This is a genomic window from Falsochrobactrum shanghaiense, from assembly GCF_003149535.1.
GTDB classification, from domain to species: domain Bacteria; phylum Pseudomonadota; class Alphaproteobacteria; order Rhizobiales; family Rhizobiaceae; genus Brucella; species Brucella shanghaiense.
Genome location: NZ_QGDB01000001.1, coordinates 1 through 113,146, shown reverse-complemented (window position 1 = coordinate 113,146; position 113,146 = coordinate 1). Strand labels below are relative to the sequence as shown.

Genomic DNA, 113,146 nt, shown 5'->3' with positions numbered 1-113,146 from the left:
CTGGTTCCTCGGGCCGATTACCCTGCTGGTGCTGGCTCTGATTCTATGGTGCGTCCTCAAATTCCGCGCCGGGGTCAATCCGCAGCCGTCGAAGACCAGCCATAATACCGCAATCGAAGTGATCTGGACGGTCGGTCCGGTGATCGTTCTGCTGTTTCTGGCCGTGCCTTCGTTCCAGCTTCTGACCGCGCAATATTCGCCGGAAGACCCGACGCTGACGGTTAAGGCCACCGGCTACCAATGGTATTGGGGCTATGAATACCAGACGGAAACGCCGGTCAGCTTCGATTCGCTCATTCTCGGCAATGATGATCGCGCTGCTGCGGGCAAGGAAGACATGGCCCGCTATCCGCGTCTTCTCGCGGTCGACAACGAGGTCGTGGTTCCGGTCGGCGAAACGGTTCGTCTTCTCGTGACCGCTGGCGACGTGATCCACTCCTGGACCATTCCCGCCTTCGGCGTGAAGATGGATGCGGTGCCGGGGCGCATCAACGAAGCCTGGTTCAAGGCCGACAAGGAAGGCCTCTATTATGGCCAGTGCTCGGAGCTTTGCGGCAAGGATCATGCATTCATGCCGATAGCCGTGCGCGTCGTTTCGCCCGAACTTTATGAAACATGGCTGGCTGCGGCGGCCACTGATGTTTCCGGCGCAAACAAGGCGCTTCAGGCATCCCTTGAAAATGCGGCGGACGGAAAAGTGGCTTCGGCGGATTTTTGATCCCGCCAGCGCGGGGCGCGTGCGCGTGATGCAAGACACGCCTGCCTCGCTCTGATCTGACAACCTGCGTGCCGGGCTTTTGAGGCCCGAATGGTCCGGAAGCCGGCAGCGCAGCAAGACTTTTAAGAATGGGAGCACCTTCCATGGCTGGCACAGCAGCTCACGAACATGGAGTTCACGACGACCATAAGCCTCGCGGCTGGGTTCGTTGGGTCTATTCGACCAATCATAAAGACATCGGTACACTCTACCTGATCTTTGCAATCATTTCCGGCATTATCGGCGGCGCCTTGTCCATTGCCATGCGCGCCGAATTGCAGGAACCCGGCATCCAGATCTTCCATGGCCTGGCAGCCATGGTCTACGGTGTTGAAGGCGATGCGGCGCTCGATGCGGGCAAGCATATGTTCAACGTCTTCACCTCGCTGCACGCGCTGGTCATGATTTTCTTCATGGTCATGCCGGCACTGATCGGTGGTTTCGCCAACTGGATGATCCCGCTCATGATCGGCGCGCCGGACATGGCGTTCCCGCGGATGAACAACATCTCCTTCTGGCTGCTTCCGCCCGCCCTGATCCTGCTGCTGATCTCGTTCTTCATGCCCGGTCCGGCAGGCGGCTGGGGTCCGGGTGGCGGCTGGACGCTCTATCCGCCGTTCTCCACATCGGGCCAGCCCGGACCGGCGGTGGATTTTGCGATCCTCTCGATCCACATTGCGGGCGTGTCGTCCATTCTGGGCGCAATCAACTTCATCACTACGATCTTGAACATGCGCGCTCCGGGCATGACGCTGCACAAGATGCCGCTCTTTGCGTGGGCGGTGCTGGTCACGGCGTTCCTGCTGCTGCTTTCGCTTCCGGTGCTCGCTGGCGGCATCACCATGCTGCTGACCGACCGCAATTTCGGAACCTCCTTCTTTGCGCCTGAGGGCGGCGGCGATCCGATCCTCTACCAGCACCTGTTCTGGTTCTTCGGTCATCCGGAAGTCTACATTCTGATCCTGCCGGGCTTCGGTATCGTCAGCCATATCGTGTCGACCTTCTCACGCAAGCCGATCTTCGGTTATCTGGGCATGGCCTACGCCATGGTCGCCATCGGTGTCGTCGGCTTCGTCGTGTGGGCGCACCACATGTATACGGTCGGCCTGTCGCTCGATACCCAGCGCTACTTCGTCTTCGCCACCATGGTCATCGCGGTGCCGACCGGCATCAAGATCTTCTCGTGGATTGCGACCATGTGGGGTGGCTCGATCACCTTCCGCGCGCCCATGCTCTGGGCAATCGGCTTCATCTTCCTGTTCACCATCGGCGGTATTACCGGCGTGCAGCTTGCCAATGCCGGTCTCGACCGCGCCTTGCACGACACTTATTACGTCGTGGCGCACTTCCATTACGTCCTGTCGCTGGGCGCGGTGTTTGCGATCTTCGCGGGCTGGTATTACTGGTTCCCGAAGATGACCGGCTATATGTATGACGAATTCACCGCGAAGCTGCACTTCTGGATCACTTTCGTCGGCGTCAATCTGGTCTTCTTCCCGCAGCACTTCCTCGGCCTTGCCGGCATGCCGCGTCGCTATATCGATTATCCCGATGCCTATGCGGGCTGGAATATGGTGTCCTCCTACGGCTCCTATCTTTCGGGCTTTGCCGTGCTGGTCTTCCTCTACAATGTCTTCGAGGCATTCGCGAAGAAGCGTGAGGCGGGCGCCAATCCCTGGGGCGATGGAGCAACCACGCTGGAATGGCAGCTTTCTTCGCCGCCTCCGTTCCACCAGTGGGAACAGCTGCCGCGCATCAAGTGATCGTGTCGGGCGGAAGTTTTGGCCGGGTCGCCAAAGAAAATTTCGCCCGCACTGCAAAAATATGCTATTTGCGGGCGGCATGATGTTCCGCCCGCAGCCGGTCGACCCTCAGTCAGCATTCAGACTGGCCTTTGACACGGCGCTTTCCGGGGGACGGGTGCTTCCGGGAGGTAGGATCGTGAAGGGCGAGCGTCGGCATCCTTGAGGAAGGCGGCGTCGGCCCTGTGAGTTCGAGGTTTTGAAGTTATAATGTCTCTGGTGGATAAAAATACGGCTCCCGACGAAGCCTTCGCCCTTTCGGAGGCGACAGCGCGCGATTATCTGACGCTGCTCAAGCCGCGGGTCATGTCGCTGGTGGTGTTCACCGGCCTTGTCGGCCTTGTGCTGGCGCCCGGCCATATGAACCCGGTTCTGGCCGTCATCAGCATTCTTTGCATCGCAATCGGCGCAGGCGCGTCAGGCGCACTCAATATGTGGTATGACGCCGATATTGACGCGGTGATGAAGCGCACGCGCAATCGCCCCATTCCCGCCGGTGTGATCGAACCCGGTCAGGTGCTGGCTTTCGGCCTCACCCTGTCGGTCTTTTCGGTCATCACGCTCGGCCTGATGGTCAACTGGCTCTCCGCCGCGCTGCTGGCCTTTACGATCTTCTTTTATGCCGTGGTCTATTCGATGTGGCTCAAGCGCTCGACGCCGCAGAATATCGTCATCGGCGGCGCGGCAGGCGCGTTTCCGCCCATGATCGGCTGGGCTGCGGCCACCGGCGAGATCACATGGGACAGCACGGTGCTGTTCTTGATCATCTTCCTCTGGACGCCGCCGCATTTCTGGGCCCTGTCGCTGTTCTCGACCAATGATTACGAAGCCGCACGCATCCCGATGATGCCGAATGTGAAAGGCGAGCTTTCAACCCGCCGTCAGGCGATGTTTTATGCGCTGCTGATGGCGCCGGTCGGCGTCCTGCCATGGGCGATGGGCTTTGCCGGGCCGGTCTATGGCGTCGTTTCCGTGCTGCTCGGGCTGGCTTTCGTCTTTTATACGTGGCGTCTTCTGATGGCTGGCAGCCAGCAGCAGATGCTGGTCGCCGCCCGCAAGCTGTTTCGTTTTTCCCTGATTTATCTGTCGGGCATTTTCGCGACATTGCTGCTGGAGGCCATGATCATGAACATGATGTCTGCTGGCGGGCTGTTGTGAGGGCGCGGGAATGGAGGGTGTTTTGAACGACAAACCGACGCGCGAGCCGGCGAAGGAAGAGCTTGAGACGGTCGTTCCGACCCAGTCGCAGAAAAAGGCGCAGCGCAACCGTTCGATCGGGCTGGCTATTGCGCTGGTGCTGTTCGTGCTCCTTGTCTATGCGGGCACTCTGGCCAAACTGGGCTCAAACGTGTTCATACGGCCGATGTAGGTCTTGGTCTTTCGGGAGGAGAAAATGGCTCAACGGCAGGAAATGAACGGCAAGACCAGAAGGCAGCAGCGCTCCAATGCGGCGATTGCCACTGCCTGTCTCGCTTTTTTCGTATGCATGATCGGCGCTGCTTATGCTTCCGTTCCGCTTTATCGCATTTTCTGCCAGATCACCGGCTATGGTGGCACCACGCAGCGCGTGGAGCAATATTCCGATACGATTCTCGACAAGACGATCAAGGTCCGCTTCGACGCCAACACGGCCAATGGCCTGCCATGGGATTTCAAGCCGGTCGAGCGTGAGGTGACGGTGCGCATCGGCGAAACCACCCTGATCAAATATGAGGCGCGCAATCAGTTCGACAGCGCCACTTATGGCCGTGCGAGCTTCAACGTCGCGCCGGGCCGGGCCGGAGCCTATTTCAACAAGGTTGAATGCTTCTGCTTCACGGATACGACCCTGCAACCGGGCGAAGACATGGAAATGCCGGTGATGTTCTTTGTCGATCCGGAATTTGTAAACGATCCCGATCTGAAAGATGTAAAGACGATCACGCTCTCCTACACTTTCTTCCCGATCGAAAAGCCGGAGCCGGTTGCCAAGGCAAACGACGTGGCTGCGCCGCAAAACGGCAGCTGAAACAGGAATGGTCGTGCGGCGCATAATGCCGCAAAGACAAAGCGATGAAGCGGTTTTATGATTGGAAGAACCGCTTGAAAACAGATGCGGACGGTATGGACGGCAAAAAACCGGTTTGCGCATCGAATGATAAACTTGCCTGCTTCCCTGTCGGGGTTTATGCAGGAAGATATGAGAGAGGAGCCCCGTCAGGGGAATACGGGGAGAGACATGGCGGACGTTCAGCAAAAGAATCACGATTATCACATTATCGATCCCAGTCCCTGGCCCGTCCTGGGCTCATTGGGCGCCTTCGTTCTCGCTTTCGGCGGCATCGCATGGATGCGCTATCTCAATTCCGATGAACTGGTCTTTTTCGGCGTCAATATCGCGACGCCATGGCTCTTCTTCATCGGCGTTGCAATCGTACTCTACTGCATGTTCGGCTGGTGGGCGGATACGATCAAGGAAAGCCATGAAGGCCACCATACGCGCGTCGTCTCGCTGCATCTGCGCTATGGCATGATCATGTTCATCGCTTCGGAAGTCATGTTCTTCGTGGCATGGTTCTGGGCGTTTTTCGATGCAAGCCTGTTTCCGAATGAAGTGCATCAGGTGGCGCGCGCCGAATTCACCGGCGGTCAGTGGCCTCCAAAGGGCATCGAGGTTCTCGATCCGATGCACCTGCCGCTCTACAACACGGTCATCCTGCTTCTGTCGGGCACCACGCTGACATGGGCGCACCATGCGCTGCTGCACAATGATCGCAAGGGCCTGATCACGGGCCTTGCACTCACGGTCGTCCTTGGCGTCCTGTTCTCATACGTGCAGTTTTATGAATATGCGCACGCACCCTTCGCGTTCAAGGACTCGATCTACGGCGCGACCTTCTTCATGGCGACCGGTTTCCATGGTTTCCATGTGTTCGTAGGCACGATCTTCCTGGCGGTCTGTTTCTTCCGCGCCCTTGCTGGCGATTTCACTCCGCAAAAGCATTTCGGCATGGAAGCGGCTGCCTGGTACTGGCATTTCGTCGACGTGGTCTGGCTGTTCCTGTTCTTCGCCATCTATGTCTGGGGCGGCTGGGGCGCACCGATGCACGGCTGATTCGGCGGCATGCGTTTTTTCAAGGGCGGCCCTGGCAACATGGCCGCCCTTTGTTTGTAATCATCAATTCAAACAGGCACCGCCCTGAAAGGGAGCCGAGGCAATGTCCGATCACAATTCCCATCCGGCAGTAAATCCGGTCGGCAGCGGCATTACCGGACATTGCCCCCGCTGCGGCGAGGGACGGCTCTTCAAGGGCTATCTGGCTGTCGCGCCGCGTTGCGAGATATGCGGGCTTGATTATTCCTTTGCTGATTCCGGCGATGGCCCTGCGGCCTTCGCCATTCTCATCATCAGTTTTATCGTGCTGGGCGCAGCGCTGTGGCTCGAAGTCAATTTCGGACCGCCGCTCTGGGTTCAGTTCACCCTGTGGGTGCCGATCGCGATCATCCTGAGCCTGATCGCCATGCGCAGCATCAAGGGCGTCTTGATCAATATGCAATATCGCCATAAAGCCGCTCCCGGCCTGATCGATAATCAACGTCCGATGGACGACGAAAAATGATCCAGGCAGACAAGCCGCGCCGGTTTCCATGGGCTGTGCTGGTCATATCGGCCATAGTGCTGGCAATATTGCTCACACTGGGCACATGGCAGGTACGGCGGCTGATGTGGAAGGAAGCGCTGATCGCCTCGACGCAGGCGCGCATCCACGAGCCTGCACTGCCGCTTGGCGAAATGGAGGAAATCTATCGCCGGGAAGGCTCCGTCGAATATCGTCCGGTAACGGTTTCCGGCACCTTCATGCATCCGGGCGAGCGCCATTTTCTCGCCACCCATGCGAGCGCATCGGGCTTTTATGTCTATACGCCGCTGCTGCTCGAAGACGGACGCTTCGTGCTCGTCAATCGCGGCTTTGTGCCTTACGACAGGAAAGACCCTGAAACCCGCCTTGAAGGGCAGCTTGACGGGCCGGTGACGGTGACGGGTCTCGCCCGCGATCCCCTGACGGCAAAACCTTCATCGCTCATTCCCGACAATGATGTTGCGAAGAATGTTTTCTACTGGAAGGACTGGGCCGCCATGGCCGAAAGCGCCAATCTGCCCTCGCTCGATGAAACAGTGCCGTTCTTCATCGACGCCGACAGCAAGGCCAATCCGGGCGGATTGCCGGTCGGCGGTGTGACGATCATCGATTTTCCCAACAATCACCTGCAATATGCGGTGACGTGGTATGGACTTGCTCTGGCGCTCATGGGCGTGGTCGGCACATGGCTGTGGCGCCATCGAAAGGCGTGAACGGGGTTGACAATGGCGGCTTAGCAGCCCAACTCCACAGGTGAAGATTTTTGCGCGCCTGCGCGCCGAACCTGCGAGCATTCTATGAACGATCAACATCCCCCTCTGGAAATCCGCCTTTGCGGTCCGCGCGGCTTTTGCGCAGGCGTGGACCGGGCCATTCAGATCGTCGTGCTTGCGCTCAAGAAATATGGCGCGCCGGTCTATGTGCGCCATGAGATCGTGCATAATCGCTATGTCGTGGAGGGGCTGCAAGCGCGCGGTGCGGTCTTTGTCGAGGAACTGCATGAGATTCCCGCAGAACATCGCGACCAGCCGGTGGTCTTCTCCGCCCATGGCGTGCCGAAATCCGTGCCAGCCGATGCGCAGGCCAAGAACCTCTTCTATCTTGATGCAACCTGTCCGCTGGTGTCCAAGGTGCACAAGCAGGCCATGCGCCATCAGCGCCTTGGCCGTCATGTTATATTGATCGGCCATTCCGGCCACCCCGAAGTCATCGGCACCATGGGGCAATTGCCTGAAGGCGCGGTGACGCTGATCGAAACGGTCGAGGATGCGCGCACCTGCTCATTTGCCGATGAGGATAATCTGGGCTTCGTAACCCAGACCACGCTTTCGGTGGACGATACCGCAGGCATCATCACGCAATTGCAGGAGCGCTTTCCCAATTTGACCGCGCCTGCGGCCGAATCGATCTGTTACGCCACCACCAACCGGCAGGATGCGGTGCGCGCTGCCGCGCCGGGCTGCGATCTGTTTCTGATCGTCGGCGCGCCCAATTCGTCCAACTCCAGACGCCTTGTGGAAGTGGCCGAGAAGGCCGGGGCGCGCATGTCCCTGCTGGTCCAGCGTGCTTCAGAAATCGAATGGGACAAGCTTGGCGATATTTCCGTGGTCGGCCTTTCGGCGGGCGCTTCGGCACCGGAAATCATCGTCGATGAAATCATCGACGCTTTCCGCCAGCGCTTCAATGTCAGGATCGAACTGGCCGAAACGGTTATCGAGACCGAGAATTTTCTTGTGAACCGGGAAATCCGCGATGTGGAACTGACGGTGCAGGATATGGCATTCGTCAATGGCCAGAACCGGGTGGTTGGCATACCCAAGATTGCGCAGGGGAAATAAGCGGCATGGCCGTCTATACAGATATTAACGAAACCGAACTGGGCGCGTTTCTCGAACAATATGATATTGGCACGCTGACCTCCTACAAGGGCATTGCCGAGGGCGTGGAAAACACCAATTACCTGCTGCATACGAGCGCGGGCGTTTTCATTCTCACGCTCTATGAAAAGCGGGTCAATCGCGATGATCTGCCGTTTTTCGTCAATCTCATGCGCCATCTGGCCATGCGCGGCTTTGAATGCCCGCAGCCGGTCGTGCGGCGCGATGGCGCGATGATCGGGGAACTTGCGGGGCGTCCCGCGGCCATCGTCACCTTCCTCGAAGGCGTCTGGGTGCGCCGCCCCACGGTCGCCCATTGCGAGCAGGTGGGCAGGAGCCTTGCCCATATGCATCTGGCAGGTGCGGATTTTTCGATGCGCCGCCGCAACGGCCTGACACTGCCCGACTGGCGTCCGCTGTGGGAATTGTCGCAGCCGCGCGCGGACGGCGTGGAAGAGGGGCTGGTGGCGGAAGCGCAAGCCGATCTCGATTTTCTCGAAAGCAACTGGCCCTCCGATCTGCCGCAAGGCGTTATCCATGCGGATCTTTTCCCCGACAATGTCTTCTTCCTTGACGACAAGCTGTCGGGCTTCATCGATTTTTATTTCGCCTGCACGGACATCCTCGCCTATGACGTCGCCGTCTGCCTGAATGCCTGGTGTTTTGAAAGTGACTTTTCCTTCAATCTGACCAAGGGCACGGCACTTTTACGCGGCTATAATGCGGTGCGCCCGCTCTCTCAGGCGGAGATCGAAGCGCTTCCGGTGCTTGCGCGCGGCGCGGCATTGCGCTTCATGCTCACCCGTCTTTATGACTGGCTCAACGTGCCCGACGACAGCTTTGTTACGAAAAAAGACCCGATCGAATATGTCCGCCGCATGCGCTTTCACCGGCAGGTGCGCACCGCAGGCGAATATGGTCTGCAAATGCATGGAGCGGTTGCGTGAAGCGCATCGAGGCTTTCACGGACGGCGCCTGTTCGGGCAATCCCGGCCCCGGCGGATGGGGCGCCATATTGCGCTGGAACGGCAATGTGAAGGAATTGAAGGGCGGCGAAGCCGACACCACCAATAACCGCATGGAGCTTATGGCGGCGATTTCAGCACTAAAGGCGCTGAAGGAGCCGTGCGAGGTCGATCTTTATACGGATTCGGTCTATGTGCGCGACGGCATTTCCGGCTGGATCGAGGGCTGGAAGCGCAACGGCTGGAGAACATCGGCCAAAAAACCGGTCAAGAATGCCGAGCTGTGGCAGGCTCTGGACGAGGCGCGCAACGGGCATGTTGTCCGCTGGCACTGGATCAAGGGCCATGCCGGCCATCCGGAAAACGAGCGCGCCGACGAACTGGCCCGCGCCGGCATGGAGCCGTTCAAATATGGCGGCTAGAGCATTTCTGGATTAAGTTGAATCATTAGAAATGCTCTATCTCTTTGTTTTTACGCACATCTTTTTCCGAAAACCAGTTCCCGCTTTTCGGGATGTGCTCTGTACATCTCTCAAGGTAAAATGAAAAAGGGCGGCTTTTGCCGCCCTTCTGCTTATCAAAGCTGTTCGAGAAGCGCGCTTGCCGCCGAAGTCACGGCCTGTCCGGGCTGCTCTTCGATATTGAGCGCCTTGACCACACCGTCTTCGATGATGGCCGAATAGCGCTTGGAGCGTACGCCCAGACCGCCAGCCGACAGGTCGATGTCGAGGCCCGCAGCCTTGGCGAAAGCGGCGCTGCCATCGGCGAGGAAGAGGATCTTGCCTTCGCCGCCCGAGCTCTGCGCCCATGCGCCCATCACGAAGGGATCGTTGACGGCGACGACTGCGATCTGGTCCACGCCCTTGGCGAGAATGGCATCGCGGTTTTCGAGATAGCCGGGCAGGTGATTGAGGTTGCAGGTCGGGGTGAATGCGCCCGGAACGGCAAAGAGAACGACCTTCTTGCCCTTGAAGACCTCGTCGGTGGTCGCATCCTTGACGCCATCCGCCGTCTTCACCTTGAAGGTCGCTTCCGGCAGCCTGTCACCAACTTTGATCGTCATATTCTCTCTCCTGGGAAGTACAGGGCGGTCGTGCCATCAGGAACCGCCTGTTTCGGGGTGGGTTTTGCGTCCGCGCGCTGATGCGCGCGCATGCCAGTTAAGCCGATAAACGGCGCTCCGACAATTTCATATTACTGACAATGCGGGACGAACTTCAATTGAGTTTTATCGTTCCCGACACCGCCTTGCCGTTTTGCACCAATGTATAGTCGATGACGGCGCCTTCTTTTGCCTTGCCGTAGATTTTGGCGGCAAATTGCGGCCGTGCCGCCTCTTGTTGCGGCACGGCTTCCGAAAGGCTCAGCGCGTCGCTTGCCACGAAAAGCTGGGCGGGAGTGGCGCTGTCGGGCAGGTCGAGTTCGAATAATATCCGGTCATCCTGACGCCTGGCCTCGCTGACCCGGAAATCGGGCGAGGCGGCTTGCGGGAGCCGGTCGAAGGCACTCTGAACGATCGTGCGCGCAGCAATGGCCTGCGGCGAGGGCGCTGTTTGAGATACAAGGGGCAGGTCGAATTCGGCATGGACCGGCACGCATATGTTTTCGCAGATGCCGAGGAATATATTGCCGCTCAGGCGCTTGTCGCCGGGGCTGACGGTAAAGGTCAGCGGCAGCGATACGGGCCGTGTATAGCCGACTCCCGCCTCGTCGCCTGCGCCAAAGCGCTCGGGCACCGGAAAATCGATGCGCGCCTCGCCATTGCCCGCAAGGCTCAGCTGGGGCGGCACGCCCGAATCGCCGGGATTGCGCCAATAGGTCTTCCAGCCCGGTTGCAGTTCGATCTGCAAGGCACCGCGCAATTGGCCGTTTACGGCGCTGTGATCATCGATGAGAACGCGGACCCGTCCGCCCGGCGTCTGCGTCCAGTCGGAAGTGGAAGCCTGCGCGGGCGCGAGCAGTGCCAGAAAGACAATCGGCAGGAGAGGGAGGGCTTTGATTTTCATGCCGCGAAGGTGGAATAAAAAAATGGCCGCTTCAAGTCTTTCGGCCCCATTTGGCCACAGGATTTCTGCGCATGGGAACGTAATGGCAAGCGCAGATGAAATCAGCACCGCTTTGGACAAAACTCTTGCCGAAACGATATTGTTATTTCGTACAGTCTTGCTACCTTCATATGCATGACCATTTTGCGCAGGCACAATCAGGAGCAGGGATTTTTGAACGGGCAATTCCTGCTTGCCATGCCCGGAATGAACGACGAGCGCTTCGCTCGCGCGGTGGTCTATATCTGCGCGCATTCCGAGGAAGGCGCGATGGGTTTTATCATCAACCAGCTTCAGCCGGTCGGCTTCCACGAACTGCTTCAGCAAATCGGGGTCATCGATGACGACGAGATGATCGTCCTGCCCGAAAGCGCACGGCATATGATTGTGCGCAATGGCGGTCCGGTGGACCGCACCCGCGGCTTCGTGCTGCATACCGATGATTATATGGTGGATTCGACCATGCCGGTGGCGGAAGATGTCTGCCTGACGGCGACGGTCGATATTCTGCGTGCCATCTATGGCGGGCGCGGCCCCGCGCAGGCGCTGATGACGCTCGGCTATTCAGGATGGGCGCCGGGGCAGCTCGATCTCGAATTTAGCGAGAATGGCTGGCTCACCTGTCCCGCCCCGATGGATATGCTCTTCGATAGCGACATCACCGGCAAATACGACCGGCTGATGGCCCAGATGGGCATCGACATGTCGCGGCTCGTTTCCGACGTCGGCCACGCCTGATCCCCTTCATCCTTCATCTGTCGTTGATCAGGCGGCATCCGCGTCGAGCTGTTCCTTGATCATGCGCGTGGCTTCCTCGCGGCTCGTCGGCTGGCCGAACATGAAGCTCTGCACATATTCGCAGCCCATCTGGCGCAATTGCAGCGCGTCTTTTTCACTTTCGACGCCTTCGGTGACGACCGCAAGGCCCAGATCATGCGCCATGCTGACGATGGAGCGCAGCAGCGTCGTCTTCTGCGGCTTGTCGCCTTTGACGAAAGAGCGGTCGATCTTGATGATGTCGAAGGGAAAGCGCGTGAGATAGGCGAGCGACGAATAGCCGGTGCCGAAATCATCGAGCGAAAGGCCGATTCCCATCGTCTTGAGGCGCGAGAGCACATGGGCCGACTGTTCGGGATTTTCCATCAGGACGGATTCGGTCAGTTCCAGCTTGAGGCTGCCGGGGTGCAGATGAATGCGCGAGAGGACCGAACGCACATCATTGATGAGGTCCTGCCGGATCAGCTGGGTGCTCGACAGATTGACCGAAACGAAGAGTTCCTGTTTTGCAAACTGCTCCTGCCATGCAAACAGGTCTTCAGCGGCGCGCTGAATGGCGAAGAGGCCAAGCGGCACGATCAGGCCGGAATTTTCCGCAATGGGGATGAATTCCGAGGGTGAAATAGTGCCCCGCCGCGGGTGTTCCCAGCGCATGAGCGCCTCGAAACCGGCAATATCGCCTTTTTCCAGCCTGACGATGGGTTGATAGACGAGGCTGATCTCGTCGCGTTCCAGCGCCCGGCGCAGATCGGATTCCAGTTGCAGCTTGTCGCTGCTGATCGCGCGGAAGGCGGGGCGAAACGGCTCGATGCGATCGCCGCCAAAGCGCTTGGCCTGATGCATCGCCAGTTCCGCATCCTTGACGAAATCCTCGGCGGTGGCCGCAGTCTTGGTCCAGGTGATGAGGCCGATTGAAGCCGTCAGCACGATCTCGCGCTTGGCATAGGCAATGGGCGCACGAACCGCCTGACGCAGCGCTTCGGCAAAGGAGGCGATACGGCCCGGATCGCTTTCCGAGGTAAGCAGCAGGCCGAACTGGTCGGAAGAAAGGCGCGAAAGCGTATCCTGCGGCTTCATCAGGCGCGACAGGCGGCGCGAGATGGTGAGCAGGATCGTGTCGCCCGCCGACATGCCCAGGCTGTCATTGACCTGCTTGAAGCGGTCTATGTCGATGATGAAGACGGTCGGATGCAACTTGCTCTCGCCGCGCGCCATATTCATGACATTGCTCAAGCGGTCGAGGAAAAGCTCGCGATTGGGCAGGCCGGTCAGATTGTCGTGCACGGCATCATGCAGCAGCCGTTCCTCGGCTTTCTTCTGTTCGGTGACATTGATGAGGGTGCCCACGCAGCGCACCACCTCGCCGTCGGAGCCGATTACCGGGCGCGCGCGCAGCGCATACCAGTGATAATGCCCGTCATTGGCGCGCAGGCGGAAAATCTGGCCGATGCGCCCGCGCCGGTTCTCCAGAATGGCGTCGAGCGTCGAGCGGAAACGGTCGCGGTCGTCGCTGTGCATCACGGGCAGCCAGTTGCGCACCGGCCCTTGCAGGGAACTGGTCGTGCTGCCCAGATAATGGGCGATGTCGGGTGTCGTCACCACACGGTCGCGCGGCACATCCCAGTCCCAGACAATATCGCCCGCCCCGATGACGGCGAGCGCCTGCCGCTCCATATCCGAGAGCAGGCCCTGCTGGAGTGCGCCGCCCGAAAAGGCGTGCTGCATGACGGTGAAGCCGATCAGGAGCACGATCAGCACCAGACCGCCGCCCAGCGCAGGCTGGATGATGTCGTTATCCAGCGTGCCGGTAACGGTCATCCACGCGCCCAGCAGCCAGATGAGCGTGAGAAGCCATGCCGGGATCAGCATGACCGCGCGGTCATAACCCTTGACGGCGAGATAGCCGATGATGGCGACCCCGCCGATCACGGTGAGGGCCAGCGAAATGCGCGCAATGCCCGACGCCACCGGCGGATCGATGACCGCAACACCGGAGAGTGCCAAGAGGCCCAGCACCCATGTGATCGCGCCATAGCTGAAATGATCGTGCCAGCGATTGAGATTGAGATAGGTAAAGAGGAAAATCACCAGCGATGCGGCCAGCGCCACTTCCGTTCCCGCGCGCCATACCTGTTCGTTGCCCGCGGTGATTTCCATCAGCTTGTTCCAGAAGCCGAAATCGACGCAGATATAAGCCAGAACCGCCCATGCGAGCGCTGCCGTGGCCGGGAAAAGCGAGGTGCCCTTGACCACGAAAAGAATGGTCAGGAACAGCGCCAGCAGGCCGGAAATACCAAGCAGAATGCCGCGATAGAGCGTATAGGAATTGACGGCGTCCTTGTAGGCTTCAGGCGCCCACAGATAAAGCTGCGGCAGGTTGTGCGAGGAAAGCTCGGCCACGAAAGTGACCGCCGTGCCCGGATTGAGCGTGATGCGGAAGACGTCGGCATCGGGGCTTGGCTGGCGGTCGAGCGCGAAACCTTCACTGGGCGTGATCGAGGCGATGCGCGGCGAACCCAGATCGGGCCAGATGATGCCCGAACCGGCAAGGCGGAAATGCGGCGCGACGATCAGCCGGTCGATCTGCTGGTCCGTCGGATTGGCAATGGCGAATGCGGCCCAGTCGCCGGATGCGTCGGAATCAGGATCGGCCTGAACCTCGATGCGGCGCACGATGCCATCGGCCCCCGGTGCCGTCGAAACCTGAACGCTTTCGCCCTGATTGCGCAGCAGGTCCACAGCATCCGAAAGGTCCAGTGCGGTGTCTTCCTTGGAAATCTTTATCGGTTCGGCGGCATATGTCTGGGCGGCCGAAAAGGCCAGAATGACGACAAGCGCGAGACAGCCCAAAAGGCGTGGCAGTAACCTGTCTGATTGTCCATTCACGAGCGTTCAACCTTGCCATTGATCATGCTTATGTCGCCTTCCAGCAGGGCAAACAGCAGATGATCCTGCCAGAAGCCGTTTATCTTGAGATAGGAACGCAAGAGTCCTTCCCTCTGAAATCCGGCTTTTTCGAGAAGCCGTATCGAACGAGCATTATGCGGAATACAGGCAGCTTCGATCCGGTGCAACCTCAGTTCTCCGAATGCAAGGGAAATTACCAGCGAGAGCGCTTCGGTCATATAGCCTTTGCCTGCAAAGGGCGCACCGCTCCAATAGCCGATCATGCCGGTTTGCGCGACGCCGCGCCTGATATTGCTCAGCGTAATGCCGCCGACAAGCTGGCGGTCGGAATTGCGAAAGATGAAGAAGGAATGCGCGGAGCCATCCGAAGCCTCTTCCTGCACGCGTCTGACCCTGTGGCGGAAAGCGCTTTTCGTGAGGTCATCCGCAGCCCAGACCGGCTCCCACGGCGTAAGAAAAGCGCGGCTTTTTTCGCGCAGGCCCGCCCATGGCGCAAAATCGCTCATCGCCGGTTCGCGCAGGTGAACGCGCGGGCCGCGAAGGACGGTCGGATTGCTGCGCCGGAATGGCAGGCCGATCATGCGGGATCCTGTTTCAGCAGGGATTGAGTTGAGGGAGTAGGGGAATAAGGGCGTATGGGAGTAAGTTAAAAGAATAACTTGCCCTGACAAGGCTGCTTCATTTTTATTCCCCTATTCCCCTATTCCCCTATTCCCCTATTCCCCTAAATAGCCACTTTCCTCGCATGTGCACTGGTCGATAGCGCCTCGGTGAGACCGTCGAAGCTCATCAGCCGTCCCACGGGGCCGACACCGGCAATGGTGGGCTTGCTGTCGAGGAACATCCGTCCCGCCAGATCGGCCAGCCGTTGCGGCGTGATATGGGCGAGGCGGTCCAGCAATTCGCTATTGGCCACCGGACGGCCATAAAGCAGCAATTGCCTTGCAATCTGGCCCGCCCGGCTTGCAGCGCTTTCCTGCGACATGAGCAGGCTTGCACTATATTGCGCCCGCGCCCGGTCGACCTCTTCGATGTCGATGGCGTCCGCAGCCTTGTGCAGTTCCGCGATGATGACCGGAAGCAATTCCACCAGTTCGTCGCGCCCGGTTGCGGCATGAATGCCAAACAGGCCCGTATCGGAAAAACCCCAGTGGAAGGCATAGACCGAATAACACAGGCCGCGTTTTTCACGCACTTCCTGAAACAGACGCGAAGACATGCCGCCGCCAAGGATCATCGACAGCAGCTGCGAGGCATAAAAATCGCGCACATGATAGGCGCGGCCCTCAAAGCCGATCAGCACCTGCGCATCCATCAATTCGCGATTTTCGCGAAAATCGCCGCCGACATAATGCGCCAGATCGAGTGTCGGAGCCGTGTTGAAGGGACGAAAGCCGCCCAGCCTGTTTTCGACTTCGCGCACGAATTCGTCATGATGAACGCCGCCGGCAGCCGTCACGACCATACGGTCGGCGCTATATTGCTGGTCCATATAGTGGCGCAGATCGGCGGAGGTGAAGGAGGCCACGGTCTCCGGCTCACCGAGAATGGCACGCCCCAGCGGCTGGTGGCGATAGGCGGTCTCGGTGAAGCGGTCGAAGACAATATCGTCGGGCGTATCGTGCGCCGCGCCGATCTCCTGCATGATGACCTGCTTTTCGCGCTCCAGCTCGTCCTCGTCGAAGCGGGAGCTTGTCATGATGTCGGCCAGAATATCGATCGCCAGTGGCATGTCGTTGCGCAATACCCGCGCATAATAGGAGGTCGTCTCGACGCTGGTGGCCGCATTGATTTCGCCGCCGACATTCTCGATGTCGGATGCGATCTGCCATGCCGTGCGCTTGTCGGTTCCCTTGAACGCCATATGCTCGAGCAGATGGGCGATGCCATGCTTGTCCGGCGCTTCGTTTCGGGCGCCGGCCTTGACCCAGATTCCCAACGCGACGCTTTCCACATGTGGCATATTATCGGTGGCAATCGTCAGGCCGTTGGAAAGACGCGTTACTTCAACACCCATCAGAAAAAGGCTCCCATAGTCCTGTGCGGGTTCCCGCTCCCAATTCCCGCTTTCTCATGCGCGGGAATGGCGGTCGACATATTCTTCCACGATTTTCAACCCGTTGTGAAGAACTGTGAAACTTTCTTTTCGTTGCATCAGATCGGCAAGCCATGCCGGAAGTTGCGGATCGACCCCGCATGCATCCTTGACGGCATCGGGGAATTTGGCCGGATGCGCGGTGGCCAGAACCACCATCGGGGCGGTGCCGGAGGCTTTTTCGCGCGCGACCTTCACGCCGATGGCCGAATGCGGATCGAGCAGGTAACCGTCGGATTCCAATACGGATTTGATGGTCGCGGCGGTTTCGGCGACATCCGAGCGGCCAGCGGAAAATGTCTGGCGAATGGCGGAAAGCGGCTGTTCGGCAATGGTGAAGCCGCCCGATTGCTTCAGGCTGTCCATCAATCCGCGCACGGCGGCTGCATCGCGCCCATGCGCCTCAAACAGCAGCCGTTCGAAATTGGATGAAATCTGGATGTCCATCGATGGCGAGGTGGTCTGCGCCACGCCGCGCATCTCATAGGCTCCGCTTTCGAGCGTGCGCGCAAGAATGTCGTTGTCATTGGTGGCGATGATGAGCTGCTCGATGGGCAGCCCCATTTTTCTGGCGACGAAGCCCGCGAAAATATCGCCGAAATTGCCGGTCGGAACCGTGAAGGAAACCGGGCGATCCGGCGCGCCGAGGCTCAGGGCGGCAGTGAAATAATAGACCACCTGCGGCATGATGCGCGCCCAGTTGATCGAATTCACGCCCGAAAGCGACATGCGGTCGCGAAATTCCAGATCGTTGAACATGGCTTTGACGAGGTTCTGGCAATCATCGAAATTGCCTTCGATGGCCAGCGCATGCACATTGGAAAAGCCTGAACTGGTCATCTGGCGCTGCTGCACCGGCGAGACGCGCTCATGCGGAAACAGGATGAAAATATCGACATTCTCGCGACCGCCAAAGGCTTCGATCGCCGCGCCGCCGGTATCGCCCGATGTCGCGCCCACGATTGTCGCGCGCTCGCCGCGGCTTGCCAGCACATAATCCATCATGCGCGCAAGCAGTTGCATGGCGACATCCTTGAAGGCAAGGGTCGGGCCGTGAAACAGCTCAAGCACGAATTCATTGGCGCCGCTCTGCACCAGCGGGCATACGGCGTCATGGCGGAACGTGCCATAGGCCTCGCGCACCATGCGCTCGAAATCGGCCTGTGGAATCTCGCCGCCGGTAAAGGGCGTCAGCACGGCCAGCGCAATATCGGCATAGGATTTTCCGCGCAGGCTGCGAATTTGTTCAGGCGTGAATTGCGGATATTCCTGCGGCAGATAAAGCCCGCCATCACGGGCAAGCCCTGCCAGCAATGCATCGCTGAACCCCAGAACGGGTGCTTCCCCGCGTGTGCTGATATATTTCATTTCGAGGCCTTCATTTCAGATCGGAGCGGCTGCAAACCGCATAATGCAATAGAGCCTCCCCAAAAAAGCCGCAAGAATTAAAGCATCCTTGGCAGGATGGGGTTGCTCTTGGCGGCAAAAAACGGGAAAACACCATCACATTACGCTCAGGCGTCAGGGCGTTATGCATCCTGCGGATGTATGACGTTTTAATATAAGACAGGTCGATCAGTGCAGGGAAGCCCGGTTTATGCAGAAAGCATCACAAAATCACTCATCGTTGTTTCCAGTCCTTGCAACGGTTCTTCTTGCAGCGCTCGCGGGCTGCACGACGAGCGGGACGCAAAAATCCGCTGATTCCTCGACCGCTGATGGCGCAGAGCAGCGCATCTCGGCATCGGAGCTTCGCGCTTATTGCCCGCCGGTGACATTGCGCGAGGGCACATCCTATTTCAGCACCTATGACAAGGGCGGCGACAAGGATCCGGCCCATGTCATTTATCAGGCTTCCATCACCGACACGACACGCGCCTGCCAATATGGCGACGGCACGCTGACGATCGATGTGGCCGCAGCCGGAAAAGTCGTGCCCGGTCCAAAATATAAAAGCGGCACCATCACCATGCCGGTCCGCGTCGCGGTAACGCAGGGCGACAAGGTGATTTATTCCAAATTGCATAAGCAGAGCGTGAATATCGCCAATGCCGACACTGCGACGCAGTTCGTCTTCAACGACAAGGGCATCTCCTTCCCCACGCCGACGAGCCAGAATGTGCAGATTTTCGTCGGTTTCGATGAAGGGCCATATAACACGAAGTAACCGTGCCCGCTTTGGGCATGCCGATGCGGCGGCGCATGCAAACCCATGCGCCGCCCGTTATATATTTATTTCAGTATATATTAGATAGTCATTCTAAAGATCAGTATTTATTGTGTATTGATAGGTATAATATACGTAGTATAATAAAATATATTAATCGGATGTAGTTTGAACCTATGGATACTAATCAAATATTCATTGATTTATCTCAATAGTTCTTCCTGTGATTGTATCCATTGAAGTTTATGGGGCGATGCGGGAGTTTGCTATCTGGCTATCCAGGATATTGACGAGGCGGGACACCTGATGCCGCTTGAACATAACCGTTTCTTTTCGCCCGTTACTTTCGTCCTCTGCATCTTCTTGCTTATGGGAGGATGGGCAGGGAAATGGGCTGGCGACAATTTCCGCCTGCGTGATGAGCGCGCGGATATGAATATCTATATGAATGCGCTTCAGGCTCATGCCGACCGCATTATAATCTCGGCGCACAATGTGCTTGACGAGGCCAATCGCTCGCCCTTCCAAGCATGTTCGGCAGATGACAGGGTCTATCTGCGCAAGCTTATCTTTACCGGCTATCACATCAAGGATATTGGGCGGCTCGCCGATGACCGGCTGATATGTTCGACCCTGCTCAACAATGTGCGCAGCAGTTCACGGCGCCCCATGGAGGACGTGCGGCTTGCCGATGGCACCTATATCTATCGGGACGGGAATCTGATCACGCCCGGCAGTCATGGCGCGATCATTGGCCGCGGCAATGCCAATATCGTCCTGAGTTCGGTTGCCTTCGATGCCATGCAGACGCCCGGCTATGCGTTCGCCATTTACATGGCCAATGAGGGCAGAACGCAATTTGCCCGGCTATACAGCTTTCCGCATGATTATATGAAGGGCGCGGACGCAGCGCTTGCTTTTGCGGGGAGTGGCGCAACCGAGGCCGCATCGACTGTTCCCTTGCACGAACAACACTGTAATCCCGCGACCGGCATCTGCATCAGCCTTGTGTCTGCTCCCTTGCCGAATAATCCTTCCGACCAGCTTTTGCTCATTTTGTTCACCAGCTTCGGAATGCTTCTGGGCAGCGGCGCGGTAATGGTCTGGCTCTATTATCGCAGCCGCAACCGCTCACTCAACGCGATGCTGAAAAGAGCGCTGGCGGCAAGAAAGCTGTCTATTGCCTATCAGCCGGTGGTGCGCATTTCCGACGAAAAGATCTGCGGCTTTGAAGCATTGATTCGCTGGGAGATCGCGAAGGGTGAATTTATCCCTCCCGATATTTTTATCGAACACGCCGAAGCTGTCGGCCTTGCCGACAAGATCACGATTTATGTGCTTGAACGCGTCATCGAGGAAATGGGGGATTTGCTCCGTAAGCGCAAAGGGATGCGCGTCAATATCAATATGACCGCGAGTAATCTGCAAGATCCCGATTTCCTCAATGCGCTCGCCACGCGCCTTGTCGCAGCCGACATCAAGCCGCAGCAGATCGGTCTGGAACTGACTGAACGCACTGCCGTCGATTTTGGCAAGGCGGCTGCGGGCATCCAGCAATTAAGAGAGCAGGGCTTCCGGATTTATATCGACGATTTCGGCACGGGCTATTCAAACCTTGCCTATCTGGGCGAGCTTCATGTCGATGCGATCAAGATCGACAAGGCTTTCACGCGCACCATTGGCAATGACAACGAGGCCGTCTCCATTGTCCCGCAGATCATTTCCATGGCGCGCGAGCATGGGCTGGACATTGTTGTCGAAGGCATTGAAACGCCCGCGCAATTGGCGTATCTGCGCCACCTGTCGGGCAAGCTTGACGGTCAGGGCTGGCTCTTTGGCAAGCCGATGGGCGCGAGTGCCGCGCATGCGCTCATTGGCGGCAAGACACCGCGCAGGAAGCGGGCGAGTGCAACCGCAGCACATGGAAAACAAAATTTACCATAAGAATAATCTCTACAATTCTATTTAAATTCGCATTTTCCCATCAAGCGAAAAGCAAGAACTTGGCATTAATATAAGACACAAGCGAGGTTCTGCGCCCTGAGAAAATGCAGGGAATGGTGCTTCAGGAAACTGTGACAACGAGAGGATGCAGCGGATCACAAGCCGCTCTGGTCTTTGCTATGAAACATAAATACGAACGTATTCTTGAGCCGACCGATACCTGGGCAATCTTCGAAATTGCCTCGGGCGAGCCTGCCTCGATTGATGACAGGCTGCTGATCGGCCTCACCGAAAGTGAAGCCGATGAATTGCTGGCGACCCTTAACGCCGAGCCTAAAACCCGCAACAAGCGCAGCGCGGCCTGAGCCGCTTCACATGCTTGCTTGATTATGCAGGGATCAGGCGTCGGTCCATACGGACAGCGCCTCGATAGTGCCCGGCAGGTCCTTATGGCGGTGAATGACCGTTTCAGCGCCCGCATCCGTCAGCTTGTCGGCGTGGCCCGGATAGGTATGGGCACCGCCGGTAAAGCCGATCACCCGCATGCCGGCTGCGCGCGCGGCATGAATGCCATGGGCCGAATCCTCGATCACGATCACGTTGGCGGGATCGACGTTAAATTGCTGTGCGGCATGAAGGAAGACATCGGGTGCAGGCTTGGTCTTCTTCGTTCCCACTTCCTTCGCCGAGAAGATATGCGGCGCGAAGAGATCGAAAAGGCCCACGCGCCGGAGCATGAGTTCCAGCCGTCGACTGGTTGAGTTCGAGCATATGCACTTGGGCAGCGTGAGGGCTGAAACCACCTCGACAATGTCTTCCACCGCCTGAACTTCGTTTTTCAGCCGCTCGTCGAGCAGCTTTTCCGACTTGTCGAGCAGTGAAGCGGAAACCGGAATGCCTGCTTCGCGTTCGACGGTGAGCAGAATATCCTGCCATGTCAGCCCGGCGAAGCGTTCGGCCACTTCATCTGCTTCAATCGGAAAACCCGCTTCGGTCAGCAGAACGGAATCCACTTCCGCGGCAATAATTTCGGAATCGACCAATACGCCATCGCAGTCGAAGATGATGAGAGACGGAGTTGCCATGAATCTGGCCTTCTTGCAGAAAGGGGAGGAGGTCCGGCATGGCCGGAAATGACGCCATCCAGCTACACCCTTATCGGCAGGGCGTCAAACTTCTCCGGCGACTTCGCGCCGCCGCTGGTCGAGTTCCTCGCTGTAGCGCCGCAATGTGTGGCTTTCGCTCAAAAGGCCCAGAACCTTGCGCTCCTGCGCATTGTTGATCACCGCCAGTGCTTCGCTTTCCGCCCGGTCGAAGCGCGCGACCGCTTCCTTTGCATTCATCTGCGGCAGCAGGAACTGGTCCTGATAATGCAGCAGATCGCCGATCCCGCGCGCATCGTCACCGGCGTCGAAACTTTCCGAATAGACCTGCTGAACGGGAATGATGCCGACATATCTGCCCGCATCGTCAACCGCGATCACACGCTGGGTCGAGCCGAGCGGAAACTCCTTGCGGAAGGTCTCGATATTGGTGTCGACGGCGACCGTGCGCACATCATGGCGCATCATGCGCGCCACGGTGAGATCGCGTATCCAGCCGACATCATGCGCGGAGCGGATGGATTCGCCGCGCAGGTGGAACCGCCATGTCGCGAAGGAATAGCCGAAAGTCCTTCTCACCATCAGCGATGAGGAGACGACGGCCCCCAGCACCAGCATGGAGATGGGAAAGTCGCCCGTCAGTTCAAGCGCAAGGAAGGTCATGGTCAAGGGTCCGCCGACGATTGCAACCGCCATCGAACTCATGCCTATAACCGCATAAACCTGCTGTTCCAGTGCAAGCGGTGAGACCGTGCCGATGGTGGCGGCGAAAAGCTTGCCCGTCAGGGCGCCCAAAAACAGCGAGGCAAAGAACAGCCCACCGCGAAAGCCGGAGCCGATGGTTACCGCCGAGGCGAGCGCTTTGCTCAAAATCAGCAGCAAGAGAACCGGAATGGTCAGATGGGCGTTCAGATCGATATGCAGCGCGCCATGGCCCGATGCCAGCACCTGGGGCGACAGGAATGCAATCAGGCCGATGAATATTCCACCGATCGCCGGTGCGACAGGGGCGGGGACGACACTCTTGCGCGCCGCCTTTTCGATGAAGGTGACGCCGCGCATGATGAGAATGGCAATCGCCGCGGCAAAGAAGCCCAGCGCCAGCGCCGGTACGTAATCGCGCGGCGCGATGCCGTCGATATTACCGACATGGATGATGAAGGGCGCGCCGCCCATGGCCTGCGTCACGAGCGTGCTGACGATCGCCGCAACCACGACCGGCGTTAGGGTTGCGATGGAATAGACCCCGATGATCAGCTCGAACGCATAGAAGGAACCCGTCAGGGGCGCATGAAAGGCGCTGGCGATTGCCGCCGCCGCGCCGCATCCCACCAATGTGCGCAAATCGGCCCGGCGCAGCTTCAATGCGCGACCAATCCGCGAGGCAAAGCCGCTGGCAAGCTGCGTATAGGCGGCTTCAAGGCCCACCGAAGCGCCAAAACCATTGGAAATGAGGTTCTGTACGGTCAGGATCAGGCTGTCGGTCAGCGAGAGATTGCCGCCATGCAATGCATTGGCTTCGATGGGATCGACGATGGGCCTTTTGCGCCAGCGCGCCAGTATCCAGATGACGATGCCCATCAATATCCCGCCTGCCAGCGGCGCGAGATAGGCTGTGGAGGGAAGCTGCAATGCGGAACTGAGCTTCTCGCCCTCATCGAGATCGAAAAGCGCCTCATGCATCGCTTGTGAAATGCCGCTGATGGCAGCAACCACGAATGCCGAAATGATACCGATGAGCGCACCGGCGATGACCATGCCGATTTCATTGCCGCGCACCAGCGCGCGCAGACGGAAGGGCACCAGAAGCGCCCGCAGAAACCGGTTATGCCGCAGCTGATATATGTTCATTCCTGAATAGGCCAGCCAATGGTGCGCATTTTCAAAACTCCAATGAGGTTTTCCGACAAGATGAAGGAGAACTCAAGAGGCCGGAAGGCCCGGAGAGCGGAAATGGCGAGGCCCAAGGACCTCAATCCCCGAAAATCTCGGCCTTTATCGGAGGATTAAGAAAAGATTTACGATTTCAATTACTTGGCGTTAACGCCATATTTACCCTGTCCGGTAACCATAGGGCCAGGTTTTTTGCGTCCACAGGTAATCGAGTATCCCATGTCCCTAGTACGTCTTGCACATGAGTTGCCCATTGAGGCCCCGCGTAACGCCTGGCTCGACTCCATCATCAAGGGTGATTGTGTTTCCGCTCTGGAGCGGCTTCCGGATCATTCCGTGGATGTCATCTTCGCCGATCCGCCCTATAATCTCCAGCTCGACGGGCAGTTGCACCGCCCCGACCAGACGAAGGTCAATGCGGTCGATGACCATTGGGATCAGTTCGAGAGCTTTCAGGCCTATGACGCCTTCACCCGCGCATGGCTGCTGGCCTGCCGCCGCGTGCTCAAGCCGAACGGCACGATCTGGGTGATCGGCTCCTATCATAATATTTTCCGCGTCGGCACGCAGTTGCAGGATCTGGGATTCTGGATGCTCAACGACATTATCTGGCGCAAGACCAACCCGATGCCGAATTTCCGTGGCCGCCGCTTCCAGAATGCGCATGAAACGCTGATCTGGGCCTCGCGTGACCAGAAGGGCAAGGGCTACACTTTCAATTATGAAGCGATGAAAGCCGCCAATGATGATGTGCAGATGCGCTCGGACTGGCTGTTTCCGATCTGCACTGGCTCCGAGCGTCTGAAAGACGAAAATGGCGACAAGGTGCACCCGACGCAGAAGCCCGAAGCGCTGCTCGCGCGCATCATGATGGCGTCGAGCAAGCCCGGTGACATCATTCTCGATCCTTTCTTCGGTTCCGGCACCACAGGTGCGGTGGCCAAGCGCCTCGGCCGCCACTTCGTCGGCATCGAGCGTGAGCAGGATTATATCGACGCGGCGACCGCCCGCATCGAGGCGGTGGAGCCTCTCGGCAAGGCCGAACTCACCGTCATGACCGGCAAGCGGGCCGAACCGCGCGTGGCCTTCACCTCCATCATGGAAGCGGGGCTTCTGCGTCCGGGCACCGTTCTTAGTGATGCACGTCGCCGTTTTGCGGCCATCGTGCGCGCTGACGGCACGCTGACGGCAAACGGCGAAGCTGGCTCGATCCACCGCATGGGTGCGAAGGTTCAGGGGTTCGACGCCTGTAATGGCTGGACGTTCTGGCACTTTGAAGAAAATGGTGCGCTAAAGCCCATCGACACATTGCGCACGATCATCCGTGACCAGATGGCGGCGGCAGGCGCATAACCCATTTCCATCGGACGGCCTCCAGCACAGTCTGATATTGAGGCGCTCGAATCGTCAGGTTCGAGCGCCTTTTTATGATTGGTGCTTTTCCTGCTTGCGCTTGAACGCATCTGGAATAGCAGCCGTGATGGCTTTTTTCATCACCGTGGGCAAGGCTTCCCCACCCAGTTCGCCGGGCGAAGACCACCAGCCATCCTTCGTAATCTCGCGGGTGACATTGCGCGCGCTATAGACCGAAAGCCGCAATTCAAAATGGGTGAAGACATGGGTGATCGTGCCCGCAGCCAGCCAGTCGGCGGCAAAGGGCGCAGCTTTAATGCTGGCGTCGCCATCAATGCGTGCGCTCCAGCCGCTGCCGGGAACTTCGCTCATGCCCGCGAGCAATCCCTTGTCGGGACGTTTGCGCAGCAGGACCGAACCGTCATCGGCGATTGCGATGAAGGCAGCGCCTATGCGCACGGGCTTTTGCGCCTTGGGGGCCTTGCGCGGAAATTGTTCCGGCTCATGCGCGCCAAGCGCCTTACAGCCTTCATTGAGTGGGCAGAGCGCGCAGGCAGGGCGGCGCGGCGTGCAGATCGTCGCTCCCAGATCCATCATGGCCTGTGCAAAATCTCCGGGGCGCTGGGGCGGCGTCATATCGCCCATCAATGCGCGTATCGGCACCTTGGCGGCAGGCAGCGGCGTGTTGATGGCAAAGAGCCGCGAAATGACGCGCTCCACATTGCCATCAACCACCGCAGCCGGTTCGCCGAACGCGATTGCAGCGATTGCAGCCGACGTATAATCGCCGATACCCGGCAATTCTTTCAGTGCGGCGGCGCTTGAGGGAAACTTGCCGTCATATTGCGCGGCAACAAGGTCCGCGCATTTCTTGAGATTGCGCGCGCGCGAATAATAGCCAAGCCCCGCCCATGCGCGCAGGATATCGTCCTCGCTTGCCTGTGCCATGGCCTCTATGTCGGGCCAGCGTTCGACAAAGGCTGTGAAATAGGATTTGACCGCCTCGACGGTGGTTTGCTGAAGCATTATTTCTGATAGCCATACCCGATAGGGATCGGGCTTGATCCCGCGTCTTTGCTCAGTTGGCGTGACGCGCCACGGCAATATGCGATGATGGCGATCATACCATGAAAGCAGCTTGTCTGTTCGATCGAATGAGGGGATGGTTAGCATGGAAGCATATGATTTAATCTGGGAAACTATCTGAATTGTGATTAAAGCGCTTTCTTTAGAATTGATATAGACCATAAACTGCATTGCTGGTCATATCATTATCGACAGTGCGCATATGAAAGAAGAGAGCCAGTGGGTAATTCCGTCCCGGTCTATGCAATCAATCTTGAACGCTCGCGGGATCGCTGGGAGAGCCTGAAGGCCAGCGCCGATCAATATTCGGTCGACCTGCGCCGCGTGGAAGCGGTCGAGGGCAAGCTGCTTGACCGGGAAGCGCTGACTGATTTTGACGAAGCAGGCTTTCGCCGCTGGCATGGAAAGATCGCGCTGCCCGCTGAAATCGGCTGTTATTTCAGCCATATCCGGGCGCTTGAAATCATCGCTACAGCACCAGAGCCTTATGCGGTTATCATCGAGGACGACGTGCGCTTCACGCCCGCTTTCGCACCCTCTATCGCCAAAGCAACGCAATTGCGCGGCTGGGATGTCATCAAGCTCGTCAACCATCGCACCGCCGCATTTCGAGGTTTTCATAAAATCGATGAGCAATTTTCTATCGGTCGCTGCCTGCATGGTCCCTTGGGCAGTTCGGCTGCCTATCTGGTATCGCGGGAGGGAGCGGGTAAGCTGCTGGCAGCTATCAAGCCGATGCGTCTGCCTTATGATGTGGCGCTGGAACGGGGCTGGGCAGGGCATTATGAAATATTCACCACCGATAAGCCCGTGCTGACCTTGTCGGGTGCGTCCATTTCGACCATTGCGCAGGGCAGGGGTGTCTATGCCAAAACCCGATTACCGGCTTATAAGAGGCTTGGCACGCTTTTGTTCCGGGCAACCGATTATATACGGCGAATCGCTTATGCATTGAAAATCATGCGCTTGGGAGAGTACAAGGGTTGAGCGTTTTAAAGAAATCGTTCCTCGTTCGTCGCAGAGTGGACTCTTGGGTACTGGGTGTCGCGTCGGCGGCAATGCCCATTCGTCTCGGTCTGGGTCCACTGCTTCTTTTCCTGTTTTCCTGCGTCGGCATCTATCTTTCCTGCGGTCGTCATGCCACGGCGCGATTATTTGCCAAAAAATTCTATATTTTCATCCTGCTTTATGCGGCCTGGTCGCTGGGCCTGATCCTGTTTCGCGGTGAACCGCTTCATGATAATCGCCAGATCGGTTACGTGCTGCTGATTGCGGTATTTGCCTTTGCGGCCCCCGGCATGGTGCTGGTGCGCGATCCGCTGCGCGCCTATGTGCTGGGCGCGCGCGTCGGCACCGTACTTGCAGTATTGGCGGCCCTATATCTCGCCGTCACCCATGGCGGACGCATCGGGGTGGGCGGCAATCAGGCGGTTTTCGCCTTCGTCGCAGGCGTTGCAGCCATTTCAGCCTCAATCCCGCTGCATAAGGCTCCGTACTATCTTGCCAATGGCCCGCACTGGATGGTGCTGGGGCTTGCAGCGGTGCTGGCCTCCGAAACCCGTGCGGTGATCGTCGTCCTGCCGATATTTGCGGCAGTGGAAATTATCTTTTTTCTCAGGCGATTCAGTATGAGGCAGCAGGGCGCGGCCTATGCGGCTCTGGCGGCGGCACTGGCTGCATTAATCGTTGTCGGGCCGGTCGGCGATATTCTTTCCAAGCGTTTTGCCGGCATGGTCGAATATTACGACAGCGGCGACAGCTCCAAATGGGAAGACAAGGTTTCCGCCGATATTCGCGGGGTCATGTGGAAGAGCGCTGCGACCATCATCGTGCAAAATCCCGTTGCAGGCGTCGGCGCCTATTCGAAAATGGATATGGTCAGGCAGCAGGCCGGTGAACAGGCCTCATTGCTGGAAGGCTTCCGCCACGTCCATAACACCATTCTGGACGAACTGCTCAATGACGGTGTTATCGGGCTGGTTCTGATGCTGACGGCCTTTCTCTCCCTCTTTGCCCATCTGTGGCGCTTTTCGGACAGTTGGGGAATGCGGCGGGCGCTGATCTATTTTTTCGTCATATCGACGAGCTACGGCATGTTGCATAATCCGATGCTGCATGAAGTCACGATTGCATCGGTCATGTTTTTCCTCGCTGCGCTGAATGCTGCCGCCTCGCGCCGGATCATGGCCGCAAGGCGGGCCGGTCTTTCCACCTATTTTCGGGCGAAATGAGCGATATGAAAGCAATCGTGACGGGTGCCGCCGGTTTTATCGGCTTTCATACGGCCTTGCGACTTCTTGATGAGGGCTGGCAGGTCATCGGCATCGATGATCTCAATGCCTATTACCCTGTCGCATTGAAAGAAGCGCGGCTTGCCATCTTGCAGGCACGGCGGGGTTTTCGTTTCGCAAAAGCCAATATCGCGGATGCGAGCGCCTATCAGGCGGCAATCGGCGCGGATCGCGATGCGGATATTATCGTCCATCTCGCGGCACAGGCGGGCGTGCGCTATTCCATCGAAAATCCCGGCACCTATATTTCCTCCAATGTCATGGGGCAGGTGACAATTTTCGAAGCAGCGCTGAAACTCGATAAACGCCCGCCGGTGGTCTATGCCAGTTCGTCCTCCGTCTATGGCGCAAACGAGAAGATACCCTTCTGCGAAAACGATCCCGTTGATCATCCGGTTTCGGTCTATGCCGCGACCAAGCGCTCCGGTGAATTGCTGGCTTTCTCTTATCGGCATGTGCACGGGCTGCATTCGGCGGGCCTGCGTTTTTTCACCGTCTACGGCCCCTTCGGACGGCCCGATATGGCGCCATGGCTTTTTACATCGGCTATTCTCAAGGGCGAGCCGATCCGCGTTTTCAACAATGGCGAAATGCAGCGCGATTTCACCTTCATCGATGATATAGTCAGCGGCGTCACCGGCGCGATGAAGCGGATTCTGCAACAGCCCGAACAAACCGCTCCCATCTATAATCTGGGCAATAATCGCCCCGTCATGCTCGGTGATTTCATCGGTGCGATTGAAAAGGCAGTCGGCAGGGAGGCGATCCGCAAGCTTGAGCCGATGCCGCCTGCCGATGTGCCGCGCACCTATGCCGATATTGATCTTGCCGCGCGTGATCTGGGCTTCAGTCCCAAAACCACGCTTGATGAGGGTATTCCTTTGTTTGTTGAGTGGTTTCGCTCCTATAATGGGATGTGATGAAGGAACCAAAATCCAAACGGGGCTTTCGCCCGCTGGCGGATATGGCGTCGGGTCTGGTCGATCCGATGCTGCAAAAGCGCGCCGGTATCAATCTTTCGCTGCTGCAATCATGGGAAGATATTGTCGGCCCGGCAATCGGCGCTTCCTCGCGTCCCTTGCGCATTGTCTGGCCGCGCCGTCTTCATGAGGATGATCCGTTCAGCCCCGCGACGCTGATCATCGCTTGCGAAGGTTTCGCCGCCTTGCAGATCCAGCACGAGACGGGTGAAATCATCAGCCGGGTCAATGGGTTTCTGGGCTTTTCGGCCATAGGGCGCATTCGCATTGAGCAGAAGCCGCCAATATTGCCCGGCAAGCCGCGCGCAAGACGTCTTGCCCCGCTCCCGCCTTCTGAAGAACGCCGGATCGACAAGGCGACGGACGGCATCGAAGACGATGCCCTGCGCGCAGCATTGGCGCGGCTTGGCAAGAACATCCTTGCTGAAAAGCGCACTACGAAGAAATGATTGTGAGTGCGCCATAAATTTGATGCAAGCATGCCGTTTACTCAATTTCATTTGATGCGGCGGGGCTGGTACACGGACAATTGCCGCTATAAATTGCATGGAAGCCAACTTTAAACAGGACTGGATGATTCGTATGCCTGCACCGCTTAACCGCAGACATGTCATTTCCCTTGCGGGCGCTGCCGCCGCAGGACTTGCTTTTTCCGCACATGCCAATGCGCAGTCGCGCGATTCCGAGGCAACTGTCGATGCCGCCAAGGTCGCAGAACCCGGCAAGCTCAAAGACATGGTCTATGGCAAGGACGACGCGCCGGTCACGATCGTCGAATATGCTTCGCTGACCTGCTCGCATTGCGCCGATTTTGCGGTCAACACCTTCCCGACGATCAAGGAAAAATACATCGATACGGGCAAGGCGCGGCTGATCTTTCGCGAATTCCCTTTTGATCCGCGCGCGACCGCTGCCTTCATGCTGGCGCGCTGCGCCCCGGAAGACCGTTATTTCCCCATGATCGAAGTGTTCTTCAAGCAGCAGCAGCAATGGGCTACGGCGCAGGATGGCGAGGCCGCATTGCTGCAAATCGCAAAACTTGCCGGTTTTACACAGGAGTCGTTCAAGGCTTGCTTGACGAACCAGCAGGTTCTCGATGATGTGAGAGCCACGATGGATCGCGGATCGAAGGATTTCGGCGTGAATGCGACGCCGACTTTCTTCATTAACGGAAAGAAATACGCTGGAGCCCTTTCGGTTGACGAAATGTCGGCAATCATCGACGACTTGCTCTAGGTCGCCTTTCGGCATGAAAAGCGGACGCTTTGCTGCGTCCGCTTTTTGCGTTTCGGGTGGAGGGGCGTGCTGATGCGCTTCTCCAGGCTGCGCCTTGTCGGTTTCAAATCCTTCGTCGAGCCGATGGAATTCGTCATCGAAGGCGGATTGACCGGCGTTGTGGGGCCGAACGGCTGCGGCAAATCCAATCTGGTCGAGGCGCTGCGCTGGGTGATGGGTGAAAACTCATACAAGAACATGCGCGCCTCCGGCATGGATGATGTGATTTTCTCGGGTTCGGCCACGCGGCCTGCGCGCAATAGCGCGGAAGTCACGCTTTTCCTTGATAATTCGGATCGCACGGCGCCTGCCGCCTATAACGATACCGACGAATTGCAGGTATCGCGCCGCATCGAGCGCGAGGCCGGCTCCGTCTATCGCATCAACGGCAAGGAAGCGCGCGCCAAGGATGTGCAGCTTCTGTTTGCCGATCAATCGACCGGCGCGCGTTCTCCGTCCATGGTCGGGCAGGGCCGTATTGGCGAGCTTATTCAGGCGAGGCCTCAGGCGCGCCGCGCATTGCTGGAAGAAGCGGCGGGCATATCCGGCCTGCATAGCCGCCGCCACGAGGCGGAATTGCGCCTGCGCGCCGCCGAAACCAATCTGGAGCGTCTCGAAGATGTGGTGGGCGAACTAAGCAGCCAGATCGAAAGCCTCAAGCGGCAGGCGCGGCAGGCCAATCGCTTCAAGGGATTGTCGGCGGATATTCGCCGCGTGGAAGCATCCCTTCTGCATTTGCGCTGGGCGCAGTCCAAGGCGCAGGAAGGCGAGGCGCAGAGCACGCTGGCGCAGGCGACATCGGCTGTTGGCGACATGGCGCAGGCGCAGATGAATGCCGCGCGCGATCAGGCCGTCGGCGCGCATCAATTGCCGCAATTGCGCGAGGCGGAAGCCAAGGCTGCGGCAGCACTCCAGCGCCTTTCCATTGCCCGCACGCAGCTTGACGAGGAAGATGAGCGCATTCGTGTCCGTCGCGCTGAACTGATGAAGCGGCTCGAACAACTGACCGCCGATATTGCCCGCGAAGAACAGATGGTGCGCGAAAATGCCGATATTCTGGCGCGCCTTGACGATGAAGAGCAGGAACTGATCGCCTCCAGCGAGGCTTCTGGCGAGCGTGACGAGGAAATCCGCACCCTGTTCGAGAAAGCGGAGATCCGTCTGGCGGAAAGCGAAAGCGCGCTGGCGCGCGCAACGGCAGAGCGTGCGGAAGCCGCCGCAGAACGCGCGCAGATCGAGCGCGCGCTCAAGGAAACCCGCGACCGGCGCGACCGCCTGTCCACGCAGATGCACACGATCGAGCGTGATATTGCAGCGGTTACGGAGCAGATCGGCGGCCTGTTCGATCCCGCCGAAAAGCGCCTTGCTGTCGATGCAGCCATGGAAGCGCTGGCGGCTTGCGAAGAAGCGGTGATCGCGGCGGAAGAACTGGTGCGTGCGACGCGCGATCAGGAAACGGCAAGCCGTCAACCGCTGGATGAGGCGCGGGCCGAACTCAACCGCATCGAAACCGAGGCGCAGACCCTGGCGCGCATTCTCAATGCGGGCGAAACGGGGCAGTTTGCGCCGGTAGTCGAGGAATTGAAGGTTGAAAAGGGCTATGAGATTGCCCTTGGCGCAGCTCTTGGCGAAGATCTGGATGCGGCAAGCGACGAGCAGGCTCCGGTACACTGGGCCTATAATCCGGCCTTCGAGAACGACCCCGCTTTGCCGCAAGGCGCGACCCCGCTCGATAGGCTGGTGGATGGGCCGCAGCAATTGCGCCGCAGGCTTGCGCAGGTTGGTGTGGTTTCCCAAAGCGATGGCAAGCGCTTGCAGGCTTCCTTGCAGCCGGGCCAGCGGCTGGTGAGCAAGGACGGCGCCTTGTGGCGTTGGGATGGTTATACGGCCAGCGCCGACGCGCCGACGCCCGCAGCGCAGCGGCTGGCGCAGAAAAACCGCCTTGCAGAACTCGAACAGGAGGCGCTGCGCGCCCGCAAGGATGTGGAACAGGCGCAACAGGCCGTAGAGCGGGGCGAAATGGCAGTCCGCGAAGCGGTCGAGCAAGAGCGCGTCGCACGGGATGCATGGCGCGCCAATCAGCGCAGGCTCGATGAGGCGCGCGAAGCGCTGGCGGTGGCCGAACGCGCCGCCGGAGAGCTTTCAACCCGGCGCTCGGCGCTGGTCGAAAGCAAGGCGCGGCTTGAGGATGATCTGGAGGAAGCGCAGATTCGCGCGGTGGAAGCGGAAGACCGCCTCGGCGAATTGCCGGATATGGAGGAAATCGCCCAGCGTCTTTCTGCGCTCACCAATGAAGTCATGTCGGATCGAACGGCTTTGGCGGAAACCCGCGCTGCCTATGAAGGACTGCGCCGTGAGGCGGATGCACGCCTGCGCCGTCTGGAAATGATCGCGCTGGAGCGCCGCAACTGGGTTTCGCGTGCACAAAATGCCGACCGCCAGATCGCCGCCCTTAATGATCGCCGCGCGGAAGCCGCAGAGGAGATGGAAAATCTTGCTGAAGCGCCCGATGAAATCGAAAATCGCCGCCGCGCGCTCTTGAGCGAGCTTTCGCAATCGGAAGTGCGCCGCAGGGAAGCAGCCGATCTTCTGGCGCAGGCTGAATCCGCTCAGGCCGAACTCGACAAGGCCGCAACGCTCGCCATCCAGCAGCTTGCCGCCAGCCGCGAGCAGCGCGCGCGCGCCGAAGAGCGCCTGAATGCCGCCGAGGAGCGCCGCAAGGATGCCGAAGCACGCATTGCGGAAGTGCTCAATTGCGCCCCGCATGAAGCAATCCGGCATACCGGCCTCAAGCCGGAAGACAATCTGCCCGACCCCGATCAACTCGCCGGCCAGTTTGAACGCCAGCTTGAACGGCTCAAGATCGAGCGCGAGCGGCTGGGTGCTGTGAATCTGCGCGCGGAAGAAGAAAGTCAGGAACTTTCCGGCCGTCTTGAGGCGATCATTTCCGAGCGCGAGGATATTATTGAGGCAATCAAGAAGCTGCGGCAGGCGATCCAGAGTCTCAACCGCGAAGGGCGCGAGCGCCTGCTGGCGGCTTTCGATGTGGTCAATGCGCAGTTCCAGCGTCTGTTCACGCATCTGTTTGGCGGCGGCACGGCGGAATTGCAGCTGATCGAAAGCGACGATCCGCTGGATGCCGGACTTGAAATCCTTGCCCGCCCGCCGGGCAAGAAACCGCAGACCATGACGCTGCTTTCGGGCGGCGAGCAGGCGCTGACCGCCATGGCGCTGATCTTCGCCGTTTTCCTCACCAATCCCGCCCCGATCTGCGTGCTTGATGAGGTGGATGCACCGCTCGACGACCACAATGTCGAGCGCTATTGCAATCTGATGGATGAAATGGCGGCTTCAACGCAAACGCGCTTTGTCATCATCACCCATAATCCGATCACCATGGCGCGCATGGATCGTCTCTTCGGCGTGACCATGGGCGAACAGGGCGTGAGCCAGCTTGTCTCGGTCGATCTGCAAACGGCGGAAAGCCTGCGCGAAGCAAGCTGACCGGCAGCCTGCTCTATTTTTCACTCCACACGGCCAGTTCATTGCCTGCCGGATCGGTGAAATGAAACCGCCGTCCGCCCGGAAAGGCAAAAATCGGTCTGGTGATCTCGCCACCCGCTTCCGTCACCTTGTCCAGTGCATCTTCCAGATTGACGGCATAAAGGACGGGCAGGGGCTTGGGCGCTGCCGATATGTCGGCATCGAAGCCGCCATCCAGCCCTTCGGAAAAGGCGGAGTAGGTCGGGCCGTAATCAGTGAAGGACCAGCCGAAGGCACGCGAATAAAAACTCTTCACTGAGTCGAGCGAGCCATTGCCTGCGGGCATTTCCAGATAATCGAGCTTGCCGGTGGTGCGCATCTTATCCTCGTCTTCGTTCATTGTTTGTTCTTATTGATGCCGCATTTTTGCAACGGAGTCAATCGCCGTGCGTCCCGCTGTGCTTTCTAATCGATTCTATTGTCGCGCCCGCTCTTTTTTGGTTGGCATGCAGCAAGTTGATCGCATAAGCACGGTGGCAGTTTGTGCAAGGGAGGTCAGCATGGCGAAGTGGGTGTACTCATTCGGCGATGGAAAAGCGGAAGGTGCGGCGAGCGATCGCAACCTTCTGGGCGGCAAGGGGGCGAATCTGGCTGAAATGTGCAGCCTTGGCCTGCCAGTGCCGCCGGGCTTTACGATCACCACTGAAGTCTGCACCTCCTATTACGACAATGAGCGCAGCTATCCGGCGGAACTCGAAGCGCAGGTCAATGCCGCGCTCGATGAAGTTGCAAGCCTCACCGGGCGCGTCTTTGGCGGCGTTGAAAAACCGCTGCTGGTCTCGGTGCGTTCGGGCGCGCGCGCTTCCATGCCCGGTATGATGGATACGGTGCTCAATCTCGGCCTCAATGACGAGACGGTGCAGGCCATCGCGCATGAAGCTTCGGACGAGCGCTTCGCCTATGACAGCTATCGCCGCTTCATCCAGATGTATTCCGATGTGGTGCTGGGCGTCGATCATGGTTTCTTCGAGGAAATTCTCGAAGATAAAAAGGCCGATCTGGGCGTCGAGGTCGACACGGCGCTTTCCGCCGGCGACTGGAAGGAAGTGATCGCGCTTTACAAGGCCAGGGTCGAGGAAGAACTGGGCGAGCCGTTCCCGCAAGACCCGCGCGAGCAGCTTTGGGGGGCGATCGGCGCGGTTTTCTCAAGCTGGATGAATGCGCGCGCCATCACCTATCGCCGCCTGCATAATATCCCCGCCGCATGGGGCACGGCGGTCAATGTTCAGGCCATGGTGTTCGGCAATATGGGCGAGACATCGGCCACCGGCGTTGCCTTCACGCGCAATCCTTCGACGGGCGAAAACAAGCTTTACGGCGAGTTCCTCGTCAATGCACAGGGCGAGGATGTGGTGGCCGGTATCCGCACGCCGCAGAACATCACCGAGGAAGCGCGCATTGCGGCAGGCTCCGACAAGCCGTCGCTGGAAAAGGTGATGCCTGAGGCTTTTGCCGAATTCCTGAAAGTGGCGGATAGGCTGGAGCAGCATTATCGCGACATGCAGGATCTCGAATTCACCATCGAGCGCGGCAAATTATGGATGCTGCAAACCCGCTCCGGCAAGCGCACCGCCAAGGCGGCGCTGAAAATGGCCGTGGAAATGGCGGCTGAAGGGCTGATTACGCAGGAAGAGGCGGTGCTGCGCATCGATCCGGCAGCACTCGACCAGCTTTTGCACCCCACCATCGATCCGCGCGCGGAGCGACAGGTGGTCGGCACGGGCCTGCCTGCCTCGCCGGGCGCTGCGACCGGCGAAATCGTGTTTTCGTCGGAAGATGCCGAACAGGCAAAGGCGGAAGGCCGCAAGGTTATTCTGGTGCGGGTGGAAACCAGCCCCGAAGACATTCACGGCATGCACGCCGCCGAAGGCATTCTGACGACGCGCGGCGGCATGACCAGCCACGCGGCAGTGGTGGCGCGCGGCATGGGCAAGCCCTGTGTTTCCGGTGCGGGGAGCCTGCGTGTCGATTATCGCAATGGCGTGATGCTGGCGGCTGGCCAGAGTTTCAAGAAGGGCGATGTCATCACGGTTGATGGCAGCACCGGCCAGGTGCTCAAGGGCGCGGTCGCCATGCTCCAGCCGGAGCTTTCCGGCGATTTCGGCCAGCTCATGCAATGGGCCGACAAGACGCGCCGCATGAAGGTGCGCGCCAATGCCGAAACACCTGCCGATGCGCGCACCGCGCGTTCTTTCGGCGCGGAAGGCATCGGCCTTTGCCGCACGGAGCATATGTTCTTCGAGGGCAGCCGCATCGTCGCCATGCGCGAGATGATCCTTGCGGACAATGAGGACGGCAGGCGCGCGGCGCTGGCCCGGCTCTTGCCGATGCAGCGTTCGGATTTCAAGGAACTCTTCGAGATCATGAAGGGCCTGCCGGTGACGATTCGCCTGCTCGACCCGCCGCTGCACGAATTCCTGCCGCATACGGATGAGGAAGTGGCGGAAGTGGCGGCATCGATGGGTGTCGATGCAGAGCGGTTGCGCGAGCGCGCGGAAAGCCTGCATGAATTCAACCCCATGCTCGGCCATCGCGGTTGCCGTCTGGCCATTTCCTATCCGGAAATAGCGGAAATGCAGGCGCGGGCGATTTTCGAGGCCGCACTCGAAGCCGGACGGGAAACCGGCGCGCCGGTGGTGCCGGAAATCATGGTGCCGCTGGTCGGCCTCAAGGCGGAACTCGATTTCGTCAAGGCGCGGATCGATGCGGTCGCAAAGGAAGTCATGGCGGAGGCAGGCATCCAGATCGACTATATGGTCGGCACGATGATCGAACTGCCGCGCGCAGCCCTTCGCGCAACCGAGATTGCGCAAACGGCGGAGTTCTTCTCGTTTGGCACCAACGATCTTACCCAGACGACCTTCGGCATTTCGCGTGACGATGCGGCGGGCTTCATCGCTTCCTATCAGAGCCGCGGCGTGATCGAACAGGACCCCTTCGTTTCGCTCGATCTGGAAGGGGTGGGCGAGTTGATCCAGATTGCGGCTGAACGCGGACGCAAGACCAGTCCGGCGCTCAAGCTTGGCATTTGCGGCGAGCATGGCGGCGATCCGGCGTCGATTGCTTTCTGCGAACAGACCGGCCTCGACTATGTGTCCTGTTCGCCCTTCCGCGTGCCGATTGCGCGTCTGGCTGCGGCGCAGGCGGCGGTCAGGCAGAAATAATCGCCATAATTTTGCTGTTCTTACGGTGCTCATTCCTTCGGGTTTGAGCACCAGTTTTTTCAGAGGCAGAATGTTACGTCAATTTCTGGCGGCGGGGGCGGCGCTTGTAATGTTCAGCGGCATGGCCAGTGCCTATGATGCGCAGCCGCAAGCCAAAGACAAAATCCGCATAGTCGAGCCGCAATTGCGTATCGCAAAGGGCGGGGCTTCTGTGCCGCAGGTCGCGCTGACGCTCGACGCCTGCATGGGCAAGACCGACCGCCGCATACTCGATATGCTGGTGCAAAATCGCATTCCGGCGACGATTTTCGTAACGGCGCGCTGGCTCCGGCAGAATAAAGAGGCTTTTGCGCTCATGAAGGCGCATCCCGATCTTTTCGACATTGAAAACCATGGCGCCATGCATGTGCCCGCCATCACCAATCTGCCGAACATGTACCACATCAAAACGGCTGGCTCGCTCGATGCGGTGCGCGCTGAAATCGAAGGCGGGGCGGATGCGATTATTGCCTCGGGCGCGCCAAAACCGGTCTGGTATCGCGACGCGACCGCGCGCTATTCGACTGATGCGATCGGGCTTGCGCAGAGCATGGGCTACAAGATCGGCGGCTATTCGCTCAATGGCGATCTGGGCGCTTCACTGCTGGCGAATGCCGCCGAAAGGCGGATCACCGCCGCCCGCGATGGCGATGTCATCATCGCTCATATCAATCAGCCGAGCCGTTCGGCAGGCGCAGGGGTGGTGAGGGGCATTCTGGCGCTCAAGGCCAGGGGCATGAAATTCGTGCGCCTGAACGATGTCGAAACCACGCTGGCGCTTGATCCTGTTCCGGCGCACAATCTGCATGTCGGAACTCCGGAAGCAGTTCCGGCCCAAAATTAATCAGGCTTCTCGCTGGGCGTAAGGCTCTTCATCACGGCAGCATAATTGCGGCCAAGGCTTTCAAGCAGGGCGTTGTCTCCGGTCAGCGGAGCGACGGAAAGCGTGGTGCCGTCTTTGCGCAGCGTGACGAAAATGACCTGATCCTGCGGTTGCCCGGCAATGGCGATTGCCCCGATGCGCTGTGCGTCGGTGGTGTCGAGAGCAGGCATGTTGAAAAGCACTTCACCGCCGATCCGCTCGGCGGCCTTGGCAAGGGCTGCGTCAAAACCTTCGGTCAGAACATCAATGGCACCGAGCGCAAATTCAAGTTCCACGGCTTCGAGCGACATGATCTCCGGTTCGGCATCAGCCGGGTCGGATAACGCTGACATACAGCCATTATGAAGGGTGCGTTCCATGCCGTCCTTTCCGACGAATCTGAAAAAAGCCCCCAACGTGTAATCATGCCTTTCGTTGCGCATTGCTGCAATAGGCTTTCTATTGATTTAACTATATTTTTTGGGCTGGCTGCAAGCTGTCACAATTAAATCACCGCAGCGATACCGCACCTGCATTCTTTTGCCGGACCGGCGTCTCTGCTATGCATGGCGCAGTTGCACCTGTTGTCTGGAACATTGATGAGAAAGCTTCGCTATCAGCGCCGTCAATCGCGCTCCGCCGTATGGGCGCTGCGTCTGGGTATTTTTGCAGCGGTTCTGCTGGCGCTCGGTTTTCTCATGCACCGGTTCTGGGTGCTGGAGACGCCGGATTTCGTGGCAGTGGCGGGCCTGAGCGGAGCGCTTGCGGCTCTCGCCCTGCTTTGTGCGATCAAGGGCTTTCGTAATCTCTGGCTCAATGGCGACAAGGGCGGCGCACGATCTTTCTGGGGCGGTTTTCTTGCCTCTGTCGTTTTGCTGCCGCTCTTTGTTGCGGGCGGCATGTGGTACGGTTCCGCTCCCCTTTATGATCTGGCGACCAATTTCCGCTCGCCGCCGCAATTTCCGCCGCAAATGCCGCAACGTCTGCCGCGCATGAATCCGATCACCGCGCAGGTGCAGGGCGACATGCTGGCGCAATTATCCGCCTTTCCCGATGTACAGGGGCATCGCTACCGGGCAGCGCCCGACCGGGTGGCGCAGGGTATCGCCGCGGTTCTCAAATCATTTGGCTGGACGCTGATCACTCAGGATTCGCCCCCGGCGGAGCCGAATGCGGTTCGCTTTGCGGCAACCGCTCACAGTTTTATTCTCGGCTTGAAAAGCGATGTGGTGATCCGCGCGCTCGACGAAGGCGAGACCACCTATGTCGATATGCGGTCCCTGTCGCATTATGGCAGGCGCGACATGGGCCTGAATGCGGGCTTCATCACGCAATTTCTGGCAGCGCTCGAAGGCGAGGTGAACAAGGCTCCGCCCGATGCCGAATAATCAGGCAGGCTGATAAATCCCGTCGAGCGAGGGATTGCCATTGGTCGTAATCTCTCCGCGTCCCGCAAGATCTTCCAGATGGGCGAAGACCGACAAGGCGGCAGCACCATGCAGGCGGGGATCGGTATCGCGGTAAATGGCCTTGACCATGTCTGCTATGGTCCGGTCGCCTTGCAGGATGCGCTCGAAAATGGCGCGCTCGCGCATTTTGCGATGGGCGCGCAGGCCGCGCACGAAAGCGGCGGGTTTCGTCACCGGCCCGCCATGGCCGGGCAGATAGACCCGGTCGTCGCGCAAAAGCAGCTTTTCCAGAGAGGCCATATAATCGCTCATGGAGCCATCAGGCGGGGCGACGATGGATGTGGCCCATGCCATGACATGATCGGCGGAGAACAGCACGCCCGTTCCCTCAAGGCCGAATGCCATGTGATTGGCGGCATGTCCCGGCGTGTGGATACCGCGCAGGCTCCAGCCGTCGCCACTGATCAGTTCGCCATCGCGCAGCGCTATGTCGGGAACGAAATCCGTATCGGCGCTTGCTTCGAGCACATTGACTTCACCCGCATGATAGGGCCGGGCCGGGCGGTGCGGCCCTTCGGCGACGGTAAGCGCGCCGAAATCCTGCCTGAGCCGCTCTGCCAAAGGTGAATGATCGCGATGGGTATGGCTGACGAAAACATGGCTGACGGGGCGTCCGCCGATGGCCGCGCAAAGAACGCTGTAATGCGCCTCGTCTTCCGGGCCGGGATCGATGATTGCCAGCGTGTCGCGGCCCACGATATAGCTGTTGGTGCCATGAAAGGTAAAGGCGCTCGGATTGTTGACGGTCAGGCGCGATACGTCTTTACCGAGCGCGACCGGCACCCCATATGAAGGCGTGAAATGGCCATCGAAAACAAACGCCATGAATTGATCCAATTCTACCGTGGTCTGATTGCTCAAACGCATTAAGCCTTATATAGTTGGGTTTCAAATGGATAATCTGGACGGACACTGCTGAAAACCCCGACAGATCCGAGTGCCCCGACAGATCCGAGTGAAGGAGTGAATGAGGAATGCATTACAAAACCAGATCTAAAGTCGCGACCGCCTCGCTGGCCGCCGAATATCTACCCACAGGGCAACTGGCGCGGGCTTTCTGGTTTGTCTCCCTCGCGCTGATCGGCAGCGCCGTTCTGACGATTTCGGCCAATATCAAGGTCGATCTTCTCTATGTGAACGTGACGATGCAGACCTTCGCGCTGTTTGCAATTGCAGCGCTTTACGGTTCGCGCCTTGCGGTTGCGACCGTCGCTCTCTATCTGCTTCAGGGTGCGCTCGGCATGCCTGTCTTCACAGGAACGCCGGAAAAGGGCATCGGTCTTGCCTATATGGTCGGCCCGACGGGCGGCTATCTTCTGTCCTATCTCGTTGCTGCATGGATGGTTGGCCGTGCCGCCGACAAGGGTCTGGCGCGCAACCCGCTGGCATTGGGCGGCGTCATGCTGCTGGCCGAAATCGTTATTCTGGCCATGGGCGCTGGCTGGATGGCCTATCTCTTCGGTCTTGAAAAGGGCATTGCGTTCGGCTTCGGCATCTTCATCGTCGGCGATCTGGTCAAGCTCGCTCTTGCCGCCTGCGGCGTTCCGGCCGTAACCGCGCTCTTCAAGCGCTGATTGCGGACCACGTTCGATATTCTGCAAAAGGCCGGATCAGTTCCGGCCTTTTTCATATCTTTATTGAAACTGCTTTGCGATTGACAAAAGCTCTGCGCAAAAGTTTCCTGTTTGCGACAGGCTGGTTTTTGGGGGATGAAGTGAGAGTTGAACTGCTTGGCGTAGAGCCGCTGACCAAGGCTGCTTTCGCGCCTTTTGGCGATGTGATCGAGGTCGAAGGGGCCGAGCGCCGCCTGATCAATAATGGCTCGACAGAGCGCTTTCACGATCTGGCCCGCGTCGAAGCGGAAGGAACCGAGGCGCGCGTTCTCATCAACATCTTTCGCGGGCAGCCCTTTGCAGCCCCCATCGACATCACCATGATGGAGCGGCATCCGTTTGGCAGCCAGGCTTTCATTCCCTTGCAGGGCAGGCCTTTTCTGGTGGTGGTGGCTCAGGATGCGGCAGGAAAACCCGGCCCGTTACGGGCATTTCTGGCGCGCAGCGATCAGGGCGTCAATTATTGGCGCAATGTCTGGCATCATCCGCTCCTGTCATTGGAGCAGGCCAGCGATTTTCTGATTGTCGATCGTGCCGGGATGGAAGATAATCTGGAGGAATATTTCTTTCCGGATTTTATCTGTCGCATCGATACAATCACAGATTTTTAAATCATAATTCGAGGATCATTATGGGCAAGCTCTCCACACATGTTCTAGACACGGCTCACGGCAGCCCGGCTGCGGCGATGCGCATTGAACTTTATCGAATCGCCGCCAATGGCACGGCGGAACTTATCAAGCGCACTGTGACCAATCTCGATGGCCGCACGGATGCGCCGCTGCTTGCTGACGATGATATGCGCATCGGAACTTATGAGCTGCAATTTCATGTGGCGGAATATTTTGAAGGCCGCGGCGCGGAGCTTGCCAATCCGCCATTTCTTGATCTGGTTCCGCTCCGTTTTGCGATTGCCGATGCGGATGGCAACTATCATGTGCCGCTGCTCGTAAGCCCATGGTCCTATTCGACGTATAGAGGCAGTTGAACCAACTTATCCCCGTCTTGGCCATTGCGATTAAGCTCCTCGTATTATCAATGCGAGGAACTTTTCATGGATCAAACGCCCAATCTCAAGCTTCCCTATATCCTGCCCAGCCAGGCGCAAAAGCACGTCACCCATAATGAAGCCTTGCGGCTGCTCGATGCCATGGTGCATTTGAGCGTCCGCTCGCGCAGTCAGGCGGACGCGCCCGCAGCGCCTTCGGAGGGCGAGCGTTATATCATATCAGCCGTCGCCACGGGGCAATGGGCCGGAAAGGACCACCTTGTCGCTTCCTATATCGATGGCGGCTGGCTGTTCGTGCCGCCCGCGAAAGGCTGGCTCGCCTATATCGAGGATGAGGACAATCTGGCCGTCTATGACGGGGTTGAGTGGAAAGGTGTTTCATCCGTGCCGACAAGCCTGACGCTGTCGCTGCTGGGCGTTCAGGCCACCGCCGATGCGGTCAATCGTTTTGCGATCTCGTCGGAAGCGAGCCTGTTCAACAATGCCGGTGCGGGACACCAGATAAAGGTCAACAAGCAGTCGGCGGGCGATACGGCGAGCCTGCTTTTTCAAAGCAACTGGACGGGCCATGCCGAAATGGGGCTGAATGGCGACAATCATTTCAGCATCAAGGTCGGCGACGAAAACCATAATTGGCGCGAGGCCATCAAGGTGGATCACGCCACCGGCAATGTCGCAATCGGCGCGGTCTGGCCGCAGACACGCTTGCAGGTCGATGGCCCGATTCGCCCGGCTTCCTATAGCGTGGCCGGCCTGCCTTCAGCCGCCGCTCACGGAGCGGGCGCCATGATCTTCGTGACCGATGCGGGCACCGGCGCGCAAATGGCCTGCTCGGATGGCAGCGTCTGGAGAGACATGCGCAGCGGCGCGATCATTGCCTGAATGCATGAATTGCTTCCCCGGCGGTCTGGCCGGGAAACGGTTTTCGGAAAAGATGCGCGGTTAAGCGTGCTCTATTTATTTGTTTTTACGCATTATCCGGACGCAAACCGTTTCACACTTTTGCTGGAAATGCTCTAATAAGGGCTCTCGACCTTGCCCATCTCGACATAAACGGTCTTGATCTGGCTGTAATGCGAAAGGGCTGCGATACCGTTCTCGCGACCGATGCCCGATTGCTTGTAGCCGCCGAATGGCACTTCCACCGGCGTCAGATTATAGGCGTTGATCCAGCAGGTGCCTGCCTTGATCTGCCCGATCACCCGGTGGCCGCGCGCAAGATCGGCGGTGAATACGCCTGCGGCGAGGCCAAATTCCGTATCATTGGCGCGTGCGATCACTTCGTCCTCGTCGGAAAATTCCAGCACACTCATGACGGGTCCGAAAATCTCTTCGCGAGCGATCGTCATAGTGTCGGTGACATCGGTGAAGACGGTCGGCTCGATGAAGAAGCCCTTGTTGAAGCCTTGCAGCTTGGGGATGCCGCCGCCGCAGGCAAGCGTCGCGCCTTCATTTTTGCCGTGCTCGATATAGGAGAGAACCTTGTCGCGCTGCGCAGCGCTGATCAGCGGCCCCATCTGTGTTGCTTCATCGAGCGGATCGCCGATGCGGATGGCGCGCGTGCGCTCAATGAGGCGCTCGACGAATCGCTCGCGAATGGCCTTATGCACGAAAACGCGCGTGCCGTTGGAGCAAACCTGTCCGGTTGAATAGAAATTGCCGAGCATCGCGCCGCCAATGGCGCTTTCAAGGTCCGCATCATCGAAGATGATGATGGGGGACTTGCCGCCCAGCTCCATGGTGGCATGTTTGAGGTGTTCGCCTGCCTGCGCCATGATGCGCTTGCCTGTCGGCACCGAGCCGGTCAGCGACACCTTGGCGGTGAGGCGGTGATTGACGAGGGCGGCTCCGACTTCGCCAAAGCCCTGAACCACATTGAACAGCCCGTCCGGCAGGCCCGCTTCCTTATAGGCTTCGGCAAGGGCGAGGGCGGAAAGCGGGGTGTTTTCCGAAGGCTTGAAGATGAAGGCATTGCCCATGGCAAGCGCCGGGGCGGATTTCCATGCGGCGATCTGGATGGGATAGTTCCACGCGCCGATGCCCACGCAAATGCCCAGCGCCTCGCGCCGCGTATAGGCGAAGGAGCCGCCCAGTTCCACGAATTCGCCGTTGAAGCCGGAAATGATGCCGCCGAAAAACTCCAGCGCATCGGCAGCGGAGGCCGCATCCGCCACCAATGTTTCCTGCAAGGCCTTGCCAGTGTTGAGTGTTTCGATCTTCGAGAGTTTCTTGTTTTTCTCGCGCAGGATTTCCGCCGTGCGCCGCAGAATGCGCCCGCGTTCGACGGGCTTGAGCGCGGCCCATTCCTCCTGCGCCTTGAGGGCTGCGATGAAGGCGCTTTCGATTATATCGGGCGTTGCCGTATGCAGCATCGCAATTTCCTCGCCCGTTGCCGGATAGATGACGGGAAGCGGCTTTCCGGCCTTGTCGTCCACATAGGCGCCGCCGATAAAATGCGAGGCTTTGGGCTGTAGTTTCATGTTTTTCTCCTCGATATTATCAGCGATCCGAAACCTGCCAGCGCGGATTGATCCATGGTTCCTGATTGGAGCGCGGCAGCGGTGTACGGCCAAGAATATGGTCTGCGGCCTTTTCGCCCGTCATGATCGAAGGGCCGTTGAGATTGCCGTTGGGGACGCGCGGAAAGATCGATGAATCCGCCACGCGCAATCCTTCCACGCCAATCACGCGACATTCAGGATCGACCACCGCGAGAGGGTCGTCAACCGCGCCCATTCTTGCTGTGCCGCAGGGATGGAAGGCGCTTTCCACATGTTCGCGGATGAAATCATCGATTTCCGCATCGCTCTGGACCGCCGCGCCCGGCGAGATTTCCGTGCCGCGATAGGGGGCGAAGGCATCCTGCCCGAAGATTTCGCGCGTCAGCCGCACGCAATGGCGAAAATCGGCCCAGTCGTCCTCATGCGACATGTAATTGAACAGGATACGCGGCTTGTCGCGCGGATTGGCGGAGCGCAAGGATACGCTGCCGCGCGATTTGGAGCGCATCGGCCCGACATGGGCCTGAAAACCATGCGATTGCGCCGCAGCCTTGCCATCATAGCGAATGGCCGCAGGCAGGAAATGATATTGAATATCGGGATATTCGACACCGGCTTTCGAGCGAACGAAGGCGGCGGATTCAAAATGATTGGTCGCCCCATGGCCGGATTTGAAAAACAGCCATTGCGCCCCGATCATCGCCTTGGAAAACAGGTTGAGCTTGGAATAAAGCGTGATGGGCTGGATGCATTCCTGCTGGATATAGACTTCCATATGGTCTTGCAGGTTTTGCCCGACGCCGGGACGGTCGGCGACCACCTCTATGCCGTGCTCTTTCAGGTGCGCCGCAGGGCCGATGCCCGAAAGCATCAGCAGCTTGGGCGAATTGATCGACGAGGCCGCAATGATGACTTCGCGGCGCGCGCGGATGGTGGAAAATGTGCGCCCGGCTTCGATCTCTACGCCCACGGCGCGCTTGCCTTCCATTACGATCTTGCGGGCAAATCCCTTGACGAGCTGCACATTGGGCCGCTTGAGTGCGGGTTTGAGATAGGCATTTGCCGCCGACCAGCGACGCCCATTATGGATCGTCTGCTCCATCGGGCCGAAGCCTTCCTGCTTTTCGCCATTATAATCGTCCGTTGTCTCGAAGCCTGCTTCGCGTCCGGCCTCGACAAAGGCCTGAAACAGCGGATTGTCGCGGCGTCCGCGCTGGATGTGCAGTGGCCCATGGGTGCCGCGCCAGCCCTCCTGCCCGCCATGGGCGTTTTCCAGCCGCTTGAAATAGGGCAGCACATCGGCAAAGGCCCAGCCCTGCGCCCCGCTTTCGGCCCAATGGTCATAATCGCGTGCATGGCCGCGCACATAGACCATGCCATTGATCGAAGACGAGCCGCCCAGCACCTTGCCGCGCGGCGTCACGAGGCTGCGCCCGCCCAGATGCGGCTCCGGGTCGGTGGCAAAGCCCCAATCATAGGTTTCCATATTCATGGGCATCGAAAGGGCGGCGGGCATCTGGATCAGCGGGCCAATGTCGGGGCCGCCAAACTCAATGACGATGACCGAATGCTGCCCGTCTTCCGACAGGCGGTAGGCCATGGCAGACCCGGCGGAACCGGAACCGATGATGACGAAATCCGCTTCCATATTATTTTCCCCCCGAAAGCTGCCCTGAAAGTTGCCCTGAAAGTTGCATGGCGATATATTCCTCAACCAGAGTGGTTGCGGATGCGGCATCCGGCGCGCCTGCGCCCAGCGCATGGCGAATATAAAGCCCGTCGATCAGTGCTCCTGCGCCCTCGGCAATATGATTTGCCCGCTCGCGCCCGCTTAGTTGCGCAAGCGCGAACACCAGATTGGAATGAAGCCGCCGCGCATAGACGCGCAACAGCCGCCGCGTATCTTCCGATTGCTGCGCATGGACATAGAAGGTGAGCCAGGCGGCGATGGTTTCCTGCGTGAACTGCGAAGCGGAAAAATTGACCGCAATAATCGCTGCAAGCCTTTCATGCGGGGTCTGCGCATACCCGATAGCCTTCTTGAGATCATTGCCCAGTTCACGCAGCAAATGGCGCATGGTGGCGAGGATCAGCTTGTCCTTGCCGCCGAAATAATGATGGGCAAGTGCTGGCGACACGCCTGCCTCATGGGCGATCTGCGCAACGGTCACATCCAGCGAACCGCGCTGGCCGATGGTGCGTATGGCAGCATCGATAAGCTCGCGCCGCCGCAAAGGCTCCATTCCGATTTTGGGCATTTCTCTCACGTCTCACAATGATTTACCTGCTATTTTATTCTTGATTGACTGATCAATCAAGAAAATATCAACATTGAAATCCGGCTCTGGTCATTGGCCCCGCGCCCCGCATATGCTTTATCCAGTTGTGAACTGATGCGGCGATGAGTGGACAAGCAAGGTGTGAGCGATGGAAAACAATCCGGTTCTGGTGGAAGTATTTCGCGGCCCTGTGGTGGAAAGCCGCCATCGTGGCGCGGTCGCGGTTTTTGACGGCGATGGGCGGCGGGTTTTCTCGCTTGGCAATATAGACCGGGCGACTTTCCCGCGCTCGGCGGTCAAAGCCATTCAGGCCCTGCCTTTGGTGGAAAGCGGGGCCGCGGATGCCTTCGGCTTTGAGGATGCCGATCTCGCCATGGCCTGCGCGTCACATTCAGGCGAGGAAGAACACGTCGCGCGCGCCCGTTCGATGCTGAAGAAGGCCGGGCTTGATGAAACAGCGCTCGAATGCGGCAGCCACTGGCCGTTTCAGCAGCCGGTCCTGATCGAACTGGCCAAAAGCGGACAGCAGCCGACGCCTTTGCACAATAATTGTTCGGGCAAACATGCGGGCTTCCTTGCAACCTGCATGCATTGCGGCATGCAAACCAAAGGCTATACCGCGCTTGGTTCAGGCATTCAGGACATGGTGCGCGACGTGATGACGGATGTGACCGGCGCGGCTCATGACATTGACCATTGCGGCACCGATGGCTGTTCGATCCCCACCTACGCCATCCCGCTTTCAAATATCGCCCATGGTTTTGCAAAAATGGCGACGGGCACGGGGCTTGAAGAAAAGCGCGCGCAGGCAGCGCATCGCCTGATCCATGCCTGCATGAAAGAACCATTTTATGTGGCGGGCACCAGACGCGCCTGCACCGAACTGATGCGCATGGCGCCGGGACGCATTTTCGTCAAAACCGGCGCGGAAGGCGTCTTTTGCGGCGCAGTGCCTGAACTGGGTCTGGGCTTCGCGCTCAAATGTGATGATGGCGCGACACGCGCATCCGAAGCGATGGTTGCAAGCCTGCTTTCGCGCATGTTTCACAAGGATGAGGAATTGTCGGCCCGGCTTCTGGCTTTCGCAAGCCCGCAAATGAAGAACTGGAACGGCATTCCCTTTGGCAGCGTGGCTCCCTCCGACATATTCCGCAATGCCGTCATCGGCTGAACGGGCCGGGCTTGCTTTAACTTTGTGCGCAGCCTAGATTCACTTTATGAGCAGAGCCTTCACCAAGGAACAGGACGATACGCCCGTCGATCTGGGAGAGCGTCCCATCAGCCCGTTTCGCAACCTCGTCACGCAAAATGGCTTGCAGATGATCGAGGACGAAATTGCGCGCCTTCAGCATGAACTTGCCGAAGCCAATGTGGCAGGGGATCGCTCTGCCATTGTTCGTATATCGCGTGATCTTCGCTACTGGACGGCGCGGCGTGAAAATGCCGAAGTCTCGGTGCCTGAACCCGATAGCGATGTCGTGCGTTTCGGCATGACGGTCGAGCTTGAGGATGTGGACGGTGAAACCCGCATCTGGACCATCGTGGGCGAAGACGAGGCGGACCCTTCGCAGGGCAGGATTTCCCATGCCGCCCCCGTCGCCATCATGCTTTTCGGCAAGCCGGTCGGCGATGTGGTGAAGATCAACGGCAGGCAATGGGAAATCGTGTCAGTGAAAGCTTGAACTTTTTAGCCTTAATCCTGACTGTCTTGCTTTACGCAATAATCCCGGAAAAAAGCTGCGGCACCTGCTTCATCTATCTCGCCCGAAGCAACCCCCATGGTGAAGCTGTATAGCGTTCCGTCATCGGCTGTGAGCATATAGCCGTTGATGAGAAGGAATGTCAGGCTTGCGACGACCGCAGTGCGTTTGTTGCCATCGACAAACGGGTGATTGCGGCCCAGCCCGAATATATAGGCAGCGGCAATTTCGGCATGATCGGGGGAGGCATAAAGCGACTGGTTGCGAGGGCGGGCCAGTGCAGATTCGAGAGCGTTTTCATCCCGTAATCCTGATGCTCCGCCGTGGCGGAGCAATTGCTCGGAGTGAATTGCCTCGATGACCCGGCGTGACAGAAACTGCCATTTCATTCGGCGAGTTTCTGTAGCGCGATCTTGTATTTGTCCATGACTTTGCGCGCCGCCTCCATTTGCTTCTCGAAAGCATCGTCGACGCGCTCAAGCGCCAGGCCTTTTTGTGTTTCGATAATCTGCAGCTTGTCGCCGGTGCGCAGGTTGAGCCGCTCCAGAACTTCCTTGGGCAAGATCACGCCTTCGGAGTTTCCGATTTTGCGCAGGGTTACGTTCATGGCTTCTCTCCGAAGTTATAACTTATGATATAACATCGACTGCCGGTTGTCGAGAATGCTCATAACCAGCCTTTGCCCCGGAAATAGACGAGCGGCAGGATGGCGGATGCAATCATCAGGCCCAGCGCCATCGGATAGCCCCATGGCGAGTTGAGTTCCGGCATGAAGGAGAAATTCATACCATAGATCGAGGCGACCAGCGTTGGCGGCATGAAACCGACCGCTGCGACCGAGAAGATCTTGATGATGGCGTTCTGCTCAACCGAGATCAGCCCGACGGTGGTGTCGAGCAGGAATGTCACCTTGTTGGACAGAAAATCCACATAGGCGGTCAGCGATTGCGCATCGCGCTCCACGGATTTGATCCATGAACGGGTGTCTTTCTTGGTTGCGACCGGGCTGTTGGTCGCGGAGATGTAGACCAGCATGCGGCTCAGTCCCGCAAGGCTTTCACGCACGCGCGAAAGAAAAGTTCCCTGACTGCCGATCTGCGTGAGGATATGGCGAAAATCCTGTGTCGTCATGGGTCGGGAGCGGGGCTGGCGAGGATAGATCGAATGGGAGGCGGCGTCGATTTTTCCCGCCACCCCTTCGAGAATATCCGCCAGCCGGTTCGTGGTGGCTTCGATGATGCCCAGCATGATGGACAGCCCCGAACATCTGGCCGGTATCAGCCCGCTGCCCGTTTTTGTGGCGCGCGTAATATAGAAGCTGACCGATTTGGGATCGGCATAGCGCACGGTAATCAGCCGCGTGCCATGCAGGATGAAGGTCACGGGGGCCAGTTCCCTGTGGTCGAGATCGACCGCATGAAGGATCGGCACCGTGAGATATTGCGCGCCGCCCTCCATATAGAAGCGGCTTGATTCCTCGATTTCCGTCATGTCTTCATGGGTGGGGATTGAAATGCCGGTCCACGCTTCGACGACATGATCCTCGTTTACCGCCGGCGCATACAAATCGATCCAGATGACATTGTCGGGCAGGGGATGCCCCGGTTCGACATCGACGCGTTCGAGATGATCCCCGGAAAGACTGTAAAGCGTAATCATGCGGCACCTGATAGAGTTCCTGAACTTGGGCCCACATTGCGCGAAAATTGTTAACGGAATGCGGCGAACGGGCGGCAAGATGCGCCTTGGGGCCGGATTGACACTATGCGCGCATGACGGTTAAGTCATGCCAATGAATGAATGACTTGGTGCATTGATGCGGGTGCCGTCGCAAACAGGCTGACGGATGCGGCCGTGCGATCCCGGGGGGAACTGGAAAGGTTGGCCGCTTCATGAGCCATGTTCGCTCGATTTCTCCAGACTCTGTTCTGGAGGATAATTCACCATCGCAGGCCGAGCCGCTCATCGACGCGGAAACCGACAGCATACCGCAGCCGCAGGCCCAGCGCCCCCCAAGCACAGCCCTGCGCGTCCTTTTGGGGGTGAGCCTCGTGCTCATCGCGGCCAATCTGCGGCCCGTTTTTTCAAGCGTATCCGTGCTGCTGCCCGAAATCATCGAAGGCACGGGCATGTCGTCGATGGCGGCAGGCGTGCTGACGACCCTGCCGGTGCTTTGCATGGGGCTTTTTGCACCTTTCGCGCCGCGTCTGGCGCAGCGCTTCGGGGCGGAGCGCGTGCTGCTTTTCGTCGTGGCCGTGCTGACGCTGGGAATGCTGGTGCGCGGCTTCGACCATGTTGCATGGTTGTTTATCGGTGCGGGTCTGGCGGGGGCTGCCATTGCCATGGGCAATGTCCTTCTGCCGGGCGTCGTCAAGCGGGATTTCCCCAAGCAGGCGGCGATCATGACCGGGCTTTATACGATGGCGCTGTGTGCGGGCGCAGCCTCCGCTGCCGGATTTACCATTCCCATCAAGGATATGCTGGGCGGCTCATGGCGGCTGGCGCTGGCGTTCTGGGCTATTCCGTCGGCATTGGTTCTGGCGCTGTGGCTGCCGCAGGCCCTGCGGGCAAAGCATAATACGGCCCATTCGGGCTTTCGCGTCATCGGCCTGTGGAAAGACCGGCTCGCATGGCAGGTGACACTGTTTATGGGGCTGCAATCCTCGCTGGCCTATATCGTGTTCGGCTGGCTTGCGCCCATATTGCGCGAAAGGGGACTGAGCGCTGTGGCCGCTGGCGGTCTGGTCTCTTTTACCATCATGGTTCAGGTGATTACCTGTCTGGCAATTCCCTCAATCGCCGTGCGGCAGAAAAACCAGAGCTGGGTCAATGTCATTCTCTGCGCCTGCGCGACGCTCGCGCTCATCGGCTTTCTCTACCTGCCATACTGGACCTTCTGGCCGCTCGCCATCGTGCAGGGCATCGGGCAGGGCGGGCTGATTGCCGCCGCCATGATGGTGATCGTGCTGCGCGCGCCTGATTCGCACACGGCCGCGCATCTTTCCGGCATGGCCCAATGCGTGGGCTATGTTCTGGCAGCGGTCGGGCCGCTGCTGGTGGGCATGATTCATAGTGTGACGGATAATTTCGCGGCCAGCGGCATATTGTTTGCGGCCTTGGGATTATTCGCTGCCATCAACGGATGGGGCGCAGGACGCGCACGCCATATCGGTGTGCGAACCGAGATGGAAACCTCGCAATAAACCCAGCAGGCCCGGAACCGACAGACCCGGAAAGCGGGCCCGCCGGTTCCAATATACGATCAGACGAACTGGCCAAGGCCGGGAATGGCGCCGATGACGGCATCGACCGGCTCATCGCCCGCCTTTTCTCTGGCAAAGCGGATAGTCTCCTTGGCGACGCCGGAAATCTCGCCCATGCCAAGGCCCGCCGACATCAATTGGGAGCCAAGCCCCATCACGCCGCCCATAAGACCGGAAAGCATCCCGCCGCTCTTGACCTGCGACACGGCTTCTTCGGCACCGGGAATTGCGGCCAGCAATTCCTGTATCTTGTCGGCGGGGCCTTCCTTCTGCAAAAAGGCCAGAATCATGCCGACGGCCTTTTCAGCCATTGCCGCGTCGATGCCGACATTGGAGGTGATGCGGGCGATCAGTTCATCCATGAGGTTCTCCCAAAAAATCTTACCCTTACGTAATACGCATCTCCATCGCCGCTTTGCAAGTTTAAAGACGGCTTTGCCGTTGTGGCGGGAGCGCGCTGCGGTTATACCATAAAGGAGAGAATTTTAGGGAGTGAGCCGCCTGATGACTGCCGATGACGCTATTTTTCTTGGTGCAAGCCGCAAGCCGGACGATTCCTACCAGCAGCCGGAATATCTGGCGCTCAAATATGGCAACCGGCATGGGCTCGTCACCGGCGCGACGGGCACGGGCAAGACGGTGACATTGCAGGTTCTGGCGGAAAGTTTTTCCGCAGCCGGCGTCCCGGTCTTCTGTGCGGACATCAAGGGGGATTTGTCGGGCATTGCCGCCACAGGCGTCCTCAATGACAATCTCACCAAGCGCGCGACCGAGATCAAGCTCGACCCTTACGATATGCGGGCTGCACCGGTCATTTTCTGGGATATTTTCGGCGAGCAGGGCCATCCGGTCCGCGCGACCATTTCGGAAATGGGGCCACTATTGCTTTCGCGCCTCATGAACCTCACCGACGCGCAGGAAGGCGTGCTCAACGTGGCCTTTCGTCTCGCCGACGAGGAAGGCCTGCTGCTGCTCGACCTCAAGGACTTGCAGTCGATCCTCACGGAAATGGCGGAACGCTCCGCCGAGCTTTCGGCCAAATACGGCAATGTCAACAAGGCGTCGGTGGGAGCGATCCAGCGCTCGCTGCTCGTGCTCGACCAGCAGGGCGGCTCGAACTTCTTCGGCGAGCCGGCGCTGCGCATTGCCGATCTCATGCGCACGACGACGGACGGGCGCGGCGTGGTCAGCGTGCTTGCAGCCGACAAGCTGATGATGAGCCCGCGCCTTTATTCCACATTCCTGCTCTGGCTGATGTCGGAACTCTTCGAGGAACTGCCGGAAGTGGGTGATCCCGACAAGCCAAAGCTGGTATTCTTCTTCGATGAAGCGCATCTTTTGTTCGATGAAGCGCCAAAGGCCCTGATCGACCGGGTTGAACAGGTGGTGCGCCTGATTCGCTCGAAGGGCGTGGGCGTCTATTTCGTCACGCAAAACCCGCTCGACGTGCCTGAAACCGTTCTCGCGCAGCTTGGCAACCGCGTGCAGCACGCGCTTCGCGCCTATACGCCGCGCGAAACCAATGCGGTAAAGACCGCCGCCGACACTTTCCGCCCGAACCCCGATTTCAATACGTTTGAGGCGATCACCAATCTGGCGACGGGCGAGGCGTTGGTTTCGACATTGCAGGCCAAGGGTGTGCCGTCCATGGTGCAGCGCACATTGATCCGTCCGCCATCCTCGCGCATCGGCCCGCTGACTCCCGAGGAGCGTGCGAAGATCATCGCGGCCAGTCCGGTATCGGGTCAGTATGACCAGACGGTCGATCGTGAATCTGCTTTTGAAATGCTTGCCAAAAAGGCGCAGGCGGCAGCTCAGGCGCAGCAGGAAGGCGATAAAGGCGACGCTGCTTCCGGCGAGAGCGGCGGCATATGGGGCGAGATCGTGGGAACGGCGCTCGGCACGGGGCGTCGCTCAGGCCGTCAGACGGTTGCGGAAGCGGCCATGAAATCGGTCGTGCGCTCGGTGGGGAACTCGCTTGGCCGCGCGCTGGTGCGCGGTATTCTTGGCGGTTTCAAGCGCTGATCAAGACATCAGAAAAGTAACGGGGAGAGGCGAGGCAACTCTCCTCTCCCGGATTTTTACATCACCAGGATCGGCGATTTGTTGGGGACGCGATTATAAAGATCCATCACATCCTGATTGAGCATGCGCACGCAGCCTGACGAGACGGCCTTGCCGATGGTCCACCATTCAGGATTGCCGTGCAGGCGGTAGATCGTGTCCTTGCCATCCTTGAAGATATAGAGCGCGCGCGCCCCGAGCGGATTTTTGAGGCCCGGACCCATGCCGCCATTGCGGGCGCTATAGGGTTCGAGTTCCGGCTGGCGGGCGATCATGTCGTCCGGCGGCGTCCAGCGCGGCCATTTGCGCTTGTACTGGATGACGGCGCGGCCCGACCAGGCAAAGCCGTCGCGGCCGATGCCGACGCCGTAGCGCATGGCCTGTCCGTTGCCGAGCACCAGATAGAGGAAGCGGTTGGCGGTATCCACGACGATGGTGCCGGGCATTTCGCCGGTCGGGTCCTGAACGACCTGACGCAGATAGCGCTTGTCCATTTTCTGGATCGGAATGGCAGGCAGCTGATAGCCTTCGTCTTCGACCGCCGCATACATGGATACCCAGCTTCCATAGGAGGCGTCGACATTGGCCTGCGGGGTTTTGTTGATGGGGTTGCCCGAAGCATCCACATCGACGATCGGAACATTCTGCCCCAGCTGAGCGCAACCGGCGAGGCCGGCGGCCGCTGTTGCTGTCATTGCCGTAAGAAACGACCGGCGGGTGAGGATTGTTTGCATTTGAAAACCAGATTAGTGACGGGAGAACCTACAGATACAATAAATAGGGTTAACGAAACGCGACCACCCGCCCGATTGGCCGCCCGATTGGATCAAGAGGGCGAGGGAGGATAGCGCCCGAAGGCAGCGCTCCGTTGGATTGGCCGCAAAACGCCCCAGAAATATGGCGTTGAGCCGGTTGCAATAAGGCTTAAACGTGACCGGGGCGCTGCTGTTCGCTTACTGTTGCCAATAGGTCACAATTTTGTGGGGGCGAGGATGCCGCCCAGTTCAACCCGCAAGTTCACCCCACCACATCAATCCAGAAGTGCAAGGCTGGGCAGGATGAGGGCCGGGGGGAACTGCTTGTATTCGTCCGGCTGGCCGGTACGGTTTATCCAGACCGGGCGCATGCCGAAGCGCGCGGCTCCAGCCACATCCCAGCGGTTCGATGACTGAAACGAAATCGCTGAAGGGTAAAGCCGCCATTGCAGCGTGACGAGTTCATAGGCGGCGGGTGCCGTCTTGTAGCGCTTGACGGCATCGACCGAAATCACATCGTCCAGCAGCACATCGAGCGCCGCCGACCTGACGGCAGCTTCCAGCATGGCGGGCGAACCGTTGGAAAGGATCGCCAGCCGCGCGCCGCGGCTTTTAAGGTGCTTGAGGGCGGCTGGCACTTCCGGGTAACAGTCGAGCTTCCAATAGGCATCGAGCAAATCGCCGCGCAACGCCGGATCGACGGAAGGATAGCGGGCAAAGGCAAAATCGAGCGCTTCCTCGGTCAGTTTCCAGAAGTCGCTATAGCTGCCCATCAGGCTGAATATCCATGAATATTCAAGCTGCTTGGCGCGCCAGAGTTCCGAGAAAGCCCGCCCGTCCGGCCCGGCTTTGTCCGCATGCCGCCGCACTGCCGAATGAACATCGAACAAAGTGCCGTAAGCATCGAAGACGTAGGAATTATAGGCCACCGGGCTTCTCCATTCCGTCAGGCGCATGAAAAGGGTATTTGCTGCCTAATATTGAATGATTTCAATAATAATTCATTGTGCTGGCGATGAAATTTGGAACATGCGCCATTGCCGCCCGCAGCGTTGCGGCCTATGTAGATCATGCACGCAAGTTTTCGGGCATGTATTTTCTCTGCCCATCGCAAGCTGAATGAAATAGAGGAGAGTTCCAATGGCTTTTGAACTGCCCGCCCTTCCGTATGACTATGACGCACTTAGCCCGTTCATGTCACGCGAAACGCTTGAATATCACCACGACAAGCACCACCAGGCCTATGTCACCAACGGCAACAAGCTGCTTGAAGGTTCCGGCCTTGAAGGCAAGAGCCTTGAAGAAGTGGTCAAGGAAAGCTTCGGCAAGAATCAGGGCCTCTTCAACAATGCCGCCCAGCATTACAACCACGTCCATTTCTGGAAGTGGATGAAGAAGGATGGCGGCGGCAAGAAGCTGCCGGGCAAGATCGAAAAGGCGATTGAATCCGATCTCGGCGGTTACGACAAGTTCCGCGAAGACTTCCTCGCCGCTGGTGCAGGCCAGTTCGGCTCGGGCTGGGCATGGCTCTCCGTCAAGAACGGCAAGCTCGAAATCTCCAAGACCCCGAACGGCGAGAATCCGCTGGTTCATGGCGCAACGCCGATCCTCGGCGTCGATGTGTGGGAGCATTCCTACTATATCGATTACCGCAATGCGCGCCCGAAATATCTCGAAGCTTTCGTCGACAGCCTGATCAACTGGGATTATGTCCTCGAACTCTACGAACAGGCATGATTGTTGCTTGGTAGCAATATTATGAGCTTTCATGTAAAGCCCCGGTCTCCGGGGCTTTTCATTTATCTATTCGTAATCGGGCCTGCTTTAAACAATAGTATTTTAGTCATATTTTTCACGACATTGTGAATTCAATGTAATAAGTCTTCTCAATACCGCATGCTACTTGTCGGAAGAACAATTTATCCGGTGCGATGCTCTGCTTGATGGGCATGGAAATGATTGCGTTATGCGCGCGCATATCGGATATTTGGCTTTGAGAATTTTTTGATGCGGAGGCTGGTATGCGTTTTTTCTTCCTCACGATGGGTGCGTTCGGCATGTTGGCGGCGGGAGCGGCCCATGCCGATGCGATCGCAGATCGTCAGGCTATCATGAAGGATATGGGGCGCTCTGTCGGAACCATCGCTCCGATGATCAAGGGGGCAAAGCCGTTTGATGCGACCGCTGCTTTGGCTGCGCTCGAAACCCTGAGTGCCGATGCGCAGAAATTTGACGTGGACACGCTGTTTCCGGCGGGGACCGATCAGGGCGATACGGAAGCCTCGCCCAAGATCTGGGAAGATCGGGACGATTTCGTCAAGCATGTCGAAAAATTCAGAACGGATGCCGCAGCGGCGGTCGCTGCCAACCCGCAGGATCTCGATGCGTTAAAGCCCGCTTTCCAGCAGGTCGCGGCCAATTGCGGGTCCTGCCATCAGGCCTATCGCATCAAGAAGAACTGATTGCGGAACGGCATCCATGGCTCGTAAACTCGCATATGCTCTCGCAGCTATAATTGCCGCAGGCGGTGCAGCACTATGGATGCTCACAGAGCCGCAGAAAGTGGACGAGCCGATGCTTGCCTCCTTGCAGCCGGGCGATGCGGCCAAGGGCGAGCAGGTGTTCTGGGCGGGAGGCTGCGCTTCCTGCCATGCTGCCCCCGGAGCTTCGGGTGACGCGCGCAAGGTGCTTGCGGGCGGGCATGCGCTGGTGTCGGATTTCGGCACTTTCGTTGCGCCCAATATCTCGCCGTCCGCGCAGGGCATAGGCAACTGGACCTTGCAGGATTTCGCCAATGCCATGCTCAAGGGTGTCGGTCGGCAGGGCGAGCATCTCTATCCCTCCTTTCCATACACCTCCTATGCAAAGATGAACCCGCAGGATGTGGCCGATCTCTTTGCCTATATGAAGACATTGCCTCAATCGGATAATGTCGCGGACGCGCATGATCTCGGTTTTCCCTTTACGCTGCGGCGCGGTCTTGGCCTTTGGAAAATGCTCTTTCTCTCCGACAAGCCCGTGGTGGACGTTGCCGATGCATCCGATCAGGTGAAGCGCGGTCAATATCTAAGCGAAGCGCTGGGCCATTGCGGCGAGTGCCATACGCCGCGCAATGTCATTGGCGGGCTGGAGACGGACCAATGGATGGCCGGGGCGCTTTCGCCTGAAACCGGCAGCGATGGCAGGAAGGGCATCGTGCCCAATATCACTTCCGGAGAAGGCGGCATCGGCGATTGGAGCGAGGGCGACATCGCCTATGGGCTGGAAAGCGGCTTTACGCCGGATTTCGATTCACTGGGCGGGTCGATGACCGATGTGGTGGCGAATATGGCACAGCTTACCAGCGAGGACCGCGAGGCCATCGCCGCCTATCTTAAAGCGATCCCCGCGCACGCCAATGGTTATCCGGCGAGCCGTTAGAGCTATCGCTTGATACAGCGGACCACCGAAGGCAGGCCAGCATCCGTATATTTGCTCTGCATCGTATAGAGCCAGCCCTGACATTCTTCCATACTGTCGAAGCAGCGGTAGCGGGAAACCGGTGCAAGGCCATCGCCGCCGCTGATAAAGGGTGAATCCTCGACGCCGCTGAACTGGCCCACAATGATGCCGCTGCCGCGCGGCGGCGTATTGCAGCGCTCTCCCGCATATTCGCTGACATCCTTGCGCACCTGTGCCTGTGCGCTGGCAAACGAGGGCAGCGCCAGCGCCAATGCGATCAGGAAAGTCGTCAATGCGCGTTTCATGATGCGATCTCCCTATCAGCTTGCACCCATCGCAATTATAGGCCCGATAAAAACTCCCGGCAAATCAAGTCGCCGGGAGTTGTTCCTTAGTTTGTGTGCCCGGAAAACTTGCCGACGGCTTTCAAGGCGAAAGCATAGGTATAGGCGACTTCTTCAAGCCGCGAGAACCGGCCTGACGCGCCCGCATGGCCTGCATCCATATTGATGCGGAACAATACCGGGTGATCGTCGGTCTTGTGCTCGCGCAGTCTGGCGACCCATTTGGCTGCTTCCCAATAGGTGACGCGCGGATCGGTGAGACCGGCAACGGCCAGAATATGCGGATAGGGCTGCGCCGTCACATTGTCATAGGGCGAATAGCTGGCAATATTGCGATAATCCTCTGCGGAACTGATCGGATTGCCCCATTCGGGCCATTCGGGCGGGGTCAGCGGCAGCGTATCGTCGAGCATGGTGTTGAGCACATCGACAAAGGGAACCTCGGCGATAATGGCGCCAAAGGCTTCGGGAGCCATATTGGCGACCGCGCCCATCAACATGCCGCCTGCCGATCCGCCATGCGCGACGATGTTTTCATGAGCGGTGAAGCCTTCGCGCACAAGATGACGGGCTGCGGCGATGAAGTCGGTGAAAGTGTTGATCTTGTGCTCGCGCTTGCCGTTTTCATACCATGCAAAGCCCTTGTCCTTGCCGCCGCGAATATGGGCGATGGCATAGATGAAACCGCGATCCACAAGAGACAATCGCGAGGTGCTGAAGCTTGCAGGAATGGTGATGCCATAAGAGCCATAGCCGTAAAGCAGGCAGGGCGCGGTGCCGTCGAGCTTCGTGTCCTTGTGATAAAGCAGCGAAACCGGAACCAGTTCGCCATCCGCAGCCGGAGCCAGAATGCGGCGTGTGACATAATCGCGGGCGTCGTGGCCGGAAGGCACTTCCTGCGTCTTGAGCAAAGTGCGCTCGCGTGTGCGCATATTATAATCGTAAAGCTGTTCCGGCGTGGTCATGGAGGAATAGGAGAAGCGGATCACATCCGTATCATATTCCGCACTGCCATGCAGGCCGAGCGAATAGGCTTCCTCATCGAAAGCGATGGCATGGGTCTGGCCGCTTTCGCGTTCGTAAATGACAATGCGCGGCAAGCCGTTATCGCGTTCCATCCAGACAAGATGGTTTTTATAGGCGGCATGAGAAAGGATCAGCCGTCCGGGCACTTCGGCCACGACTTCTTCCCAGTTTTCCGGCTGGGGCGCGGAGGCAGGCGCGCGCATGATCTTGAAGTCTCTGGCACCATCGGCATTGGTCAGGATATAGAAAACATCGCCGCCCGGTGCGATGTCATATTCCACGCCCTTTTGCCGCGCCATGACGAGCTTCGGCTTTGCCGCCGGGTCGTTGGCGGGCAACAGCCAGCATTCCGATGTTTCATGATCGTGAATATCGATGAAGATGTAATCATCGAGCGATGAACCGCCGACACCAAGAAAGAAACCGGGATCCTGCTCTTCATAGATGAGCCTATCTGCCGACTGTTCGGTGCCGATCCTGTGATAGAAAACCCTGGATGGCCGATGGTTTTCATCAAGCTGCGTATAGAAGAAGCCCCGGCTTTGTGCATCCCACGCGCCGCCGCCATTGGTATCGGCCACAATGTCGGAAAGGTCCGCCATGGTGGTGAGATCGCGGACTTTCAGTGCGTAGAATTCCGATCCCTTGTCGTCATAACCCCAGATGAGCTGATTATGATCGGGAGAATGATCTGCGGAGGCGAGGCGGAAATAAGCCTTGCCTTCCGCTTCGAGATCGCCATCGAGCAGAATGGTTTCCGCACCGCCGTCGCGCGGAGTGCGCAAAAAGCGCGGCTGCTCGCCCCCTGTTTTGTAGGAGACGCCATAGGCATAGGGCCCGTCCTTGGACGGAACCGACGAATCGTCTTCCTTGATGCGCCCGCGCATTTCCGCAAAAAGCTGCTTTTGCAGCGCTTCCGTGTCCTGCATCAGCGCTGCCTGATAGGCGTTTTCCGCTTCAAGATGCTGGCGGATTTGCGGCGCAAGCACCGAAGGGTCCTTGAAGACCTCCTGCCAGTTATCGGCGCGCAGCCATGCATAATCATCCGTGCGGGTGATGCCGTGACGTGTATCTTCGAGAGGATGCTTTGGTGCGGATGGCGGTTGAAGGCTTGTTGAATCGTAGGGCATGAAAAATCCGGTAGGTTGAAATGAAGCGGACCATGTCTTGATGAAACATGGCGCCGCTCCCTGATCGCTTAATTTTGGCGGTCGAAATTACGAAGTTGGGCTTTCGTCGAAAATCAGCGCGTGCCCGTTCATGCAATAGCGCAGGCCGGTGGGCGGCGGGCCGTCAGGGAAAACGTGGCCCAGATGCGCGTCGCAATCCGCGCAGCGAATCTCGGTGCGCACCATCCCGTAGGAGCGGTCCTCGAAGGCCGCAACCGCATCCGGCTCTATCGGCTGGAAGAAGCTTGGCCATCCGGTGCCCGATTCATATTTCGTCTCCGCATCATAGAGCGGGCGCTCGCAGCAGACGCAGCGATAGATGCCCTTGAGCGAGCTGTCGAAATTCGGACTTGAAAAAGCGCGCTCCGTGCCATGCTGGCGGGTGATCTGATATTGGATCGGCGTAAGCTGCTCGCGCCATTCGGCATCGGTTTTGACAACTTTCAGCGAGCGGGTCTGGTCGGCAGGACTGGGCATGGTTCGGTCCTCTCTGCAATGAAATGCCGGTGATGAGATCACGGGGCTGTAATTTCGCCCGCATTCGATCTGCGGTTCACTTCTTTATATAATCGGCACGAAGACAAATGCGAGCAGAGCATCGCGAAATATATCCTGCCCTTGCCATTTTCCGGCCCTTATCCCGGTCAATTAGCTGTGTTTGTTTCAAGCTTCGGTGCAAAATCTGACGCGAAGGGTCTCGTTGTTCACATAAATGCGCCAAATGGAAGGAATTGAGCATTTGAAACGCTTATACTCCTTGCTTCTTCAATAAACGAAGAAGCGAACATTTTGATGGAAGCGATTGTTGCGACCCGATAACGGTTAAAAATGTTGTTTCATTTCATTGTATTAAGTCAATCAAGAAGAGTTTATTCTGATTAATGTAAAGTGGTTTGACAATTCTATTGCAAATATCAATATTCATTGATACTTGCGGGATGAATAAAGGATTGGATGGGCAGGAATTTGTGGGAAGGGAGTCAGATTCGAGTCCAGTCTGCTTGAACCATATATGATAAAAAGGAAGAACAATGGAAAGCCCTGAAACCTACGACGAGTATGCAGAGCTGCTTTTGACGCTGACTGCTGATGTAGTCGCAGCCTATGTCGGGAATAATTCCGTTCGTGCAAACGAAGTCCCCTTGCTCATTGCTGAAGTGCATAATGCTTTCAAGCGCCATGTAGAGCGCGAAGAAGCTCCGGCTGTTGTTGAAAAGCCGAAGCCCGCCATCAATCCGAAGAAATCGATCACTGACGATTATATTATCTGCCTCGAAGACGGCAAGAAGTTCAAGTCGCTCAAGCGTCACCTGATGACCCATTATGGTCTGACGCCGGAGCAATATCGCGAGAAATGGGATCTCGATCCCAATTATCCGATGGTCGCGCCCAATTATGCGGCGGCCCGCTCGAATCTTGCCAAGAAGATGGGTCTGGGTCGCAAGCCCAAAGAGGCCTGAGAGAACTAGAGCATTTCCAGCAAAAGTGCGAAACGCCTCCGCAGGGAAATCAGTTCACTGGACTGATTTCTTTTCCTGCTCCGATACGTCCGGATAATGCGTAAAAACAATGATTTAGAGCGGTTCCGATGATTCCGTGTTAACCGGAACCGCTCTGGTTCTTCTTTGGCCTGAACCATTTGAGATTTGAGATATGTCGCACCATTGATGCGACATATCGTCCTGCCTGTTCTCCTTGTTCGCCCCGGCGGATTTGATCGAAACTCCTTCAATCCCCGAGCCGGTCGAGCGCCTGTTTGAGTGCGATATGGCGGTTGAGGTCATAACTCCAGTGACCGTTCACGCCTTTGAGGCGCTCCCGTTTGATCAGACGGCTGATCCTGCCGCGCGCGTGCCGCTTTTCCTCCCTTGATGCGACCTGCAATTTATCCATGTCGATCCCCGCGATGATTTGCAGGGCCACACGCTGCATGGCGTTCATGCGTTCCTCCGCACGCGCGGCGAGAAAGGCTTTTGTGGCGGATCGAAGAGCAATTTCCATAAGTTTGTCCTTACTGCTTGTTGGTTTGCCGGGGGACAGGATCGCTCAGGATTCGAACTGTTGGATAATATTCCTAAAATAATTTAAACTCTGGGCATAAGTGCTTTCAGGAAACTTATCCACGCTTGCGTTTTCCTCATTATAAGAAGATATTCCTATAATGGTGAGGGAAGATGCAATGTCTTTTGAATTAACGAATGTCATCCATACCCGTGCGGAAGCCATAATGGCGCTGCAAGTCATCGCGGCGCGGCATGGGCGCAGCGTCAGCCTGGAATGTTCCGGCCCGGCGGTCAGCCGCAGACGGCAGGCAGGCAGCGTGGAACTATGCGATGCCCTGATCGATCTGCTTGCTGCTTCTTTCGCTGTCAGCGGTGGCGAGCTGCGCGCTCCCATACGCGGCAGGCGTCCGGTCGCCCGTGTAAGACAGGTCGGCATGTATATCGCGCATACCGCGTTCGGCATGGCGATGAGCGAGGTGGCGGCAGGCTTTGGCCGCGATCGCACCACCGTCATGCATGCTTGCCATCTGGTGGAGGATTTGCGCGACGATGAAGAATTCGACGCCATCATCTCCTCTTTTGAAAGGATCGTGCATTCCGCATTTACAGCATGGAGGGCTGCGGCATGAGCAAGGAACTTTCTGCTTCCGAGACACGAATCATCCGCTTTTTAAAGCAGGGCATCTGCGAAGTGCAGGATTCGGTGCGTGAATCGCATGTCCTGCTGGTGGGCGAACAAGGGACGATTGCGGCAGCGCGTGCGCAGATCGATGCCATGCACGACAAGGAACTGATACGGTTTGATGGGGAGCATATCGCGCTTGCACAACCGGGCCGCAAGAACGCGACGCGGAAAGCCGCGCGCCCGCAGTCTGCCGCCAGGATAACACAGAACATTGAGCTGGAACCGGGGCGCAAGGCAGAGGTCAACCTCTCCGAATCGCCGCTTGCCATGCTCTATCGCCGCAAGGGACCGGATGGAACGGCCTTTCTTTCCGAAGACGAATTTCGGGCTGGCGAGCGCCTGCGCGCAGATTTTACGCGCGGATCGCTGATGCCGTCGGTCACATCGCGCTGGGATGTCGGCGTGGGCGGAAACGGGCATTCCGGTGCCGGCGGAATCGCCGAACTGACCGATATAGCTCTGGCCAGCCGCGTTCGGTTCGAACGCGCTCTTGCGGCGGTCGGGCCTGAGCTTAGCGGTGTTCTGATCGATATATGCTGTTTTCTCAAGGGGCTTGAAAGGGTCGAGCGGGAGCGCCAATGGCCGGTTCGGTCTGCAAAAATGCTGCTCAAGGCGGGTCTTGCAATGCTGCACCGGCATTATTATCCGCAGCAGGAAAAAGTGCCGCGTCCGGATGCAATCCTGCATTGGGGCGCTCATGATTACCGCCCGTCCATTCAGCGGGAAAAACGCGGATGAGATATTTCGCGCTGAATCGATTTTCCCTTTTGCTGTAAATGCCTTATCAGGGTCTCGATACAGGCGGGCAGGGTGAGTAACCCGGGCGGGAGAGGGAAATGCAAAAAAGCAGGGATCGGCTGGAAGCCATTTTGTCACGGCTGGAAGAACGCGCAGCGGATGAGCGCGTTTTCAGCACGATTTACTTTGAAGAGGCGCGCGCACAGGCCGACGCTTCCGATGCGCGCATCGCGCAGGGCAAAGCGCTTGGGCCGCTCGACGGATGCATCATATCGATCAAGGATCTTTTTGACGTTGCAGGAGAACCGACGCTGGCAGGCTCGGCCATTCACCGCTGCGCACAACCGGCCAGCCGTGATGCAATCATCATCGAACGCTTGCGCGAGGCGGGGGCGGTCATCATCGGCAAAACCCATATGACCGAATTTGCCTTCACTGCGGTTGGCCTCAATCCCCATTATGGCGTTCCGGGCAATGCGGCCGATCCCGCACGCATTCCCGGCGGCTCGTCCTCGGGTGCGGCGGTATCAGTTGCGGAAGGGACGAGCGAAATCGCCATCGGCTCCGATACGGGCGGTTCGGTGCGTATTCCCGCAGCCCTTAACGGTGTGGCTGGCTTCAAGCCGACCGCGCGGCGCATTCCGCTTGAGGGCGCTTTTCCACTGGCCCCGTCGCTTGATTCGGCAGGGCCTTTGGCAAAAACGGTTAGGGAATGCATTCTGGCCGATGCGGCAATGGCCGGTGAACCGCTGGTTTTGCCTGAACCCATATCACTTGCAGGCCGGAAGATCGGCGTGCCCGAGGGAATGCTGCTGGCCGATATGGAAGCACCGGTCGCAAAGGCTTTTGCGGCGGCGAAAGATAGACTTGCCGCTGCGGGCGCTCAATTCGTGACCATCGAACTCGACGATCTTATCCTGCAATTGCGCGCGGCAACACGGATCGGTTCGATCGCCGGTATCGAAGCCAGCCGCGTTCATGCGGATAGCTGGCTCGGCGATCCGGCGGCCAATGTCGATTTCAGAGTGAAAACCACGCTTTCCAAACGCATCAAAGTGTCGGACGCTGCCTATGGGGAACTCATGCGCACACGCGAAAAGCTTGTGCAGCAAGTGGACGGGCGACTGCGTGATGTCGATTTCTTCATTGCGCCGACGACGCCGCTGCTGGCAGCACCGATTGCGTCGGTGGATGAAGACGAGGCGGAATATGATCGCGTGGAAACGCTGCTGCTGCGCAATACGCAGATCGGCAACCAGTTCGATCTTTGCAGCATCAGCCTGCCCATGCCGGATATGGCCTTGCCCGCAGGCCTGATGCTGACCGCGCGCAGCGGAACCGACCGGCATCTGCTCGCATTGGCGCTTTCGGTGGAAAAGCTTTTGCAGGGCTGATCCGGCCCAGCCGGAGCAGCGTCGTGCATAGCCTTATGCGGAAACCTTTGCCGCTTCCGCCTCGCGATGAATGCGCGCGACCATCGCGCGCAGGCCATTGGATCGCTGCGGCGTGAGATGCTCATCAAGCCCAAGCTTGCGCAGCACCTGTTCAGGATCTGTAGCCAGTATTTGCGAAGCCCTGCGGCCTGAATAAAGTGCGAGCACGATGGCCACCAGACCGCGCACGATATGGGCGTCCGAATCGCCGAGAAACTCGATGACGGGATCGGGACCGTCCTGCGGCAGCGTCTTGAGCCACACCTGGCTGACGCAGCCCTGAACCTTGTGCGCGGCGTCGCGCGCCTCATCGGGATAGGGCGGCAATTCCTTGCCAAGATCGATTACGTAACGGTAACGATCTTCCCAATCGTCGAGAAATTCGAAATCGGTTACGATATTATCAATTGTCGTCGTCATGATATTGGCCTGAAATTCCAAGCTGCTTTTATAGATCGTGCCTCTTATATAGGGATAAAGCATGTCGCCCGAAAGTGGGAACCGGTTTTCGGGATAACGACATGCGTTAAAACATAATCTTAGAGCGCATCCCGAAAAGTGTGAAACGGTTTTCGGAAAAGATGCGCGTAAAAAAATCTTAGAGCCAACGAAGGTCACGGAAAAGGTCGGCACCGCGCGCATTTACCTCGAAGCGGCGGAACTTGAATGCTGCAAGGCGCTTTCGCGTGGCGTGGGAACCGGAATGAATTTCTGCTGCACTTTGGCAGGCGTGGCGGCAGGCGGCGCGGCGGGGCTTTGCCTTGTGCCGAACTGTGCGCTCAGATAATCAAGGATTGCCCCGCTATTGGTGAGCAATTGTTGTGCCGAACTGGCGAGATATGATTGCCCCTGTTCGCAGAGCGATGGATTATCCAGACAGAATTTGCCGATTTCCATGGCGCTTTTACCATGGGCCAGTAATTGCTCTATCTCGTCGGGTTCCGTCTTTGCCGGGACCGGTGCCGCAACCTTCTGATGCGTTTCGTTCTTTGATTCCGCAGGCAGAAAATGCGGCATTATGGTAAATGCCAGCACCAGCCAGAATGCGGATTTGAGAGCAAAACGGATCATATCTGTGCGGTTCGTGTATCCATGTTCATTTAATTGGCGTCGATAGTCTGCGCTCAATTAGAAAAGATTCCGTAACCGGCCTTCAAGGAGCCTTGGGCCGCTTTCCCATCCACCTTCTGTTTACCATAGTGCCAGAAGCAGTGCTCCAAAGCAGCTTATTGCGGCGCTTCGCGCGCTCATGCGCTGCATTTTATCGTTTCTTTAAAGCCTCGCCTGCAATCTGGTGCAAGGGAAGCCGGATAGTTCCGGCAATCCGCAGATCGTTAAGTGAGTCAGGCACATTGAAAGCCATTTTTTTGAAGACAGCCGAAATCCGCAGCGCGCTTGCGCAGGCTTTTGCGCGTTTTCACGCCAGTTCCGTCCTCATGCCCGTCCTGTTACTGGCTGCGGTTCTCGCATCGGGCTTCGGTGCGGGCTTTGCCGAACTGGCGGTGCTTGTCGCAAGCCTTGCCGGAATGGCGATGGTTTTGAGCGCGCTTGGCCTCATGGGCCTGCCTGCGCCTTTTCTGGCCGCGCTCAATCTTGTGCTTTATGGCGCAGGCCTTTGCGCTGTCGGGCTTTTTGCCGGTGACAATGCCGCGCTGTGGCTGATGGCGGCGGCATTGCCGCTGGAAGTCTGGTTTGCAAGCCGCAGACCATCAGCCGTCTGGGCAGGCGTGGCTCTATCGGCGCTGATCCTGACCTCGTTTACAATCTCAGGCGGCAATGCGGTGGCCAGCGGTTCGCTCGCATCCGTCGCGGTTCTGCTGCTTTATACCGCAAGCCTCATTGCCCGCAGTTTTAACAGAAGCAGCGCGCCTTTGCCCGCAGCACGGCCGGTTGCCAGTCTTATGCCCGGGCATGGGGATATTCGAATCGCCATGGACCGTGAAGGCGTCATGCGCGATGTCGATGAAGGGACAGCCAGATTGCTGGGCGTCGAGGCCAGAATGCTTGAAGGCGCGGCCTTTATCGACCGCGTGCATGTGGCGGACCGGGTGCAATATCTCTCGCTGCTGGCCGATCTTCGCTGCGGCAAGGCCGCGCGTCCGGCGGATATTCGGCTGCGCTCCATGGAAAAAGGCAGTCCTGTTTTCCGCAGCTACCGGATGGAGGGGTTCTGTGCCGGTGACGACATCGTGCTGGCCGGACGCTCGCTGGCAGGCGAACAGGAACTCATCGAACAAATCGACGCGCTGAAAGCTCAGCTGGAAGCGGAACGAATTGGAAAAAACCGGCTTCTGGCAACCGTCAGCCATGAATTGCGCACGCCGTTAAATTCGATCATCGGTTTTTCCGATATGCTGTCCCATGAATTTTCCCAGGGCAGGCATTGCGGCCTCGAAAATGAAAAGCAGCGTGAATATGCCGGGCTTATTCACCAGTCGGGGCATTATCTGCTCGAACTGGTCAATTCGGTGCTCGATAATTCGCGGCTCGAACAAGGCAGCTACCGCATCGAACCGGGCAGTTTTGCATTTCGCGAAGCGGCGGATATGTGTGCTTCCATCATCTTGCCGCAGGCGGAGAAGAAGGGCATCGCCTTCTGTCACCGCGTCAATGCGGCTATCGGCGAGGTGGTGGCCGATCGCCGTGCGCTCCAGCAGATCTTGCTTAATCTCGCGGCGAATGCGGTCAAATTTACTGAGCGTGGCGGCTGCGTGACGATTGACGCGGCGCGGGTTGTGGCGGATGGCCGCGCCATGCTCGAAATCACCGTGTCGGATACAGGCATCGGTATTGCGCCTGAAGATATGCAGCGCATCGGAACGCCTTTCATGCGTGCAGACAACAGCTATACGCGCGCGCAGGAAGGCAGCGGCCTTGGCCTGTCGGTGGTCAAGGGGCTGGTGGAACTGCATCAGGGAACAATGAAGCTCAAAAGCAGCGTGGGCGAAGGGACGGTTGTCATCATTCATCTTCCCGTCGCCGGTCCGCAAAATCTGATCCAACCGCAATCTGATCCTCTGGGAGAGAGTGATCGGCAGCTTGGCACGGTGATCGATATGCACCGTCACCAGGGAGAACGGCATGACGAACGGCAGAAAGACGAAAACCGGAAAGAGGGCCATGCGCAAACCCGCAAAACGGCCTAGCCTCGGGCGTCGTCTGGTTCAGCTTTTTTTCAATTCGGCCTCGGCGCTTGCGATAGTCGCTGGAAATGTCATCGTGCGTAACCCGGTCCTGACCGGCGGCGCGACAGCATTCGCAGTCGTGATGGGCTTCGTTTCGGCCAATGCCTTATGGTATCAGCCGCAGGCTCACGACACGGTTTTTTTCCAGACCCGAAGCAATTTTTCATTCAAGGCGCTGCCGCGTCCCACATTGCCGGGGACGATGGCAGCCGGACGGAGCGCGGAAAGCCCGGCGCAATCAGCCGATACGGTTGCGGCCATATTGCAGGACGAGACCCCCGCGCCGCAGGCAGGGCAGGCGGCTGAACTCTCGCCCGACAGGCTGCAACTTGCGGATGTCGTCGACGAGATGCTTCCCGCCCTTGCCCCTAATGCCGATCTGGAGGTCGCACGATTGCAGCAGCGTCTTCTGGCGCTGGGCATCTACAAGGGAGAGGTCGATGGCTTCTCCGGCCCGCAGACCCGTAAAGCAGTGGAACGCTGGCAGGGGCTTCAGGCAAAGCTTGGCGTAAAGCAGAACGGTGCCGCAGCCCCCGCCGCAAATGATGCGGCCCGACCATCCGCTTTGCGGCAGGATGACGTGGCGAAGACCATCGAAGCGGCTGTTCCGGTTCCGCGTCCGCAACCCCAGCCGGTTTCGGTGCGCAGGCAGGTTCCGGCCCCGGCAGCGCCTGCGCCCGCGCAGCAACAGGCGGCGATCCCGTCACAGGATAAAATCTCCTCGCAGGATATTGTCCGCGTACAGGCCGGGTTGAAGGCTTTTGGCAATGACAGGGTCAGCGTGGACGGCGTTCCGGGCAAATCCACGCAGGAAGCCGTGCGTGAATTCCAGAAACTTTTCGGCCTGCCCGCCACGGGCGCAATCGATACCACGCTGATTGGCAAGATGCGTGAAATCGGCCTGATCAGTTGATGCGGAACATATCATGCGCCTGACTTCGGATTTCTGGGTTTCCGCATTGATCCGCAAGGTGCAGGGCGAGGGCGGTTTCGCCTATCTCGCCCGGCGCGGCGCCAAAGAGGCCGGGGCGATCTTCATAAAGACCACTTCGCGCTTGGGCTCATGCGATCTTTATGCGCCCGCGCCGCAAACATCTTATGACAGCCAGAATGACGGCGAACGCCTGTTTGCATGCGTTCTGCACGATTGCGATGATGAGAAAGCCGCCGCGCGCATGGAGCGCGAATTGCGCTTCGATCCGGATTTATGGCTGATCGAAATTGAGGATATTGCCGATGCGTCGAAGCTGTTCCGCGTGATGCCGGATGACGGCCTATCGCGATGAGCGCGTGCCGGAACCGTCTCAATTGGCGGCTTTTTCGACCTTCGCGCCGTCCTGTGCCTGCACCATCTCCCGCAGCTTGCTGCGCAGCAGTTTCGACATATCGTCGGCGCGCCAGCGCCTCACCAGCGCTGCGGCCTTGTCATGGTCGATGGAGCGATAAATATGCACGAATTCGCGCAGATTATCGCGGTCGGCATCGATCGGTCCCAGAACCGACGTCATGATGAGATAGCATTCCGACGCGGATAGACCGAGGGCGCGCAGCGCGATCGGCAGATAGGAATCGGGCCATTGCCCGATGATCGCATCGGCGCGCTCAAACGACAGATCAAGTGCGTCGGCAAGTGCCGTGCGGAAAATCTGGTCATCGATCAGCAAGGCCGTATTGATGAGATGACTGGCTCCCGTGATGGCCCCCGAACTCAAGAATGGCTGCCGCAACGACAATGCCATTTGCCCCGAACCGGTTTCATCGGATGGGGCGGGGTGGGCTGTGGCGGGCGGCTCGAATTGTTCGGTTTCCAGATTTTCCTGAAGCTTGAGCAGGCGATTGATGGCCGCATCGCTGAAACTGCGCAGCACGTCCTTGAGCAGCGGATCGGCGGATTGCCGACGTGCGATGGCGCGTGCATGGTCAAGGCCGTTCCTGCTGATCATATCGATCAGGTCTGCGGGGCGCAGCAGGGGCGAGCGCAGCAGCAGGGGAGCGGAAATCTCCACCGGCTCATTGGCAAGCGCCAGAACAAGGGAACGCGGCGCATGATCCAGCGGTGCGAGCGCGTTGGCCGCGCGCCGCTTGCCGCGTGCGCTCGCATTTTGCAAGAGCGGCAGGGCGAGGTCTTCAAATTGTTGGACATCCTGGCGTCCGGGGCGGGTAATGGCTGCAAAGGCGGCTATCGCCGCCACCAGAAGCTCGTCCGCCTTGCCCCCGCTATCATCCGGGAGCGATGGGCGCCGATTCCCTGAAATCTCTTCCAGAACGCGGAACTGGTCATTTGTCACGCAACTACCCCGGTAGGCTCTCAATCAGTACAGTTACACGGCCTGCCGAACGCCGTCGCCCGCCATGATAGACGCCAAGACTTAGCAACTCATTAACCGTGAGGCAGAGCGCATCTCCAATCAGGCCTGAAGAGCGTTCAACCGGCCTCATACAGGGCGCAATGGGCTTCATCGAAGAAGCGCTGTACCTCGATCTGCCAGCTTGAATCGGGAACGAAGGCGCGCAGGATGATCGCTCCTTCGCCGATACCTTGTTCGACCAGAATGGTGCGGCTGTCATTTTGCCGCCCCTCGGCACGCAGGCCGGCCATCCCGACCGAATCGGCGATAATGAGATCGAGCGCCTGTTCGGTCGATACATTGTCATTGAGGCTGTAAAGATTGTCGCCATTGGGCGCATAGACCGAAAGCGACCAGAAGGGCGGAGCGCCCCTGGTGGCAATCTGCACCGGCCCGTCCGCCAGATCGAAGCGGCACACGGCCTGCCGCATCAGCGGGTCCGGGTTGCTGAGCACGCCGGATTTCTGGTCGAGCGTGTAGAACCGATAGGCATCCCCCAGCGTCTCTATATGCGACCATGCGTTCTTGTCGGAATAGCGCGGCACCAGCAGCAAGATCGCGATATGCACGATCACTGCGCCGATAAGCCCTAACAGGATGAGATGCAGCAGCCTAGTCACGGCATCGGCCTCCCTGTCCGGGAATGGGCAGAAGACGCGGCATGAGGAGATCGACAAGGCCGGAGGAACTGGCCGCAGGCGTGTCGTAAAGGGTCATGACGAGGACGAAAGCCCCACCGCCGCCGACAGCGAGCCAGTTATCGGGGCTGGCTTCCGGCCCGATCGTGATCGAAACGCTCCCGTCCTCATTGTAAAGCATCTCGCGCGAATGCAGCGCTGGCTGCAAGCCCGTTCCGGGCGTAATGGGCCGCAGATCGGGACTGGCGGGATAAAGCGTCCAGAAACGCGCAGGCGGGGTAAAGCCGCTTAACCGATAGGTGCAGCCGCGCTGCAATTCGCGGCCATTATCGTCGCGCCGCGCATGAAAGGCGAGGGCCTCGGCAGCGCCCAGCGCCAGCGACGCCTTGCGCGCGGCCTGCGCCTTGGAATAGGGATCGGCCTCGATGGTGCCGGAAGCGGGAAAGGCGCTCCAGCTTCCGATCTGCAATTCGCCAAAGCCATCGAAATGCTCAAGCGCATAATCGGTGACCCATATGCCGCCGCCCAGTGCAATCGCCAGGACGGCCAGAACCTTGAATATCGTCTCTAGCATCGCGCACTCAAAGGACTGATACTTTCGCGCGCCCGGCAAGGGCGGGCACGGCCGGGGCATTTTGCAGCCGTTCATGCAATTCGCGCAGCGCCTGCGTGGCCGCAGGCGAAAGCACGCGCGGGGGCGCTGCCATCATTTCATCGGGCTGGCCGGTTGCGGCGACCTTGGGTTCCGCGGTCTTGGGCTGCGGCGGGAAGGGCGGCTCGATCCCCGGTATGGGTTTGAGTACGATATTCTGATGGGCATAATTCATCATGCGCTGCCATGCCATCGCGGGAAGAACGCCGCCCGTCAGCTTGTTCATCGGCGTGAAATTGTCATTGCCGAACCAGACGGCGGCGGTGAAGTTGCCGGTAAATCCGACAAACCATGCATCGCGATAATTCTGCGTCGTTCCGGTTTTGCCGCCAACGCGCGTCATGGGAAGTGCCGCGCGTCTTGCCGTGCCGCGTTCGGGCACCTGCACCAGCATGGAATTCATTTCATATGCGGCTTTTTCCGATAAGGCGCGGTGGGGTTTTGGCGCATCGCGGCGATAATCCCAGAGAACCCTGCCGTCCGATGACATGATCTGCGTGAAGGCGTGTCGTGTGCCCGCCATGCCGCCGCTGGGAAAGACATTGAAGCCCGTTGCCTGATCCATGACCGTCATTTCGGAAGTGCCGAGCACCATGGTCTTGTGCGAGGAAATGGGTGATTCGATGCCCATGGCTTTTGTCAGGGCGACAATGGGAGCGGTGGTGAGATAATCGCGCGCAAGGCGCACCGGCACGCTGTTGAGGGAACGCACCAGCGCTGTCGCCAGATCGACGCGGCCGGAAAAGCTGCGGCCATAATTGCGCGGCGACCAGTTGCCCCAGCTGATTGGCGCATCGGAAACAACCGTGGACGGCGTCAGCCCTTTTTCCATCGCCGCTGCAAAAACATAAGGTTTGAACGACGATCCGGACTGCCGCAAGGCGCTGGTCGCGCGGTTGAACTGGCTTTCGCCATAATCGCGCCCGCCGACAAGCGCGCGCACGGAGCCGTCATTGGCCAGCACGACGGTTGCCGCCTGCGAGACGTCATAGTCCGCGCCATATTGGCGAAGGTGAAATTCAAGCGATTCTTCGGCGGCTTTCTGCAGGTTGCGGTCGAGCGTCGTGCGCACGATCAATGTATGCTGCGGAATTGCTCCCGCGATGCGTTTGACTTCCTCAAAGGCCCAGTCGAGGAAATAATCCGGGCTTTCGTTCTTGGCCCGGTCGATGATGCTGGCCGGGTTGCGGCGGGCGACGGCGACCTGCCCGTCGCTCATGAAGCCGCTTTCGACCATGTTGGACAATACGACATTGGCGCGGGCGCGCGCCGCCGGCAGATTGACATGGGGCGCGAATTTCGCCGGTGCCTTGAAAAGCCCTGCCAGCATGGCGGCTTCCGCGAGCGAGACATCCTTGACGCTCTTGCCGAAATAAAATTCCGATGCCGCAGCAATCCCGAACGTGCCGCCGCCCATATAGGCGCGGTCGAGATAAAGCTGCAGGATTTCCTTCTTGCTCAGATTGCTTTCGAGCCAAAGGGCAAGGAAGGCTTCCTTGATCTTGCGCTCGATGGTGCGCTCATTGGACAAAAACAGGTTCTTGGCCAGCTGCTGCGTAATCGTGGAGCCGCCCTGCACGACGCCATTGGCGCGCAGATTCTGGTTGAGCGCGCGGCTCAACCCCCAGAAGTCGATGCCGTAATGCTCGAAAAAGCGGCGGTCTTCGGTGCCCAGAACCGACTTGATGACATGATCGGGCAATTCGTCGATGGGCACGGCCTGCCGGTGCAGGATGCCGCGCTGGCCGATCTCGTTGCCATAGCGATCAAGGAACGTCACCGCATAATCATCCTGCGAGCGCCAGTCTTTCTTGGTTTCCTCGAAAGCGGGAAGGGCTAATGCCAGCATCAGGACCGCGCCGATGACGCCCAGTGTGAAACCCTCGTCGAGAACCTCGACAACGAAACGCCGGAAGCCTTTGACGCGCAGGCGATTGGAAAGGATGGTGATGTTTTCCCATCCTTCACGCAAGCTGAAGCGCAGATTATAGAGCGCCGAATCGATCCATGCATCAAGACCGATCAGACGCGAAACCCGGAAGGGCCTGCGCTTGTTCTCATCTGGATCTTTATCAGCCGCTTTACGCATGAACGATGACTTCGGCACCCTCTGAATGTGGAGACGGACAAAACGTACCCGTCAATCATAACAGATTAGTAAGCCATAACTCATCTTAATTGGTAAACGGATATTGCAAATGAGGCATGGGAAGAAAATCAATTAATAGGAAAATAGTCCTTGACTGCGTAACGGTCCTTTGATAACTATAAGGCACAGTCGAGAAATTGCGGCTGAGGCCGAAGCAGCGTTGACCCCCGGCTGCTATCGGCACTGCAAAACCCCGAAAGGCCCCCCGCCTTTCGGGGTTTTGCATGAGGGGCCTTTGGGAATTACTTTTGAAAACAGCTAAGGGAGACGAGCGCCGCGAGGCGCGGGTCAGGCTGGCTTTTCGCCTGCAAATGAAACACGCCATCGAGGCTGCGCAGATCGCTGAAGTGCTGGGGCTTTCCGAGAAAGGCTATCGCGACCGCATCCGGCGTCTCCAGCTTGAGACGGACAGCCGCAATATGCCTTCCGCGACGGAATATGCACTGCAACGGTTACAGGCGGAACTGCGCAAGCTGATCGAGGGCGAGGAATTGCCCGATAAAAGCAAGGCGGAAGCGCTGATGGCGCTGGCGCGGGCCGTCAAGACGGTTGGTGAACTGGCATCCGAAACCGGCTCTTCTTCTGATGAAGGCGAGCGCGGGGCGGTCGTGAGCCTGAGCGAATTGCGGCAGGTGCTGGCACGTATAGACAGGAGAATTGAAGAACTTGCACAAAGGCGCGCGCGGGAAATCCTGGGCGGCGGGCTTGACGCAAAGACAGATATTAGCGGCGGAAAGCGAATGGCTGATAAGGGCGCGTGATGCGCAATTGCCGCCCACTGGCGACTGGCGGGTCTGGCTCATTTTAGGCGGTCGTGGTTCCGGCAAGACAAGGGCAGGGGCGGAGTGGGTTTCGGGAATGGCGCTGGGGCTGATGCCCTTTGCCGCCCGCCCCAGCGGGCATATTGCATTGGTCGGTGAAACCTTCGCTGATGCGCGCGAGGTGATGGTGGATGGCCCATCGGGCATTCTGTCGGTTTCGCGCATTGCGCGCCCGCGCTATGAGGCAACGCGGCGAAGGCTTTTATGGGACAATGGCGCGGTGGCGTCGCTTTTCTCGTCGGAAGACCCCGACGGCTTGCGCGGCCCGCAATTTGATGCGGCATGGTGCGACGAACTGGCGAAATGGAAAAATCCGCAGGAAACATGGGACATGCTGCAATTTGGTCTGCGGCTTGGGCAGCGTCCCCGTCAGGTCGTGACGACGACGCCGCGCGCGGTGCCGTTGTTAAAGACATTGATGAGCGATGCTTCGGTGTCCATGACCCATATGCGCACTGCCGAAAATGCCGCGCATCTGGCCGATGGTTTCATGCAGACCATCAACCAGCGTTATGCCGGAACCCGGCTGGGGCGGCAGGAGCTTGATGGCGAACTGATCGAGGAACGTGCGGGCGCATTATGGTCGCGTGAGCGCATCGAGCAAAGCTTCGAGCAGATTGCACCGCCGCTCGTGCGTATTCTGGTGGCGGTTGATCCGCCAGCCTCATCGGGCAAGGCGTCGGACGCCTGCGGTATCGTGGTGGCAGGGATTGACGAAGACGGCTTCGGCCATGTGCTGGCGGATGAAAGCATGGAAATGGCCAAGCCGCACCAATGGGCGCGCCGGGCCATCGCGCTTTATCATGCCTATGAAGCCGATGCGGTTCTGGCCGAGGTCAATCAGGGCGGCGAAATGGTCGCCGCCGTGCTTTCGGCGGAAGATGGGGCGGTGCCGGTTTTGATGCGCAGGGCATCGCGCGGCAAATATCTGCGCGCCGAGCCGGTGGCAGCCCTTTACGAGCAGGACCGGGTGCGCCATGCCGGGCGTTTTCCCGCGCTGGAAGACGAAATGTGCGATTTCGCACCCGACGGTCTGTCGAGCGGGCGCTCGCCTGACCGGCTCGATGCGCTGGTCTGGGCCTTGGGCGAACTCATGCTTGGTGCAGATCGAAAACCGCGCATCCGGCGGTTTGGCTGAAACAATCTGAACATATAAATGGAGAGCCAACATATGGCGTGGAATTGGCCGTGGCGCAAAAGTGCCGCGAATACACCCTCGCATCCGGCGGCGGAGCGGCAGACCAAAATGGCGACCGGCTTTGTGGCGCTGCATATGGAGCGCGGCGCATCATGGATCGCACGCGATTACACGACGCTTGCGCGTGAGGGCTTCATGCGCAATCCGGTGGCGCATCGCTGTGTGCGCCTGATCGCGGATGCCGCAAGCAATGTGCCCTGGCTTCTTTATGAAGGGGCGATGGAGCATGAAATCCATCCGCTGCTCGATCTGGTTGCGCGACCGCAGGCGGGTGTCGATGGCAGCAGCTTTTTCGAGCGGCTTTACGGTCATCTGCTGATTTCCGGCAATGCCTATGTCGAGCGGGTCGATCTGCCCAGCGGAAACTTCGAGCTGCACCTGCTGCGGCCCGAGCGCGTGACGCTTGAAACCGCAAGCGATGGCTGGCCGCTCTCGCTCGTCTATCGTTCCGGCGCGTCGAGCCGGGCGGTTTCGCTGGCGGGTATTGCCCCGGCGGGATTGCATCTGAAACTGTTTCACCCGCTCGATGACCATTATGGTTTTCCGCCACTCGAAGCGGCCCTTATGGCGCTTGATATTCACAATGCGGCGGGCGCGTGGAACAAGGCGCTGCTTGATAATTCGGCCCGGCCTTCCGGTGCGCTGGTCTATGCGCCAAAAGATGGCGGCAATCTGACCGAAGAGCAGTTCGAGCGCCTGAAAGCAGAGCTTGAAGACGGCTATACCGGGGCTGCGGGTGCAGGGCGTCCGCTTCTGCTTGAAGGCGGGCTTGACTGGAAGGCCATGGGCTATAGCCCGCAGGACATGGATTTCATTCAGGCCAAGAACAGTGCTGCCCGTGATATTGCGCTGGCCTTTGGCGTGCCGCCCATGCTGCTCGGCATTCCCGGCGACAATACCTACGCCAATTATGCCGAGGCCAACCGCGCCTTTTATCGCCTTACCGTGCTGCCGCTGATCGACCGCACGGCAAAGGCATTTGGCGGCTGGCTGGGGCCATTGTTCGGCAACGGCCTGCGGCTCGAACATGATGTGGACCGGATCGAGGGCCTGTCGCTGGAGCGTGAATCCCTGTGGCGGCGCGTTTCTGAGGCGTCATTCCTGAGCGATGACGAAAAACGCGATGCGGTGGGCTATCAGCCGCGCGTGTGAAGGAGGTTGTCATGAGTAACTGGAACGATGCGTTTCTGGCTTCCGATGCTGCATGGATATGGTTTTCCAAAATTGCCGGTGCGGTGGCCGGTTCTGCCGTTTCGCTCGCCTATATGCTGCCGCGCGGCAAGCGCGAGGCGGCGATCCGTTTTGCCGTGGGCATCATCTGCGGCATGGTTTTTGGCGGCGCGGCAGGCGTGAAAATCGCCGAATCCCTTGCCTTGCAGGAATCGCTTGGACGGGCCGAACTCATGCTGATGGGATCGGCTGCGGCAAGCCTTGCCGCGTGGTCGGCGCTGGGCATTTTCAAGCGCTTTGCCGAGCGGGCGAAACATGCGCCCTTACCGGGGTTCCTGCCATCGGAGAGGAATAGAAATGGCAAAAGCTGATTTCAGGCTCGAAACCAAACGCGCGCCCCTCGCATTGGACGAAGTGGAACTCGACGGCAGTTTCGGCGGTTATGCCAGCGTCTTCGGCTTGCCCGATCTCGGCAATGATGTGATCGAACGCGGAGCATTCGCGCAATCCCTGCAAAAGCGAAAATCATCGGGCGTGCGTATGCTCTGGCAGCATGATGCCGCAGAACCCATCGGCGTGTGGACCGCTCTTCGCGAGGATGCACGCGGGCTTTATGTCGAGGGCAGGCTGGCCAAGGGTGTGGCGCGTGCGCGCGAGGCGCTGGAACTCATGCGCAGCGGCGGGCTTGACGGGCTTTCCATCGGTTTTCGCACGATCAGGGCGCGCAAGGATGCGCGCACCGGCCTGCGCCATATACTCGAAGCGGACCTCTGGGAAATCTCGGTGGTGACGTTTCCGATGCTGCCGCAGGCGCGCGTCAGCACGATCAAGGCACAATTGCCCACGGTCAGACAATTTGAACGCTGGCTCACGCGGGATGCGGGGCTGAGCCGGGCTGCTGCCCGAACCGTCATAGCCAAGGGCTATGCGGCGCTGGCAGGCCATGAGGACCGGAACGGGCGGGACGCCATCCGGCAGGATGAGGCAGCACTTGCGCAGCGTATGCGCGCTGCTTCCAGACTTATGTTCCACAACGCGAAATAACAGGATGAACATGCAGAAAAATCATGCAATCCCGCTCGAAATTAAGAGTGTGGAAACCAAGGCGCTTGGCTCCAATATTGGCAATGACGGCGATGTGTCGGAAGCCTTTGACGAATTCATGACCGCCTTTTCCGCCTTCCGTGAAGCCAATGATGAACGTCTGAAAAAGGTCGAGAAAAGCGCTGATACGGATGTGCTGCTGCGCGAAAAGGTTGACCGCATCAACCGTGCGCTCGATGAGCAGAAACAGGCGCTTGATCACTATGTCATCAAGAATGCGCGCCCCCCGCTGGACACCGGCGCACCTGTCGCCAATATCGAACACAAGCAGGCTTTTGACGGTTACGTGCGCCGTGGCGACGAACAGCCGCTGCGCGGGGTCGAGCAGAAGGCGCATTCCTACGCATCCGGTCCCGATGGCGGCTATCTGGTTCCGGCGGAACTGGAAAGTGAGATCGGTCGCAGGCTTGGCGTCCTGTCGCCCATCCGCAGCATTTCCAGCGTGCGTCAGGTATCGGGCGCGGTGCTCAAAAAGCCGTTCTCGGTGAGCGGCCCTGCCGTGGGCTGGGTCGGTGAAACCGATGCGCGCCCGCAGACTGCTTCGGCAAGACTTGCCGAAATGCAGTTCCCGACCATGGAAATCTACGCCATGCCAGCGGCGACGTCTTCGCTTCTCGACGATGCCGCGATCAATGTCGAGCAGTGGATTGCCGATGAGGTGGAAGCCGCCTTTGCCGAGCAGGAAAGCGAAGCTTTCGTCACGGGTGACGGCGTGAACAAACCGACCGGTTTCCTTCATTACGACACGGTGGAAGACAGCGCCTGGGAATGGGGCAAGCTTGGCCATATCGCCACCGGCGTCGATGGCGCACTGCCTGATGAAGCCCCCTCCGACAAGCTGATCGAACTCATCTATGCGCTCAAAGCCGGTTATCGCCAGAATGCCAGTTTCGTCATGAACCGCAAGACGCAAGGCGTGTTGCGCAAGCTGAAAGACGCCGACGGCAATTATCTCTGGCAGCCCCCGGCGGCAGTGGGCGAGAAGGCTTCGCTCATGGGCTTTGGTCTGGTCGAGGCCGAACACATGCCCGACATTGCCGCCGATGCCACGCCGATTGCTTTTGGCGACTTTGAACGCGGCTATCTCGTGGTCGATCGTATCGGCGTGCGCGTCCTGCGCGATCCCTATTCCGCCAAGCCCTATGTGCTGTTTTACACCACCAAACGCGTTGGCGGCGGCGTGCAGGATTTCGATGCGATCAAGCTTCTGAAATTCTCTGCCTGATAAGGATGACAGCGGTTTGGCTGTTAATAATCTCAGGTCATTTCATTATCCCCTGCCGGATTTGGCAGCTAGACTCAGCTTTTGATCAGGTTGAATCTCTTTGTGGGGTGCCATGCGTAACTCTCTGATTTGAAAGTTATATAGGGGAAAGCCAATGACGATGTTTCTTGTCACGCCGCCGGTAACGGAGCCGGTGACGATTGCCGACGCACGCGCATTTTTGCGCATTTCCACCCAGAGCGAAGATGATATTCTCGAACGCCTTATCAAGACGGCGCGCGAGCTTGTCGAAGCCGAAACCGGCCTTGCGCTGATCGATCAGACCTGGCGTTTGAGGGTTGATCGCTGGCCGCGCTCGGGCCGTCTGGCGCTGTTTCGTTATCCGGTAAAGGCGGTAACAGCCGTTGTCGCCTATCAGCCTGATGGAACGGCCATCAGCTTTTCACCGGAAGACTTCACGCTCAGGCATGAGCGCAGGCCGCAGCGTGTCTATATGGCGCAAGTTCCCGATGCACGGTCTTTCACGGGGCTTGAAGTCGATTTTCTTGCGGGATTTGGCGAGACGGGCGCCGATGTGCCCGACACGCTCAAACAGGCCATATTGAGCCTGACCGCACATTTGTATGAATCGCGCGCAGGCATGAATGCCAAGAGCGCGCCCGCATCTTTTCCTCCGATGATCGGCCAGATGGTCGATGGCTGGCGGCGGATTTCCCTATGAACAATATGCTCTTTATCGATCCGGGTCAGCTCACTTGCGAACTGGCCCTCGAAGCCATGCATCCGGTTGGAGATGGCATGGGCGGCCATGAGGAAACATGGTCGGAAGTCGCCACCGTCTGGGGACGTATCGAACCCCTGTCAACAGCGCAGCGCGATTTCGGCACAAGGCCGCGTCCGGAAGTGACGCACCGCATTCTGCTGCGTTTTCGTCACGATATTTCCTCGGATAAGCGCTTGCGCAAGGCTGGTCGCGTCTTTGCGCTGCGTTCGGTGCACGATCCCGATGAAAGCGGACGCTATCTGATCTGCCTCGCCGTGGAGGAAGGGCGATGAATATTGCCATGAAACTCACCTTTGACGGGTTGGTGCGAGCCCTGCGCTTTCGCCAGCTTGCCTTGCGCGAGGAACTGGCGCTCAAGCAGGATATAGGCAGGGATACAAGCGGGGAAAAATATGACGAGCGGCGCAGCAGCATTACAGAAAGCCCTGTTTGAGGCTCTGAAGAATGACGGCGAACTCATTGAATCGCTTGGCGGGGAACGGGTCTATGACCATGTTCCGCCCAAAACGCCGTTCCCCTATATCACGCTGGGCGAAACGCTCAGCCATGACTGGAGCACGGCAAGCGAGCCGGGGGTCGAGCATTTTCTCAACATCCAGATCTGGGCGCGGGAAGCGGGGCGCAAGCGTGTCCTCGACATTGCCGCCCATATCGCCACCCGGCTTGCGGAGGGGATTCTTGTTCTGGAAGGGCATCGTCTGGTCAATCTGATGCTCACGGAAGTTCTGGCGCGCAACACCGATGGTCTTGGCAGCTATCTGGGCACCATGCGCTATCGCGCGGTGACGGAAGCAGTTTACTGATAGGAGCTTACAATGGCAGCTCAACGCGGCAAGGACATCTTGCTGAAAATCGCGCAGGGCGAAAACCTGTTTGAAACCTGTGCCGGACTGCGCACCAAACGCATCGCCTTCAATGCGGAAACGGTCGATGTGACCGATGCGGATGCAGCCGGTCGCTGGCGGCAATTGCTCGCGGGCAGCGGCGTTCAGCGCGCTTCGATCAGCGGTTCGGGCATCTTCAAGGATGCAGCGTCAGATGCGCTGATCCGCAGCCTCTTCTTCAATGGCGAAATTCGCGACTGGCAGATCGTATTGCCGGATTTTGGCGCCATAACCGGGCCGTTCCAGATCGTGGCGCTTGAATATGGCGGCAATCACGATGCGGAAGTGACCTTTGAAATCGCGCTCGAATCCGCTGGCCTGATCGCTTTCGGAGAAGCGCTATGATGGTCAATCACCATCGCGGCGAGGTGGCGGCGAAGCTCGATGGCCGCGACTGGACCTTGTGCCTGACGCTGGGTGCGCTGGCCGAACTGGAAGCGGCCTTTGCGGCGGACAATCTCTCCGATCTGATCGCGCGCTTTTCGACGGGCAGGCTTTCGGCGCAGGATATGCAGCGCATCATCTGCGCGGGCCTGCGCGGCGGCGGTCATAATGTCAGCTATGAGGACGTTGCCGAAATGCGCGCCGATGGCGGCGCGGCTGGTTTTGCACGCATCGTTTCGGCGCTTCTGACCGCCACTTTCGGCGATGCTGAAAAACCGGAAAGCGATTCTGCGCCAAACCCTTGAGTGCCGCAGCTGAATCAGAATCTTCGCCCCAACCTTTTCCTTGGGATCAGGTCATGCGGGCGGGGCTTGGTCTGCTGCGGCTTCCTTCCCAAAGCTTCTGGGCGATGACCCCGCGCGAGTTTGCCGCCGCCCTTGGGTCAGCGCCGCGTGCCGCCAATGCGCCCTCGCGCGCGGCGCTCGATGCACTGATGCACGCTTTTCCCGACAGGTGATTTGACATGACAGATGAAACAATGCGCGTTTCCGTCGAGGCGGATACGAGCGCATTCGACCGCGCCTTGACCGACCTTGAAAAGCGCTCGTCGAGCTTCGGCTCCAGCCTGACCACGGCGTTCAAAAGCGCGATCGTTTCGGGCCGGGGGCTGGAGGACGTGCTGCGCGGTCTGGCGACCAGCCTTGCGGGTTCGGCGCTTTCGGCAGGGCTTCAGCCGCTGCAAAATCTTGGCTCGTCGCTGATGTCGGGCATGTTTGCCGGACTTCGCGGCATCGTGCCTTTCGCCAAGGGCGGCGTGGTTTCAAGCCCGACATATTTTGGCATGGGCAACGGTTCGCTGGGGCTGACCGGCGAGGCGGGGGCGGAAGCCATCCTGCCGCTGGCACGCGGCGCGGACGGGCGGCTGGGGGTTGCAAGCGGTAGTGCGGGCGGCAAGCCGGTTCAGGTTGTCTTCAACATGACGTCACCCGATGCATCGTCTTTCAGAAAATCGCAAGCACAGCTTTCCACCATGCTGGCCGGTGCCGTGCGGCGCGGCGTAAGGAGGATGTGATGGAAGCCTTTCATGATGTGCGCTTTCCGCTCGGCGTCTCTTTTGGTGCAACCGGCGGGCCGGAATGGCGCAATGAAATCGTCACGCTCACCTCCGGCATGGAAAAACGCAATGCGCGCTGGGCGCATTCGCGCCGGCATTTCGATGCAGGAACCGGCCTGCGTTCGCTTGATGATCTCAAGGCTGTGCTCGCCTTTTTCGAGGCGCGACGCGGCTCGCTGCATGGTTTTCGCTTTCGCGATCCGTTTGATTTTTCGTCGGCCACCGGCACTGCTGCGCCGTCACTTTTCGATCAGCCGATTGGGACAGGCGATGGCGCGAAGCGGCATTTCCAGCTGACCAAGCGTTATGAAGCCTATGATCGCCCGATCAGGCGACCGGTGAGCGGCTCTGTCCTCATTGCGGTCAATGGCGTGCGGCTGGCTGAAGGCGAAGCTTTCAGCGTCGATAGTGCAACGGGAGTGGTTGCTTTTCAGCAAGATTACGTGCCCGCCAATGGTGCCGCCGTGACGGCAGGTTTCCTGTTCGATGTGCCGGTTCGTTTCGATACCGACCGGCTGATGGCCAGCATCGCCTCGTTTCAGGCGGGCGAAATTCCCTCCATTCCGATTGTCGAGGTAAAGGCATGATCCCGGTTCCGGCAGCGCTTGAATCACATCTAGAGGGCGAGGTGACAACCCATTGCTTTGCCTGGCTTATCAGACGGTTGGATCATGTGGTCTTGGGCTTCACCGATCATGACCGCATATTGGTCTTGCAGGGCATTTCCTGCGAACCGCTGACGGGCCTCAACAGCAGCGAGGCGACGACCGCGCTCGGCCTTTCCATAGCGGGCGGCGAGGTGGAAGGGGTTTTGTCTTCCGCCCGTATCAGCGATGCCGACATCGAGCAGGGGCGCTATGATGGTGCGAGCATCGAAACCTATCTGGTCAATTGGCAAAAGCCGCAGCAGCATATGATGCTGCGGCGATGGACGGCAGGCACGATCACCCGTTCGGGCAGTCGCTTCGTTATGGAACTCAAAGGTGCAGCCGCGGCATTCGACGCCATATGCGGACGCCGTATCCAGCGCCAGTGCGATGCGAAACTCGGCGATGGTCGCTGCGGCGTGAATTTGGGCGATCCGCGCTTTTTCGCCCATGGTTCGGTGGTGCAGGCGAAGGGGGCGGCATTGACGGTTGCGGGGCTTGGCACCTTTGCCAGCGGATGGTTTGGGCAAGGCGTTCTCACATGGGAAACAGGTGCGAATGCTGGCCGTTCCGTTGGTATCGTCGGCCATGCGGGCAACAGCCTGCAATTAGGCGAACCTCCGGTCATGCCGGTTGGCGTAGGTGACGCTTTTCGCATCGTCGCCGGATGCGACAAGAGCTTTGCGGCCTGCAAGGCCAAATTCTCCAATGGCAACAATTTTCGCGGCTTTCCGCATCTGCCGGGCAATGATGCAGCCTTTGCCTATGCCAATAGTGCGAACGAATATGACGGGAGCGCGCTGGTTCCATGATGATTGCGCAAGAAATCATTGCCGAAGCCGAAGGCTGGATCGGCACGCCCTATCGCCATGGCGCGTCGAAGCGCGATGTGAGTTGCGATTGTCTGGGGCTGGTGCGCGGCATCTGGCGCGCGCTCTATGGCAACGAGCCGGAAACGCCTGCCGCCTATGCGCCCGATTGGGCGGAAGCTGTCTCCGGTGATCCGCTTTTACAAGCAGCCCGGCGACATATGTGCGAACGCGATGGCCGCGAACCGCAGCCGGGCGATCTGCTGGTGTTTCGCTGGCGGCGCGGTGTTGCCGCCAAGCATCTTGGCATCATGGTGCGGGAAAACCGTTTCATCCATGCCTATGAGGGCCATAGCGTCATGGCGTCAGTGCTGGTGCCGCAATGGCGCGGGCGCATTGCCGGAATTTTCATTTTTCCCGAACGGAAACAGTAAGAATGGCGACAATAGTTCTGCAAGCGGTGGGTGCCGCCATTGGCGGTATTTTCGGCCCCGTGGGAGCCGCCATTGGTGCCGGGCTGGGCGCGATGGGCGGCTATGCGGTCGATACCGCCATCATCAATTCCACCCGCCACATGGAAGGCGCGCGGCTCAATAGTGGCCGGGTGGCGACCGCAGAGGAGGGTGCAAGCCTGCCTTTCGTCTATGGTACGGCGCGGCTTTCAGGCACGCTCATCTGGGCGACGCGCTTCGAGGAAAAGAAGACCACCGAGCGGCAGGGTGGCAAGGGTGGCCCCAAAGTCACCAGCTACAGCTATTTCGGCAATGCCGCCTATGCGCTCTGCGAAGGCGAGATCGCCGGCATTCGCCGCGTCTGGGCCGACGGGCAGGAACTCGACCTCACCGAGATCGATATGCGCATCTATCGCGGCACGCAGACGCAAGAGCCGGACCCTTTGATCGAGGCAAAGCAGGGGGCAGGCAATGCGCCCGCCTATCGCGGCACGGCCTATGTCGTGTTCGAGCGCATTCCGCTTGATGATTTCGGCAACCGCCTGCCGCAATTCCAGTTCGAGGTCATGCGCCCGGTCGGGAAGCTGGCGCGCGACGTTCGGGCAATGGCGCTCATTCCCGGCTCCACCGAATTCGGCCTCTCGCCCGATCCGGTCAGCGATCAGCCCTTTTGGGGCATCCTGCGCCGGGTCAACCGCAACGCCACGCGCGGCGGCAGTGACTGGAGCCTCGCCATGGACGAATTGCAGGCGCTTTGTCCGGGGCTCAAGCATGTGGCAATCGTGCTGCCATGGTTTGGCGATGATCTGCGAGCGGGTGAATGCCGTATCCGTCCCGGCGTGACCGACGCTTCGGCGCGCAGGCCGAGCAAGATCTGGAGGGTGGAAAACTTAACGCGCGCGCAGGCGCATGTGATTTCGAAAAGCGGCGAGGGCGCAGCCTATGGCGGCACGCCTTCCGACCAGAGCGTCATCGACGCCATTCGCGATGCGAAAGCGCGCGGATTGCAGGTGACTTTATATCCTTTCATCATGATGGATATAGAGGCTGGCAACCAGTTGCCGTCTCCCTATGGGGGTATCGGGCAGGCGGTCTATCCATGGCGCGGGCGCATCACCTGTCATCCCGCCGTGGGGCTGGCGGGATCGCCTGACAAGACGGCGGAAGCGGGACGGCAGGTCGAGGCTTTCGTCAATGGAACATGGGGTTATCGGCGTTTTCTGAATCACTGCGCCAATCTTGCCTTGCGGGCGGGCGGCGTCGATGCCTTTCTGCTGGGCTCGGAATTGCGCGGGCTGACCCAGATTCGCGACAGCCGTGAAGGCTTTCCGTTCGTTGCCCATCTTTGCGCACTTGCCGCCGAAATGCGCGCCAAACTTGGTCCCGCCTGCCGCCTGACCTATGGCGCGGACTGGTCGGAATATTTCGGCTATCAGGCGCAGGACGGCAGCGGCGATCTGTTCTTCAATCTTGACCCGCTCTGGTCGCATCCGGCGGTGGATGCCATCGGTATCGACAATTACATGCCGCTTGCCGACTGGCGCGATGGTGATCTTGATGGCGGCAATCCCGACGGATTTGAAAGCCCTTATGATCTCGATGGCCTCGCCGCCGGTATAGAGGCGGGCGAAGGTTTCGACTGGTATTATGCAAGTCCTGAAGATCGCGCGGCACGGATGCGCACGCCGATCACCGACGGCATGGCGGGCAAGCCATGGGTCTATCGCTACAAGGATATGCGCGCATGGTGGAGCAATCCGCACCATAACCGGATTAACGGTGCGGAAGCGGTGCAGCCCACCGGCTGGGTGCCGCAATCCAAGCCGTTCTGGTTTACGGAACTGGGATGCCCTGCCGTCGACAAGGGGCCGAACCAGCCCAACGTCTTTCCCGATGCAAAATCGTCGGAAAACGCCACGCCCTATTTCTCGAACGGATCACGGTCGGATCTCGCCATGGACCGATTTCTGCGTGCTCATTACCATTACTGGCCGCAAAACAATCCGGTATCGCCCCTCTATGGCGGGTCGATGCTCGATATGGACCGCATCTATCTGTGGTCGTGGGACACAAGGCCGTTTCCGGAATTTCCGCTCCGGGGCGATATATGGGGCGACACGCCGAACTGGCGGCTGGGCCATTGGCTCAACGGGCGCATCAGCGGCGTCGCGCTGGATGAGCTGATTGCCGCGATCCTTGCCGATTTCGGATTGCCTGAAGCGGATTGCTTGCGGGCGGATGGGCATTTGACCGGCTTTGTCATATCGGAACCCGCAACCGCGCGCGGCGTGCTGGAGCCGCTTCTTGATGTTTTTGGCGTGCATGGTTTCGAGCAGGCCGGGCGCTTTGTGTTCGAGAGCATTGCGCGTGCTGCGCCCGTGCTCAACCTTCAGGCCGCGCTGGTGCAACCGCAGGATGGCGATGCTCTGACCTCGGTGCTCGACGATCAGAATGATCTGCCCGCTGTGGCGGAATTTTACTGCCATGATCCCTTGCGCGACTTTCAGGTCGTGGGTGCTTCGGCGCAGCGGGATGCGGGGCATGGGACGGAAAGCCTAAGCCTGTCCGGTTCCATGGAGCCGGGGCAGGCTCAGGTGCTGGCCGAAAGTTGGATTGCGCGACGCCATGCGCAGCGCCGCACGGCAAGTTTTGCCCTGCCATGGTCGCAGGCGGCGCTTCATGTCGGAGATCGGGTCCGCCTCCATATTCCGGGCGGCGAGCGCGATTATATGGTGACGGCGCTCGAAGACGCAGAGGTGCGCACGCTAAAAGCGGTGGCGCTCGCGCCGAACATCGTCTTTGCCGACAGGGGCGAGACGCCGCGCCTGCCGCCCGGAGGTCCGGTTCTGGATATGAAGCCGGTCTTTCACCTGCTTGACCTGCCGCTCTGGCCCGGCGCGGAAGACCCCGCCGGGCAATTTCGCATCGCTTGCCACGCAAGGCCATGGCGCGGGGTCGCGGTCTATGCCTCTCCATCCAATGACGGCTTTGCTGAACGCGCCCTGATTGGCGAGCGGGCCGTCATGGGCGAATTGCTTGGCCCCCTCGCAGGCGCTCCGAGCGGTCGCCTGATAGAAGGGCAATATGTGGAAGTGGCGCTTTATGCAGGCGAACTGCAATCGCGTCCGCTGGCGCAAATCCTCAATGGCGCCAATACCGCATTGCTGCAATCGCCCGATGGGGAATGGGAAGTTTTGCAGTTTCTCGATGCCGAGGAAATCGGCCATAACCAGTGGCGGCTTGGCCGCTTGCTGCGTGGGCAATTGGGCACGGAACCCGCAAGCCGGATTGAAAAGCCGGTCGAGACGCCGTTCATTCTGCTCGATAGCGCGGTGATGGCGACCGGACTGCAATCCGCCGAACTGGGGCTGGAGCTTAACTGGCGTATCGGTGCGGCGGGGAAGGCTTTTTCCGAGGAATATTTCGATACGGTCCGTCAAGCCGGAGGGCTGCGGGCATTGCGTCCCTTGAGCCCGGTTCATGTGAAGGCGGCGCGCAGCGCCAATGGCGATCTGGCATTCGAGTGGATCAGGCGCGGTCGTACCGATGCCGATAGCTGGCTTGGCGAGGATATTCCGCTTGGCGAGGAATACGAAGCCTATCGTGTCGAAATTTGGCAGGCGGGACGCCTCGTGCGCAGCGAGCAGGTCTTCCAACCCGCATGGCTTTATGACGGCGCACAACGATCTGGCGATGTGGGAACGAATGGTTTCCAGTTTCGCGTCGCCATGCTGGGAGCCAAAACCGGCGCTGGCGATTTCGCGGCTCTCGATCTTGTCGGCGGTATGTAAACTCAAAAAGGAAAATTCATGATTGATGATAAGCCATGGTATCTCTCGCGCACGGTCTGGGCGGGTCTGGTCGCTCTCGGCCTCTCGCTCGGTGGCGCTTTCGGAGTGGTCAGCGATACATTGGACCAGGGCGCCTTGACCGAAACCCTGCTCCAGCTTGCAACCGCGGTAGCCGGGCTTGCGGCGGTGCTCGGACGCATCGGGGCTACTTCGCGCATTTCCTAATATTACAAATCGTGATAGTGAGGTTTTGAAAACTTCCAAACCGTTCCGGCTCGCGCTTTGAGGCAGAACGGTCCGGAAAGCCTGAAATTCCTTTGTGCCTGAAAGCAGAGTGTATCGTTCATGCATTGTTCAGCTGTGGGGCGCTATATAAGGCAGCATGATGAAACAGAACCCTGCTCTCAAGTTTTTCGCGCTTATCGCGGCCAGCATTGGCTTGTTGCCGGTTGATGCCGGTGCCTTGCCCATTGGTACGCCGCAAAAATCCAGTCTGGTCATTGCCGCCGCCGGTGATTGTGCGGCGGTGGGCGAGCGTGTTGCTGCCTCGCAGGGCGGCCAGCTGGCCAAGGCCACGCCAACCGTACAGAATGGCAAGCCCATGTGCATTATCGTCGTGCTTGTGCCCGGTCGCGATGGCGAACGCCCGCGCCGCGTCGAAGTCGCGGTTCCGGCTCAATAAACGCCGTTGCAGCGGGGAGCCCTGGCTTGCGTATTCTGATTGTTGAGGATGATAAGGACCTGAACCGGCAGCTCTCGGATGCGATGCTTGCGGCAGGTTATGTGGTCGACAGCGCTTTCGATGGCGAGGAAGGACACTATCTGGGCGATACCGAGCCCTATGATGCGGTCATTCTCGATATTGGCCTGCCGCAGATGGATGGTATCAGTGTCGTGGAACGCTGGCGGCGCAGCGGACGCACCATGCCCGTGCTCATGCTGACCGCGCGTGATCGCTGGAGCGACAAGGTCGCCGGGATCGATGCCGGTGCCGACGACTATGTCGCCAAGCCATTTCATATGGAGGAAGTGCTGGCACGGCTGCGTGCGCTCATCCGCCGCGCGGCGGGACATGCTTCATCCGAACTGGTTTGCGGACCGCTGCTCCTTGACACCAAGACATCGAAAGCAAGCGTGGAGGGCGTAGCACTCAAGCTGACCTCGCATGAATACCGCCTGCTTTCCTATCTCATGCATCATATGGATGAGGTCGTCTCGCGGACCGAACTGGTCGAGCATCTCTACGATCAGGATTTCGACCGTGATTCCAACACGATCGAGGTTTTCGTCGGGCGCCTGCGCAAGAAAATGGGCGTCGATCTGATCGAAACGGTGCGCGGCATGGGCTATCGCATCCGCTCGGACGAGCAGGCCGATATGAAGGGAAACGGGAACTGAAGCTTTTACGCATTTTCCCACCTTTGCGTTCGCTTGCAATCCGCGTCGTCACGCTTTCGACACTGTGGGTCATTCTGGCCCTTGTGGTCGTGGCCACCTTCATCAGCACACTTTATGGCGAGGCCGCGCGCAATAATTTCGAGCGGCTTCTGACCGCGCATCTGTTCAGCCTCGTGGGTGCTGTCAGCATTTCGAATGACGGTCTGCTTCAGGGTCGCCCGGAACTTGGCGAGCTGCGCTATTCGCGTCCGCTCTCGGGCTGGTACTGGTCTGTGGACCCGGTCACGGAGAATGTGCGCGGCAAGCTGGAATCGCCCTCGCTGTTTGGCCGCACCGTGCCGGAAGTCTCGCTCGCGCGGGTTCCCTTCGACAGCTCCTTCATGCGCGGCTATCAGGTTCCCGGCCTTGACGGCGAACGGCTCTACGTCGTGGAAACGGAGGTCGTGCTTGGCAATGACAACCGCATCGCCCGCTTTCGCGTCATGGGCAATCTCAGCGAGGTAAATGCGGAAGTCTCGGCTTTTGTAACCCGGCTTGCGCTCTATCTGGCCGTGTTCGGCCTTGGCAGCATCCTGATCAATGCCGCGGTGATTTTGTTTGGCCTGCGCCCGCTCGACAAGGTGCGCAGGGCGCTTGGCGATATACGTGAAGGCCGCTCGCCAAAGCTCGACACCGCCTTGCCAGCCGAAATTGCGCCGCTTGCGCGTGAAATGAATGCGCTGATCGAAAACAATCGCCGCATCGTGGAGCGGTCGCGAACGCAGGTCGGCAACCTCGCCCATTCGCTCAAGACGCCCTTGTCCGTTCTGGTCAATGAGGCCCATGCCATGGGCGGCGAGCATGGCCGCATCATCCGCGAGCAGAGCGAGGCCATGCAGATGCAGATACAGCATTATCTGCAACGCGCCCGCATCGCCGCCCAGCGCGACAGCGTCGTGTTCCGCACATTGGTGCCACCGGTGCTGGAGCGCATGCAAAGGGTGACGGCCAAGCTGAACCCCGGACTTGAAATCAAATTCAACAACCGCGCCCCGAATGCGGTTTTCGCGGGCGAAAAGGAAGATCTGGAAGAAATTATTGGCAATCTTCTGGAGAATGCCGGAAAATGGGGCCGCAGGCGCGTGAATATCACCTCACATTCCCTGCCGCCGCAGGAGGGCAGGCGGCGGTTTGAAATCCTGATTGAAGATGACGGGCCGGGACTGGCTCCCGATCAGATCGAGGAAGCATTGAAACGGGGCAGGCGCGTCGATGAAACGAAGCCGGGAACGGGCCTTGGTCTGGCAATCGTGCAGGATACGGTCCGCGAATATGGCGGCGAACTGTTTCTGGGCAAGAGCGCGCTTGGCGGACTTTCAGTGCGCGTCATCTTGCCACTGACCGAAGATTGAGGATTGCCTTTGCCAAGAGGCAGGCCAGAGGGTTAAACAACAATGACGCGCTATCCTGTATGCGCTGTTCTAAAAGGCCGTTTATAATGAAGACGATGTCGATATTTTCTTCACCAGCCCTCATTGCCTTTATGGCGCTTGCCCTTGCCGGGTGCGGAACGGCTGGCGGCGGCAAGTCGACGGGGCTGGCTTCTCTTGGGGCATTCTCTTCATCGTCGTCGACGCAGCCGAACCTGCTTGAGCCGCTGGGCAATGGGCTGTTGGGAGATGTGGCCAGCCAGTTGAGCGCGGGCGACCGGCGCAAGGCGCTGGAAGCCGAATATCGCACCCTTGAATATTCTCCCGCAGGCAAGGCGGTTTCATGGAGCGGCAGCGCTGCATCCGGTGACGTGATGGCCGCCCAGCCCTATCAGGTGGGCTCGCAGAACTGCCGCCAGTATACGCATACATTCGTAGTGTCCGATGTGCCGCAGACCGCGCGCGGCACAGCCTGCCGCAACACGGATGGAAGCTGGACGCCGTTGAACTGAGCGTCAACGCTTTGCGGCGAATTGCCCCTGGTTGCGAAGTTGCGGCAGGAAGATATTGGTTTTTTGCTCCGCTACGCTTAAGTCACAGCCATGGAATTCTGGTTGACTGCCGTTTTGCTGACTTTTGCAGCCACGCTGATTGTTCTGTTGCCGCTGACGCGCAACAGGCAGCGCCTTTTGCCTACCGAAAAGAACGATCTGGAAGTTTATCGCGACCAGCTTCGCGAGGTCGATGCCGACCTTGCGCGCGGCATGATCGACAAAGCGAGCGCGGAACAGGCGCGGGTTGAAATTTCCCGCCGTATCCTCGGTGTCGAAAAAGCAGGCCGCGACACGCCATCTTTTGGCGAGAAGGCGCGCTCGGGCCGCCTTCTGGCTTTTGTTGCCGTGCTTGCCGTTCCCCTCATCGCGTGGGGCGTTTATCCGCTTTTCGGCGCACCGGACATGCCGTCCATGCCCTTGGCAGCCCGTCTGGCCGATAGCCCGGATCGCAATTCGGTCAATGAGCTTGTGGCCCGTGCGGAAGCGCATCTGGCGCAAAACCCGGACGATATACGCGGATGGGACGTGCTGGCTCCGATCTATCTGCGCCTTGGCCGCGGGGCCGATGCAGCCAATGCCTATCGTTCGGCGATCCGTATCGAAGGCGAGAATTTTTCGCGCACCCTTGGTCTGGGCGAAGCCCTGATCGCCATATCCGGCGGGACGGTGACGGCTGAAGCCGAGGCGATATTCACGAAGGCGGCGGAACTCGGACCTGATGATATTCGCCCGCAATATTATCTTGCGCAGGGCGAGGTGCAGGACGGCAAGGCGGATATGGCCGTGCAAAGATTGCAGGCTTTTCTCGACAAGGCTCCGTCTAATGCGCCCTGGCGCGCGCAGGTCGAGCAGATGATCGCCGGCCTTCGCGGCGCGCCTGCTGCGCCCAAGGGTCCGACGAGCGAGGAAGTGGAAGCGGCAGCGGCGCTCAGCGCGGAAGATCGTCAGGCCATGATCGAAGGCATGGTTGCGCGTCTGGATGAAGGTCTTCGTGAAAACAGCGCCGATATAGATGGCTGGAAGCGTCTGGTGCGCTCCTATATGATCCTCAATCGCCGTGATGCGGCTCTGGATGCCTTGAAAAGAGGGATGGACGCCCTTGAAGGCGAACAGCGTGCAGACCTGCAAGGTTTTGCCGCAGGACTTGGTTTGGAAGCGGAGAGCGCGATAAAATGAGTGCGACTGCAAGCATTTCCCGTGCTGTCAGCCAGCGAAAGCGCAAGCGGCTGATGCTGATCGGCGGTGCGCTGGCGGTGCTGGCCGCAGCGGTTGGCCTGATGCTGATGGCATTCAGTCAGGATATACGCTTTTTCAGGACGCCCGCCGATCTGACCGAACAGGAAATCACCTCAGGCGCGCGCTTCCGTCTTGGCGGACTTGTTGAAGAAGGCTCGGTGACGCGGCAGGGCAGTGAGCTTCATTTCACCGTTACCGATACGATCAAGACCGCAAGGGTCGTGTTCGAGGGTATTCCGCCTGATCTCTTCCGCGAAGGGCAGGGGGTTGTCGCCGAAGGCCGTTTCGGACCCGACCGGATATTCCGCGCCGATAATGTGCTGGCCAAGCACGATGAAAACTATACGCCGAAGGATCTTGCCAGCAGCCTGAAGGAAAAAGGCGTCTGGGAAGGCGAATGAAGAAGCCGGGATACAGTCTATGAATGTCGAGATCGGCCATTTTGCTCTGGTGCTGGCACTGGCTCTGTCGGTGGTGCAATCCATCGTGCCGCTTATCGGCGCGCGGCGCAGGGATATGCAGCTCATGGCCGTTGGCGTGCCGACTGCCGTGGCTGTCTTCGCACTGATCGCCTTTTCGTTCGTGGTGCTGACTTTCGCCTATGTCGTGTCGGATTTTTCCGTCCTCAATGTGGTCGAGAATTCGCATTCGCAAAAGCCGCTTCTCTATAAGATCACCGGCGTCTGGGGTAATCACGAAGGCTCCATGCTGCTCTGGGTGCTGATATTGAGTTTCTTCAGTGCGCTTGTGGCGGGTTTTTCCGCCAATCTTCCTGAAACCCTGCGGGCCAATGTGCTGGCGGTTCAGGGCTGGATCGCGACGGCATTTCTTGCATTCATCATCTTCACGTCAAATCCGTTTACCCGTATCTTTCCCGCTCCACTGGAGGGGGGCGACCTCAATCCTATCCTTCAGGATATAGGTCTCGCGATCCACCCGCCGCTGCTTTATCTCGGCTATGTCGGCTTTTCCGTCTGTTTCTCCTTTGCCATCGCAGCCCTCATCGAAGGCCGCATCGACGCCGCATGGGCGCGCTGGGTGCGCCCATGGACGCTGGTTGCGTGGATGTTCTTGACCGGCGGCATCGCCATGGGTTCTTACTGGGCCTATTACGAACTGGGCTGGGGCGGCTGGTGGTTCTGGGATCCGGTCGAAAACGCCTCCTTCATGCCATGGCTGGTCGGAACGGCATTGCTGCATTCCGCCCTTGTGATGGAAAAACGCTCGGCGCTGAAAATCTGGACGGTGCTGCTGGCGATTCTCACTTTCTCGCTTTCGCTGCTTGGCACGTTCCTCGTGCGCTCGGGCGTCCTGACCTCGGTGCACAGTTTTGCCACCGATCCGGGGCGCGGCCTTTTCATCCTCGCCATTCTTGCTGTCTTCATCGGCGGCTCGTTCTCGCTGTTTGCCTTGCGGGTGCAGAGCCTTGCTTCAGGCGGGCTGTTCCAGCCGATTTCCCGCGAAGGCGCGCTGGTTTTCAACAATCTGTTTCTGACGACCGCTGCCGCAACCGTTCTGGTCGGCACGCTTTATCCATTGCTGCTCGAAGTGCTGACCGGCGACAAGATTTCCGTCGGCGCGCCCTTCTTCAACATGACCTTCGGACCGTTGATGATCCCGCTGCTCTTTGCGGTGCCTTTCGGCCCGCTGCTGGCATGGAAGCGCGGCGATCTTTATGCGGTTTCGCAGCGTTTGATGACGGCATTCGCCCTGGCGCTGCTGGTGACGGGCATCGTCTTGTGGCGCAGCAATGCCCATTCGGTTCTTGCGGCTCTGGGTATCGGCCTTGCCGCATGGGTGATTTTCGGAAGCCTCACCGATCTGGTCCTGAAGGCGGGTATCGGAAAGGTTTCGCCCTCCAAGGCATTTGCGCGTTTCAAGGGCCTGCCGCGTTCGGTCTTCGGTACGGCGCTTGCGCATATAGGGCTTGGAATAACATTGCTTGGCATCGTCAGCGTCACGACTTACGGCACCGAAAATGTGCTGGTCATGCGATTGGGCGAGACCACGCAGGTTGCGGATTATTCGTTGCGCTTTGAGGGGACGCGTCCCGTTACCGGTTCGAATTTCACGGAAGATCGCGGCAGCTTCACGCTGCTTGATTCCTCAGGCCGCAATCTGGGCTTGATCGAACCCTCCAAGCGCTTCTTCCCCGCCCGCCAGATGCCGACAACCGAATCGGGCATAAGGACGCTCTGGTTCAGTCAGGTCTATGTCGCGCTGGGCGATGAAGTCGGCGATGATGCCATCGTGGTGCGTATCTGGTGGAAGCCGCATGTGACGCTGATCTGGTATGGCGCAGTCGTCATGATGCTGGGCGGCCTTTTCTCGCTGGCCGATCGCCGCCTGCGGGTGGGCGCGCCATCGAAAGCGCGCAAACGGGCATCGAAGGAAGCGGGGGCTGCGGCATGAAGCTGCGCGCGGTTCTTGCGTCGCTTGTTCTGGGGCTTGCGCTGGCGTTTTCGGGCACGGCTGCCTTGGCGGTCAACCCGGACGAAGTTCTTTCCGATCCGCAGCTTGAAAGCCGGGCGCGTGAAATCTCTGGCGAACTGCGATGCATGGTCTGCCAGAATGAATCCATCGATGATTCCAACGCCGAACTGGCGCGGGACTTGCGTATTCTCGTGCGCGAGCGCCTGACGGCGGGCGATTCGGACGCGCAGGTCATGGATTATGTCGTAGCCCGCTATGGGGAATTCGTTCTGCTCAGGCCCCGTTTGAATGCGCAGACCGCTTTGCTCTGGGGCTTTCCCGTGCTGATTCTGCTGATTGGCGGCGGCGCGCTGATATTTGCATTGCGTAAGCGCAACACGGTGGCGGAAGTCACAAAACCGCTTTCAGAGAGCGAAAAAGCCGAGCTTACCCGGCTTCTCGACGACAAGTAGTCCCCCGTTCGGGCAGGCATTCTTTCTCAACCTTACAAAAGTTTCATCTTCCGGAAATCAGGCGGTAAGGTAGTCCCGACTATCTTCCGCTCTATAAAGGATTACAGGGTCGGCTTGCCTCATTGGAATCCACGGCCCCGGATTGCTGCTCGTAAGGAGAGACAGATGTTAAAGACCACGTTTTCTAAATATCGCAAAGGCGTTGCAGCCGTAGCGCTGGCGGCAGCGCTCGCGGGGACATTCGTTGCAACGGGTCCGATTGGCGCGCTCAACGATGCCCGCGCCGAAGCGGTGCAGATCACCCCGCCCGTTCAGCAGGCAGGCTTCGCGGATCTGGTTGAAAAGGTTCGTCCGGCGGTCGTCAGCGTCCGCGTGAAGAAGGATGTACAGGAAACCGCAAATAGCGGGCCTCAGTTCTTTGGCACACCCGGATTCGACCAGCTTCCCGACGGTCATCCCCTCAAGCGTTTCTTCCGTGATTTCGGCTTTGATCAGCGCGGCGAGCCACGTCCTGACAGCCGCCGTCCCGGCAATCGTCAGAAGAGCCGCCCCGGTCATGAGCGTCCGGTGGCGCAGGGTTCCGGCTTCCTGATTTCGGAAGATGGCTATGTCGTCACCAATAACCACGTCGTTTCCGATGGCGATGCTTATAGCGTCGTGCTCGATGACGGCACGGAATTCGATGCCAAGCTGATCGGCACCGACGCCCGCACCGACCTTGCGGTTCTCAAGATCGAGGACGCCAAGCGCAAGTTCACCTATGTCACCTTTGGCGATGACAACAAGATTCGCGTCGGCGACTGGGTTGTCGCGGTCGGCAATCCCTTCGGCCTTGGCGGCACCGTGACCTCCGGTATCGTTTCGGCGCGCGGACGCGACATCGGCGCCGGTCCCTATGACGACTTCATCCAGATCGATGCTGCCGTAAACAAGGGCAATTCCGGCGGTCCGGCCTTCAACCTTTCAGGTGAAGTCATCGGCATCAATACTGCGATCTTCTCGCCATCGGGCGGCAGCGTGGGCATCGCCTTCGCGATTCCCTCATCGACCGCCAAGCAGGTCGTCGATCAGCTTATCAAGACGGGTTCGGTCGAACGCGGCTGGATTGGCGTGCAGATACAGCCTGTCACCAAGGATATTGCCGCCTCGCTCGGCCTTGCTGAAGAAAAGGGTGCGATTGTCGCTTCGCCACAGGCCGATGGCCCTGCTGCCAAGGCCGGTATCAACCCCGGCGACGTCATCACCGCCGTCAATGGCGAAACGGTCGACAGCCCGCGTGAGCTGGCGCGCAAGGTCGCCAATATCGCTCCCGGCGAAAAGGCTGACCTGACCGTCTGGCGCAACAACAAGGCTGAAGAGATCAGCGTGACGATTGCCGCCATGCCTCAGGATATGGGCAAGACGGATAATCCATCCGCTGGTGGCGGCGACACGCAGCAGGGTGAAACGCTCGACTCCTACGGCCTGACGGTTGTTCCAGCCGAAGATGGCAATGGCGTCGTCGTGACCAATGTCGATCCCGATAGCGATGCATCCGATCGCGGCATCCGTTCAGGCGATGTGATCGTCAGCGTCAACAATCAGGCGGTCAAAAGCGCTCAGGACATCGACAAGGCCATTGATGAGGCCGCAAAAGCGGGTCGCAAGGCTGTGCTGATGCAGTTGCAGAGCAATGACCAGAGCCGCTTCGTGGCCTTGCCGATCGATCAGGGTTGATCCCGGGCGATGAGTGCAAAGACTATGAATGTCTGAAAACCACATGCCAGGCGGGTCACCGCCTGGCATTGCTTCATTTCATCAGGGCAACCGGTTTATAGTGACGTCATGAAGATTCTCGTTATTGAAGACGACCGCCAGGCGGCCCGCTATCTTGAGAAGGCCTTTGCCGAAGCCGGTCATTCCGCCGACATTGCCGGTGATGGCGAAACCGGCTATGCGCTGGCTGAAAACGGCAATTATGACGTGCTAGTGGTGGACCGCATGCTGCCCAAGCGCGACGGGCTTTCGGTCGTTGCCGGGCTGCGCGCCAAGGGTCTGGATACGCCGGTGCTCATTCTTTCCGCTCTCGGAGAAGTGGATGATCGCGTCACGGGCTTGCGGGCAGGCGGCGATGATTATCTCACCAAGCCCTATGCTTTTTCCGAACTGCTTGCGCGTGTCGAAGTGTTGCAGCGCCGCTCAAGCCCGCGCGAGGCGGATACGATCTATCGTGTCGGCGATCTCGAACTCGACCGGCTCGCGCATACGGCGCGCAGGCAGGGCGTGGACATTGCGCTCCAGCCGCGCGAATTTCGCCTTCTCGAATATCTGATGCGCCATGCGGGGCAGGTCGTCACCCGCACCATGCTTCTGGAAAATGTCTGGGATTATCATTTCGATCCGCAGACCAATGTGATCGACGTGCATATTTCGCGCCTGCGCAGCAAGATCGAAAAAGGCTTTGACGGGCCGTTGCTGCACACGGTCCGCGGGGCGGGCTATATGCTTAAAGATGCTCGCGCCAGACAGTCCGACGCACCCGCAAAGGCGGACGAATGAGCCGTTTTTCCGCCCTGATGCGCACGACGGCCGCGCGGCTTTCAGCGCTTTATCTGCTGCTGTTCGTCGTTGGCGCGGTGGCGCTGGTCTTTTATATGACCAATCTTTCCGCGTCCTTTCTCACCGGGCAGACGCAGGAAGCGCTGGGCGAGGAAATTGCGAGCATCGGCAAGAGCTATGCGCGCGGCGGCATTCCGCAGCTTGTGCGCAGCGTTGATTACCGCTCGCGCCAGCCCGGCGCCTATCTCTATCTGGTTTCCGATCCCGCCGGACGCATCCTTGCCGGAAATGTCGAAAGTGTGCAGCCGGGCGTCCTGGACACGAACGGCGTCGTCGAGCGCGCTTTCACCTATAGCCGCTATGGCGAACAGGGCACGGAAACCGAGCATCGCGCCATTGCCGTGGTGATCGCCTTGCCCAATGGCATGCGCCTTCTTGTTGGCCGCGATCTGGGAGAGCCGGAGCGCTTCCGCGAACTCATCCGCCGTTCGCTCATGCTGGCGCTTGGCATTATGGGGGTCGGTGCCTTCCTCATCTGGTTCTTTGTGGGACGCCGGGCGCTCAAGCGGATCGACGACGTTTCGAATGCTTCGCAGCGCATCATGGAGGGCGACCTGACGCGGCGTCTGCCGGTCAATGGTTCGGGCGATGAATTCGACCGCCTTTCAGCCAATCTCAATGTGATGCTGGGGCGTATCCTTGAATTGAACGAGGGACTGAAACAGGTTTCCGACAATATCGCGCACGATCTCAAGACCCCGCTTACCCGCCTGCGCAACCGTGCCGAAGAAGCGCTGTCGGGCGAAAAGACCGGCGCGGAGCACCGCGAAGTTCTTGAGGACATCATCGCTGAATCCGACCAGCTCATCCGCACATTCAACGCGATCCTGATGATTTCGCGGCTGGAGGCGGGCTATTCTTCGGAAAATCTGGAGGAAATGCCGCTCGCTCCCATTGTGAGCGACGTTGCCGAAATGTATGAACCGGTGGCGGAAGATGCGGGCGTGAGTTTTGTGGTCGGTGCACTCGACGACACGCCTTTGCGCATCAACCGCGAATTGATCGGCCAGACGGTTTCCAATCTGGTTGACAATGCCATCAAATATGCTGGCGCGGAACGGGGCGGCTCTGCGGTAACGCTGGCCATGGAGCGCGATGGCGGCTGGATGCGCATTGTGGTGGCCGATAACGGCCCCGGCATTCCGCAAGACAAGCGCGAGCAGGCAACGGAGCGCTTCGTGCGGCTTGAGGAAAGTCGGACGCAACCGGGTTCGGGATTGGGTTTGAGTCTTGCCAAGGCGGTCATGAAGTTGCACGGTGGCGCGCTTCGTCTTGAGGATAACCGGCCCGGACTGCGTGCGGTTCTGGAGTTTCCACTGCCCCATGACGAGGCGGCCAAATAGGAATTTAAGAGGGGACCATGGCGGCAGAAGAGGCAAAGGCGCTGTTTTTCGACCGGAAACTCTGCCCATTGGTGTCGCTTGATGAAGAACGGGCGCATTCGTTCCTGAATGATCTGAAAGAGAAGGCGCGAGAGGATGACTTGCCCCGCGCTCTGGCTCTTCTTGAGGACAAGGACGCGGCAGGCTTTCTTGCGGCAGTGCTCGACCTTTCATCCTATATTCGCGAAGTGTTGATGCGCCAGCCGCGCATTCTGGACCGTATAGCGGCCCGCCCGCCAGAACAGGCGCTTGCCGATATTCTGGGCGAAATTTCGCAGTGCGGCATGCAGGAAGGCAGCAGCGAAACCACGCTTATGAGTGATTTGCGCCGCCTCAAGCGCGAGGCGCATGTGCTGATCGCATTGGGTGATCTGGCGCGCATATTCGATACCGAAGCCACGACTGGCTGGATTACCGATCTTGCGGAAGCCTGCACCGGCGCGGCTGTCCGCTTTCTGCTGCGCGATGCGGATAGTGCGGGCAAGATCAGCTTGCCTGATCGCGACAACCCCGAAAAAGATTGCGGCTGGATCGTGCTGGGCATGGGCAAATTCGGTGCGCGTGAACTCAACTATTCTTCCGATATTGACCTGATCGTCTTTGTCGATGAAACCCGGCCCGCTATCGGTGATCCCTATGAATGCGTCGAGACATTTTCGCGCCTGACGCGCCGTCTGGTGCGTATTCTTCAGGACCGCACGGCGGATGGCTATGTCTTTCGCGTCGATCTGCGCCTTCGCCCCGATCCCGGTTCGACCCCGCTGGCCATTCCGGTGGGTGCGGCGCTGCATTATTATGAAGGGCGCGGCCAGAACTGGGAACGCGCAGCCATGATCAAGGCGCGGCCTGTGGCCGGTGATCGCAAATCGGGTGATCAGGTGCTGACCGAGCTTGCGCCTTATATCTGGCGCAAATATCTCGATTATGCGGCCATTGCCGATGTGCATTCCATCAAGCGACAGATCCATGCGCATAGAGGCCACGGAGATATTGCCATTCGCGGCCATAATGTGAAGCTTGGGCGTGGTGGCATTCGCGAGATCGAGTTTTTTGTCCAGACGCAGCAATTGATTGCGGGCGGGCGCTTTCCCGAATTGCGCGGCAATCAGACAGTGCCGATGCTGGGCCGATTGGCGGAGCGCGGCTGGATCACTGATGCGGCCCGCGATGCGCTGGCGCGCGAATATAATTTCCTGCGCGACGTCGAACACCGCATCCAGATGATCGCGGACGAGCAGACCCATATTCTGCCCGAAGACGACGAAGGTTTTGCGCGGGTTTCCCATATGATGGGCTATGCCGATACGGCGGAATTTTCCGACCGGTTCCTTGCTGCGCTCCAGACGGTTGAAAAACACTATGCCGCCTTGTTCGAGCAGGCGCCGGAACTGGGGTCTTCCGGCGGCAATCTCGTCTTTACCGGAGACGTGGACGATCCCGGCACGCTGGAAACGCTCAGCGCCATGGGCTATGAGCGCCCGAGCGATATTTGCCGCGTTATCCGCACCTGGCATTTTGGCCGTTATCGCGCCACGCAATCGGCAGAAGCGCGCGAACGGCTGACCGAACTGACACCGGCCTTGCTCAAAGCCTTTGCCGAAACCCGGCGCGCCGACGAATCCTTGTTGCGTTTCGACAGCTTCCTGCAAGGTCTTCCGGCAGGCATCCAGCTTTTCAGCCTGCTGCAATCCAATCCGCGCCTGCTTGATCTGATCGTGATGATCATGAGTGCAGCCCCCAAGCTCGCCGAAATCATCACCCGCAACCCGCATGTCTTTGACGGGCTGCTCGATCCGGTGATTTTTTCGGAAGTGCCGAACCGCGCCTATCTTGAAGAACGGCTGCGGGTGTTTTTAGGTGCTGCGACCGATTACGAGGAAGTCCTCGACCGCCTGCGCATTTTTGCGGCTGAACACCGCTTCCTGATCGGTATCCGCCTTCTCACCGGAACCATTGATGGCGTACGCGCAGGCCGTGCTTTTTCCGATCTGGCCGAACTGATGGTGGGCAAGGCTTTCGAGGCGGTGGAAGCTGAATTGCAGCGCCGTCATGGCCGGGTGAAAGGCGCAAAAGCAGCACTTCTTGCCATGGGCAAGCTGGGCAGCAGAGAACTGACGGCGGGTTCCGATGTCGATCTGATCCTGCTTTATGACCATGATAAGGATGCCGAAGAATCCGATGGCGACAAGCCGCTTGCTCCGTCGCAATATTATATTCGCCTGACGCAGCGGCTGATTGCAGCGCTTTCCGCGCCGACCGCCGAAGGGGTGCTTTATGAAGTTGATATGCGGCTCAGGCCCTCCGGCAATAAAGGTCCGGTGGCGACCCATATCGAATCCTTTGGCAAATATCAGCGCAATGAAGCCTGGACCTGGGAACATATGGCGCTGACGCGCGCGCGCCCGATCCATGGCGATGCGGCATTTATCCACTTCATCAAGGGCGAGATTGAAGACGTGCTGGCCGCCCCGCGCGATGCGGCAAAAATCGCCCATGACGTGCGCGAAATGCGTGCGCTGATTGCAAGCGAAAAGCCGCCGCTCGATGATTGGGATTTCAAGCTCAAGGCGGGCGGGATTATCGACCTTGAATTCATTGCGCAGTTCGCGGTGCTTGCGGGCAAGGAAGCAAAGACCCCGCGCCCGGTTGCAACGCTGGAGGTTCTGGCCGGACTTGCACCGTCCTTTGCCGATCCGGCGCAAATCGATAGCCTTGTCGCAGCGCATCGTTTTTATACCAATCTCAGCCAGACGATCCGGCTTTGCCTTGGGCGTGATGCGAAACGCGAGGAATTCATCCCCGGCATGATTGATCTTCTGTGCCGTGCCGCTGAATTGCCCGATATTCAGCGCGTCGAGCATTATCTGGCGGAACTGGCGCTCGAGGTCCGTGCGAGCTTTGAAAGGCTGATACAATAATCAGGCGGCGTGGGTTTCGGCCTCATGAGCGGAGCCGCTTTTATCGCGGCGGTCGGGAATGCAGACCGAAACCACCGTGCCCACGCCTTCCGTGGAGCGGATGCGCAGCCAGCCGCCATGCAGTTCAGCCAATGAGCGCGAAATCGCAAGTCCGAGGCCCGAACCCGTATGGGTCTTGGTGAACTGATTTTCCACCTGCTCGAAGGGCTGGCCGATCTTCTTGATCGCTGATTTGGGAATGCCGCAGCCCGTATCCTGAATGGTCATGAAAAGTGCCGTATCGGTCTTGCGCGCGCGCACTGTGATCTGCCCGCCATAAGATGTGAACTTGACCGCATTGGACAAAAGATTGATCAGCACCTGTTTGATCGCGCGGCGGTCGGCGTAAAGCTGCATTGCTTCTTCGATGCGCGTATCCACCGTGATTTCCTTTTCATCCGCCTGAAGCGAAATCATGCGCACGGTTTCGTTGATGAGCGGGCACAGATCGATTTTTTCGCGGTCGAGCGAGAAATGCCCCGTCTCGATCTTCGACATGTCGAGAATATCGTTGATGACGTTGAGCAGGAAATTGCCGCTGGTGTGAATATCGTTGATATATTCCTCATAGCGGTCCGAACCCAGCGGCCCGAATGTGCCTGCCTGTATCATTTCCGAGAAGCCGATGATCGCATTGAGCGGCGTGCGCAATTCGTGCGACATATTGGCGAGGAATTCCGATTTGGCGCGGTTTGCCGCTTCCGCGCGCTCCTTTTCCTCACCATATTTGCGCGCGAGGTCCGAAAGCTCGCGCACGCGGTCGCGTTCGCCCTTGCGCGCAATGGACAGGTCATGGATCGTCGCCATCAGGCGGCGCTCGCTCTCGACCAGCCGCTCCTGATGCTGCTTGATCTGCGTGATGTCGGTGCCGATGGAAACCATCCCGCCATCCTGCGTGCGCCGCTCATTGACCTGTAGCCAGCGCCCGTCGCTCAATTGCCGCTCGAACGTCTGGCCACCTGCGCGATTATGCTCGTTCGCCATGCGGCGCTCGAAGCTGAAGGGACGCGTATGGGCATCGACCTCGTTGCGCGGCACGCCCGGCTTTAACGACCAGACCGGCAGGCCCGCATATTCGCTGAACTTGGAATTGGCCATCACCAGACGGTTCTTGGCATCCCAAAGCACGAAGGCTTCCGAAATATTTTCGATGGCTTCGCGAATGCGCATATCGGCTTCCGCCGTCTGCTGCGCGAAACGGTGCTGCTCGCTGACGTCGAAGGCGATGCCGACCAGATGCAGGTCGCTTTCAGCGGTGATTTCCGCACGCACTCGCATCCACACCCACGAACCATCGGCGTGGCGCATGCGCCATACGCGGTCCACATGGGAAATATTGCCCGCCGCTGCCTGTTCCGCGACGGAATAAAGATCGCCGTCTTCGGGGTTGATGATCGCTGAAACGTCGCCGAAGGGCAGCACCGCATCCTGCGCTTCATAGCCGAGCATTTCATACATCGAGCGCGACCAGTAGATGCGTCCGCGCGCCATGTCCCAGTCCCACAATCCGCCGCGTCCGCGCGCCAGCGCCATATCGATGCGCCGCTGGATCTGGCTGGAAAGATCATCCGCCTCGCGCGCCCGCGCCGCCTGGCTGAAATAGGCATATAGAATGGCAAACATCACCCCGGTCGTTCCCGCAAACAGGGTGATATTGAGCGACACCGCACGCTTCCATTCCGCAAAGATCGTCTGTTCCGGCTCCACTGCTACGACCGAAAGGGGCGACGAAATGGTTTTCGACAGCGCACCAAAAGCTGCTTCGCCCTGCATGGTGATTGTGAGCACACCGGCGCGTTCTGCAAAAAGGAACAAAGGCTGCGCCTCACCGAACACCGTGTCCGCCTGTTTGCCGATCATATCGGCCTGCGGCCCGGAAGCGGCAATGATGGTCGAGGCATCGTCAATCAGCGCAATGGTCATGTCGGGGGAGGAAAGCCCGCGTGAGCGAAATTCCGCCATGATGTCGTCAAGGGAGGCAGGCGTCATCTGCGCTGCGCCGTCCACGCCATTGGAGGCGCGCTCGATCGTCTGCGCGAGATTGGCGGTTGCAGCCGACAGGGCCGCTCTATGCTGCAACTCGATGTCTTCACGCCACGAGAGCATGGAAAAGACGCGCGCAACGCCCAGTATGACGAGGAAAATAATAATCAGCGCCGGAACCAGACGCCGCAGGACAGGTTCTACCGAAATGAATTTGCCATAAGCGGGACCGGCAAGAAGACTGACATGCCCCGGGAGCCTGCCTTTCCTTCTTTTCCGCCGGGAAATGCATTGCTTTCCCGCCGTCGCGTCATACGCGTCGGTGCTCGCCATCGAAGGCCCCTCTTGATTTTCTTAAATCAACTCCAGCAATGCGCCGGAGTTTAGCTGCCCCGAACGGCCCAAAACAGGTTTGCAAAAACCGGATTTGGAACTCAAGGCGTCCGAACCGTCCGTTTCGAACAAGCCCACTGAATCAAAAGTGATTCGCTCTGTCCAGAGAATTTGTTAACGGGTGGTGAAATTATTCATTTGCATGGGCTGATTCCTCCATGAATCTCAACATGTTATCTGGAATCACTTTGTAAGGCGGCGCATCTAAGGCGCTGATAAGACTCAAGAAAGCCGCAACCGCTCTCCCCGGCAGGTCATGCGCGGTGCAAGGAGGGCTGTTCGCCCTCTTTTCGCTCTGGCTGCCAGCGATAGGGCGCTGTGCATGGCGATGCACAGCGAATGACCGAATCAGGCAAGCGTGCGTTCCACGATGTCGCGCAAATCACTCGACAATGAGGAGGTGGATGCAATGCGCGCAAGGGCGCTGCGAACATGCTCGCGCCGGACGTCTTCCAGCGAGCGCCATGAGCGCAGCGATGTGAGAAGGCGGGCCGAAAGCTGCGGATTTTCCGGATCGATGCTCAGCAGCATATCGGCAAAAAATTCGTAAGCGGCGCCATCCTTGCGGTTGAAGCCGGTCGGGTTGGACGCACAGAAAGCGCCGATCAAACCACGCACACGGTTGGGATTGTCCAGCGAGAACAGCGGATGCTCCATCAATGCGCGTACATTGTCGAGGGCATTTTCACCGGGGCGGGTTGCCTGCACGACGAACCATTTATCCATGATAAGCGCATCATGGCCAAAGCGCTGCTCGAAGGAGGCAAGCGCCTCATGCGCTGGTTGCGTATCGCCAAAGCGATGCACCAGAACGGCCAGTGCCGCGGCGCGGTCGGTCATATTGTCGGCCTGCCCGAATTGCCTTGCCGCCCGCGCCGGATCATTTTCATACAGGCTGAGATAATCGAGCAGAACATTGCGCAAGGCGCGCTTGCCGGCGGGGGCGGCAGCGGGTGAGAATGCTTCTTCCTGCCGCAAATCATCATAAACTGCGGCAAACCTATCCGCATGACTGGAAGCAATGACGCCGATCAGATGCTGGCGGCTTGCCAATATAGCATCGGGATCGACATTCCGGCCCATTTCCCGCGCGATGTCGCTTTCGCTTGGCAATGTCAGGCAGAGCGCCCGAAAGGCTGGCTCGATTGCGTCGTCAAAGGCGACACGGCCCACCAGTTCGGTGACGATATTGTCGACTTGCGGGCTATAGCCGTCGCGTGTCCGTTTGGCGCCATCGAGCAGCGCCTGCATGAAAATATCGTTCATGGCCTGCCAGCGTGCCACCGGGTCGCTGTCATTGAGGGCGAGAAAGCGCCGCTCGTGTTCTGAAAGTGCCGCAACCAGATTGATGGGCGCGGAAAAACCGCGCAGAAGCGACGGAACAGGGCGCTCATGAATGCCATGGAAGGTAATGGTTTCTTCTGCATGACGCAGATGAATGACGCCATCGCGCACCATGCCGCCCTCGATGGATGAGGGCTGCAAATCCTGCCCGTCCGGCCCGATAAGCCCAAACGCAACAGGAATATGCATCGGCTTTTTCGTGGCCTGTCCGGGCGTCGGCGGGATGGCCTGCGAAAGCGCGACGGTAAAGCTTGCCTCTTCGGCATCATAACTGAAACTGGCGCGAACCGTGGGTGTGCCCGCCTGATCATACCAGAGCGCGAATTGTGAAAAATCCTGCCCCGACACATCGGCAAAGACCTTGATGAAGTCTTCGATGGTCGCAGCCTCGCCGTCATGGCGCTCGAAATAAAGGTCCATGCCCTTGCGGAAAAGCTCAGGCCCGATGATGGTGCGGATCATGCGCACCACTTCCGAGCCCTTTTCATAAACCGTCGCCGTATAGAAATTATTGATTTCGCTATATTGGCGCGGGCGCACCGGATGGGCAAGCGGGCCGCCATCTTCCGGAAATTGCTGCGATTTGAGAAGCTTCACTTCCGCAATGCGCTTGACCGGGCGCGAGCGCTGGTCAGCCGAAAACTCGTGATCGCGATAGACCGTCAGCCCTTCTTTCAGGCAAAGCTGAAACCAGTCGCGACAGGTGATGCGATTGCCGGTCCAGTTATGGAAATATTCATGCGCGATAACCGCTTCGATACCGGCATAATCGGCATCGGTCGCCGTCTGCGGATCGGCCAGCACATATTTGTCGTTGAAGACATTGAGGCCCTTGTTTTCCATGGCCCCCATGTTGAAGTCCGAGACTGCGACGATATTGAAAATATCGAGATCATATTCGCGTCCGAATTTTTCTTCGTCCCAGCGCATGGAGCGCTTGAGGGCATCCATTGCATAGAGCGCGCGCTCTTCCTTGCCATGCTCGACATAAATGGCCAGATCGACTGCGCGTCCCGACTGCGTGGTGAAGTGATCCTTCACGACGCCGAGCGAGCCGGCAACGAGCGCGAAGAGATAGGACGGCTTGGGATGCGGGTCATGCCAGATTGCGAAATGTCGTCCGGCCACAGCCTCGACCGCACCGCTCTCAACCGGATTGCCGTTCGAAAGCAGGATCGGCGCGGCGTCGCGGTCGGCCTCGATGCGCACCGTATAGACCGAAAGCACATCCGGCCGGTCATAATAATAGGTGATGCGGCGAAAGCCTTCGGCTTCGCACTGGGTGCAATAGACGCCGCTCGACCGGTAAAGGCCGGATAATTGGCGGTTGGTCGTCGGATTGATCTGCGTCACGATCTCCAGCGTGAAGCACCCGCTTTCCGGCAGGTCATTGATTTCAAGCCGCTCCGGCGTCGCGATAAAACTGTTGCCGCCAAGCTCCCTGCCATCGAGGCTGACACTGACAAGCTGCAATGCATCGCCATCGAGTATGAGCGGCGTGCCGGGCGGCGTTTGCGGGCGGCGTTCGATGGAAAGCGTGGCGCGCACCACCGTCTTTGTCGGCTCAAGCAGGAAATCGAGTTTTGTGACAGGAATAGCATAGGGTGTGGGGCGATAATCTTCGAGACGGAACACCGGGCCGGTTTCAGTGCGCATGTGGAAATTCTTTTCTATCATTCATTCAGTCGACGAAGCCTATCCGGCTTTTCCCCGTTCGACAAGAAAGGCCCTGTTGCGGGCCGGTCGCATATTTTGTTTTTTAATCCGTGCAGTGCTGGCGCTTTGACCGGAACCCGATTATGCATAGTTGGGTCGTCATCACGACTTGGGGTCAGCCCTGTTCAAGGAATTGCGTTGTGAAGTCTCTGCCGGACGCGTCACCACCGAATGCCTCACCGAGCAAGCCGGTAGAGGTCAATCTTCTTGACAATAAGCCGCTGTTGGGAATCGGACTCAAGATTGCATCGGTTACGATTTTCGTTGGCATGTCGACGCTGATCAAGGCGGCGGAAGGCATTCCGCTTGGGCAATTGATCTTCTTTCGCTCTTTCTTCGCAATGCTTGCGATATTGCTCTATGCCGGTTGCCGGGGGCAATTGCCCGGCGTTCTCTATACCCGGCATGGTTTCGGCCATTTCTGGCGCGGCACCATCGGCGTCGCGGCCATGTCGCTGAGCTTTCTTGCGCTGACCATATTGCCCTTGCCGGAAGCTATCGCCATCAATTATGCGTCGCCGCTTATTGCCGTCATCCTGAGCTGGCTCATCCTGCATGAAGTCGTGCGGCTTTATCGCTGGAGTGCGGTCTTCATCGGCCTCATCGGTGTGCTCATCATCATCTGGCCGCGCATGACATTATTCACTGCGGGCCATGTAGGGCAGAATGAAGCCATCGGCGCCATGGCGGCGCTGGCGGGAGCTGCCATGGCGGCGGTGGCGATGCTGCTGGTGCGCCGGCTGGTGCAGACCGAACGCACGACGACGATCGTCATCTATTTTTCACTGGCTTCCAGCGTCATTGCGCTCGTCAGCCTGCCATTTGGCTGGGCTACGCCGACATGGCCGCAATTGGCCATGCTGATTGGCGCGGGCGTGTTCGGCGGAGTGGCGCAGATATTGCTGACGCAAAGCTATCGTCACGCTCCGATGTCCACCATTGCGCCGTTTGAATATACGTCAATGCTCCTGGGGTTGGCGATCGGCTATGTGATTTTCGGCGATATTCCGACCTATGAAATGCTTCTGGGCAGCCTCATTGTCATGGGGGCGGGCGGCTATATCATCTATCGCGAGCACCAGCTGGCCATCGAACCGCACAAGGTGAATGCACCCCAGCAGCAATAAAGCATTTTCAGCAAAAGTGTGAAGCGGTTTTGCGCCCGGAAAATGCGTCCACCAAAAGCATTTTCAGGATTGACCGGGAGTGCCTTCCGAACGCGGATCGAGCTGCATGGTTTCAGGCGTGGACAGCCCATCGGGCGTGTGGAACTTGTATTCCGTCTTCTGGTCGCTATGGGCCGGGCGGTGATGATGGCGGATGCGCCAGAAAGCGTGCAGCCCGTAAAGACCATAGGAGAGCGCCATGACGACGAAGAAGCCGCGCGCGCCGATCATGTCCATCAGCGGACCGGACAAGGCAGGGCCGATTACGCTTCCCGCGCCGTATATGATCAGCAGGCCGCTTGAAATTTTCACGAACTCGCTGTTATCGGCATAGTCGTTGGCATGAGCCACATTGAGACTGTAGATCGAGTAGAGCACCGATCCAAAAAGGAACATCATCCCATAAAGCGCATAGGGCGAAGAGGGATGAAACACGATCATCACCATGGATAGCGCGAACCCGATGATGCCCGCGACGATCATCACATAGCGCCGGTCCATGAAATCCGAGGCGCGGCCCAGCGGATACTGAAAAATCGCTCCGCCAACCATGGCGCTGGCCAGCATGGTTGCGATGCCGAATGCGGGCAGGCCGTTGCCCTCACCATAGATCGCCGCAAGCGAGTTCCATGTGCCTGCGATAATACCGGCAAGCAGCGAGCCAATGGCTGCGACCGGCGAGCGCCGGTACAGGCCCTTGAGGTCAAGCGAAACCTGTGTGAGCGGATTGGGCGACTGGGCGCTGGAAAGGGCGGTGGGCAGCAGCGCGCTTCCATAGATGATGGCGCAGATGATGAAGAGCGTCTGCGTGCCCGCATCGCCGAAGGGCAGGATATATTGCCCGCACAAAAGCCCCATCATGGTGACGATCATATAGATGGAAAATATCTTGCCGCGCGATTCATTGGTGACGCGCTCGTTCAGCCAGCTTTCGATGATCATGTAGGAACCGGCAAGGGAGAAACCGGCAATGCCGCGGAAAATCATCCATGTGGACGGGTCGACGATCAGCGAATGCAGCAGCAAGGCGATGGACAGGAGCGTCAGCAATGCCGAGAACACGCGCACATGGCCGACACGCCGCACCAGATGCGGGATCACGATGCAGCCGATGGTGAAGGCGAGCGCATAGCTCATGCCCATGCCGCCGATCGTCGTGGTGGACCAGCCTTCCAGACCGGCACGCAGGGGCAGAAGAATACCGGCGAGGCCACCGGCAAGCAGCATCAGGAATGTACTTGCAAGCAGAGCCGCGATGGGCAGAAGCTGTCCAGCCATGAAAAACTCCACGAAAGTACAAATAGTCTGGTGTGGCGAATCCGAAACTCTTTGCGCCCTGACGCATCCGGTAAATGGCGAATTAAATCATGTTTGCGGCATGTTAGTGACGTTCAGTCCGCTGATGCCCTCATGTTGAAGGGGCGTCAATCGGATAATGCGGCAAGTTTCATTTTCACGGCGAGAAAATCACGCCATGCAAAGCGTTTCTGGGCAGGAGAGCGCAGCAGATAGGCCGGATGCAATGTCGGCATGACCGGAATTTCCATGCCCGACGGCGTGCGATGGATTTTCCAGTTGCCCCGCAGCCGCAAGATTCCTTCGGAAGCGCCCGTCAGCGCTTTACCGGCGGGACCGCCAAGCGCCACCAGCACTTTGGGAGCGGCAAGCTCGATCTGCCGTTCGATGAACGGGCGGCATAGCTCCGTTTCCAGCGGGGTCGGCGTGCGGTTGCCGGGCGGACGCCAGGGAATCGTATTGGCGATATAGACGTCTTCGCGTTTCAGCCCGATCGACTCGATCATCCGGTTGAGCAATTGTCCGGATTTGCCGACAAAGGGCAGGCCCTCCATGTCCTCATCGCGGCCCGGTGCTTCGCCAACGAACATAATATCCGACGCAGGGTCGCCATCGGCAAAACAGAGATTCTTGGCGGTGAATTTCAGGCTGCAACCATCAAAGGCTGCGAGTTTTTCGCGAAGCTCTTCAAGCGTGCCAGCCTGTGAGGCCGCTTCGCGCGCCAAAGCGATCTGGCCGGTATCGGGCAGATCGGCTGCCGCCTGCACCGGCTGGCTTGTTGCGGAAGGGGCCGAAACAGGAGCAGGGCGAGCCGCGCGCGATGGGCGCATTGCCTGGGGCTGGCCCGTTTCCTCGGCGCTTTTGGAGGCGGGGGCGGAACGTTGCGGCGCGGCCAGATGGTCGCTCGGCGTCTCGGAAAGCGGCGTGTCGACACCTGCTTCCGCGTAAAAGCGCAGCAGCTCTTCCATATCCAGCAATTGGCGCGTGTCCTGCATCCGGCTACCTCTCCAGATGAGGTGGCGAATTTTGCCAGCAAATGCAAGGGGCGGCATGCGGTTTCATGCTGGTGGCGGCTCCGGGCGCAACGGGTTTGCGCAAATTTTGGACAATTGGACGCATAGGCGATAGTGATCAACTCTGCCAGAGGATAAACGAATATGGGGAAAATGTCCCTTTCGGATGCGCCTTTGCCGCCATTCGAGATAGGATCATGAGTAAAAACAATTGGATGCATCATTCACTCTGGTATAGCCAGGAATGATGTCATACCTGGACGGAGGCTTGGATGTCTGAAGCGAATGCGCTTCCCGAACGCGAAAGCATGGAATTCGATGTTGTCATCGTAGGCGCAGGCCCTGCCGGGCTTGCTGCGGCGATCAGGTTCAAACAGATCGATCCGGAGCTTTCCGTCGTCGTGCTTGAAAAGGGCGGCGAAGT

The 113,146-nt window shown here is 58.8% G+C and carries 111 protein-coding genes (1 of these 111 cut by a window edge); 76 read left to right on the top strand and 35 right to left on the bottom strand.

All coding sequences use genetic code 11. The annotated features are described in order from the left end of the window. The 11 genes from coxB to rnhA all read left to right on the top strand — a co-directional run. On the top strand, positions 1-718 hold the 3' portion of the coding sequence (gene coxB, locus DKP76_RS00555; protein WP_109704493.1) for a cytochrome c oxidase subunit II. 167 nt of this gene lie to the left of the window's left edge; only the last 718 of its 885 coding nucleotides appear in the window; the start codon falls outside the window, past its left edge; the stop codon is at positions 716-718. Between the two features lie 143 nt (positions 719-861). Then, positions 862-2,520: a cytochrome c oxidase subunit I gene (ctaD, locus tag DKP76_RS00550; protein WP_109704492.1), complete on the top strand. Its 1,659-nt coding sequence runs from the start codon at positions 862-864 to the stop codon at positions 2,518-2,520. 249 nt (positions 2,521-2,769) lie between these two features. After that, on the top strand, positions 2,770-3,717 hold the full coding sequence (locus DKP76_RS00545; protein ID WP_109704491.1) for a heme o synthase: 948 nt from the start codon (positions 2,770-2,772) through the stop codon (positions 3,715-3,717). 22 nt (positions 3,718-3,739) lie between these two features. Next, positions 3,740-3,928 carry a hypothetical protein gene (locus tag DKP76_RS00540; protein WP_245410106.1) on the top strand — a complete coding sequence of 63 codons (189 nt, stop codon included), beginning with the start codon at positions 3,740-3,742 and terminating at the stop codon, positions 3,926-3,928. A gap of 24 nt (positions 3,929-3,952) precedes the next feature. Next, positions 3,953-4,567, top strand: coding sequence for a cytochrome c oxidase assembly protein (locus tag DKP76_RS00535; RefSeq protein WP_109704489.1), 615 nt, complete (start codon positions 3,953-3,955; stop codon positions 4,565-4,567). A 210-nt stretch (positions 4,568-4,777) separates the two neighbouring features. Further along, positions 4,778-5,653: a cytochrome c oxidase subunit 3 gene (locus DKP76_RS00530; protein WP_109704488.1), complete on the top strand. Its 876-nt coding sequence runs from the start codon at positions 4,778-4,780 to the stop codon at positions 5,651-5,653. Positions 5,654-5,756: 103 nt separating this feature from the next. After that, positions 5,757-6,158, top strand: coding sequence for a DUF983 domain-containing protein (locus DKP76_RS00525; protein WP_109704487.1), 402 nt, complete (start codon positions 5,757-5,759; stop codon positions 6,156-6,158). Further along, the gene (locus DKP76_RS00520) at positions 6,155-6,892 is read left to right on the top strand and encodes an SURF1 family protein (RefSeq protein ID WP_109704486.1); all 738 of its coding nucleotides are present in this window, start codon (positions 6,155-6,157) and stop codon (positions 6,890-6,892) included. Before DKP76_RS00525 ends, DKP76_RS00520 begins: the two co-directional genes overlap by 4 nt. 84 nt (positions 6,893-6,976) lie before the next feature. After that, positions 6,977-8,017: a 4-hydroxy-3-methylbut-2-enyl diphosphate reductase gene (gene ispH, locus DKP76_RS00515; protein WP_109704485.1), complete on the top strand. Its 1,041-nt coding sequence runs from the start codon at positions 6,977-6,979 to the stop codon at positions 8,015-8,017. A gap of 5 nt (positions 8,018-8,022) precedes the next feature. Then, positions 8,023-9,003, top strand: coding sequence for a homoserine kinase (locus DKP76_RS00510; RefSeq protein ID WP_109704484.1), 981 nt, complete (start codon positions 8,023-8,025; stop codon positions 9,001-9,003). Then, complete coding sequence (rnhA, locus tag DKP76_RS00505) at positions 9,000-9,443, top strand: ribonuclease HI (protein WP_109704483.1); 444 nt, start codon at positions 9,000-9,002, stop codon at positions 9,441-9,443. The genes DKP76_RS00510 and rnhA overlap by 4 nt, the downstream gene beginning before the upstream one ends. A 155-nt stretch (positions 9,444-9,598) precedes the next feature. Here the strand turns inward: rnhA and DKP76_RS00500 are convergent, their stop codons facing one another. Further along, on the bottom strand, positions 9,599-10,084 hold the full coding sequence (locus DKP76_RS00500; RefSeq protein ID WP_109704482.1) for a peroxiredoxin: 486 nt from the start codon (positions 10,082-10,084) through the stop codon (positions 9,599-9,601). A gap of 154 nt (positions 10,085-10,238) precedes the next feature. Beyond that, positions 10,239-11,027, bottom strand: a complete 789-nt coding sequence (locus DKP76_RS00495; protein ID WP_109705105.1) for a protein-disulfide reductase DsbD domain-containing protein — start codon at positions 11,025-11,027, stop codon at positions 10,239-10,241. 174 nt (positions 11,028-11,201) lie between these two features. Between DKP76_RS00495 and DKP76_RS00490 the strand changes: the two genes are divergently transcribed. Further along, the gene (locus tag DKP76_RS00490) at positions 11,202-11,804 is read left to right on the top strand and encodes a YqgE/AlgH family protein (protein ID WP_109704481.1); all 603 of its coding nucleotides are present in this window, start codon (positions 11,202-11,204) and stop codon (positions 11,802-11,804) included. A gap of 27 nt (positions 11,805-11,831) precedes the next feature. Here DKP76_RS00490 and DKP76_RS00485 read toward each other — a convergent pair whose 3' ends face one another. From DKP76_RS00485 to thrC, 4 genes are all read right to left on the bottom strand, one after another. Then, on the bottom strand, positions 11,832-14,729 hold the full coding sequence (locus DKP76_RS00485) for a sensor domain-containing phosphodiesterase (protein ID WP_109704480.1): 2,898 nt from the start codon (positions 14,727-14,729) through the stop codon (positions 11,832-11,834). Next, the gene (locus DKP76_RS00480; RefSeq protein ID WP_109704479.1) at positions 14,726-15,331 is read right to left on the bottom strand and encodes a GNAT family N-acetyltransferase; all 606 of its coding nucleotides are present in this window, start codon (positions 15,329-15,331) and stop codon (positions 14,726-14,728) included. Before DKP76_RS00480 ends, DKP76_RS00485 begins: the two co-directional genes overlap by 4 nt. A gap of 143 nt (positions 15,332-15,474) precedes the next feature. Further along, positions 15,475-16,767, bottom strand: a complete 1,293-nt coding sequence (locus DKP76_RS00475) for a M16 family metallopeptidase (protein ID WP_109704478.1) — start codon at positions 16,765-16,767, stop codon at positions 15,475-15,477. 54 nt (positions 16,768-16,821) lie between these two features. Further along, positions 16,822-18,213: a threonine synthase gene (gene thrC, locus DKP76_RS00470; protein WP_109704477.1), complete on the bottom strand. Its 1,392-nt coding sequence runs from the start codon at positions 18,211-18,213 to the stop codon at positions 16,822-16,824. A gap of 229 nt (positions 18,214-18,442) precedes the next feature. On the opposite strand from thrC, the gene DKP76_RS00465 reads away from it, so the two are divergent. The 3 genes from DKP76_RS00465 to DKP76_RS00455 all read left to right on the top strand — a co-directional run bounded on the left by DKP76_RS00465 (position 18,443) and on the right by DKP76_RS00455 (position 21,321). Next, complete coding sequence (locus DKP76_RS00465) at positions 18,443-19,012, top strand: hypothetical protein (RefSeq protein ID WP_109704476.1); 570 nt, start codon at positions 18,443-18,445, stop codon at positions 19,010-19,012. 306 nt (positions 19,013-19,318) lie between these two features. After that, a complete protein-coding gene (locus DKP76_RS00460; RefSeq protein WP_245410105.1) occupies positions 19,319-20,956 on the top strand; it encodes an EAL domain-containing protein in 1,638 nt (545 codons plus the stop codon). Positions 20,957-21,135: 179 nt separating this feature from the next. Next, entirely contained in the window at positions 21,136-21,321 is a 186-nt protein-coding gene (locus DKP76_RS00455; RefSeq protein ID WP_109704474.1) for a hypothetical protein, read from the top strand. 33 nt (positions 21,322-21,354) lie between these two features. On the opposite strand, the gene DKP76_RS00450 is transcribed toward DKP76_RS00455, so the two are convergent. Continuing rightward, positions 21,355-22,041: an HAD family hydrolase gene (locus DKP76_RS00450; protein WP_109704473.1), complete on the bottom strand. Its 687-nt coding sequence runs from the start codon at positions 22,039-22,041 to the stop codon at positions 21,355-21,357. Positions 22,042-22,125: 84 nt separating this feature from the next. Further along, the gene (locus DKP76_RS00445; RefSeq protein ID WP_109704472.1) at positions 22,126-23,910 is read right to left on the bottom strand and encodes a chloride channel protein; all 1,785 of its coding nucleotides are present in this window, start codon (positions 23,908-23,910) and stop codon (positions 22,126-22,128) included. 261 nt (positions 23,911-24,171) lie between these two features. Between DKP76_RS00445 and DKP76_RS00440 the strand changes: the two genes are divergently transcribed. Then, positions 24,172-25,305: a site-specific DNA-methyltransferase gene (locus DKP76_RS00440; protein ID WP_109704471.1), complete on the top strand. Its 1,134-nt coding sequence runs from the start codon at positions 24,172-24,174 to the stop codon at positions 25,303-25,305. A 72-nt stretch (positions 25,306-25,377) separates the two neighbouring features. On the opposite strand, the gene mutY is transcribed toward DKP76_RS00440, so the two are convergent. Continuing rightward, a complete protein-coding gene (mutY, locus tag DKP76_RS00435; RefSeq protein ID WP_109705104.1) occupies positions 25,378-26,478 on the bottom strand; it encodes an A/G-specific adenine glycosylase in 1,101 nt (366 codons plus the stop codon). A 132-nt stretch (positions 26,479-26,610) separates the two neighbouring features. On the opposite strand from mutY, the gene DKP76_RS00430 reads away from it, so the two are divergent. The 6 genes from DKP76_RS00430 (at position 26,611) to smc (ending at position 34,441) form a co-directional block, all read left to right on the top strand. Beyond that, complete coding sequence (locus DKP76_RS00430) at positions 26,611-27,378, top strand: glycosyltransferase family 25 protein (protein WP_109704470.1); 768 nt, start codon at positions 26,611-26,613, stop codon at positions 27,376-27,378. Positions 27,379-27,449: 71 nt separating this feature from the next. Beyond that, complete coding sequence (locus DKP76_RS00425; RefSeq protein ID WP_245410104.1) at positions 27,450-28,622, top strand: O-antigen ligase family protein; 1,173 nt, start codon at positions 27,450-27,452, stop codon at positions 28,620-28,622. 5 nt (positions 28,623-28,627) lie between these two features. After that, positions 28,628-29,602, top strand: coding sequence for an NAD-dependent epimerase/dehydratase family protein (locus DKP76_RS00420; protein ID WP_109705103.1), 975 nt, complete (start codon positions 28,628-28,630; stop codon positions 29,600-29,602). Then, the gene (locus tag DKP76_RS00415) at positions 29,602-30,111 is read left to right on the top strand and encodes a DUF721 domain-containing protein (protein ID WP_109704468.1); all 510 of its coding nucleotides are present in this window, start codon (positions 29,602-29,604) and stop codon (positions 30,109-30,111) included. Before DKP76_RS00420 ends, DKP76_RS00415 begins: the two co-directional genes overlap by 1 nt. A 133-nt stretch (positions 30,112-30,244) precedes the next feature. Further along, the gene (locus DKP76_RS00410; protein WP_109705102.1) at positions 30,245-30,898 is read left to right on the top strand and encodes a DsbA family protein; all 654 of its coding nucleotides are present in this window, start codon (positions 30,245-30,247) and stop codon (positions 30,896-30,898) included. A gap of 72 nt (positions 30,899-30,970) precedes the next feature. Next, entirely contained in the window at positions 30,971-34,441 is a 3,471-nt protein-coding gene (smc, locus tag DKP76_RS00405; protein WP_109704467.1) for a chromosome segregation protein SMC, read from the top strand. 13 nt (positions 34,442-34,454) lie between these two features. On the opposite strand, the gene DKP76_RS00400 is transcribed toward smc, so the two are convergent. After that, positions 34,455-34,799 (bottom strand): VOC family protein, encoded by a 345-nt coding sequence (locus DKP76_RS00400; protein WP_109705101.1) that lies wholly within the window; start codon positions 34,797-34,799, stop codon positions 34,455-34,457. Positions 34,800-34,980: 181 nt separating this feature from the next. Here DKP76_RS00400 and ppdK point away from each other — a divergent pair, with 181 nt between their 5' ends. Both ppdK and DKP76_RS00390 read left to right on the top strand, forming a co-directional pair. Next, positions 34,981-37,644, top strand: coding sequence for a pyruvate, phosphate dikinase (ppdK, locus tag DKP76_RS00395; RefSeq protein ID WP_109704466.1), 2,664 nt, complete (start codon positions 34,981-34,983; stop codon positions 37,642-37,644). A 70-nt stretch (positions 37,645-37,714) separates the two neighbouring features. After that, a complete protein-coding gene (locus tag DKP76_RS00390) occupies positions 37,715-38,527 on the top strand; it encodes a polysaccharide deacetylase family protein (protein ID WP_109704465.1) in 813 nt (270 codons plus the stop codon). Here DKP76_RS00390 and DKP76_RS00385 read toward each other — a convergent pair. Further along, positions 38,524-38,898, bottom strand: coding sequence for a hypothetical protein (locus tag DKP76_RS00385; RefSeq protein ID WP_245410126.1), 375 nt, complete (start codon positions 38,896-38,898; stop codon positions 38,524-38,526). The genes DKP76_RS00390 and DKP76_RS00385 overlap by 4 nt on opposite strands. 246 nt (positions 38,899-39,144) lie before the next feature. Here DKP76_RS00385 and DKP76_RS00380 point away from each other — a divergent pair, with 246 nt between their 5' ends. Beyond that, complete coding sequence (locus DKP76_RS00380; RefSeq protein ID WP_109704464.1) at positions 39,145-39,933, top strand: DUF1499 domain-containing protein; 789 nt, start codon at positions 39,145-39,147, stop codon at positions 39,931-39,933. Here the strand turns inward: DKP76_RS00380 and DKP76_RS00375 are convergent, their stop codons facing one another. Next, positions 39,934-40,839: an MBL fold metallo-hydrolase gene (locus DKP76_RS00375; RefSeq protein ID WP_109705100.1), complete on the bottom strand. Its 906-nt coding sequence runs from the start codon at positions 40,837-40,839 to the stop codon at positions 39,934-39,936. It lies immediately after the preceding gene. Between the two features lie 149 nt (positions 40,840-40,988). Here DKP76_RS00375 and DKP76_RS00370 point away from each other — a divergent pair, with 149 nt between their 5' ends. From DKP76_RS00370 to DKP76_RS00355, 4 genes are all read left to right on the top strand, one after another. Further along, positions 40,989-41,588: a biotin transporter BioY gene (locus DKP76_RS00370; protein WP_109704463.1), complete on the top strand. Its 600-nt coding sequence runs from the start codon at positions 40,989-40,991 to the stop codon at positions 41,586-41,588. Between the two features lie 140 nt (positions 41,589-41,728). Beyond that, positions 41,729-42,238: an ureidoglycolate lyase gene (locus tag DKP76_RS00365; protein WP_109705099.1), complete on the top strand. Its 510-nt coding sequence runs from the start codon at positions 41,729-41,731 to the stop codon at positions 42,236-42,238. Positions 42,239-42,258: 20 nt separating this feature from the next. Beyond that, positions 42,259-42,615, top strand: coding sequence for a hydroxyisourate hydrolase (uraH, locus tag DKP76_RS00360; RefSeq protein ID WP_109704462.1), 357 nt, complete (start codon positions 42,259-42,261; stop codon positions 42,613-42,615). Between the two features lie 66 nt (positions 42,616-42,681). After that, a complete protein-coding gene (locus tag DKP76_RS00355) occupies positions 42,682-43,518 on the top strand; it encodes a DUF2793 domain-containing protein (protein ID WP_109704461.1) in 837 nt (278 codons plus the stop codon). A gap of 134 nt (positions 43,519-43,652) precedes the next feature. Here the strand turns inward: DKP76_RS00355 and betB are convergent, their stop codons facing one another. Genes betB through betI form a run of 3 tightly spaced genes read right to left on the bottom strand, consistent with a single transcriptional unit; the run spans position 43,653 to position 47,395 of the window. Next, the gene (gene betB, locus DKP76_RS00350; protein ID WP_109704460.1) at positions 43,653-45,116 is read right to left on the bottom strand and encodes a betaine-aldehyde dehydrogenase; all 1,464 of its coding nucleotides are present in this window, start codon (positions 45,114-45,116) and stop codon (positions 43,653-43,655) included. A 19-nt stretch (positions 45,117-45,135) separates the two neighbouring features. Continuing rightward, positions 45,136-46,785 carry a choline dehydrogenase gene (gene betA / locus DKP76_RS00345; RefSeq protein ID WP_109704459.1) on the bottom strand — a complete coding sequence of 550 codons (1,650 nt, stop codon included), beginning with the start codon at positions 46,783-46,785 and terminating at the stop codon, positions 45,136-45,138. Position 46,786: 1 nt separating this feature from the next. Then, the gene (gene betI / locus DKP76_RS00340) at positions 46,787-47,395 is read right to left on the bottom strand and encodes a transcriptional regulator BetI (RefSeq protein WP_109704458.1); all 609 of its coding nucleotides are present in this window, start codon (positions 47,393-47,395) and stop codon (positions 46,787-46,789) included. 169 nt (positions 47,396-47,564) lie between these two features. Between betI and DKP76_RS00335 the strand changes: the two genes are divergently transcribed. Next, the gene (locus DKP76_RS00335) at positions 47,565-48,587 is read left to right on the top strand and encodes an asparaginase (protein WP_109704457.1); all 1,023 of its coding nucleotides are present in this window, start codon (positions 47,565-47,567) and stop codon (positions 48,585-48,587) included. A gap of 46 nt (positions 48,588-48,633) precedes the next feature. Beyond that, the gene (locus DKP76_RS00330; protein ID WP_109704456.1) at positions 48,634-49,098 is read left to right on the top strand and encodes a GreA/GreB family elongation factor; all 465 of its coding nucleotides are present in this window, start codon (positions 48,634-48,636) and stop codon (positions 49,096-49,098) included. A gap of 11 nt (positions 49,099-49,109) precedes the next feature. Here the strand turns inward: DKP76_RS00330 and DKP76_RS00325 are convergent, their stop codons facing one another. The 3 genes from DKP76_RS00325 to DKP76_RS00315 are packed head-to-tail and all read right to left on the bottom strand — an operon-like array spanning position 49,110 to position 50,775. Next, positions 49,110-49,505, bottom strand: coding sequence for a type II toxin-antitoxin system death-on-curing family toxin (locus DKP76_RS00325; protein WP_109704455.1), 396 nt, complete (start codon positions 49,503-49,505; stop codon positions 49,110-49,112). Next, positions 49,502-49,723 carry an AbrB/MazE/SpoVT family DNA-binding domain-containing protein gene (locus DKP76_RS00320; RefSeq protein ID WP_109704454.1) on the bottom strand — a complete coding sequence of 74 codons (222 nt, stop codon included), beginning with the start codon at positions 49,721-49,723 and terminating at the stop codon, positions 49,502-49,504. Before DKP76_RS00320 ends, DKP76_RS00325 begins: the two co-directional genes overlap by 4 nt. Positions 49,724-49,782: 59 nt before the next feature. Further along, on the bottom strand, positions 49,783-50,775 hold the full coding sequence (locus tag DKP76_RS00315) for a magnesium transporter CorA family protein (protein WP_109704453.1): 993 nt from the start codon (positions 50,773-50,775) through the stop codon (positions 49,783-49,785). A gap of 233 nt (positions 50,776-51,008) precedes the next feature. Here DKP76_RS00315 and DKP76_RS00310 point away from each other — a divergent pair, with 233 nt between their 5' ends. Beyond that, a complete protein-coding gene (locus tag DKP76_RS00310) occupies positions 51,009-52,319 on the top strand; it encodes a CynX/NimT family MFS transporter (protein WP_109704452.1) in 1,311 nt (436 codons plus the stop codon). A gap of 59 nt (positions 52,320-52,378) precedes the next feature. On the opposite strand, the gene DKP76_RS00305 is transcribed toward DKP76_RS00310, so the two are convergent. Further along, a complete protein-coding gene (locus DKP76_RS00305) occupies positions 52,379-52,741 on the bottom strand; it encodes a hypothetical protein (RefSeq protein WP_109704451.1) in 363 nt (120 codons plus the stop codon). A gap of 142 nt (positions 52,742-52,883) precedes the next feature. Here DKP76_RS00305 and DKP76_RS00300 point away from each other — a divergent pair, with 142 nt between their 5' ends. Next, a complete protein-coding gene (locus DKP76_RS00300; RefSeq protein ID WP_109704450.1) occupies positions 52,884-54,404 on the top strand; it encodes a helicase HerA-like C-terminal domain-containing protein in 1,521 nt (506 codons plus the stop codon). A 56-nt stretch (positions 54,405-54,460) separates the two neighbouring features. Here the strand turns inward: DKP76_RS00300 and DKP76_RS00295 are convergent, their stop codons facing one another. Then, entirely contained in the window at positions 54,461-55,177 is a 717-nt protein-coding gene (locus DKP76_RS00295; protein WP_109704449.1) for a L,D-transpeptidase, read from the bottom strand. Positions 55,178-55,473: 296 nt separating this feature from the next. Beyond that, positions 55,474-56,127, bottom strand: a complete 654-nt coding sequence (locus DKP76_RS00290; RefSeq protein ID WP_109705098.1) for a haloacid dehalogenase type II — start codon at positions 56,125-56,127, stop codon at positions 55,474-55,476. 211 nt (positions 56,128-56,338) lie between these two features. On the opposite strand from DKP76_RS00290, the gene DKP76_RS00285 reads away from it, so the two are divergent. The 3 genes from DKP76_RS00285 to DKP76_RS00275 all read left to right on the top strand — a co-directional run bounded on the left by DKP76_RS00285 (position 56,339) and on the right by DKP76_RS00275 (position 58,618). Further along, the gene (locus DKP76_RS00285) at positions 56,339-56,935 is read left to right on the top strand and encodes a superoxide dismutase (protein WP_109704448.1); all 597 of its coding nucleotides are present in this window, start codon (positions 56,339-56,341) and stop codon (positions 56,933-56,935) included. 284 nt (positions 56,936-57,219) lie between these two features. Beyond that, the gene (locus tag DKP76_RS00280; protein WP_109704447.1) at positions 57,220-57,660 is read left to right on the top strand and encodes a c-type cytochrome; all 441 of its coding nucleotides are present in this window, start codon (positions 57,220-57,222) and stop codon (positions 57,658-57,660) included. Positions 57,661-57,676: 16 nt separating this feature from the next. Continuing rightward, on the top strand, positions 57,677-58,618 hold the full coding sequence (locus tag DKP76_RS00275; protein ID WP_109704446.1) for a c-type cytochrome: 942 nt from the start codon (positions 57,677-57,679) through the stop codon (positions 58,616-58,618). 2 nt (positions 58,619-58,620) lie between these two features. Here the strand turns inward: DKP76_RS00275 and DKP76_RS00270 are convergent, their stop codons facing one another. From DKP76_RS00270 to msrB, 3 genes are all read right to left on the bottom strand, one after another. Continuing rightward, on the bottom strand, positions 58,621-58,944 hold the full coding sequence (locus tag DKP76_RS00270) for a metallophosphoesterase (RefSeq protein ID WP_109704445.1): 324 nt from the start codon (positions 58,942-58,944) through the stop codon (positions 58,621-58,623). 86 nt (positions 58,945-59,030) lie between these two features. Further along, positions 59,031-61,139: a S9 family peptidase gene (locus tag DKP76_RS00265; protein WP_109704444.1), complete on the bottom strand. Its 2,109-nt coding sequence runs from the start codon at positions 61,137-61,139 to the stop codon at positions 59,031-59,033. A gap of 87 nt (positions 61,140-61,226) precedes the next feature. Continuing rightward, entirely contained in the window at positions 61,227-61,655 is a 429-nt protein-coding gene (gene msrB / locus DKP76_RS00260; RefSeq protein ID WP_109704443.1) for a peptide-methionine (R)-S-oxide reductase MsrB, read from the bottom strand. A 554-nt stretch (positions 61,656-62,209) separates the two neighbouring features. Between msrB and DKP76_RS00255 the strand changes: the two genes are divergently transcribed. Next, positions 62,210-62,638 carry a Ros/MucR family transcriptional regulator gene (locus DKP76_RS00255; protein WP_109704442.1) on the top strand — a complete coding sequence of 143 codons (429 nt, stop codon included), beginning with the start codon at positions 62,210-62,212 and terminating at the stop codon, positions 62,636-62,638. Positions 62,639-62,906: 268 nt separating this feature from the next. Here DKP76_RS00255 and DKP76_RS00250 read toward each other — a convergent pair whose 3' ends face one another. Further along, the gene (locus DKP76_RS00250) at positions 62,907-63,179 is read right to left on the bottom strand and encodes a cytoplasmic protein (RefSeq protein ID WP_109704441.1); all 273 of its coding nucleotides are present in this window, start codon (positions 63,177-63,179) and stop codon (positions 62,907-62,909) included. Positions 63,180-63,357: 178 nt separating this feature from the next. Between DKP76_RS00250 and DKP76_RS00245 the strand changes: the two genes are divergently transcribed. From DKP76_RS00245 to DKP76_RS00235, 3 genes are all read left to right on the top strand, one after another. Beyond that, a complete protein-coding gene (locus DKP76_RS00245; RefSeq protein WP_109704440.1) occupies positions 63,358-63,810 on the top strand; it encodes a helix-turn-helix domain-containing protein in 453 nt (150 codons plus the stop codon). Beyond that, positions 63,807-64,604, top strand: coding sequence for a DUF6456 domain-containing protein (locus DKP76_RS00240; protein WP_109705097.1), 798 nt, complete (start codon positions 63,807-63,809; stop codon positions 64,602-64,604). Before DKP76_RS00245 ends, DKP76_RS00240 begins: the two co-directional genes overlap by 4 nt. A 98-nt stretch (positions 64,605-64,702) precedes the next feature. Beyond that, positions 64,703-65,998, top strand: coding sequence for an amidase (locus DKP76_RS00235; RefSeq protein ID WP_109704439.1), 1,296 nt, complete (start codon positions 64,703-64,705; stop codon positions 65,996-65,998). 33 nt (positions 65,999-66,031) lie between these two features. Here DKP76_RS00235 and DKP76_RS00230 read toward each other — a convergent pair whose 3' ends face one another. Beyond that, a complete protein-coding gene (locus DKP76_RS00230) occupies positions 66,032-66,457 on the bottom strand; it encodes a SufE family protein (protein WP_109705096.1) in 426 nt (141 codons plus the stop codon). A gap of 222 nt (positions 66,458-66,679) precedes the next feature. Then, complete coding sequence (locus DKP76_RS00225) at positions 66,680-67,108, bottom strand: hypothetical protein (protein ID WP_109704438.1); 429 nt, start codon at positions 67,106-67,108, stop codon at positions 66,680-66,682. A gap of 281 nt (positions 67,109-67,389) precedes the next feature. Here DKP76_RS00225 and DKP76_RS00220 point away from each other — a divergent pair, with 281 nt between their 5' ends. The 3 genes from DKP76_RS00220 to DKP76_RS00210 are packed head-to-tail and all read left to right on the top strand — an operon-like array spanning position 67,390 to position 70,508. Beyond that, positions 67,390-69,183: a sensor histidine kinase gene (locus tag DKP76_RS00220; protein ID WP_425349352.1), complete on the top strand. Its 1,794-nt coding sequence runs from the start codon at positions 67,390-67,392 to the stop codon at positions 69,181-69,183. Next, positions 69,158-70,135, top strand: a complete 978-nt coding sequence (locus tag DKP76_RS00215) for a peptidoglycan-binding domain-containing protein (RefSeq protein WP_109704437.1) — start codon at positions 69,158-69,160, stop codon at positions 70,133-70,135. Before DKP76_RS00220 ends, DKP76_RS00215 begins: the two co-directional genes overlap by 26 nt. A 13-nt stretch (positions 70,136-70,148) precedes the next feature. Beyond that, positions 70,149-70,508: a DUF1491 family protein gene (locus DKP76_RS00210; RefSeq protein WP_109704436.1), complete on the top strand. Its 360-nt coding sequence runs from the start codon at positions 70,149-70,151 to the stop codon at positions 70,506-70,508. An 18-nt stretch (positions 70,509-70,526) separates the two neighbouring features. On the opposite strand, the gene DKP76_RS00205 is transcribed toward DKP76_RS00210, so the two are convergent. From DKP76_RS00205 to DKP76_RS00190, 4 genes are all read right to left on the bottom strand, one after another. Beyond that, complete coding sequence (locus DKP76_RS00205) at positions 70,527-71,510, bottom strand: DUF2336 domain-containing protein (RefSeq protein WP_109704435.1); 984 nt, start codon at positions 71,508-71,510, stop codon at positions 70,527-70,529. Between the two features lie 137 nt (positions 71,511-71,647). Then, a complete protein-coding gene (locus DKP76_RS00200) occupies positions 71,648-72,190 on the bottom strand; it encodes a DUF1254 domain-containing protein (RefSeq protein WP_109704434.1) in 543 nt (180 codons plus the stop codon). After that, positions 72,183-72,782, bottom strand: coding sequence for a DUF1214 domain-containing protein (locus tag DKP76_RS00195; RefSeq protein ID WP_109704433.1), 600 nt, complete (start codon positions 72,780-72,782; stop codon positions 72,183-72,185). Before DKP76_RS00195 ends, DKP76_RS00200 begins: the two co-directional genes overlap by 8 nt. 7 nt (positions 72,783-72,789) lie before the next feature. Then, entirely contained in the window at positions 72,790-74,949 is a 2,160-nt protein-coding gene (locus DKP76_RS00190; RefSeq protein WP_109704432.1) for a transglycosylase domain-containing protein, read from the bottom strand. A 308-nt stretch (positions 74,950-75,257) separates the two neighbouring features. On the opposite strand from DKP76_RS00190, the gene DKP76_RS00185 reads away from it, so the two are divergent. The 31 genes from DKP76_RS00185 to DKP76_RS00040 all read left to right on the top strand — a co-directional run bounded on the left by DKP76_RS00185 (position 75,258) and on the right by DKP76_RS00040 (position 103,772). Beyond that, positions 75,258-75,770 carry a hypothetical protein gene (locus DKP76_RS00185; protein ID WP_109704431.1) on the top strand — a complete coding sequence of 171 codons (513 nt, stop codon included), beginning with the start codon at positions 75,258-75,260 and terminating at the stop codon, positions 75,768-75,770. After that, complete coding sequence (locus tag DKP76_RS00180; protein WP_109704430.1) at positions 75,676-76,968, top strand: DNA-packaging protein; 1,293 nt, start codon at positions 75,676-75,678, stop codon at positions 76,966-76,968. Before DKP76_RS00185 ends, DKP76_RS00180 begins: the two co-directional genes overlap by 95 nt. A 33-nt stretch (positions 76,969-77,001) precedes the next feature. After that, positions 77,002-78,180 (top strand): phage portal protein, encoded by a 1,179-nt coding sequence (locus DKP76_RS00175; protein ID WP_109704429.1) that lies wholly within the window; start codon positions 77,002-77,004, stop codon positions 78,178-78,180. A gap of 11 nt (positions 78,181-78,191) precedes the next feature. Further along, positions 78,192-78,569 (top strand): DUF6107 family protein, encoded by a 378-nt coding sequence (locus DKP76_RS00170; protein WP_109704428.1) that lies wholly within the window; start codon positions 78,192-78,194, stop codon positions 78,567-78,569. Further along, entirely contained in the window at positions 78,556-79,242 is a 687-nt protein-coding gene (locus DKP76_RS00165; RefSeq protein ID WP_109704427.1) for an HK97 family phage prohead protease, read from the top strand. Before DKP76_RS00170 ends, DKP76_RS00165 begins: the two co-directional genes overlap by 14 nt. A gap of 10 nt (positions 79,243-79,252) precedes the next feature. After that, entirely contained in the window at positions 79,253-80,527 is a 1,275-nt protein-coding gene (locus tag DKP76_RS00160; protein ID WP_109705094.1) for a phage major capsid protein, read from the top strand. Positions 80,528-80,681: 154 nt separating this feature from the next. Then, positions 80,682-81,248: a head-tail connector protein gene (locus DKP76_RS00155; protein WP_109704426.1), complete on the top strand. Its 567-nt coding sequence runs from the start codon at positions 80,682-80,684 to the stop codon at positions 81,246-81,248. After that, positions 81,245-81,583, top strand: coding sequence for a phage head closure protein (locus DKP76_RS00150; protein WP_109704425.1), 339 nt, complete (start codon positions 81,245-81,247; stop codon positions 81,581-81,583). The genes DKP76_RS00155 and DKP76_RS00150 overlap by 4 nt, the downstream gene beginning before the upstream one ends. Then, the gene (locus DKP76_RS19300; protein ID WP_199224723.1) at positions 81,580-81,744 is read left to right on the top strand and encodes a hypothetical protein; all 165 of its coding nucleotides are present in this window, start codon (positions 81,580-81,582) and stop codon (positions 81,742-81,744) included. Before DKP76_RS00150 ends, DKP76_RS19300 begins: the two co-directional genes overlap by 4 nt. Further along, positions 81,704-82,114, top strand: coding sequence for a DUF3168 domain-containing protein (locus DKP76_RS00145; protein WP_109704424.1), 411 nt, complete (start codon positions 81,704-81,706; stop codon positions 82,112-82,114). Before DKP76_RS19300 ends, DKP76_RS00145 begins: the two co-directional genes overlap by 41 nt. A gap of 12 nt (positions 82,115-82,126) precedes the next feature. Then, the gene (locus DKP76_RS00140) at positions 82,127-82,540 is read left to right on the top strand and encodes a phage major tail protein, TP901-1 family (RefSeq protein ID WP_109704423.1); all 414 of its coding nucleotides are present in this window, start codon (positions 82,127-82,129) and stop codon (positions 82,538-82,540) included. Further along, positions 82,537-82,884, top strand: a complete 348-nt coding sequence (locus tag DKP76_RS00135) for a gene transfer agent family protein (RefSeq protein ID WP_245410103.1) — start codon at positions 82,537-82,539, stop codon at positions 82,882-82,884. Before DKP76_RS00140 ends, DKP76_RS00135 begins: the two co-directional genes overlap by 4 nt. Further along, the gene (locus DKP76_RS00130) at positions 82,881-83,096 is read left to right on the top strand and encodes a rcc01693 family protein (protein WP_109704422.1); all 216 of its coding nucleotides are present in this window, start codon (positions 82,881-82,883) and stop codon (positions 83,094-83,096) included. Before DKP76_RS00135 ends, DKP76_RS00130 begins: the two co-directional genes overlap by 4 nt. A gap of 6 nt (positions 83,097-83,102) precedes the next feature. Then, positions 83,103-83,651: a phage tail tape measure protein gene (locus tag DKP76_RS00125; protein ID WP_109704421.1), complete on the top strand. Its 549-nt coding sequence runs from the start codon at positions 83,103-83,105 to the stop codon at positions 83,649-83,651. Further along, positions 83,648-84,280 (top strand): DUF2460 domain-containing protein, encoded by a 633-nt coding sequence (locus DKP76_RS00120; RefSeq protein WP_109704420.1) that lies wholly within the window; start codon positions 83,648-83,650, stop codon positions 84,278-84,280. The genes DKP76_RS00125 and DKP76_RS00120 overlap by 4 nt, the downstream gene beginning before the upstream one ends. Continuing rightward, positions 84,277-85,152, top strand: coding sequence for a DUF2163 domain-containing protein (locus tag DKP76_RS00115; RefSeq protein WP_109704419.1), 876 nt, complete (start codon positions 84,277-84,279; stop codon positions 85,150-85,152). Before DKP76_RS00120 ends, DKP76_RS00115 begins: the two co-directional genes overlap by 4 nt. After that, positions 85,149-85,583 carry an NlpC/P60 family protein gene (locus DKP76_RS00110; protein WP_109704418.1) on the top strand — a complete coding sequence of 145 codons (435 nt, stop codon included), beginning with the start codon at positions 85,149-85,151 and terminating at the stop codon, positions 85,581-85,583. The genes DKP76_RS00115 and DKP76_RS00110 overlap by 4 nt, the downstream gene beginning before the upstream one ends. Positions 85,584-85,585: 2 nt before the next feature. Further along, a complete protein-coding gene (locus DKP76_RS00105) occupies positions 85,586-89,392 on the top strand; it encodes a baseplate multidomain protein megatron (protein ID WP_109704417.1) in 3,807 nt (1,268 codons plus the stop codon). An 18-nt stretch (positions 89,393-89,410) separates the two neighbouring features. Beyond that, on the top strand, positions 89,411-89,617 hold the full coding sequence (locus tag DKP76_RS00100) for a hypothetical protein (RefSeq protein ID WP_109704416.1): 207 nt from the start codon (positions 89,411-89,413) through the stop codon (positions 89,615-89,617). 160 nt (positions 89,618-89,777) lie between these two features. Continuing rightward, positions 89,778-90,074 carry a hypothetical protein gene (locus DKP76_RS00095; RefSeq protein WP_109704415.1) on the top strand — a complete coding sequence of 99 codons (297 nt, stop codon included), beginning with the start codon at positions 89,778-89,780 and terminating at the stop codon, positions 90,072-90,074. Between the two features lie 26 nt (positions 90,075-90,100). After that, the gene (locus DKP76_RS00090) at positions 90,101-90,790 is read left to right on the top strand and encodes a response regulator transcription factor (RefSeq protein WP_109704414.1); all 690 of its coding nucleotides are present in this window, start codon (positions 90,101-90,103) and stop codon (positions 90,788-90,790) included. A 74-nt stretch (positions 90,791-90,864) separates the two neighbouring features. Then, positions 90,865-92,181: an ATP-binding protein gene (locus DKP76_RS00085; RefSeq protein WP_109705092.1), complete on the top strand. Its 1,317-nt coding sequence runs from the start codon at positions 90,865-90,867 to the stop codon at positions 92,179-92,181. 86 nt (positions 92,182-92,267) lie between these two features. Further along, a complete protein-coding gene (locus tag DKP76_RS00080) occupies positions 92,268-92,711 on the top strand; it encodes a hypothetical protein (RefSeq protein WP_109704413.1) in 444 nt (147 codons plus the stop codon). 90 nt (positions 92,712-92,801) lie between these two features. After that, positions 92,802-93,929 carry a c-type cytochrome biogenesis protein CcmI gene (gene ccmI, locus DKP76_RS00075; RefSeq protein WP_109704412.1) on the top strand — a complete coding sequence of 376 codons (1,128 nt, stop codon included), beginning with the start codon at positions 92,802-92,804 and terminating at the stop codon, positions 93,927-93,929. Continuing rightward, positions 93,926-94,390 carry a cytochrome c maturation protein CcmE gene (ccmE, locus tag DKP76_RS00070; RefSeq protein WP_109704411.1) on the top strand — a complete coding sequence of 155 codons (465 nt, stop codon included), beginning with the start codon at positions 93,926-93,928 and terminating at the stop codon, positions 94,388-94,390. Before ccmI ends, ccmE begins: the two co-directional genes overlap by 4 nt. Positions 94,391-94,409: 19 nt before the next feature. After that, complete coding sequence (locus DKP76_RS00065) at positions 94,410-96,401, top strand: heme lyase CcmF/NrfE family subunit (RefSeq protein ID WP_109704410.1); 1,992 nt, start codon at positions 94,410-94,412, stop codon at positions 96,399-96,401. After that, positions 96,398-96,874, top strand: coding sequence for a cytochrome c-type biogenesis protein (locus tag DKP76_RS00060; RefSeq protein WP_109704409.1), 477 nt, complete (start codon positions 96,398-96,400; stop codon positions 96,872-96,874). The genes DKP76_RS00065 and DKP76_RS00060 overlap by 4 nt, the downstream gene beginning before the upstream one ends. 165 nt (positions 96,875-97,039) lie before the next feature. Beyond that, positions 97,040-98,590, top strand: coding sequence for a DegQ family serine endoprotease (locus DKP76_RS00055; RefSeq protein ID WP_109704408.1), 1,551 nt, complete (start codon positions 97,040-97,042; stop codon positions 98,588-98,590). Between the two features lie 108 nt (positions 98,591-98,698). Continuing rightward, the gene (locus DKP76_RS00050; RefSeq protein WP_109704407.1) at positions 98,699-99,412 is read left to right on the top strand and encodes a response regulator transcription factor; all 714 of its coding nucleotides are present in this window, start codon (positions 98,699-98,701) and stop codon (positions 99,410-99,412) included. Then, complete coding sequence (locus DKP76_RS00045) at positions 99,409-100,815, top strand: sensor histidine kinase (RefSeq protein ID WP_109704406.1); 1,407 nt, start codon at positions 99,409-99,411, stop codon at positions 100,813-100,815. Before DKP76_RS00050 ends, DKP76_RS00045 begins: the two co-directional genes overlap by 4 nt. 17 nt (positions 100,816-100,832) lie before the next feature. Beyond that, positions 100,833-103,772, top strand: coding sequence for a bifunctional [glutamine synthetase] adenylyltransferase/[glutamine synthetase]-adenylyl-L-tyrosine phosphorylase (locus DKP76_RS00040; protein ID WP_109704405.1), 2,940 nt, complete (start codon positions 100,833-100,835; stop codon positions 103,770-103,772). Here the strand turns inward: DKP76_RS00040 and DKP76_RS00035 are convergent, their stop codons facing one another. Then, complete coding sequence (locus DKP76_RS00035) at positions 103,773-106,127, bottom strand: PAS domain-containing sensor histidine kinase (RefSeq protein ID WP_109704404.1); 2,355 nt, start codon at positions 106,125-106,127, stop codon at positions 103,773-103,775. A gap of 408 nt (positions 106,128-106,535) precedes the next feature. Further along, positions 106,536-109,187 carry an aminopeptidase N gene (gene pepN / locus DKP76_RS00030; RefSeq protein ID WP_109705091.1) on the bottom strand — a complete coding sequence of 884 codons (2,652 nt, stop codon included), beginning with the start codon at positions 109,185-109,187 and terminating at the stop codon, positions 106,536-106,538. Positions 109,188-109,387: 200 nt separating this feature from the next. On the opposite strand from pepN, the gene DKP76_RS00025 reads away from it, so the two are divergent. Continuing rightward, complete coding sequence (locus tag DKP76_RS00025) at positions 109,388-110,374, top strand: DMT family transporter (protein ID WP_425349351.1); 987 nt, start codon at positions 109,388-109,390, stop codon at positions 110,372-110,374. A 63-nt stretch (positions 110,375-110,437) separates the two neighbouring features. On the opposite strand, the gene DKP76_RS00020 is transcribed toward DKP76_RS00025, so the two are convergent. Both DKP76_RS00020 and DKP76_RS00015 read right to left on the bottom strand, forming a co-directional pair. Continuing rightward, positions 110,438-111,691 (bottom strand): MFS transporter, encoded by a 1,254-nt coding sequence (locus DKP76_RS00020; protein ID WP_109704402.1) that lies wholly within the window; start codon positions 111,689-111,691, stop codon positions 110,438-110,440. A gap of 146 nt (positions 111,692-111,837) precedes the next feature. Continuing rightward, positions 111,838-112,704, bottom strand: coding sequence for a uracil-DNA glycosylase (locus tag DKP76_RS00015; RefSeq protein WP_109704401.1), 867 nt, complete (start codon positions 112,702-112,704; stop codon positions 111,838-111,840). Positions 112,705-112,994: 290 nt separating this feature from the next. Here DKP76_RS00015 and DKP76_RS00005 point away from each other — a divergent pair. Continuing rightward, on the top strand, positions 112,995-113,146 hold a 152-nt coding region (locus tag DKP76_RS00005; RefSeq protein WP_146198891.1), incomplete at its 3' end, for an FAD-binding protein.

What these genes read in the sequence shown, in the direction of transcription:
- ctaD (WP_109704492.1), top strand. Translation starts at nt 862, where the DNA reads ATGGCTGGCACAGCAGCTCACGAACATGGAGTTCACGACGACCATAAG.
- DKP76_RS00545 (WP_109704491.1), top strand. Translation starts at nt 2,770, where the DNA reads ATGTCTCTGGTGGATAAAAATACGGCTCCCGACGAAGCCTTCGCCCTT.
- DKP76_RS00535 (WP_109704489.1), top strand. Translation starts at nt 3,953, where the DNA reads ATGGCTCAACGGCAGGAAATGAACGGCAAGACCAGAAGGCAGCAGCGC.
- DKP76_RS00530 (WP_109704488.1), top strand. Translation starts at nt 4,778, where the DNA reads ATGGCGGACGTTCAGCAAAAGAATCACGATTATCACATTATCGATCCC.
- DKP76_RS00525 (WP_109704487.1), top strand. Translation starts at nt 5,757, where the DNA reads ATGTCCGATCACAATTCCCATCCGGCAGTAAATCCGGTCGGCAGCGGC.
- DKP76_RS00520 (WP_109704486.1), top strand. Translation starts at nt 6,155, where the DNA reads ATGATCCAGGCAGACAAGCCGCGCCGGTTTCCATGGGCTGTGCTGGTC.
- ispH (WP_109704485.1), top strand. Translation starts at nt 6,977, where the DNA reads ATGAACGATCAACATCCCCCTCTGGAAATCCGCCTTTGCGGTCCGCGC.
- DKP76_RS00510 (WP_109704484.1), top strand. Translation starts at nt 8,023, where the DNA reads ATGGCCGTCTATACAGATATTAACGAAACCGAACTGGGCGCGTTTCTC.
- DKP76_RS00500 (WP_109704482.1), bottom strand. Translation starts at nt 10,084, where the DNA reads ATGACGATCAAAGTTGGTGACAGGCTGCCGGAAGCGACCTTCAAGGTG.
- DKP76_RS00495 (WP_109705105.1), bottom strand. Translation starts at nt 11,027, where the DNA reads ATGAAAATCAAAGCCCTCCCTCTCCTGCCGATTGTCTTTCTGGCACTG.
- DKP76_RS00490 (WP_109704481.1), top strand. Translation starts at nt 11,202, where the DNA reads ATGACCATTTTGCGCAGGCACAATCAGGAGCAGGGATTTTTGAACGGG.
- DKP76_RS00480 (WP_109704479.1), bottom strand. Translation starts at nt 15,331, where the DNA reads ATGATCGGCCTGCCATTCCGGCGCAGCAATCCGACCGTCCTTCGCGGC.
- DKP76_RS00475 (WP_109704478.1), bottom strand. Translation starts at nt 16,767, where the DNA reads ATGGGTGTTGAAGTAACGCGTCTTTCCAACGGCCTGACGATTGCCACC.
- thrC (WP_109704477.1), bottom strand. Translation starts at nt 18,213, where the DNA reads ATGAAATATATCAGCACACGCGGGGAAGCACCCGTTCTGGGGTTCAGC.
- DKP76_RS00465 (WP_109704476.1), top strand. Translation starts at nt 18,443, where the DNA reads ATGCAGAAAGCATCACAAAATCACTCATCGTTGTTTCCAGTCCTTGCA.
- DKP76_RS00460 (WP_245410105.1), top strand. Translation starts at nt 19,319, where the DNA reads ATGCCGCTTGAACATAACCGTTTCTTTTCGCCCGTTACTTTCGTCCTC.
- DKP76_RS00455 (WP_109704474.1), top strand. Translation starts at nt 21,136, where the DNA reads ATGAAACATAAATACGAACGTATTCTTGAGCCGACCGATACCTGGGCA.
- DKP76_RS00450 (WP_109704473.1), bottom strand. Translation starts at nt 22,041, where the DNA reads ATGGCAACTCCGTCTCTCATCATCTTCGACTGCGATGGCGTATTGGTC.
- DKP76_RS00445 (WP_109704472.1), bottom strand. Translation starts at nt 23,910, where the DNA reads ATGAACATATATCAGCTGCGGCATAACCGGTTTCTGCGGGCGCTTCTG.
- DKP76_RS00440 (WP_109704471.1), top strand. Translation starts at nt 24,172, where the DNA reads ATGTCCCTAGTACGTCTTGCACATGAGTTGCCCATTGAGGCCCCGCGT.
- mutY (WP_109705104.1), bottom strand. Translation starts at nt 26,478, where the DNA reads ATGCTAACCATCCCCTCATTCGATCGAACAGACAAGCTGCTTTCATGG.
- DKP76_RS00425 (WP_245410104.1), top strand. Translation starts at nt 27,450, where the DNA reads ATGCCCATTCGTCTCGGTCTGGGTCCACTGCTTCTTTTCCTGTTTTCC.
- DKP76_RS00420 (WP_109705103.1), top strand. Translation starts at nt 28,628, where the DNA reads ATGAAAGCAATCGTGACGGGTGCCGCCGGTTTTATCGGCTTTCATACG.
- DKP76_RS00415 (WP_109704468.1), top strand. Translation starts at nt 29,602, where the DNA reads ATGAAGGAACCAAAATCCAAACGGGGCTTTCGCCCGCTGGCGGATATG.
- DKP76_RS00410 (WP_109705102.1), top strand. Translation starts at nt 30,245, where the DNA reads ATGCCTGCACCGCTTAACCGCAGACATGTCATTTCCCTTGCGGGCGCT.
- smc (WP_109704467.1), top strand. Translation starts at nt 30,971, where the DNA reads ATGCGCTTCTCCAGGCTGCGCCTTGTCGGTTTCAAATCCTTCGTCGAG.
- DKP76_RS00400 (WP_109705101.1), bottom strand. Translation starts at nt 34,799, where the DNA reads ATGCGCACCACCGGCAAGCTCGATTATCTGGAAATGCCCGCAGGCAAT.
- ppdK (WP_109704466.1), top strand. Translation starts at nt 34,981, where the DNA reads ATGGCGAAGTGGGTGTACTCATTCGGCGATGGAAAAGCGGAAGGTGCG.
- DKP76_RS00390 (WP_109704465.1), top strand. Translation starts at nt 37,715, where the DNA reads ATGTTACGTCAATTTCTGGCGGCGGGGGCGGCGCTTGTAATGTTCAGC.
- DKP76_RS00385 (WP_245410126.1), bottom strand. Translation starts at nt 38,898, where the DNA reads ATGTCAGCGTTATCCGACCCGGCTGATGCCGAACCGGAGATCATGTCG.
- DKP76_RS00380 (WP_109704464.1), top strand. Translation starts at nt 39,145, where the DNA reads ATGAGAAAGCTTCGCTATCAGCGCCGTCAATCGCGCTCCGCCGTATGG.
- DKP76_RS00375 (WP_109705100.1), bottom strand. Translation starts at nt 40,839, where the DNA reads ATGGCGTTTGTTTTCGATGGCCATTTCACGCCTTCATATGGGGTGCCG.
- DKP76_RS00370 (WP_109704463.1), top strand. Translation starts at nt 40,989, where the DNA reads ATGCATTACAAAACCAGATCTAAAGTCGCGACCGCCTCGCTGGCCGCC.
- uraH (WP_109704462.1), top strand. Translation starts at nt 42,259, where the DNA reads ATGGGCAAGCTCTCCACACATGTTCTAGACACGGCTCACGGCAGCCCG.
- DKP76_RS00355 (WP_109704461.1), top strand. Translation starts at nt 42,682, where the DNA reads ATGGATCAAACGCCCAATCTCAAGCTTCCCTATATCCTGCCCAGCCAG.
- betB (WP_109704460.1), bottom strand. Translation starts at nt 45,116, where the DNA reads ATGAAACTACAGCCCAAAGCCTCGCATTTTATCGGCGGCGCCTATGTG.
- betA (WP_109704459.1), bottom strand. Translation starts at nt 46,785, where the DNA reads ATGGAAGCGGATTTCGTCATCATCGGTTCCGGTTCCGCCGGGTCTGCC.
- betI (WP_109704458.1), bottom strand. Translation starts at nt 47,395, where the DNA reads ATGCCCAAAATCGGAATGGAGCCTTTGCGGCGGCGCGAGCTTATCGAT.
- DKP76_RS00335 (WP_109704457.1), top strand. Translation starts at nt 47,565, where the DNA reads ATGGAAAACAATCCGGTTCTGGTGGAAGTATTTCGCGGCCCTGTGGTG.
- DKP76_RS00330 (WP_109704456.1), top strand. Translation starts at nt 48,634, where the DNA reads ATGAGCAGAGCCTTCACCAAGGAACAGGACGATACGCCCGTCGATCTG.
- DKP76_RS00325 (WP_109704455.1), bottom strand. Translation starts at nt 49,505, where the DNA reads ATGAAATGGCAGTTTCTGTCACGCCGGGTCATCGAGGCAATTCACTCC.
- DKP76_RS00320 (WP_109704454.1), bottom strand. Translation starts at nt 49,723, where the DNA reads ATGAACGTAACCCTGCGCAAAATCGGAAACTCCGAAGGCGTGATCTTG.
- DKP76_RS00315 (WP_109704453.1), bottom strand. Translation starts at nt 50,775, where the DNA reads ATGATTACGCTTTACAGTCTTTCCGGGGATCATCTCGAACGCGTCGAT.
- DKP76_RS00310 (WP_109704452.1), top strand. Translation starts at nt 51,009, where the DNA reads ATGAGCCATGTTCGCTCGATTTCTCCAGACTCTGTTCTGGAGGATAAT.
- DKP76_RS00305 (WP_109704451.1), bottom strand. Translation starts at nt 52,741, where the DNA reads ATGGATGAACTGATCGCCCGCATCACCTCCAATGTCGGCATCGACGCG.
- DKP76_RS00300 (WP_109704450.1), top strand. Translation starts at nt 52,884, where the DNA reads ATGACTGCCGATGACGCTATTTTTCTTGGTGCAAGCCGCAAGCCGGAC.
- DKP76_RS00295 (WP_109704449.1), bottom strand. Translation starts at nt 55,177, where the DNA reads ATGCAAACAATCCTCACCCGCCGGTCGTTTCTTACGGCAATGACAGCA.
- DKP76_RS00285 (WP_109704448.1), top strand. Translation starts at nt 56,339, where the DNA reads ATGGCTTTTGAACTGCCCGCCCTTCCGTATGACTATGACGCACTTAGC.
- DKP76_RS00280 (WP_109704447.1), top strand. Translation starts at nt 57,220, where the DNA reads ATGCGTTTTTTCTTCCTCACGATGGGTGCGTTCGGCATGTTGGCGGCG.
- DKP76_RS00275 (WP_109704446.1), top strand. Translation starts at nt 57,677, where the DNA reads ATGGCTCGTAAACTCGCATATGCTCTCGCAGCTATAATTGCCGCAGGC.
- DKP76_RS00270 (WP_109704445.1), bottom strand. Translation starts at nt 58,944, where the DNA reads ATGAAACGCGCATTGACGACTTTCCTGATCGCATTGGCGCTGGCGCTG.
- DKP76_RS00265 (WP_109704444.1), bottom strand. Translation starts at nt 61,139, where the DNA reads ATGCCCTACGATTCAACAAGCCTTCAACCGCCATCCGCACCAAAGCAT.
- msrB (WP_109704443.1), bottom strand. Translation starts at nt 61,655, where the DNA reads ATGCCCAGTCCTGCCGACCAGACCCGCTCGCTGAAAGTTGTCAAAACC.
- DKP76_RS00255 (WP_109704442.1), top strand. Translation starts at nt 62,210, where the DNA reads ATGGAAAGCCCTGAAACCTACGACGAGTATGCAGAGCTGCTTTTGACG.
- DKP76_RS00250 (WP_109704441.1), bottom strand. Translation starts at nt 63,179, where the DNA reads ATGGAAATTGCTCTTCGATCCGCCACAAAAGCCTTTCTCGCCGCGCGT.
- DKP76_RS00245 (WP_109704440.1), top strand. Translation starts at nt 63,358, where the DNA reads ATGTCTTTTGAATTAACGAATGTCATCCATACCCGTGCGGAAGCCATA.
- DKP76_RS00240 (WP_109705097.1), top strand. Translation starts at nt 63,807, where the DNA reads ATGAGCAAGGAACTTTCTGCTTCCGAGACACGAATCATCCGCTTTTTA.
- DKP76_RS00235 (WP_109704439.1), top strand. Translation starts at nt 64,703, where the DNA reads ATGCAAAAAAGCAGGGATCGGCTGGAAGCCATTTTGTCACGGCTGGAA.
- DKP76_RS00230 (WP_109705096.1), bottom strand. Translation starts at nt 66,457, where the DNA reads ATGACGACGACAATTGATAATATCGTAACCGATTTCGAATTTCTCGAC.
- DKP76_RS00225 (WP_109704438.1), bottom strand. Translation starts at nt 67,108, where the DNA reads ATGATCCGTTTTGCTCTCAAATCCGCATTCTGGCTGGTGCTGGCATTT.
- DKP76_RS00215 (WP_109704437.1), top strand. Translation starts at nt 69,158, where the DNA reads ATGCGCAAACCCGCAAAACGGCCTAGCCTCGGGCGTCGTCTGGTTCAG.
- DKP76_RS00210 (WP_109704436.1), top strand. Translation starts at nt 70,149, where the DNA reads ATGCGCCTGACTTCGGATTTCTGGGTTTCCGCATTGATCCGCAAGGTG.
- DKP76_RS00195 (WP_109704433.1), bottom strand. Translation starts at nt 72,782, where the DNA reads ATGCTAGAGACGATATTCAAGGTTCTGGCCGTCCTGGCGATTGCACTG.
- DKP76_RS00190 (WP_109704432.1), bottom strand. Translation starts at nt 74,949, where the DNA reads ATGCGTAAAGCGGCTGATAAAGATCCAGATGAGAACAAGCGCAGGCCC.
- DKP76_RS00175 (WP_109704429.1), top strand. Translation starts at nt 77,002, where the DNA reads ATGGCGTGGAATTGGCCGTGGCGCAAAAGTGCCGCGAATACACCCTCG.
- DKP76_RS00170 (WP_109704428.1), top strand. Translation starts at nt 78,192, where the DNA reads ATGAGTAACTGGAACGATGCGTTTCTGGCTTCCGATGCTGCATGGATA.
- DKP76_RS00165 (WP_109704427.1), top strand. Translation starts at nt 78,556, where the DNA reads ATGGCAAAAGCTGATTTCAGGCTCGAAACCAAACGCGCGCCCCTCGCA.
- DKP76_RS00160 (WP_109705094.1), top strand. Translation starts at nt 79,253, where the DNA reads ATGCAGAAAAATCATGCAATCCCGCTCGAAATTAAGAGTGTGGAAACC.
- DKP76_RS00155 (WP_109704426.1), top strand. Translation starts at nt 80,682, where the DNA reads ATGACGATGTTTCTTGTCACGCCGCCGGTAACGGAGCCGGTGACGATT.
- DKP76_RS00150 (WP_109704425.1), top strand. Translation starts at nt 81,245, where the DNA reads ATGAACAATATGCTCTTTATCGATCCGGGTCAGCTCACTTGCGAACTG.
- DKP76_RS19300 (WP_199224723.1), top strand. Translation starts at nt 81,580, where the DNA reads ATGAATATTGCCATGAAACTCACCTTTGACGGGTTGGTGCGAGCCCTG.
- DKP76_RS00145 (WP_109704424.1), top strand. Translation starts at nt 81,704, where the DNA reads ATGACGAGCGGCGCAGCAGCATTACAGAAAGCCCTGTTTGAGGCTCTG.
- DKP76_RS00140 (WP_109704423.1), top strand. Translation starts at nt 82,127, where the DNA reads ATGGCAGCTCAACGCGGCAAGGACATCTTGCTGAAAATCGCGCAGGGC.
- DKP76_RS00135 (WP_245410103.1), top strand. Translation starts at nt 82,537, where the DNA reads ATGATGGTCAATCACCATCGCGGCGAGGTGGCGGCGAAGCTCGATGGC.
- DKP76_RS00125 (WP_109704421.1), top strand. Translation starts at nt 83,103, where the DNA reads ATGACAGATGAAACAATGCGCGTTTCCGTCGAGGCGGATACGAGCGCA.
- DKP76_RS00115 (WP_109704419.1), top strand. Translation starts at nt 84,277, where the DNA reads ATGATCCCGGTTCCGGCAGCGCTTGAATCACATCTAGAGGGCGAGGTG.
- DKP76_RS00110 (WP_109704418.1), top strand. Translation starts at nt 85,149, where the DNA reads ATGATGATTGCGCAAGAAATCATTGCCGAAGCCGAAGGCTGGATCGGC.
- DKP76_RS00105 (WP_109704417.1), top strand. Translation starts at nt 85,586, where the DNA reads ATGGCGACAATAGTTCTGCAAGCGGTGGGTGCCGCCATTGGCGGTATT.
- DKP76_RS00100 (WP_109704416.1), top strand. Translation starts at nt 89,411, where the DNA reads ATGATTGATGATAAGCCATGGTATCTCTCGCGCACGGTCTGGGCGGGT.
- DKP76_RS00095 (WP_109704415.1), top strand. Translation starts at nt 89,778, where the DNA reads ATGAAACAGAACCCTGCTCTCAAGTTTTTCGCGCTTATCGCGGCCAGC.
- DKP76_RS00080 (WP_109704413.1), top strand. Translation starts at nt 92,268, where the DNA reads ATGAAGACGATGTCGATATTTTCTTCACCAGCCCTCATTGCCTTTATG.
- ccmI (WP_109704412.1), top strand. Translation starts at nt 92,802, where the DNA reads ATGGAATTCTGGTTGACTGCCGTTTTGCTGACTTTTGCAGCCACGCTG.
- ccmE (WP_109704411.1), top strand. Translation starts at nt 93,926, where the DNA reads ATGAGTGCGACTGCAAGCATTTCCCGTGCTGTCAGCCAGCGAAAGCGC.
- DKP76_RS00065 (WP_109704410.1), top strand. Translation starts at nt 94,410, where the DNA reads ATGAATGTCGAGATCGGCCATTTTGCTCTGGTGCTGGCACTGGCTCTG.
- DKP76_RS00060 (WP_109704409.1), top strand. Translation starts at nt 96,398, where the DNA reads ATGAAGCTGCGCGCGGTTCTTGCGTCGCTTGTTCTGGGGCTTGCGCTG.
- DKP76_RS00055 (WP_109704408.1), top strand. Translation starts at nt 97,040, where the DNA reads ATGTTAAAGACCACGTTTTCTAAATATCGCAAAGGCGTTGCAGCCGTA.
- DKP76_RS00050 (WP_109704407.1), top strand. Translation starts at nt 98,699, where the DNA reads ATGAAGATTCTCGTTATTGAAGACGACCGCCAGGCGGCCCGCTATCTT.
- DKP76_RS00045 (WP_109704406.1), top strand. Translation starts at nt 99,409, where the DNA reads ATGAGCCGTTTTTCCGCCCTGATGCGCACGACGGCCGCGCGGCTTTCA.
- DKP76_RS00040 (WP_109704405.1), top strand. Translation starts at nt 100,833, where the DNA reads ATGGCGGCAGAAGAGGCAAAGGCGCTGTTTTTCGACCGGAAACTCTGC.
- DKP76_RS00035 (WP_109704404.1), bottom strand. Translation starts at nt 106,127, where the DNA reads ATGGCGAGCACCGACGCGTATGACGCGACGGCGGGAAAGCAATGCATT.
- pepN (WP_109705091.1), bottom strand. Translation starts at nt 109,187, where the DNA reads ATGCGCACTGAAACCGGCCCGGTGTTCCGTCTCGAAGATTATCGCCCC.
- DKP76_RS00020 (WP_109704402.1), bottom strand. Translation starts at nt 111,691, where the DNA reads ATGGCTGGACAGCTTCTGCCCATCGCGGCTCTGCTTGCAAGTACATTC.
- DKP76_RS00015 (WP_109704401.1), bottom strand. Translation starts at nt 112,704, where the DNA reads ATGCAGGACACGCGCCAATTGCTGGATATGGAAGAGCTGCTGCGCTTT.